Here is a 115,343-nt window from a genome sequence, read left to right as displayed (position 1 = left end):
GAAACATCCACAGCAAAACCAGAAATCTCGCCAAGGTTTTTGAATTCTGCTATTGTGTTGTCAATTCCTGTTTGGTTGATGTCCCAAATGATCACTTTTGCTTTTCGTTCTAAACACAAACGAACCATTATTTTACCAATACCAGAAGCACCTCCTGTAATTAAAACTGTTTTGTTTGTTAGTTGCATTTCGTTTGTAGTGGTTAATTTTTAATAAAAGTAAACTATTTAAAATCCTTTTCCGAAAAATTTAGAAATATCAAAATAATAGGAAACTTTTTCGTCATTTTCTTTTTTAAATTCTAAAACATCAAAAGGTTTCTTTTTCTTATTAAAAGTTAAAGATTGACCTAATAATTGGCAATTTGAACAAACTTTTCTAGCATATTCATACTCTTCTGAAATGCTGTTTACTATAATTGCTTTTTCAAATGAACTCCCATCTCTATCAATAGTGGAAATATTCTTTGTTGAAGAGCAGGAGGCTAAAATTAATAAGCAAATTATGAATCCGATTTTTTTTATTGCTTTCATATTTTTTCAAAATTTATTAATCAATTATTATTACTATTATTATTAGTTTCAATTTAAAATATACTTTTTTACCTCAATTCCTTAACATCAATTTTAAACAATTCTGCAGCATTTTGCCAAAGAATTAATTCTTTTTTATCTTCGGGTAAATCTAATTGTTTCATAAATTGTAAATACGATTTCATGTTAGAAATTGGCCAATCTGTTCCATATAATAAATATTTTGGGTTCCCAGCATAAATAATCATTTCTTCGATTTCCTTTTTCATGTAACGTTCGAACTTGTAAGAAAAATCGCCTAAAACCAAACCAGAAATATCTGCATACACGTTTTTGTTTTTATAAACAACTTCCATGCAATCCTTAATCCAAGGATTCCCAACGTGACAAATTACAATTTTTAAATCTGGATAATCTACAGCCAAATCATCAATATGTAAGGGATGAGAATATTTTACTTTTCCATTGGGTGCATACGTATCTCCAGAATGAAACATCACTGGCACATCATATTCAATAGCCATTTCATACACAAGTTTAAAGCGAATATCATTTGGATAAAAAGGTTCGTAACCAGGATAAAATTTTAAAGCTTTTATATGGCCTTCTTTTAGATATTGACTAATTTCTATGATGTCTTTATAATTATAATGCAAATAACTAATGCCTGCAACAACACCTAAATTTTTATATCCTTTTACAGCTTCCACTACTTGTTTTGTGCTGGGTCTGTGTTCGTTTACTTTGTAAGATGATAAAATAAGGGCATAGTCTACATGGTTGTCCTTCATTGTGTTAGATAATAAATCTAAACTTTCGGTAATTGATGTTACTCTATCTTCATGATAATTATTAAGGTGCGTGTGTACGTCTATAATCATTTTTAATATTGATTTTTGGTTGATACTAAACTACTGTTTTTAAACGAAAAAACCTCCAAGTTTTCACAAGGAGGTTTAAAATATTTATGAGATGCTGAAGTAAATTCAGCATAACAAATTATAGTTTTTACTTAATCAATTCGTAAGAACGCTTAATAAAACTCGTCAACTCTTTACCATGTAAAAGGTTTTGAGATAATTTTGCTAAATCAAAAGCTTGAGAAATTAAGTGTTTCTGAGAAGCTTCATCTTTTTCGTTTAAGATGTTCGCAATTAATGGACTATTTGTGTTTACCACTAAATTGTACATATCTGGGAAATTACCCATTCCCATCATTCCTCCACCACCAGAAGCTTGCATTTCTTTCATTCTACGCATAAATTCTGGAACCGTAATTATAAAAGGAGAAGCATCAGAATCCATAGCTTCTAATTGAACTGTATACGTTTCTTTAGGAACGTTTGCTTCAATAATTGGCTTTAAAGTTTCTTTTTCTTCGTCAGATAATTTAGAAATTGTAGTTTCATCTTTCTTGATTAAATTATCAATAAAATCTGAATCTACTCTCGTAAACTTCACTTTAGCATCTCCACCTTCTAATTTCTGCATTAAATGCGAAATAATTGGTGAATCTAATACTAAAACTTCATAACCTTTAGCTGTTGCAGCTTCAATATAACTGTGTTGTGCTTCTTTATTTGAAGTATATAAAACTACGTGATTCCCATCTTTATCAGTTTGAGCATCTTTTGTTTTTTCAATTAATTCATCAAACGTAAAATAAGAATCTGCAACTGTTGGATACAATGCAAATTTCTTTGCTTTGTCAAAGAATTTATCTTCAGACAACATTCCATATTCAATAATTACTTTAATATCGTTCCATTTTTTCTCAAAATCTGGACGATCTTTTTTGAATAAAGAAGATAATTTATCAGCAACCTTTTTAGTAATATATCCTGATATTTTCTTTACAGCACCATCAGCCTGTAAATAAGAACGAGAAACATTTAAAGGAATGTCTGGAGAATCAATAACACCTTTTAACATTTGTAAAAAGTCTGGCACAATTCCTTCAACATTATCAGTTACATACACTTGATTTTGATATAATTGAATTTTGTCCTTTTGCATATCCATAGAAGTGCTCAACTTTGGGAAAAACAAAATTCCTGTTAAGTTAAAAGGATAATCAACATTTAAGTGAATGTGAAATAAAGATTCTTCAAATTGCATTGGATACAATTCTCTATAGAAATTCGTATAATCTTCATCACTTAAATCTGCAGGCGCTTTTGTCCAAGCAGGTTCAGTATTATTAATGATATTATCAACCTCAATTTGTTTGTGAGGTTCAGTTGTTTCTTTTCCGTCTTTATCTTTTGTAGTTGCAGGCGTAAAATCTGGATCGTTTACTTTTTTAGTTCCAAATTTAATTGGCACTTGGTTAAAACGATTGTATTTGTTTAGTAAACCTTTAATTTTATCTTCTTTTAAAAAGTCTAAAGAATCTTCTGCAATGTGTAAAACAATTTCTGTACCTCTGTCAGATTTGTCATGCTCAACCAATGTGTATTCAGGAGAACCATCACAACTCCAATGTGCAGCAGGTTCGTCTTTAAAAGATTTTGTGAAAATATCTACTTTTTCTGCTACCATAAAAGCTGAGTAAAAACCTAAACCAAAATGTCCGATAACACCTGTTTCGTTTTTATCATCTTTATATTTTTCTAAAAATTCTTCAGCTCCAGAAAACGCAATTTGGTTGATGTATTTTTCAACTTCATCCATTGTCATTCCTAAACCTTGATCTTTAATTGTTAAGGTTTTTGCTTTCTCATCAATAGAAATTGTAATTTTTGCATCACCTAATTCTGTTTTAGCTTCGCCAATAGAAATTAAGTGTTTCAATTTTGTAGTTGCATCTGTTCCGTTAGAAATTAATTCACGTAGAAAGATTTCGTGATCAGAATACAAGAATTTTTTTATCAGTGGAAAAATATTTTCTACAGATACATTAATATTTCCTTTTGCCATTTTATATGTATTTAATTTGACTTTTTTAATTGTGATTACAAGTAGTCAAAAAAAATACCAAAGATTATATTATGACAAGATGACAGAAAGAAACAAAAATCCAATAATAGTTTATAAATTGAAAATTCACTATTTTTGTATGTTAAAAAAAGACAAATAATAAAATACAGCTCAATAAATTATGTATAATTCAAAAATCACTGGTTTAGGATATTATGTTCCAGAAAATGTTGTAACCAACAACGACTTAAAAGAGTTTATGGATACTTCAGATGAATGGATTCAAGAACGAACAGGAATCAAGGAAAGAAGATGGATAGATCCAAAAACCGATGACAATACTTCTTCAATGGGTGCAAAAGCTGCAAGAATTGCCATTGAAAGAGCAGGTTTAACAAAAGATGATATCGATTTTATTGTGTTTGCAACTTTGAGTCCAGATATGTATTTTCCAGGAGGTGGAGTTCGTGTGCAAGATATGTTAGAGATGCCAACTATTGGTGCTTTAGATGTTAGAAACCAATGTTCTGGGTTTATTTATGCAATGTCTGTGGCAGATCAATTTATAAAAACAGGCATGTATAAAAACATCTTGGTAATTGGTGCAGAAAATCATTCTGGAGGTTTAGAAAAATCGACTAGAGGTAGAGGAGTTACTGTAATTTTTGGTGATGGAGCAGGAGCAGCAATTTTATCTAGAAGTGAAGAAAAAGGTAAAGGAATTTTATCATCTCATTTACATTCAGAAGGTTCTCATGCAAGAGAATTAATGTTAGATGGCCCAGCAACTGGAAGATGGGTTCCAGAAATTATTGCAGAAAATAACCCAGAAGATCAATCGTATTTTCCTTATATGAATGGGCAATTTGTATTTAAACATGCAGTTGTTCGTTTTTCGGAAGCTATTGTAGAAGGTTTAGAAGCCAATAATTTAAAGAAGGAAGATATTGATATGTTAATTCCTCACCAAGCGAATTTGAGAATTGCACAATTTATTCAAAAGAAATTTGGTTTGAGTGATGATAAAGTTCACAATAACATTCAAAAATATGGAAACACAACTGCAGCTTCTGTAATTATTGCCTTAACTGAAGCTTGGGAAATGGGTAAAATTAAAGACAATGATTTGGTTGTTTTAGCTGCTTTTGGTAGTGGTTTTACTTGGGGTTCTGTTGTAATTCGATGGTAAGTTTTTCCGATATTTAAAATGATGAAGAAAAAATATAAAGTACTATTATTGATATCAAATATTTGCTTAATTGTAATTGGTATGAATGTTTTTATGAATTTTATTCCTTTTGGAAGCTCGAAAATAAATTCAATTTTAATTTTATTTTTTTGTTTAATCAATGTTTCTTTAGCGCTAAAAGCTTCCTTTGATGCCACTAATGAAAAGTGATTTTTTTTAATACGAATAAAATTATGTGTTAAAAAAATAAGCATTTAATTTTGAAAAGGGCAAAATCAAAAAGAAGTCATTAATATTTTTAATGACTTCTTTTTTTAATATAATTTAAAATATTTTTTAAAACGATTACAAAACGCCTCCACTTCCTTGAGTTTCGTTTTCTTCTCTATATTTTCTTGCTCTTTCTCTATTTTTACCTTTCCCAAAATTATAAGTAAAACCTAAATATATACTGCTATATTCTAAAGTATATTGGCCATTTTGCTCAAATGGATTTGTGCTTAAGAAATTTATTTTATAGCCATCAAAAATATCTGTTCCTCTTAAAGTTATTGAACCATCACCCTTTAAAATTGAATATCTTGCAGAAAGATTTACTAAATAGTAATCATCAACCTTCGCTAAAACAGTTTCATTTTTTCCTCTGTAGGAAGCTGATAAACTAAAACGAAGTTTGCTAGTAGCTTTAAAACTATTGCTAACTCTTGCAGTAAACAACGTATTATTAGCTACTTCTAAATTATTATTAATATATCCTTGATTGTCTTGAAAATAAAGATTTGCACTTGGTCTTAAAGTCCACCAAGAAAAAGGTTTAAAGCTAGATGAGAATTCAAATCCATAGCTTTCTGCACTATCAAAATTTGCGTACGAAATTATTTGTCGGTCTTCGTTTGTAGCATCAACATTAAAAATTCTTCCAATTAAATTTGATGTTCTTCTATAAAAAGTGCCAAGATTTATAGACCCTTTTTCAAGAGTTCTTGTATAATTAAGTTCGAACGAATTGGTAAATTGTGGCACTAAATTCCTGTTTCCAACAGAAATAGATAAAGGAGAATTCCATTCTTGAATTGGTGTTACTTGCCCAATACTTGGTCTGTCTACTCTTCTGCTATAACCTATTTGAAATTGATTTTTTTCTGAGGGTGTAAAAGTTAAATAAGTTGATGGATAAACGCTAAATATTTTATCTGAAATGGCTTCTAAATTAGCTTGCTCTGTATTAGAAAATTTGCCATCTAAAGCAAATTGCTCAAAACGCAAACCTACTTGCCAACTTATTTTTTTATATTCTTTAGAAAAATTGATGTACCCTGAATAAATCTCTCTATCGTAAGTTAATGCTGAGTTTCCTTGACGAATAGATGGCTGGCCTGCTCCAGTTTGTATTTCTTGACTAGTTTCTACTGCGTTAAAAACATTTTGAATTCTAGCTTCTAAACCCAATTCTAAAACACCATTTTTTAAGGGTTTTGCGTAATCTAAATTTGCTAAAAAGATGGAGTTATCACTTACAGTTGTATTTGTAAAATTGAATTCTCGATTGTTTCTATTTAAATTTTCGGTAATATTATCTTCTTGTGGATTGTCGGTTTTAGTATAGTTTACTTCAAACTCAATATATTCGCCATCTTCTTTAAAATCTAATTTATAATCTAAATTATAAGCAGTTTCTCTGTTTTTAAAGATTGATAAATTTTCTGAATCAAAAATTAAATTTCCGTCAAAAACTGTTTTTGTATCTACAAAAAAGTCGGTATTTGTATTGCTTTGTGTGGTATAAAAAGAAAGTGTGTTTTTTGGATTGATGTAAAAATCGACACCAATTTTAGCGAAATTGGTGGTGGAGTTATCTAAAAAATTAATGTCCTGTTTTAAATCTTTATCCAATCTGTTTAAAAAAGAAATAGTTTCGAACTTTCCAAAATCTAAACCATAATTCCCATAAAAATTGAATTTATGAACTCTATAATTAAAATCAAAAGAACCAGTTGGTCTCGTATTTATGCCTTGTTCTACACCCAAAGTTACACTTCCATTAAAACCAATAGACGTGTTTTTTTTCAGAATAATATTAATAATACCACTCATTCCTTCAGGATTATATTTCGCTGATGGATTGGTAATAATTTCAACACTTTTTACAGATGAAGAAGGAATTTGTTTTAATAATTGAGCCGAAGATAAGTTGGAAGGTTTACCATCAACCAAAACCCTTACATTATTATTACCCCTTAAATTAATGGTGCCGTTTTGAAAATCTACTTGTATAGATGGAATATTTTCTAACAATTCTAAAGAATTTGAGCCAGTTGCATTTAAATCTTCACCAACATTATAAACTTTTCTATCAATTTTTTGTTCTGTTACAGAAATTTCTGCATCAACAACAACTTCATCTAAATTTACTATAATTTCTTGAAGATAAATTTTAGACAAATTAAAACTTGGTTTTTTTTCGCTTAGCAAGATTTTTTTATCAAAACTCTTATAGCCAATAAATTGAATATTTAAAAAAATGGAGTCTAAAGGGAGTTGAGTTATTTTAAATTCACCTTTTTTATTTGTAACACTACCATTTAAAATAGTATTGTGTTTGTCCTTACAAACTATTGTTGCGTATGCAAGCTTTTTGTTTGATTTAGAATCCAATATGATACCAGATATAATACCTGTATTTTTCTTATTATTTTGTGAAACAACAGTAATTGCAAACAAAAAACAAAATAAGAAACTAATCTTTTTTATTTCCATATGTAGGCTTAGTAATACTAAAACGTAGAGGTAATTAACAATTTTTTAACAAAAGTATCATTTTTTATTTAAGTATATTTAAATTATTCAATTAAAATTACAAATTTTATAATTGATTTTAATTTTGTTTAACCTATTTTAGAATTATGAATAATACAACATTAGTAATTGGTGCTTCCACAAATCCAAATAGATATTCAAATATTGCTATAAAAAGACTAAGAGATAAAAACTTATCAGTTTTAGCTTTAGGTTTAAGAAAAGGAAAAGTTTTGGATGTTGATATTGATGATGAAAAAGTGGCTTATAAAAACATCGATACTGTTACTTTATATTTAAATCCTAAAAGACAGGAAGAGTATTATGATTATATTATTAGTTTACAACCAAGAAGAGTAATTTTTAATCCTGGAACAGAAAATATGGAGTTTATAAAACTGTTAAAAAATAATCAGATAGAATCTGAAATTGCTTGTACTTTAGTATTGTTATCTACAAACCAATATTAAAATATTTCTGTTGATCTAAAAAAAATAAGAGAATTTATTGAATCGTAAAAACCTTTCCAGGGATTGCTAATTCTGAATTTTCAAAAATTTCTTGTGCTTCTTCTTTAAACAAGTCAATATTCTTATATCGTCCTGAATAATGCCCAACAACTAATTGACCAACATTAGCATCCTTGGCAATTTGTGCAGCTTCTTTTGATGTGGAATGTTTTGTTTTTTTTGCCAATTCTTGTTTGTCAGCTAAAAAAGTAGCTTCATGATATAAAAGATCAGCATTTTTTATGATAGGAATAATGTTTGGTTTATAGACTGTATCACTACAAAAAGCAAAACTTAATGCTTTTTTTGGTGGTAAAGTAAGTTCAGCATTTGGAATAATTTCTCCAGTTGATAAAACAACATCTTTACCAGCTTTTATATTGTTAAAATCAGCTCTATCAATTTCATCATAATTGTTGATGTTATCAATATGTAATTTTAAAGGCTTTTCCTTTTCAGTAAATAAATAACCATTTGTATAAACTCTGTGTTTTAAAGGAATTGTTCGCACAGAAACTTTATCGTCTTCAAAAATTAGTTCACTTTCTTTGGATGTTAATTCGTGAAAAATCATTGGATATTTAGCATGACTTTCAGAGATTTTTAACTGTAACAGCGTTACTTTTTTAATGCCTTTTGGACCATAAATATGCAATTCTTTTTCTCTTCCTAAAATTCCATAAGTAGATAATAAACCAACCAAACCATAAAAATGATCTCCATGCAAATGAGAAATAAAAATATGATTTATTTTAGTGAAACCAACTTTATACTTACGCATTTGACGTTGAGTGCCTTCACCACAATCTATTAAAAAATGGCGGTTATTTATTTCTAAATATTGTGAAGTAGGAAAAGCATTTGCTCTAGGAGTTGCTGAATGACAGCCTAAAATAGTAAGGCTTAAACTCATTGAATTACAAAACGTTTAGAAGTAATACTTTCTTCGTTTTGAATGCTATAAATATACATGCCAGCAGCTAAATCGTTTTTGTAAAAAACAATAGCATTTTTACCAATTTTAGTTTCATATTCTTTTTTAAATACAGTTTTACCTAAAACATTTTTAACTTTTAAAGTTATAGTCGATTTTGTTGCTGTATAAAATGTAATATTTGTACTTATAGTAAAAGGATTTGGAGCTGTAGAAATATCTTCAATTGTTTTTTCTTGAGAAAACCCAAGAAGAGAAACAAATAATAAAAGTGTAAAAAGTAATTTTTTTATCATGATTTTTGGGGTTTAAAAGCCTAATTCTCTTTCCATATTTTCCATTTCTATAATATCTTCTGCTTCAATTAAAGTAGGTACAATATTAAAGTTTTCAGGAAAATCATCCATATTTACAGCGTCAGAAACAATAACAAAAGATGTTTTTTCTTTCTTTTTTTCTGCTGCAACATCTAAAAATAATAAAAAATCTTCTTTAGTTATGTTTATTTTATCAGAAATTTTTAAAACGATATGTTGTTTTTTATAAATTGCTACTTTTTCTAAAAATAAAGCATAGAATTCTGAGAATGAATTTTCATCCGAAGAAATAAGTATATAAGACTCTTTATTTTTGATGTTCATTTTACATTCTATTTATTCCAACTTCTAACTTTTACCTTTTAATTTGCTGCGCTAATAAATAAATTACAGCCATTCTTACAGCAACACCATTTTCAACTTGATTCAATATTATAGATTGATCAGAATCTGCAACATCACTTGTAATTTCTACACCTCTGTTAATGGGTCCTGGATGCATTATAACAATTTTCTTGCCAAGATTGTCTAAAATTTCTTTATTTATGCCAAAAAGTTGTGTGTATTCTCTGGTAGATGGGAAATATTTTATATCCATTCTTTCATTTTGCACCCGTAAAACATTGGCAACATCACACCATTCTAAAGCTTTTTTAAGATTAGTTTCCACTTCAACTCCTAAACTTGTAATATATTTTGGTATTAAGGTTGTTGGGCCACAAACTTTTACTTGAGCACCTTGCAATTGCAATGCAAATATGTTTGATAAAGCAACTCTAGAGTGTAAAATATCGCCTATAATTACAATCTTTTTTCCTTTTACAGAACCTAGTTTTTCTCTAATAGAATAAGAATCTAATAAGGCTTGCGTTGGGTGTTCATGCGTTCCATCTCCAGCATTTATAATTTTTGCATTTACGTGGTTTGATAAGAAAACACCTGCACCAACATTTCCATGACGCATTACAACAATATCTACTTTCATAGCTAAAATGTTGTTTACGGTATCAATTAAAGTTTCTCCTTTTTTTACGGAAGACTGCCCAGCAGAAAAATTAATAACATCTGCAGAAAGCCTTTTTTCTGCTAATTCAAAAGAAAGTTTTGTTCTTGTACTGTTTTCGAAAAATAAATTGGCAATCGTAATATCTCTTAAAGAAGGTACTTTTTTAATAGGTCTGTTAATTACTTCTTTAAAATGATCTGCAGTTTTAAAAATAAGGTTAATATCATTTTCATTCAGATATTTTATGCCTAATAAATGTTCTACGCTTAATGTATCCATATTTATGTTTGCTCAATATATACAGCATCTTTTTTATGTGTTTCTTTCCAAGAAACTAATACTTTTTCTTCGTTAATGGCATCTACTTGTCTGCCTCTATAATTTGGTTGAATTGGCAAGTGTCTGCTAAATCGTCTGTCAATTAACACTAATAGTTCAATAGAATCTGGTCTTCCAAAAGATTGAATTGCAGTTAAAGCAGCTCTAATACTTCTACCAGAAAAAAGTACATCATCTATAATAACCACTTTTTTATTTTCTATTAAAAAATCGATTTTTGTAGTTTCTGCAGCTAAAGGTGTGTCTTTTCTTCTAAAATCGTCTCTGTAAAATGTAATATCTAACAAGCCCAATTTTAAATCTTTAATATTGTAAGCTGTTTTTAACAAATTTGCTAATCGATTTGCCAAAAAAGTTCCTCTAGGTTGCAAGCCAATTAACACAGTATTAGAAAAATCGTTATGATTTTCAATTAGCTGGCAAGCCAATCTATGAAGGATAATTTCAATATCTTTTGAGTTTAATAAAGTTTTTTTGCTCATAAGAAAGCTATCAAATTTAAGAGGATAGTTGCTAGAATCAAAATTAAGGTAAATAAACGTATGCGCAAAATATAAGCAGGCTCGAATTTAACAAAATATCATAGATTTTACTCATCAAAAGTAAGTTTTAATATTTTTAAATGAAGTAAGTTCAATTCTTATCAATTTAATATGTTAAAAATTTTTCGTATATTTCTTGTTAATTAAATTGTTGAAAACAAAAAATCCTTTTTAATGTCTTTCAAAAGAGTTGTAGTATTTTAGATTAATAATTCGAATCTAGTAAGTATGTCTTTAACAAAATTTGAATCGATGCTCAAAACCAAAAATGTCTATTTTTTTGATTTGGATGAGTTTGAGGATATTATTATCCAATATTTAGATATGGGTAAGCACGCGCTTGCAAAACAAGCAATTAAGTTAGGTTTAGAACAACATCCTGAATCTACTGACTTGAAATTTTTTCAAGTTGAGATGCATGTCTTTGATAATGAGGTTGATAAAGCCATTTTAATTTTATCGAAAATAGAAGAATTAGAACCAAATAATTTTGAAGTTTATACACAACGAGCTCTTATAGATTCTAAATCTGGTAATCATGAAGAAGCAATTAACAACCTAAAAAAAGCACTACCCATTACATTCGATAAACCTTATGTATGGACTTTAATAGGGATGGAATGTTTGTATTTAGACGATTATGAAAACGCACGTTTAAACTTTATAAATTGTATAAATGCACATATTGATGATTATCTTGCACTTTGTAACATTGTGTATTGTTTTGATATGAAAAAAGAACATAAAGAGGCAATTATATATTTAAATAGCTACATAGATAAAAACCCATATAGTGAAGTTGCTTGGCATCAATTAGGATGCCAACATTATATTTTAGGTAATTATAAAGATGCTTTAATTGCTTTTGATTATGCTCTTTTAGTTGATGAACATTTTATTGGTGGTTATTTAGAAAAAGCAAAAACGTTAGAAGAATTAGGCGAATACCAAGAAGCTATTGATAATTATTTAATAACGTTAAATATAGACGATCCTACAGCATTTGTTAATATTAGGATTGGAGAATGTTATAAAAAATTAGACAAATATGATGCTGCAATTTCGTACTATAAAAAAGCCGTTCACGAAGATCCTTTATTAGAAAAAGGTTGGATTTTACTAGCTGATATTTATTATGATGATAAAAATTACCAAAAAGCAGCCTATTATATTGCAGAAACCTTAAAGATAGATGATGATAATTCTGCTTATTGGAAACGATATTCAGAAATTAAAATGAAGCTTAATTTTTATGAAGAAGCAGTATCTGGTTTCGAGAAATGCTTGGAGCTAGGGAATAACGATCTTGAAATTTATATAGCTTTAGTTGATGTATTATCGTTTTTAGGTGATTTTAATAAAGCGATTTCAGTCTTGTATGATGCTCAAAAAATATATAAAAACTTTGCTGAAATAGAATATAGATTGGCAGGTTTGTTTTTGACTTTAAATAATGAAAATTATGGTTTTAATCATTTAATTGTAGGGCTAAATTTAGATTACGAATACCACGTAATTTTAAAAGAAATTTACCCAATTGTTTTAGACAATAAGAAAGTTCAAAAACTAATCATCGATTTTAAAAAGGATTTGGAGTAGTTATATATGTTTCTGCTCTTTTTTTATTACCTTAAAAATAAATAAAAGTTGATTTATCAAATTTTCAAACCATTTTAATTTCAAACTTATTATTAAAATAAACCTACTTTTGTGGTTTTTGATTAATTGTAAGTAAAAACAGCCTAAAAACATTATAAATGAATACTCAAAAAAGCGAAAAAGATAAAATTATCGATTATCAATTACGCTTTCAAGATTTATTAATTAGTATTTCTACAAAATACATTAATGCAGATTTATCTAAAATAGATGAACTTATAGAAAAATCTTTAAAACAAATTGGAGAGTTTGTTGGTGCTGATAGAAGCTATATTTTTACGTACGATTTTAATAAAAATACTACAAAAAACACCTACGAATGGTGTAATAAAGGGATTGAAGCAGAAATCGAAAACTTACAAGAAATACCCTTAGAACATTTAGATTTTTGGTTAAATTCTCATAAAAATGGTGAAGCATTTTATGTAGAAGATGTAAGTCTTTTACCTAAAGAAGGTAAATTAGGATTATATAATATATTACAACCTCAGGGAATTAAAAGTTTAATTGCCATTCCTAAAATTAAAAATGGCGAGCTTATAGGTTTTGTTGGTTTCGATTCGGTTAAACAGATTCATAAATATACAGAAAATGAAAAAAACATTCTTTTTGTTTTCGCAAATATGCTTGTAAATGTCATCCAAAGAAAAGAGCAAGAAGAATTAATTAAACAACAAAAAGAAAAAAAAGAAGAATTATTAAAAAGTTTATCACTCCAAAACGAGCAATTAAATGATTATGCTCAAATGGTTTCTCATGATTTAAAAGCGCCACTTATAAATATACATACTCTAATTACTTGGTTTAAAGAAGATAATAAGATAATTTTAGAAAAGAGTTCTATAGCGCCTTTAAACGAAGTGTTGTTTAATGTAGAAAAGTTAGATTATTTAATTAATGGAATTTTAGATTACTCAACTATAGATAATCAAAACTCTGAAAATCAAACAGTCAATTTAAATTCTATTATTCAAGAAGTTTTAAAATTAATTTTAATTCCTGAACACATTACCATTAAAGTTCAAGAAAATTTACCGATTTTAAGAGGAAATAATTGGAAATTTAGTCAACTTTTTCAGAATTTAATCCAAAATGCCATTAAATACAACAACAAACCAAATGGAAATATTGAAATTGGTTTCACTGAAAAAGAAAATCAGTATCAGTTTTTTGTAAAAGACAATGGAATTGGTATTAAAGCTGCTTATTTTGATCAAATTTTTAAAGTTTTCACTAAATTAGAAAGCACAAGTTCTTCTTCTGGAATAGGATTATCTATCGTAAAAAAAATAGTAACATTTTATAATGGTAAAATTTGGCTTGAAAGCGAAGAAGAAGTAGGAACCACTTTTTATTTTACAATCTCAAAGTAAAAAAGTAATTTAATGCACTTTTTCAAAAATAAAATCTATTCTAAAATCTTCAGCAGAAATAATAGCTTTCAACTGTTTATTGTCTAAAAAATATTTTATTTTTTTAGGAAATTCATTCTGCGGATTTTCGCAAACAAAAGAAGAATCTGTTTGTTCCGTAAATTTAAAAAGCGTGGGTTGTTCATTTATACCTCTTACTTCTAAATATAAAGTATCTTTAATAGTAACAATTGCCAATGTTTCTTGAAAAGATTTTTTTGAGTCTGTAATTGTGTACCCCATTCCAACTAAATTAGTGTTCCACATTTCATAAGTTTGGTTGCCAGGTTTATCGTCCAAACGCTTCCATTCTCCAATTAAAAAAGTAGGTTTTTGTGTTAAGTTGCTATTTTTAGTACATGATAGCATCAACATAAAACAACTAAATAAAAGCAATTTTTTCATTATAGAAAGATTTTTTATCAAATATAGTTAAATGAAAATAAAAAATAATTACGAATAAAATTTGTAAATTCGCACCTTAAGAAAAGAGTAGAAGATGTTAGATAAATTAAGAATTGTTAAGCAACGTTATGATGAGGTTTCTGATTTAATTATTCAGCCAGAAATTATCATGGATCAAAAGCGTTATGCGCAATTGATGAAAGAATATAAAGATTTAGGTGATGTTAATAAAAAAGGTGAAGAATACCGAGAATTAACAGGCAATATAGAAGAGGCTAAAGAAATAATTGCAGACGGTTCTGATCCTGAAATGACAGAAATGGCTAAGATGCAAATGGAGGAAGCCAATACTAGAATACCTCAATTAGAAGATGAAATTAAATTTTTATTGATTCCTAAAGACCCAGAAGATTCCAAAAACGCAGTTGTAGAATTAAGAGCAGGTACAGGTGGAGATGAAGCTAGTATTTTTGCTGGAGATTTGTTTAGAATGTATTCTAAATATTGTGAAAGTAAAGGTTGGAAAGTTTCTACAGTAGATTATTCTGAAGGAACAAATGGTGGTTTTAAAGAAATACAATTCGAAGTTACAGGAAACAATGTGTATGGAATTTTAAAGTTTGAAGCTGGTGTGCATCGTGTACAAAGAGTTCCTCAAACTGAAACACAAGGTAGAGTGCATACATCAGCAGCAACCTGTATGGTTTTTCCTGAAGCAGAAGAATTTGATGTAGAGATTAACCCAAAAGATGTAAGAATCGATTTTTTCTGTTCTTCAGGTCCTGGAGGTCAGTCTGTAAACACAACGTATTCTGCAGTTCGATTAACACATATTCCAACTGGTTTGGTTGCACAATGTCAAGATCAAAAAAGTCAGCATAAAAATAAAGAGAAAGCTTTTAAAGTTTTACGTTCTCGTTTATACGATATGGAATTAGCGAAGAAAAACGCAGAAGATGCTTTAAAACGTGGTTCTATGGTTTCTTCTGGAGATAGAAGTGCAAAAATTAGAACGTATAATTATGCACAAGGTAGAGTTACAGATCACAGAATTGGTTTGTCTTTATATGATTTACCTAATATTATGAATGGGGATATTCAGAAAATTATTGACGAATTGATGCTTGCAGAAAATACTGAAAAACTAAAAAGTTTAGGAGACGGAATTTAAACGACCGAAATTAGCACTCTTTTAAAGATATAAGAGCCTCAAAATTATTTTTGAGGCTCTTTTTTTTACTAAATTGAATAAAAAATACAAAATAAAAAAGCTGAATATTTTAAATATTCAGCTTTTTTTAGGATAAGAGCCAATATAACTATATCCTTCTGTTAATAATTTCTTCTATTTTTTAATTATGCAAAATAGATATAAACACCTATAACAATCACACAAATTATAATACTTACTTGATTCACGTATTTCCAAGGAGAAATATTTACTTGTTTTGTGTACTCTTGTGAATACGCAATTTCTCTTGGTTTTAATTTACCTATTATAAGCATTATCAATATATTTAAAACAAATAGAATTGCCATCACATCTAAAAAATGTGGATATGCTTGTGATTCTATTAACGCTAATTCTGAAGCTTCTATAATTCCGTTTAATTTTGCTTCTGCTAAAGCTGTATTTATAAAATAAGGTTGTAAAAAAAACTGACTAATTATATAGAGCAAACAACCAGATATTAAACCAATTTTAGCAGCAATAGCTGGTACTCTTTTAGTGGTAAAACCAACCACAATAATTGTTAAAATAGGAATACTATAAATACCATTTATTTCCTGTAAATAATCAAACAAACTACCAGCATTTGCAATTAATGGAGCAATACACATGGCTGCTATTGCTAAAATAACTCCAAAGGTTTTTCCATATTTTACGATTGTTTTTTCATCCGCATTTTTATTGATATGTTGTTTGTAAACATCTATACCAAATAAGGTAACAGAACTATTTAAAACACTATTAAAAGAGCTTAAAATTGCTCCAAATAAAACAGCTGCAAAAAAGCCAACCCATTCTTGAGGTAATACTTTTTTCACTAACATTGGATAAGCACTATCTGCAGTTTCTAAACTTCCTTCAAAAATATGATATGCTATTAAACCAGGTAATACTACAATTAATGGCCCTAAAATTTTGATAAATGAGGCCAATAACAATCCTTTTTGACCTTCTTTTAAGTTCTTTGCACCTAAAGCTCTTTGAATAATTTGCTGATTAGTACCCCAATAAAATAATTGAACTAACATCATTCCAGTAAAAATGGTGTAAAATGGTACTGGATCTGTTTTGCTACCCATAGATTTAAATTTCTCTGGATTTTCTGTTACCAATATGTTTAATCCGTCAAATAAATTACCATCACCAATTAGTAATAATCCAAAGAAAGGTATTAATATACCACCAATTAGTAAACCTACTGCGTTTATAGAATCTGAAACTGCAACAGCTTTTAAACCACCAAATACTGCGTAAATAGAACCGATAATTCCTATACCCCATACACAGATCCAAATAGATTGAGTATGTGTAACTCCTAATAAAGTAGGAATATCAAACATACCACTTATAGCTAATGATCCAGAATATAAAATGACAGGTAAAAGCACAACTACATATCCTGTTAAGAATAGTATAGAGGTTAAGGTTTTTGTAGTAACATCAAAGCGTTTTTTTAAAAAACCAGGTACTGTTGTTAATCCGCTTTTTAAATATTTTGGCAATAAATAAACGGCTGTAACTACCATGGCAATAGCCGCTAAAGTTTCCCAAACCATTACAGATAAACCACTTGTATAAGCGGATCCATTTAAACCTACAATTTGTTCTGTAGATAAATTGGTTAGTAATAACGACCCTGCAATAACTCCTGCAGTTAAACTTCTGCCACCTAAAAAATACCCATCAGATGAAGTCTCGGCTGTTTTTCTAGTGGCTAGATAAGAGATTACTGCAACTAAAATTGTAAAGCCTAAAAAAGATAATATTTGCATGAATTAGTTTTTAATAAATTTTATTGATTTCGAATTATTTATTTTTAAGACATAAATACCAGCTATTAATTTAGAAATATCAATAGGTTTAGAAGCACTTTCTTTTTTTATACTTTTAATTAATTTACCTGAACTATCATATATTTTGATCGATTTTAGAACTGAGCAAGAAGATTTTACAGTAATTAAATTATTACTAGGATTTGGAAATACAGAAAACTCTTGTTTATTTCTAACCATTAAATTTTCTACACTTAGTGGAGTTTCATTTTTAAAAGCGTCCATAACAATAGATGGACTTCCATCTGAATCCCAAGCACCTTTGGAATATGAATTCCAATTATTATGTGCGATTGGTTCCCAATAAAAAACACCTAAACCTTGAGCTTGTCTTGTTTTTTCAATCATATATTTTACAAATTGGTGAGAAATTTCTGGTTGATTTGCATTAAAGCCAATTTCTACCATCATAACATCTTTTTGATAACGAGTTTTTAAATCTACCATATTATTATAGGTGTCATCTACCATATTTTTCCAATTGTCTTCATTTGGATATAAAGACATACCTATAATATCTAGTTTATTCGTATTTAAACCATTATTTACTAAACCTCCAATATTCCATCTAAATAAGGGATTATCATTTCCTGTTGCAAGATGTAATATTGTTTTTATATTGGTATTAAAATTTTTAACTGCATTTAAACCAGCATTTATAAATTTAGAATAATTTGCAAAACCACCTGTTGAAGCTTTACCTGTTGTCCACAGCATTCCATCACTTGTTTCATTACCAACTTGAACCCATTTTGGTATGATTCCTTTTTCATTTAACGCATTTAAAATATCTGTAGTATGATTTGCTACAGCTGTTTCTAATTGTGAAACAGAATAACTAGACCAAGCTGCAGGTTTATTTTGTTTTCCAGGATCTGCCCACCAATCACTGTAATGAATACAGACCATAATATCCATATTTAAGGCATTTGCTAATTCTGCTTTTTTTACTAAATCCTCAATATCACACCAACCATTTGCAGCAGAATTTTCTGGATTAACCCAAACTCTTAACCTTACAGCATCTAGTTGATATTCTTTCAGTAAAGGTAATAATTCTTTTTTTGTTCCACTATTATCTTGCCAATCAAAACCTCTAGATTCCATTTCAGTCATCCAACTAATGTCTGCTCCTTTGGCAATAGGGTTTGTACTTAAAACAGTATTGCTTGTATCTTGTAAAACTAATGCAGGAGTATTTCTATAATCAGCTATTGCATTTTGTATCCAACCACCACTTGCATATAAAACAGCTTTTACCTGATAATAATATCCATTAGGTAAATTTTCTGATAAGGTATTTATACTCCCAATAAAAAACGATACTGAATTTTGGGTATTATTACCAACAGGTTGGTTATTAAGCGTAATTTCTTTTACGGTAGATTGATAGGTGTTATTTTCATCTAATATTTCTAAGCCAATATAAATATGATTGCCAGTAGAACCAGTTTCACTTGTATACTTATAATTGATGTTCAAATTAGTTCCTAATAAAGGATTAACCTCTAATGGGTTTTCTCCATAAGAAACAATTTCTATAGATTGACCTGTTAGTAAACAGGTAAAAAAAAGAGACATTATTGTAAGCAAAAATTTATTCATCACACACATCTGTTTTAGTTGTATTTGTTTTTTTAATGTCTAACATATTTATCGAAAACATTTATCACAGGCTTCACATTTCCATTTTCATCAAAATAAGTTCTGTAGGAAAAACCTTTGTTTGGTGCTGCAGGTTCCCACCAAAAAAGACCTTTTCCTCTATTTTCTGGTATGTTTAATATAATGTTATTTACTTCTTCTAAAAATTCTTTTTGCCCTTCAGCAGTTTCAGGAAAAGGAGGTTTTTTATTAATATATTCTGCAGGACTGTGGTTGTAAGCTGTTTCTACAAGAACAATATCTTTTTTATAGGTTAGCGCTGCAAAGTTTAAACATTCTCTTAAATCTAGCAAACTTCCATGCCACCAAGGATAATAAGATTGCCCAATTACATCATACTTTATATCGTATTTATGTAATTTATCAAACCAATATTTAGTGAATTCTTTATCACCTCCTTTATCAATATGAATCATAATTTTTGGTGATGAATTGTTACCAATACTAGCGTAAACACCGTTGATACCTGCCTTTAGAAAAGCCGCTAAATTATCCCAATTTTCTGGTAATTTTCCATAAGGCCAAATCATTCCATTACTTATTTCATTACCAATCTGAACCATATCTGGATATACGTCTGCTTCTCGAAAAGCAATCATAGTTTCTTTGGTAAATTCATAAACCAACTGTTCTACTTCTTTTTGGGTTTTTCCTTCCCAAGCTTTTGGTACAAATTGTTTTTGTGGATCTGCCCAAGTATCTGAGTAGTGGTAATCTAATAAAAATTTATAGCCTTTCTTTTTTGCTTCTTTAGCTAAAGCAATTGTATATTCTAAATCGTTTGGCAGTTCTTTTGGAGAGTTAAATAATCGCAATCGAATCCAATTATAACCATGTTCTCTAAAAATGTCTAATCCTGGTTTTGCGATGTTATTTTCCTTAAAAGAAAACCCTTTATCTTCTGCTTCTTTAACAAATGATAAATCTGCACCCACCATATATTCTTGACTAAATGTTGTTTGAGATAGAAATACTAAAAATAAAATTAGTGTTATTTTTTTTGTTGATATCATTTTTGAGTAGTTTTAAAAGTCTTTTAATTATGAAAATTAGCTTCGATTGTAACGTTTTTTATATCACTTGTTTTTACTAATATTGATGCAATTCCTGCTTCTGCAATAACTGATTCTTTACCTATTATTTCTGCTTTACCATCAACTTTGAAAAGAATTTTATCAGTAGAATCAGCTACAAGAATACCATTATCATCTGTAACATAAGCATGGACAAAAAATACGTCTGTATCTTCATTTTTTAAATTTTGATAATCATTATCAATTTTAATTTTTATTGTTGATGCTTTGCCAGGAGTCTCTCTTTTATCAGATATTATGATTTCATTATCAAAATAACCTTTCGCCTCTAATGTTCCTTTTTCAAATTTTGCTATAGAAAATGTAAATGGTGGATGGTTTAATTTATCTGAAACTCGATTGCTATCTGGTTTTTGACGTCCTAAGCTTTTACCATTTAAAAACAACTCCACTTCATCGCAATTGCTAAAAATTGTGACCTCTAATGGACTGTTTTCTTGCCAATTGTTGGCAATATATAAAACAGGTTTCCCAAAGGGATCGTTGTAATTTCTCTGACTTTGATAAAAGTAGTAAGAGGGTTTTGGAACTCTAAAAATATCCATAATTCCAGAGGATTCTAAATCGTTAGAATATCCTCTGTTATAATCGTACATCACCCAATAACCATCAGCAAATGCTGGCGTTTTTAAATTGTCATTATGTGCTTCTTGAATATTTTTTACTTGTTGCAATAATGCTTTTTCTCCTGCAGACCTTAATTGTCTGCTAGAACGTTCTTCTTGCAATAAACCACTCCAATCATCTTGATTTAAACCTGCATTCATGGCATAATATTCCCAATCTCCATATTCAGAAACATTGTATGGTTTTGTTAAAGTAGAGTCATAATGTTGCAATCTGTGTTGGCGCGCTTGTAAGTAAATATCATATCCATAAGATTGCCAACCAGCAGTAAAACATTGATCTCCTGGATATTCTTCGTGCGCAATTTTGGTTAGTTTATCTATAAATGATTCTGGCATCCAAGATTCGTTCAAAGAAACTTCCCAAGCTAATACAGATGCATGATTTCTATCTCTTCGTATCAAATTTTTTGAAGCTTGAAAAACATGTTCTTGAAATTCTTTGTCTTTGCTAAAATATTGCCAACCTAAAATGGCATCAATAGTAACTAAACCTAATTCATCACAAGCATCCATAAAAGAGTTGCTTTGTGGATAATGAGATAATCGTACATAATCGAATCCAGCTTCTTTTATTTTTTTGGCATCTCTATAATTTGCATTATCTGAAAGTGCATACCCTATATAAGGATATTCTTGATGTCTGTTAACACCTCTCAAGAAAGTTTTTTTCCCATTTAAATACAAATCTTGATCAATAAACTTTACAGTTTTAATACCTATTCTAGTAATTTCTTTATCAACAGTTTTACCATCTTGAATAATTTCTGTTTTTAAAAGATATAAACTTGGTGAATTTGGCGACCATAATTCTGGATTATCTATCGTTAAATTATTAACGAATTCTTGTTCTTGGTTCGAGTTTAAAATTTGTTCTTTACTTTCAAAAGAAATAACTTCTACATCATTTTTAAGTAAAGTATTTTTTATGATGAATGAATTTTTACCCAAATCTTCATTCTTAACATGAGTTTGAATTTTAATTTTAGCCAATTCTTCTGAAACTTCTGGATAAGAAACAAAAATACCTCCACTAGCTTTTTTATTAGCATAAATAGGATCTGTAATATGCAAAGGATTTTTAGCGATTAACCAAACATTTCTATAGATACCACCATACGTATTAAAATCTAATGTTTTAAGAGGTTTTGGCCCAGTAACTGGATTGTCTTCATTATTTAACTTAACTGCAATTGTATTTTCGTTTTCGAAATCAGCTACCTCTGTAAAGTCTATCATAAAAGGTAAATAGCCACCTTGATGTTTGATAAGCTTTTTTTCGTTTACCCAAACTTCAGCAATATTCATTGCTCCTTCAAATTTGAAAAATAATTTTTTATTTTTCATTTCATTGGTAAGCTTAAAATTTTTACGATACCAAGAAATACCTTGCCATTGATTGTTTACAATTTTTGGCTCAACCTTTGTTGTGTGAGGTAATTGAACAGCATCCCAATTTTTAGTATCTATTTTTTTTTCAAAAAATAAACTATCTACATTTTGATTTTCAATACGTTTAAACGCCCAATTGTTATTAAATTTTATTTTATCAACAACAACCGAAGTTTTGTTTTCTTTACAGCTTAAAAATAAAAAGCTTATGCAAATAATAACTAAAATATTCTGTTTGCTCATCTATAATTTTTCCTTTTTATTAAATTAGTTTTTAATGAATTTTAAATTCTTTACCTTATTGTTTGATTTAATTGATAACAAATATATACCATCATTTAAACTAGAAATATCAATGCCATTTTCTAATTGATTTACTGATAAAATATTTTTTCCTAAAATATTAAAAATAAATGCTTTATAATCTACATCATTCTTTAAATTCTGAAAATAAATTTTATTTTTAGCAGGATTAGGATATGCTTCTATATCACTTAAAGTATTACTAAAATCATCAACACTAAGATTAGATGAAGTTATATTTATTTCTGTATCAGGAAATTGTCCTGCTAAATAACTAAAACTACCATCTTTTAGTTCAATTTTTATTTTATAATTTAAGTTTCCTGTTAAATCACTTGTTGGTGTTGTGCTTTCTGGAATGGTAAACGTAAAAGAGCCAGTAACATCTGTGCCAGCAACTGCTGGATTTAATTCGGCATCTACAATAGTAGATTGATAGGTAAAATCATCTTGAAGTTCTATAGCAGAATAAATATAACCATCTGCAGATATAGAATATGTAAAATCTACAGTAATTGTACTGCCTATTTCTGCATTTGTTAACGCTGCAGAAGTAAAGCTAATTGATTGTGCATTTAAAAAAGAAGAAATGCATAGTGCAGTAAAAAGTAATTTTTTTTTCATAATTTGAAGTTTAAAATTAAATAGAGAGAGGTTATTCTACCTCTCTCTATTTATGGTTATTAATTTAGTGTAATCGTTTTTTCTACAGCATTTATAGTTAAATTATAGCTACCTGCTGTTCCTATAAAGTTGAAATTTGCATCTGGACCTCCATCACTTTCAAAATTAGAATCTATAGTAAATCCTTGATCTATATAATATTGAAAATTGTTATTGGTATCATAAGTGCCAAATGTTTGGAAAAATCTAAAGATGTTATTGTTTAATTCTATAGATGCAGACCATATGTCTGGAGTGTTTTCTATAAATTCTACAGTATCTCCACTAAAACTCCAACCTCCAGGTACAGCATCTCCAACTGCCCAAAGAGAAGATGATGCTTCTAATTGAATGGTTTTGTTAGCATCGTCAATTGTTATGGTGTAAATACCAGGAGTACCTATAAAACTAAAATTATCTCCTGCATTTTCTAAATTTGCATCAATAGTATACCCTTCATTTTCAAAGTAGTTGTAATCTAAACCAGAATCCCAATCTCCAACAGTTGTAAAAAACCTAAAATTAGCATTTCCTAATCTTGCTTTAGCTTTTAAAACATTCGTATCACAAGTAAGTTCTATTCCTGGAAAGTTCCATCCAATATCAGTAATACCTTCCCCTAAAACATATAAAGAATTACATGTATTTGTTGGGATATCTTCTAACCAAGTTATGTTGATGGTTTCGAACTCAGAATATGTAGTTAAATTATCTGTTGTACCCACATTTGCTTTGATTCTAACAAAAAATTGACCAACATTATTTGCCAAACCAGCACTATCTGTGGTACTTGGATCTGCATCTAAACCCAATTCTTTTGCAAAATCTAAAAAATTAGAAATGGTAACTGGAAAGTTGTTTTCATTTGTAGTACCAATAATAGTAAACGTACTAAAAGTAGGGTCTATAGAACCTTGAATCTCGTAAGTAACGTTAGTGGTTACACCAAAATCTGCAGACTCCCAGATTAATCGATCTCCAATATTTTCTTTTGTTGCCTCAGAAATTAAATAATTTGATGCAAAAGAATTTGTAAATATAATACCATCTACATCTGGTTGTGCAACAAAAATTGGAGCGTTTTCTTCTTCACATGAATAAAATGTGATAAGAATAATTATTGCTAAAGATTTTAAAAGTAATTTTTTCATTTTTATATAATTTTTAATTTAATAACCTTGATTTTGAGTAAGATTTGGATTTGCAGCTAAACTTGCACTAGGAATTGGAAAAACACTTCTGCTATTGTCTAAAGGAATTCCAGAAACTGAATTACCCTTCCAAGACCAGTTGTAACTACCTCCAGTATATTTATTAAAACGGATTAAGTCTTGTCTTCTATGACCTTCCCAATGTAATTCCACTAAACGCTCTTTAAGAATTAAGTCTAGATTTAAATCTGATGATGAAATACTATTGTTGTTATTGGATCTTGCTCTTAACTGATTTATATAATTTACGGCTGTAGCTGTAGAACCACCACCACCTCTAACTACAGATTCTGCATACATCATATACACATCTGCCAATCTAAATAATGGAAAATCAGTATCAACAATTTCGTTCGCAGAACCATTTGCCCCAGAAGAAGTTTTATTAGACCATTTAGTAATTACATATCCAGTTCCATTATTGCTAATGTTTGTTATTTCAATGGTTCTGTTGGCACTTATAATGGTATTTCTGTCATCAGCATTATAATTACCATTTAACATCGTTTCAGAAAATTGACGAGTTACACGCAAAGCGCCTCCCCAGCCACCAGAAGTTACACCAAATTCTGAACCATTGCTTTCTAAAGAACCAACTTGACCATTCACAGCTACTGTTGTTGGCCCATAATTTTGTGAGACAATTCCATCTGAAATTATTGGAAAAATTATTTCATTTCTGGCATTGTTAGAATTGTTGTCTGCTTTAAAAATATTTGAGTAATTAGGAGCTAGGATATATCCACCAGCAATAATTTTTTCACAATATTCTAAACATTCAGCATACTTATCTTCTTGTATATATACTTCTGCATTTAGATAAATTTTTGCAAGTAACATCCAAGCTGCACCTTTATCAACTCTTGCATATTCGTTTTGTAAAGGATCTTTTAAAGTTGGTAAAATATCTAACAACTCAGACTCTATATATTCAAATAATTGAAATCTGTCATATTGTGGTGATTGATATGCGCCTACAGGATCTTCCTCTGTAATGAAGCCTGCTTTTCCAAACAAATCCATCATATGATAGTAGGCAAGAGCTCTTAAAAAACGAACTTCTGCTCTGTAAATAACGATTTCATTTTTTAAGGTTTCAGAAACACCTCTAGATTGTAGTACTTCATCTGAAGTTTGTCTTAAATACTCGTTTGCAAAAGACACTTGTGTCATACATCTTCCAAAAAAGCCTCTTAAAATTACGTTTTCTGAAGTCCAAATATTTCTATTTAAATCTCTTAAACCAGGATCATTTTCCCAAGTCCATTTTGCTTCATCTGTAGTTAGTTCTTGTAAATTCCATAATCCTCTTCCATATTGACTTGTACCAGCATCTAAACCAGTAATATTAGATTCTCCTGGACCTTGAGAACTTGTTAAGGTTAAATTTCCATAAACACCAGCCAAACCTTGTTTGTAAGCTTCTGGAGAATTGTAAAAATCATCGACCAAAAAAGTATTTTCATCTTCTGGAAGTATGTTTAAATCATTGGTACATCCTACTATAAAAAGAAGTAGAAAACAGCTTGTTATTAATAATAATTGTCTTTTTTTCATCTTTTTTTATTTAAAATTTTATGTTTGCACCAATGGTAAAAGTTCTTGGTCTTGGTGTAATAGTATTGTCTATTCCATTATTAAATACTTCTGGATCTAAACCTGAGTAATTTGTAATTACGAATACATTTTGAACACTTGCTGATAATCTGATGGAAGATTTATTGCTAAAAATTTCATTAAAAGTATAGCCAGTAGTTATGTTGTCCATCCTTAAAAAAGAAGCGTTTTCTATATAATAATCAGAAAGTATTACATTTTCTGTGGTATTAAAATTAGATTGTAATACTGATGTTGGTAAATTTGCAACTACAGAACTGTTCTCTAGCAAATCATATTGAGCTCTAGAGGAGTTTACATTATTATAGACGTAATTATCTATATTGGCTCTTAAATTAAAAGATAAATCAAAGTTTTTATAGTAAAAGTTTGATGCATAACCAAATGTTACAGAAGGAGCTCCATTATGATGAATATATTTATCTGCATCTGTAATTAAATTATCTCCATTTAAATCTGCATAAGCGCCTTCTATAGGATTATTGTTGCTATCGTAAACTTGCTTATATACAAAAAATGAAAATGGCGTAAAACCTTCTCTATGAATTTGGGCTGTATTTCCTGTTCCACCATCTGCGCCACCAACTAATTGATCTTGATCTAATGCTAACTTTTTAATTTCTGTTTTGATAAAAGTAGTGTTGAAATTAAAATCGATATTTAAACCATCATCATTGGTAATTAAATCACCTCCAATTGAAAATTCAATACCTTGAGAAGTGAAATTCCCTATGTTTTGAAAACCAGAATTACTAAAATTAGAACCATCAGAAATAGCTGCATTAGATAATAAATCTTTAGATTCTTTATAAAACCCTTCTAAAGAACCTGTAATTTTATCGTTAAATAAACCATAATCAAAACCTATGTTATACGTTGTAGTTTCTTCCCATTTTAGTTCTTCATTTCTAAATTGTGGTATCCCAACAGGTGTTGTAGTATCTCCAAAAATATATTGAGAACTTGGTAAACCTCTTATATATCTAGATAAAAATAAATCTAAATTATTTCTACCAATATCTTGTTGACCTGTAATACCCCAACCTAATCTTAATTTTAAAGATGATAGGTTTTCAGATTCTGGAAACAAATCTTCTTTTATTTTCCAAGCAATTGCTGCAGATGGAAAATTACCCCATCTATTTTCTTTACTAAATCTTGATGTACCATCTCTTCTGTAAGAAAGTGTAAGTAAATATTTATCGTAAAATGAAAAATTTGCTCTACCAAAAAAACCAATTAGTACCAAATTAGGATCTACATTGTTTACTGGTTCAGAATCTGGACCATCATCTAACAATTCGCCACTTACATATCTTTTATTGGTGAATTTTTGATAAGAATATCCAGCAGTTCCATCAACATTAAAATTATTCCATTCTTTATTATAAGATAAATACCCGTCTAAAAGTGTGTTATTTTGACTGTTTGTGTATTCTGAATAAGAACCCACCAAACTTCCATCATTCTGAGCTAAAGGATTTTTATCAGAAACCCTTACTGTACCATCAGCATTTTGTTTATCCATACCTACATTTAAAACTGCAGATAATTCTGGTAAAAAATTAAAATTATAATCTATTTTAACATTCCCATAAAAACGCTGAATATTACTTATACTTCTTCTTTGTAATAACTCAGCCAAAGGATTAAATGGAGCTAATGCAGTTAAATCATCTTCATTAATTACACCATCATTATTATCTGTATAATACTGAAAGTAACCTCCAAATGGTGAGTTTTCATCATAAACAGGTTGTGTAGGATCGAAAGTTAATGCATTTGCTGCTTGACCTGAAGCAAATCTATTTCTTTCAAAAGAAGCATTACCATTAACACTAATTTTTAAACTGTTGTTTAAGAAGTTAGGGTTTAGATTAAAAGAGGCATTATTTCTTTCAAATCTAGAGGTTAACTGCAATCCTTCTTGAAAAGTTCTTCCTATAGAAATTCTTGCAGGTATTTTATTGAGTAACATTCCGTTTGCAGAAGCATTTATAATAGAAGTTGCACTATTATTATAAATTTCATCTTGCCAATCTGTATTTGCATTGCCTAACAAAGGAGTTAAACTAGGGTTTACACTACTTACTAAATTACGTAGCTCATCACCTGAAAAAACATCAACTTTATTAGGAAGTGTATTGATACCGAAATTCATATCTAAATTCACATTCAGATTTCTAGATCCTTTTTTAGTTGTTATTATAATAACACCATTTGATGCTCTAGAACCATAAATTGCAGTAGCAGAAGCATCTTTTAAAATTGAAAATGATGCTATTTCATTAGGATTAATTGAACTTAAAATAGAACGAGAACCACCAATAGCATTATTATCTACAGGCAAACCATTTATTACGATTAGAGGATCGTTTGAGGCTCCTAAAGATGCTCCACCTCTAATTCTTATGGTAGAACCTGCACCTGGTTCTCCACCAGTATTAATTGTTAATCCTGCTACTTTACCATTTAATAAATTTTCTGCTGTAGTTATGTTTCCCTTATTAAAGTTTTTCTCTGTTATTGCAGTTACAGCTCCTGTTGCATCTTTAACAGTAGTTGTACCATAACCTATGATAACAATTTCATCTAAACTTTGTGTATCTTCTTCTAGAAAAACATTGATTGTTGCTGATGTAACTTTAATCTCTTTAGGTGCATAACCTAAATAACTAAAAACTAAAATATCATTTAAGGACGCTTTAATAGAATAGAGACCATCAAAATCTGATGTAATTCCTATTGTTTTTCCTTTAATAATAATATTAACTCCTGGAATTGGACTATTTGTATTTGATTCTTTAACGGAACCAGAAACAACAATTTCTTGAGAATATGAAATTGCTATGGAAAAAAAGAATAATAAAGGTAAAAGTATTTTTTTGGTATTAAAAAAACTTTTCTTTTTTGAGAAAATAGACATTGCTAATATAATTTTAAAATTAATAGATTTTTACTTCGTAAAAAAAATAGCTTACTTTACTAGTGCAAGTAATTATAATCCGTAAAATTATACAGGGGTCATTTTCAGTAAATGAGTATTAATAACTCATAAAATAGATTAAAATAGCATATGTTTAGGGTAAGATATTTGATATATGGTTCGTTCTTTAAGATTTTAAGTAATAAGAAGGATTTTGTTTAAACTTATTTTTAAATAGCTTGCTAAAGTATTTTCTATCTGAATAGCCCACTTTGTAACATGCATCTGAAACAGAATACCCCATTTCTTCTATGAGTTGTTTTGCAATTGATAATCTATAATCTCTTATAAACTCCATATAAGTAAGACCTGTTAAAGACTTTATTTTTTTATACATAGAAGAATGGCTCATATTTAAATTTTTAGAAATAATTTGAGCTTTCAGGTTATTTGATTGTAGGTTTTCTTCTAGAGACTTATATAGTTTTTCTAAAAATATTTGATCTTTAGAGTTCACTGTTATTTCTTTTGGATTCAATAGAGTAGTGTTATTAAATTTTTGCTTTAATAATTTTCTACTCTCTAAAAGGTTTTTAATTCTATTTATTAAAAACTCCTCATTATAAGGTTTTATTATATATTCATCAGCTCCTGTTTCATAACCTTCCATTTTATCTTTGGTAGATGTTCTCGCAGTTAAAATGATAATTGGAATATGACTTTTTGTACTGTTGCGTTTTATTTTTTTAGATAATTCAAGTCCATCCATTTCTGGCATCATAACATCACTTATAATGAGATCTGGAGTTGTGGTAGTTGCTAATCGTAATCCTTCTAGACCATTAAAAGCTTGAATAACAGCGTAGTTTTCGTTTTCTAGAAGTTCTTTTAAAGATTCTTGAATCTCTTCATGATCTTCAACAATTAAAATAGTTTCTTTTTTATCTTTTCGATCTAAAATTTTCTTTTGAATTTTTTCTACGGCATTTTCTTCAAATAAATTGTTTTCCTCTACTTCTAAACTGTCTTTAAAATGATTGTTTCCTTTTAATAACTTTACTTCAAAAGAACTTCCTTTTTTAAATTCACTAGAAACACTTATTTTTCCTTTATGCAGTTTAATTATATCTTTAACTATAGATAAACCAAGACCAAAACCTTTATTATTTTTGGTGTGAGTATATTTTACTTGATAAAATCTATTAAAAATTTTTTCTTTATCATCTACAGAAAGTCCAATTCCTGTATCTTTTACCATAAATATAACCTCATTATCGTTGGTTTCTATGTTAAAATCTATTTCTCCATTATCATTTGTAAATTTAAAAGCATTAGATAATAAATTAAAAATGACTTTTTCTAACTGATTATTATCAAACCACAAATAAATAGTACTTTCATCTGTTTTAAAACGATATTTAATATTTCTATCGGAAGCAATGTCTGAAAAAGACAAATAAATTTCTTTTGCGAAACCAACAAATTCACCTTTAGAGACATTTAAAGCAATATCGTTTGTTTCTAATTTTCTAACATCTAAAAGCTCGTTAACCAATCTTAAAAGTAAATTACTATTTCTTCTAATAGTATAGGCTGCTTTAATTTGCTTGTTGTCTTTAGTTTTATCGTTATCAAATAATCGATTAATAGAACTTAATATTAAAGTAACTGGTGTTCTTATTTCATGCGATATATTAGTGAAAAATTGCTGTTTTGCATTATAGAGCTCGTTATCTTTTTCATGAGTTAATTTTTCTAACTCTAAGCTAGATTTTAGTTTTCCCCAAGCAATAATGTATTTTCTTATAAAATATATAAAAATTAAAAACAGCAAAAAGTATAGCGTAAATGCCCACCAAGTTAACCAATATGGTTTTTGAATTGTTATTTGGAGTGATGTAAAACTGTCTCCCCAATTTGCGCTAACTTCCTTGCTTTTTACTTTAAAAATATAATCTCCTGGAGATAAATTAGTATAAGTAGCAGTCCTGTCTTTACCAATAGCTCTCCAATCTGTATCAAAATTTTCCATTTTAATAGCATATTCGCAATTTTTAGCGGTTGGAAATTTTAAAGCAGAAAACTCGAAAGTAATAACATTTTGAAAGTGCTCTAAGGTAATTTCTTTAGTCATTACAATATTTTTATCTAAAACTCCTTTATCTCCAATAGTGGCTTCTTTATTAAAAATTTTAAAATTTCTGATGCTAACCTTTGGTTGTAAATTAGTATTTGTTACTGTTTTTGGATCGAACTTTAAAACTCCATTAATTCCACCAAAATAAAGAAACCCTTCTTGATCTTTAAAAGTAGAATTAATGTGAAAATCACCTGATAAGTTATTAAAAGTGGTAAAAGTATTGTTGAAATAACTGTACTTTATAATCCCTTTTTTAGTACCAAACCAAATATTACTTTCATTATCTTCTATGATAGAGGTAATGGTTCTATACTTTATGTTCTCGAAATTTTGAAAACGTTCTACTTTATTTGTTTTGAGATTCATTCTGTTAACACCTTCACCAGAAGTTCCTATCCACAAATATCCTTTAGTATCTTTTAAAATAGAAAATAGATTATTGCTACTTATAGTTGTTGAGTCTAGCTCTTTATAACTGAAAGTTTTAATATCTTTTGTAGTACTATTAAAAAGATTTAAACCACCACCAAAAGATGCAAGCCAAATTTTATTTTTGTCTTTTAAGATCGATACAATATTGTTATTTGGTAAATTAAACCTTGAAAATTTATCATTCGTTACATCCAAATAATTTAAACCACCACCCCAAGTTGCAATCCATAAATTATTTTTTTCGTCTTCTATAATATCTCTTACATCATCAAAACTCAATGATTGATTGTCGTTAAAATGATTGGTATATTTGGTTACCTTTTTACTTTCTTCATTCAATTTAATAAGACCATTATCAAAAGTACCTAACCAGATGTTGTTGTCTTTTGTTTGAATTATCTTCTGGATATATTTGGCTTTAATTTTGTCTTTATCGTAAAGTTGAATTTTTTTAGTCTTTTTATTATACACATTTAAGCCATTACCATCTAAACCAAGGAATATTTTAGTATCATTTTGAAAAATAGATAAAACTGGATTTGGGTTTAAACCAACAAAGTCGCTAACCATAATCTCTGTTTGATTTTTTTTATCTAGAACACTTATTCCATTCCAAGCTGTACCAATCCATATATTAGAATCATCGTCTTCGGAAATTACATATATAGCATTACCTGCTAAAGAAGATAATAGTTGTGAGTTGTACATGTAGTTTTTAACAATAGGTTCTTTGCTGTTTGGATATTGTAATTCAAACAAACCATAACCATCTGTACCAATCCACAAATTATTTTTGTTGTCTTTTTTTAAAGATCGTATAATTTTAACCTTATTGCTTAATGTTAAATTGTTGTAAAAAAAGTTAGTTACTTTTTTGGTTTTTAAATCGACAATTAATAAACCACTACCTTTAGTTCCTAGCAAAATGGCGTCAGAATTTAATTCTGTAATTACATTAATTGCACTAGTAATTTGTTCAGTTTCGTTGTTTAATGTTTTAAATTCTTTGTCTTTTGTATTAAAAAGTAACAAACCATTTGCAAAAGTGCCTAGCCATAAATTCCCTTTTTTGTCTTGATAAATACTCGTAATATTTAATTGATTTTTCTGCGGATGTGCATAGCTCACAAACTTTTTTAATTCATAATCAAATAAGCACAACCCTTTTTCTGTGCCAATCCAAAAAAGGCCTTTGGTATCTTCTATAATAGTATTAATTCTGTTAGAAATTATTGAAGAATCATTTTGTGAAGAATTTTTAAAAGAGATGAATTCATCATTTTTTTTATCATATAAATTTAGCCCACTTCCATAAGATGTTAGCCAAATTCTATTTTTACTGTCTAAGTAGATGCCTGAAATATCGTTAAATTCGATATTACTATTTTGTTTGTTATAAACTTTAACAGCATTACCATCATATCTGTTTAGTCCATTTTGAGTACTAATCCAGATAAAACCATCTTTCTCTTTAACAATTCCTGTTATTTTTGAACTGGAGAGGCCTTGAGATTGATCTATTTTTTGAAATATTGGTTGCGTTTGAGCTATTAAATTATAAAAATTTGTTATTAAAATAAGTATTATTAATATTAATTTTTTGTATTTCAAAATATGAAAGTTTATGGACTTAAACATAGAACTAGATAAAAATATATTAGTAGGTCAATTTAGTATTATTTGTGGGTCATATTATGAATATTTACTTATTTAATATGTTATTTTATAAAAAAATATTTTTTAAAGTTTTTATATGCTTACTTACTTTTCTTTTAATAAGTTTCGCATAAATAAAGTTTGGTGGAAATACTTGAATCATCTTAAAAAAAATGTTTCTATTAGTACTTTATTTGTTAAAGACATTTTTTGTAAATGTAGGACGAGCTATATGAAAAGTAGATTTTTTTTATAGAACAGATTTCAATAACTACCTTTAAATAGGCTTCAATCAATTCTTAGAAAATCCTAAAAACCACAAAACCTTATAAATCATAGGATTTACAAGGTTTTAGTTTTTATTGGTATTAATTTTAGTCGGGGTGGCAGGATTCGAACCTGCGACCTCCTCGTCCCAAACGAGGCGCGATGACCGGGCTACGCTACACCCCGAAAGTGTAAAATTGTAGTGTAGTTTATCTCGAGCGAAGTCGAGAGGCTACACCCCGAAATTTTATTTTCGGAGTGCAAATATATAGTAATTTTTGTATATTTATAAATTTTTAATCTATTTTTTAAATTCTTAATTCGATGAATAAATTATTACTTTTTTTAATGTTGATTTTAATGTTTTCTTGTAAAATAAAATCTCAAAATAATACTCAAAATACTGTTAGTTTTGAAGTTGTTGTCAAAGATTTAAATATTCCTTGGGGATTTACTTTTTTGCCAGATAATTCTATTTTAATTACAGAAAAAGAAGGTGAGTTAATACATTTTAAAGACGGAAAAAAGACAATTGTTTCTGGAATGCCAGAAGTTACTCTTCGAGGTCAAGGAGGATTGTTAGATATTGAGAAACATCCTAATTTTAAAGAAAATAACTTAATTTATTTTACATATGCATCTTCTGAAGGAGAAGGAAGTGGCGCCAACACTACTTTAATGAGTGCTAAATTTGAAAATAATCAATTAACGAATCAGAAAGTTTTGTATAAAGCAGCACCTAATAGTAGAAAAGGGCAACATTTTGGTTCTAGAATTGTTTTTGATAAGGAGAATCACGTTTATTTTAGTATTGGAGATCGAGGAAATAGGGACGAAAACCCACAAGATATTACAAGAGATTGTGGTAAAATTTATCGTTTAAATGATGATGGAACCATTCCAAATGATAATCCTTTTGTAGATGTTGACAATGCTAAGAAAGCTATTTTTAGTTATGGACATAGAAATCCTCAAGGAATGGAAATAAATCCTTTTACCAATGAAATTTGGAGTCATGAACATGGACCAAAAGGAGGGGATGAAATTAATATTGTTCAAAAAGGGAAAAATTATGGTTGGCCAGTAATTAGTTATGGTGTAAACTATTCAGGAACAAAATTTACGGAAATTACAGAAAAAGAAGGTATGGAACAGCCTTTGCATTATTGGACGCCATCTATTGCACCAAGTGGAATGGCTTTTATAAACTCTGATAAATATCCAAATTGGAAAGGAAATTTGTTAGTAGGCTCTTTGAAATTCGAATATATTGTTAACTGTACTTTAGAAAACGGAAAAGTTATCAAAGAAGAAAAAATATTAGAAGGTTTAGGTAGAGTTCGTTCAATTGAGCAAGGAAATGATGGATTTATGTATGTAGGAATTGAAGGCTTAGGAATTGTTAAAATTATTTTAAAATAATATGAAAAAAATTATATCAATCGTATTTTTAGGTTTACTAATGTTTTCGTTTACAAAAAAAGAAGATAGTTATACTGAAATAAATCAGGACTCTAAATTTACAGAAAGTATTAAAAGAGGGAAGGAAGTTTATACAGATATGTGTATTTCATGTCATATGGCAAATGGAGAAGGGCTACCTAAGGTTTATCCACCTTTGGCAAAATCTGATTATTTAATGGAGAAGAGAGAAGCTAGCATAAGTGCCATAAAATACGGTTTGAAGGGAAAGATTGTTGTAAATGGAATTACGTACAAAAATATGATGTCTAGATTGGGCTTATTAGATGATGAAGTGGCAGATGTAATGAACTATATTACCAATTCTTGGGGAAATAAAAACTCGAAAATGATTACAATTGAAGAAGTAAAAGCTGTCTCTAAAAAGTAGGTTTTTATATTTTCCATCAATTTTTATTATAAATATATTGTAATTTTACATACCAAAAAGTAGCATAAATAAATCTAAAAAATTAGATTTGTGAATCAATTTTAAGAATAATATGTCAGAAAATATAGAGAAAATAAAATGTTTAATTATAGGTTCAGGGCCTGCAGGTTATTCAGCAGCAATTTATGCAGCAAGAGCAGATATGAAACCAATAATGTATACAGGAATGCAAATGGGAGGTCAATTAACAACCACTACAGAGGTTGATAATTTTCCTGGTTATAAAGATGGAACTGATGGAACTGCAATGATGGAAGATCTTAAATACCAAGCAGAACGTTTTGGTACAGAAGTTCGTTTTGGCATGGTTACAAGTGTAGATTTAAGTGATAAAGTTGGCGGAATTCATAAAGTAGTTGTTGATGAAGAAAAACATATTGAAGCAGAAACTATTATTATTTCTACTGGTGCAACTGCAAAATATTTAGGAATTGAAAGTGAGCAACGTTTAATTGGTGGAGGTGTTTCTGCATGTGCAACTTGCGATGGCTTTTTCTATAAAGGACAAGATGTTGTTGTAGTTGGAGCAGGAGATACTGCTGCAGAAGAAGCAACTTATTTGGCTAATATTTGTAGAAAAGTTACAATTTTAGTCCGTAAAGATTATATGAAAGCATCAAAAGCGATGCAACATAGAGTAAATAAAACTAAGAATATCGAAGTTTTATATAACACAGAAATTGATGAAGTTTTAGGAACTAATGTTGTAGAAGGTGTTAGAGCAATCAACAATCAAACAAATGAAAAGCACGATATTGCAGTAACTGGGGTTTTTATAGCAATTGGGCATAAACCAAATTCAGATTTATTTAAAGGTGTTTTAGATATGGATGAAGTTGGGTATTTAATTACCAAAGGAAAAACTACAAAAACAAATTTACCAGGTGTTTTTGCTGCTGGAGATATTCAAGATAAAGAGTATAGACAAGCTGTAACAGCTGCAGGTACAGGTTGTATGGCTGCTTTAGATGCTGAGCGTTATTTAGGTGCTTTGGTATAAATTTAAATTTATAGTGTAGAAAAAAAAGAGATTTCAGTTATGAAATCTCTTTTTTGTTTTAGTTTAAACCCAATTCTTTTCGTTCCTTAATATCTGCAACTCCGTTTTTACTCCAATAAGCAGATTGTATTGTTGTAATTTTTTCTGCTTTTGTAGTCAATATTTTTCCACGACTAGAAAATGTTTCTTCCCAAGATTCAATTGTATTTGGAAAATCTTTAGTTACTTTTATAGATAGCGTTCTGTCTAACTTCGGATAATTTATAGTGTAAATTAAAAAAGCTCCTTGCTCTTCTAAAGAAGCAATCGCAGAAAATGCTTTAAATTCTTTATGATGTAACCCTAAAAATTCAAAAGAAGGTATTATTTGTATTTCGCCAACAGGCAAATTTTTTGGAGAAATTCTAAGTTGATTCCAAAGTTCGTTTTCTAAAATATGTTTTTTTAGATTGATTTTTTTATCAGCATTACTTTCAAAATAAGAATAAAATTGAATTTGATATGCTTCTCTATTATTCAATTGAACAAAAGTATTTCCACACCATTCTTGAGAAGAAAAAGAAATTTTAATTGCATTTTTATTGATGTCAATAGGAGAGAAGGTACTCGTCATTAAACTATAAGGATAAATACCAGTTGTAAAGTTTTTAGTACTATTTAACTTTAGAATAAGCACATTATTTTTATTCGCTTTATCTGCTTTAACTTGTTTTTCAGGTAAAAAATCTTCTGTTACAAAAATATTTACAGCTGTTCCTTCATGAATTTCTCCATATCTAATTTGTGATAGTTTGTAAGACGTTATTTCTGCTTTTCCTGAATACCAATAGTTATTAAATTCTGGATTTTTTTGAAAACTTTTTATTTCAGTATCATTAGTCTTATGATCTTTTTTAAGTTCAGGATTTGAACAAAAAAATAATAAAAAACTCAAAATAATTGGCGTAAATACTTTTGTTATTTGTTTCATTTTAATGCTTTGCTTTTGTTGGATACTAATTTACGATAATTATATATTAATAAAGTTTAAATACCAAAACCAAGCTTAAAGAGAATGTTTTTCTTGTTATTTAAAAACGATATTAAAAGTATAAACTTCTACAGACATTAATATAAATATTTTAGTTTTTAACTTTTTTATCAAAAATTGATTAATGATAATGAGCTTTAAGAAGTATCATTTATAATTATTTCAATTTTTTTAAACAAATCTAAAAAAGACTCAATTTTTATCAAAAGTAAAATGAGATTTTAATTTTTTATAAAACACTTGCTATCAGTGTCTATTTTGAATTTTAAAGTATAAAATTCATGTTTTTTTTTCCACAAAAATATTTTTTTCACTTAAAATTATAATATGATTTTTATCATATTTAGAAATGTTATTAGTACTTAATTTTGTCTCATAATAATTTAAAACAACAGAGTTATGATATTTAAAATGAAAATTGACAAGCTATTAATTACAGCAATCGTTGCTTTTTTATGCATGCCATTTACAAGTTTTGCACAAAAATATAATTTAGATATTCAAAAATCTTCGCTTATTGTATTTGGTACATCCAACATCCATGATTGGGATATTAAGACCGAAAACCAAAAGGGTTTTATTTTAATTAATGCAGAAAATAGTTTACAAATTAAAGAATTAAATATTGTTGTTGAGGCAGAAAGTTTAAAAAGCGGAAGAGGTGGTATGGATAAAAATACCTATAAAGCTTTAAATACGAATGATTATAAAACAATTAAATTCAACTTAATAAGTAGTGATAAAATTACTGATTTAGGAAATGGAAATTATAATGTAACAGCGAAAGGAGATTTAACAATTTCTGGAGTAACAAAAAGAATAACATTAGAATTTAAAGTAAATATAGAGAGCAATTTAGTAAGTATAACAGGTGAAAAAAATATTAAAATGACAGATTATAAAATTGATCCACCAAAAGCATTATTAGGTACCATTAAAACAGGAGATGATGTACTTATAAAATTCAATACAATTTTAAAAAAGTAAATAAATAAAGAAAACCAAAACCAATTAAATAATAATAAGATGAAAATAATTTTAAAAAGAACATTAGTAGCAGCGATAGTTTTAGGAGCTTTTACAGTAACTGCACAACAAAATAGGGATTTAGATAATTACAGACCTGTAGATAAAAGAGGTGTTAACGTTTTTGAAAACCCTAAAAGTAATGAGTCTACCTTTAATGGAGTTAAAGTAAGAATTGGTGGTGCTTCAACCATTCAGTTTCAAGGACTAGATCAAGAAAACTCTGGACTTGCAGGATTAGAATTAAAGCCAATTGGTTCAAATTTTAACTTAGCAACTGCAAATTTAGATTTAGATGTGGCATTGTATCATGGTGTAAGAATGCATTTAAGAACCTATTTATCTTCTAGACATCACCCAGAACCTTACGTAAAAGGTGGTTATATTCAGATTGATAAATTAGACTTTGTTAGTGAGGGATTTTTAGAGGATTTTATGCAATATGCATCTATTAAAATTGGGCATATGGAAAATAATTATGGTGATGCCCATTTTAGACGAAGTGATAATGCACAAACTATTCATAACGCATTTGTAGGCAATTTAATTATGGATTCTTTTACTACAGAAGTTGGAGCAGAATTATTTGTACAAAAAAATGGATTTCTTGGAATGTTAGGTATTTCTAATGGAAAACTGAATCAATCTGTAGTAAAATCATCAGAAGAAGGTAGTACAGGAGGTGCATCTTTCTTGGCAAAATTTGGTTATGATAAACAAATTAATAGCGATTTTAGATTTAGATTAACGGGTTCTATTTATAACACAGGTTATGTACCAAATTCTTATTTATATAGTGCAGATAGAGCAGGTTCTAGATATTATAGAGTTTTAGAAGCAGCAACAGCAGGATCTGATAATTTTAGATCTGGAAGATATAATCCAAATTTAAGAAACCAGATAAGAGCAATTATGGTGAATCCTTTTTTAAAGTATAAAGGTTTAGAATTTTTTGGAACAATAGAATCTGCAACAGGAAAAGCTACAGCAGAAGCAAGTAATAGAACTGCAAATCAATATGCTGGAGAGTTAATTTATAGATTTGGAAAAGATGAAAGATTTTATGTGGGTGGAAGATACAATACTATTGATTCTGAAGATTTAAATGATGGAGATGTTGAAATTAGTAGATTCCAACTAGCTGGTGGATGGTTTTTTACAGACAATGTTTTAATGAAAATAGAGTATATGAACCAAAAATATGATGGTTTTTCTACAACAAATGTTTTAAATGATGCAAAATTTAACGGCATAATGTTAGAGGCAGCAATTAGTTTCTAGTTAAAACATCTAATTAAAATTTATAACAAGACTCAAAGTTAAATGCTTGAGTCTTGTTTTTTAAAATTAAACAACATAAAGTATATTATTTATGAGAATTATAATTTTCTTTATCGGAATTTTAACCTCATTTTCTTTTTTAAAAGGAGAAAAAAGTAATGAAAATAAACATATTTATATTCTTCCTAAAAGCGAATTAAAAATTAAAGGAAAATCAAATATAAATAAATTCAGTTGCGATTTTAATTTTTTAAAACTAGAAAATCCTCTTGTTATTTCTTATCAAGAGAAAGAAAATAAAAGGTATTTTAATTCAGCGACTTTACCAATTAAAAATATTTTTTTTGATTGTGGAGGAAGACAAATTAATAAAGATTTTCATAAACTATTAAATACAAAAGAGTTTCCTCAAATACTTATCCAATTAAAAGAAATAGAGTATTTACAAGAATCTATAAAAGCTTGTATTGAAATGGAAATTGCAGGTATTTCCAAAACTTATACACTGCATGTTACTCAAACTAAAGACAACACACATAATATTTTGGGAGTTTTAGAATTAGATATTTCTGATTTTAATTTAGAATCGCCCACAAAATTACTCGGAATTATTGTGGTTTCTGATATAATAGAAATTGATTTTAATTTAAGTTTTAAAGAGGTTTAGTTTTTAATTTTATTTAAAAGAAAAAGAGATAACAAATATATTGTTATCTCTTTTTTCTTTATAGATTAAAAATTAATAATGGTTATTTTATTATGAAATAATTGCCATAATTAAAATCTAGCTTATGCCATTACTGAAGCTTTTTTTGATTTTCTATAGGTGAAAGAATTGAAAATATTTCTTTTACCGAAATTATTCATAGACCTAGCATTTACGAATTTTCCAAAAAGAATTTTACTTACACCAAAATATTCATAAGTATTTCCATCAGTAAAAGTAACTTCTAATAACATTCCTTTATGATGCCAATCTGCTACTTGGAAATCTGTAATTGTAGTTTTGTAAGCTTCTAAATTAGCTTCTTTAGTTTCAGGAGCAATACTTACCAAAAAATGGTAACCATCAATTATTTTTGTACTTACAATTTCTGCTTCCTCTTTTTTCTCTTCATCTGTAAATTTATCTGGATGCCATTCTTTTACAAGATTTCTATAAGTTTTCTTTAACTCTTTCAAGTCAATTTTACCTTCAACTTCAAATAACTTTTTATACTCTTTAATACGTTTCATTTTATTTCTTCTAAATTCGGTGCAAAAGTATTGATAAAAAAGAGATTAACTAATTTTATTTTACAATGTTTTTAAATTAAGATAGGTTTTATGTGAAAAGTAATTGCAAAAAAAAAGAGATTACAAATTTGTAATCTCTTTTTTTGTTGTTAGTCAGCTAAATGCTCATCTAGATTTTCTACAGCTTGTATAATAATTTTTACAGCTTCTACATAAAACTCTTGGTTAATGGAACCAAAAGTGTCTGTATGCCTATGATAATCTTTATGATCAGGAACACCAAAATACATAAAAGGTATTTTTTGTCTATGAAACACTCTGTGATCAGAAGAAAAAGTCCAATCTGATTGTTCTGTATTTTCAGGATCATCATGACCAAATAATAAAATTACTTTGTCTGAGTTAATTTTCTCTAATGGTCTTCTCAAATCTGGATAATGAAACAAACCACAACCAAAAAGTTCTGGATCATAATCACTATGAGCAATCATATCTAAATTAATATTTAAATTAATATTAGATTTATCACTATAATTTTTAAGGAAATATTCAGCTCCTAAAGAACCAATTTCTTCTGCATCTACAGCAGCAAAAATTAAATTATGTTTTGTAGGTCTAGTTTTAAAATATTCAGCAATTGTAAATAAAGCTGCAGTACCAGAAGCATTATCATCTGCACCATTATAAATTTTGTCATCTCTAATTCCTAAATGATCATAGTGTGCAGTAATTACGATACTTTTTGCAGACTCGCCTTTAAGCATACCAACTATATTTGCACCATAAGCAGTTGTATCTGGAACATTAGAATAGTTTTGATTAGGTTTTTCTATAGGAAAAACATCTTGCCTATTTTTGCCTTTAAAGGTGTGCGAAAACTCTTGAAGAAGATTGTTATTAAAAACCGGTTGAAGACCTGCTTCATTAAACCTTTCTAAAATAAGGTTTTGAGCTTTCTTACTACCAGGTTTTGAAAAAGCCCTACCTTCATAAGAATCATCAGAGAGAATTTTTACAGTTTCTAATAGTCTTTCGCTATCAATTTCAATTAGTTTTGGTTTGTTGCAACTCCCTAAAAGCATTAGAAATGCAACAACTGAAAATAATTTTGTTTTCATTATGTTGGTTGTGATTGAAAAAATTAGGGAATTTAGTCGCAAATATAATAAAAAGACCATTAATAATAATGGTCTTTATTAAACAAACAATTAAATTCTAAAATGTTTTACTATTTAGAAACAATATTTATTTTCTGCTTTCATTTTTTCAGCTATTAAGTCTCTTAAAGCTATTACATTAGGGTAGTTTGCATATTTAGTAAAACGCTTTAATCCCATTAGTAACATTCTTTGTTCATCTCCTTCTGCAAAAGAAATAATGCCTTCTTTACCGTTTTTAGCAACAATTTCTACAGCATTGTATAAATAAAGCTTAGCCATAGCAATTTGCCCTTCTTGAGCATCTTCTCCAAAACGTTTTGCATTTTTCTCTGCACGTAATAAAGTAGATTCTGCCATATAAATTTCATTTAAAATATTTGCAGCTGCCATTAATAATTGTTGATGCTCCTCTAAATCTGGTCCAAATTTTTGGATTGCAGCTCCTGCAACCATTAAAAAGACTTTCTTAATTTTAGCAATCATTTCTTTTTCTTCAGCAAATAATTCTGAATAATCTGGTGTATCAAAAGAAGGAATTCCCATTAACTCATTACCAACTTCTGTTGCTGGTCCTAATAAATCTACATGACCTTTCATTGCTTTCTTCACTAACATTCCAACCGCTAACATTCTGTTAATCTCGTTAGTTCCTTCGTAAATACGTGCAATTCTAGCATCTCTCCAAGCAGCTTCCATTGGTGTTTCTTCAGAAAAGCCCATTCCTCCAAAAATTTGAATCCCTTCGTCTGCACAAGCTTGTACATCTTCAGAAACAGTAACTTTTAAAATAGAACATTCAATGGCATATTCTTCTACTCCTTTTAATTCTGCATCTTGATGAGAATTTCCAGCAGCCAATCTCATTTCAATTCTGTCTTCAATATTTTTTGCGGCTCTATAACTTGCAGATTCACCTGCATAAGTATTCGTAGCCATTTCTGCTAATTTTGCTTTGATAGCACCAAAATCTGCAATTGGCGTTTTAAATTGTTTACGTTCTGTTGCATATTGTAATGCTGTTGTTAAAACTCTTCTTTGAGAATCTAAACAAGCAGCTGCTAATTTAATTCGCCCAACATTTAAAGCGTTTACTGCAATTTTAAATCCACCACCTCTGGTTGATAACATATTTTCTGCAGGAACAATGGTATCGTTATAAAATACTTGTCTTGTAGACGAAGCACGAATTCCTAATTTATGCTCTTCTTCTCCTAATGTAATTCCATTTGGATTTTCAGCATCATATTCAACAATAAAACTAGTAATATTTTTATCATTTTCAATACGAGCAAAAACAATCATCACATTACAGAAACCTGCATTTGAGATCCACATTTTTTGTCCGTTAATTTTGTACGATTTTCCATCAGCAGAAAGCTCAGCAGTTGTTTTTCCTGAATTTGCATCAGATCCTGCTCCTGGTTCCGTTAAACAATACGCACCCATCCATTCGCCTGTAGCTAATTTTGGTACATATTTTTGTTTTTGTTCTTCAGTTCCATATAAAGTGATTGGCATTGTACCAATTCCTGTATGTGCACCAAAAGCAGTACTTAAAGAACCATTTCCACTAGAAATATATTCGCAAGTAATCATGGTTGATACAAAACCCATTCCCATTCCTCCATACTCTTCAGGAACAGCAACACCTAAAAAACCAAGTTCACCAGCTTTTTTCATTACTTCTTCTGTTAAAGCATAATCTTTTGCTTCAAAACGATCTCTGTGTGCTATAATTTCACGTTCTGTAAATTCCTTTACAGCTTCTTTCATCATTACTTGCTCTTCAGAAAAATCTTCAGGAGTAAATATGTCTTCGCACTTTGTTTCTTTCACTAGGAATTGTCCTCCTCTTAAAATTTCTTTATTTGTAGTTTCAGTACTCATAACTTTATAATAATTTATTGTCTTTAATTTTAATTAAGGAATTCAAAAATACCTGCAGCACCTTGACCTGTTCCTACACACATTGTTACCATTCCGTATTTTCCTTGCATGTTACGTTTGCGCATTTCATCAAAAAGCTGAACAGATAATTTTGCTCCTGTACAACCTAAAGGATGTCCTAATGCAATTGCACCACCATTTACATTGATGATATCTGCATTTAAACCTAATTCACGAATTACAGCTAAAGATTGAGAAGCAAAAGCTTCATTTAATTCAATTAAACTGATATCTTCTTGTTTTAAACCTGCTTGTTTTAATGCTTTTGGAATCGCAACAACTGGACCTATTCCCATAATTCTTGGAGGAACACCAGCAGCAGCATAACTTACCATTCTTGCAATTGGTTTAATATTTAATTCCTTCACCATATCTTCGCTCATCACCATCACAAAAGCAGCACCATCACTAGTTTGAGATGAATTACCTGCAGTTACAGATCCGTTTGTTGCAAAAACAGGTCGTAAGCGTTCTAAACCTTCAATGTTTGAACCTTTTCTAGGTCCTTCATCTTTAGTTACTGTATACTTTCTTGTTGCTTTTTTACCTTCTTCATTTACATAAGTCTCTTCAACTTCAATAGGAACTATTTGATCTTGAAAACGATTTTCTTCTTGCGCTTTTAATGCTTTTAAATGAGAATTTAATGCAAATTCATCTTGATCTTTTCTAGAAACATTAAATTGATCTGCTACAGCTTCTGCTGTATTTCCCATTCCCCAGTAATAATCTGCATGACCAGCAGCAACTGTATCATAATTTAATTCTGGTTTAAAACCTGTCATTGGTACAGAACTCATGCTTTCTGCTCCACCAGCAATAATACATTCTGCCATTCCAGATTGAATTTTTGCAACTGCCATTCCAATGGTTTCTAAACCTGAAGAACAGAAACGATTTACGGTTACTCCAGGAACTTCATCGATTTCTAATCCCATTAATGAGATTAAACGTGCCATGTTTAAACCTTGAGAACCTTCTGGCATTGCATTTCCTACAATAACATCATCGATTCTTTTTTTATCGAATTCAGGTAAATTCTTCATTAAATGCTGAATAGTTTCTGCAGCCAATTCATCAGCTCTTTTAAACCTAAAAGCACCTTTTTTTGATTTTGTTACTGCTGTTCTATATCCTTGTACTATATATGCTGTTTTCATTTTGTTTTTAGCTTTTAGCTAATCGCTTTTGGCTTTTAGCATTTGTTAATATTTATTTACCAATAGCAAATAGCTAAAGGTAAATAGCCAAGTAATTTTAGTTACGTAATGGTTTTCCTGTTTTTAACATATGTTGAATACGCTCTAAAGTTTTTCTTTCTGTACATAAACTTAAAAAAGCTTCTCTTTCTAAATCTAAAAGATATTGCTCAGAAACTTTTGTTGGTTCAGACAAATCTCCACCAGCCATTACATAGGCTAATTTGTTTGCAATTTTTTGATCATGTTCGGAAATAAAACGACTTGCTTGCATAGAATCTGTAGCCACCATAAAAGCACCTAAAGCTTGTTTTCCTAAAACTAAAACATCACTTCTTAAAGCTGGTTGAGTATAACCTGCTTCTGCCATTAAAACTGCGTGCTTTTTAGCTTCTGCAATTTGTCTGTCTTTATTTACCACAACAACATCTTTTCCTTTTTGAAGTAATCCTAAATCGAATGCTTCATAAGCAGAGGTAGCTACTTTTGCCATTCCAATCGTTAAGAAATATTCTTGTAAAACATTTAATTGAACATCGCCCTTTTTAAAAGTATCAGAAGCACGTAAAGCCATTTCTTTAGAACCACCTCCACCAGGAATTACACCAACTCCAAATTCTACAAGACCCATATAAGTTTCTGCTGCTGCAACTACTTTATCTGCATGTAAAGAAATTTCACATCCACCACCTAAAGCCATTCCATGAGGAGCAGAAATAGTTGGTATAGCAGAATAACGCATGCGCATCATAGTGTCTTGAAAATATTTGATAGCCATATTTAACTCATCATATTCCTGCTCTGCAGCCATCATAAAAATCATTCCAATATTAGCACCTACAGAAAAATTTGCTGCTTGATTGCCAACAACTAATCCTTGGAAATCTTTTTCAGCTAAATCAATTGCTTTGTTAACTGCAGCTAAAACATCACCACCAATGGTGTTCATTTTAGATTGAAATTCTAAATTTAAAATTCCATCACCTAAATCTTCAATTACTGCACCAGAGTTTTTCCAAACTTGATTTGATTTTCTAATGTTATCTAAAATGATAAATGAATCTTGGCCTGGTTTTTTAGTTTGTGTTTTTGTAACGATGTCATAATAATGAGTAGCTCCTTCTTTTACTGTATAAAAAGAGTCATTATTATTTAGCAACATTTCAGAAACCCAAGGAGCAATTGCATGTCCTTCAGCTTTCATAATCTCAACACCTTTGGCAACACCAATTGCATCCCAAATTTGGAATGGTCCATGTTCCCAACCAAAACCAGCTCTTAAGCCATCATCAATTCTGTATAATTCGTCAGAGATTTCTGGAATTCTATTTTGAACGTAAGCAAACATTGCTGCAAACGATTTTCTATAAAACTCACCAGCTTTGTCCTTTCCTGCAACTAAAACTTTGAATCTATCAGCAACATTATCAATTGTTTTTGTTAATTCTAACGTTGCAAATTTTGCTGATTTTTTCTCTCTGTATTCTAGTGTATTTAAATCTAATGTTAAAATGTTTCTTTTACCATTAGCGTCTTTTGTCATTTTGTAAAAACCTTTGCCAGTTTTACTTCCTAACATTTTGTGTTCCATCATATGATTTACAAAATCAGGAATTACAAATTGCTCTCTCATTTCATCTTCTGGGCAATTGTCTTTTACACCATTTGCAGTGTGTACTAAAGTGTCTAAACCAACAACATCAATAGTTCTAAAAGTTGCAGATTTTGGACGACCAATTACAGGTCCAGTTAACTTGTCTACTTCCTCTACAGTTAATCCCATTTCTTTAACAACGTGGAATAAACTCATAATACCGAAAATACCAATTCTGTTTCCAATAAAAGCAGGAGTATCTTTAGCTAAAACTGAAGTTTTACCTAAAAATTTATCACCATACATCATTAAGAAATCTGTAACTTCTTGTTTACAGTTTGGTCCTGGAACTACTTCAAAAAGTTTTAAATATCTTGGTGGATTAAAAAAGTGAGTTACTGCAAAATGTTGCTGAAAATCTTCACTTCTTCCTTCATTCATAAACTTTATTGGAATACCAGAAGTATTTGAAGTAATTAACGTTCCTGGAGTTCTAAATTTTTCAATTTTTTCAAAAACTGATTTTTTAATGTCCAAGCGTTCTACAACAACTTCCATCACCCAATCTACATTTTTAATTAAATGTAAATCATCATCAATATTACCAGTGGTAATTCTTTCTGCAAATTTTGTACTATATATAGGAGAAGGTTTCGATTTTAAAGAAGCTGTTAAAGCATCATTTACTAAACGATTACGAACCACTTTGTCTTCTAATGTAAGTCCCTTTGCTTTTTCTTTGTCTGATAATTCTCTTGGAATAATATCCAACAAAAGAACTTCCACACCAATATTAGCAAAGTGACATGCAATACCAGATCCCATAATACCAGAACCTATAATTGCTACTTTTTTAATTCTTCTTGTCATTTTTTTAATTATTTGATTAATGATTTTAAAAACTTATTCCAATTTCATGATTAAGTTTTACTTCACTATTATGATTAGTTTTACTTTTTATTTATCTTGATTGGCAGTTTCAAAAATTTTCTTTTCTGCAATTAATTTATTGATAGTTGTCATCACTTTAAAAAATGAATTCAATTCATCTTCAGAAACATATTCTCTAACAACATTGTTAAATTGATATACATGGTTTTTAGAAAATTTTCGCATTTCTAAACCATAATCCGTCAATTTTATAATAACACTTCTGCCATCATCAGGATTTTTTTCTCTAGAAATGGCACCTTTTTCTTCCATCGATTTTAAAATTCTTGAAAGACTTGTAGGTTCCATGCCCATTAAAGGTCCTAATGATGTGCTTGGTGTTCCTTTTTCTTTATCAATAGTTAACAATACAAATGCCATAGACATTGTGCTATTGTGGTTTGTTGCTTGCTCATTATACATCTTTGCAACAGCTTGCCAAGTTGCTCTTAATTGATGATCGATTGAAATATTCTTATCCATTGTGTCAAAGATATAAAAATTTACTATGCATGCATAGTAAATTATAAAAAAGTTATGCGTGCATAGTAAAATTTAACAATTATTTTAAATGTAACAATTTGTGTGTTTTGGTTACTAATTAAAATATGTAAGTTTGTAATAGTTCTAATTTCATAAAAATCAACTTGAAAAAATGAGTAATTTGTTAGAAATCAATAATATAGTAAAAAATTATGGAGATTTCAGAGCATTGAATGATGTTTCTATCCATATTCCTAAAGGAAGTGTTTATGGTTTGTTAGGACCAAATGGAGCAGGAAAAACTTCGTTAATTAGAATTATCAACCAAATAACAATGGCAGATTCTGGATCTGTTTACTTGGATGGTGAAGTTTTATCTCCAAAACACACTGCAGATATTGGTTATTTACCAGAAGAACGAGGTTTATATAAATCGATGAAAGTTGGTGAGCAAGCTTTGTATTTGGCACAATTGAAAGGTTTGAGTAAATCTGAAGCTAAAAAACGCCTAACATATTGGTTCGAAAAATTCGATATTATGGCTTGGTGGAATAAGAAAATAGAAGAACTATCAAAAGGAATGGCGCAAAAAGTGCAGTTTATTGTAACTGTAATGCACAATCCTAAATTATTAATTTTTGATGAACCATTTTCTGGTTTCGATCCTATAAATGCTCAATTAATTGCGAAAGAAATTTTACAGTTAAGAGATGAAGGAGCTACCATTATTTTTTCAACACATAGAATGGAATCTGTAGAGGAAATGTGTGATGAAATAGCGTTAATCGATAAATCTAACAAAATTTTAGACGGAAAGTTAAACGACATCAAAAGAGAATTTAGAACAAATACGTTTCAAGTAGGTTTACATACAGCAAACCCAAAAGAAGTGGAAGTTGCTTTAAGACAAAACTTTGATGTTTTACCAGCAGACTTTAAATTGTTAGGCGAAGAATTAACATTAAATGTAAAATTAAAAAGCACAAATACTGCAAACGAATTATTATCCTTTTTAACAACTAGGGGAGAAGTGCAACATTTTGTGGAGTTAATACCAAGTGCAAACGATATTTTTATTCAAGCAATAAATAAAAACAGTTAAGAAAATGAGCAAGTTAAAACTAATTATACAAAGAGAATTTATTGCAAAAGTTCGTAATAAATCGTTTTTAATAATGACTTTTTTAAGTCCGTTATTAATGGTTGGTGTAGGGTTTTTAGTTTTTTTTCTGATGAAAAAGAACGACGAAAAAGTAAAGAAAATTGTTTATGTTGATAATTCTACGTTGTTTACCAAAGACGATTTTAAAGATACAAAAACAGTATATTATGAAGATTTTACAAATTTAGGAATTGAGGAAACAAAAAAGAAAGTAGAAAATGGTGATTATTATGGAGCTTTAATAATTCCGAAAAAAGATAGCTTAGAAATTTTGGCAAATTCTATTGAGTTTTACTCAAAAGAATCTCCATCAATGTCTATTATCAATTCTTTAGAAAGTAAAATTGAGCGAAAATTAGGAAACGAAAAGCTGAATTACTTTGGTATTGACTTAGAGAAGATAAATGCTTCTAAAATTCAATCTGAAATAAAAATGTACAATTTTTCTGGTGAGGAATCATCAAAGATGAAAAATTGGATTAAAATAATGGTAGGTGCAATTGCAGGTTATTTATTAATGATGTTTGTAATGATTTACGGAACCTCTGTAATGAGAAGTGTTATTGAAGAAAAAACAAGTAGAATTATAGAAATTATAGTGTCATCAGTAAAACCCTTTCAATTAATGTTGGGTAAAATTATTGGAAATGGTTCTGCAGGGTTGTTACAATTCTTAATTTGGGGAATACTTTTATTTGTTATATCAACAGCATTAACAGCTTTTTTTGGAATTGATATGACAGAGATGCAAACCGCTAATTTATCTGCTGAACAATTAGAAGCAGCAAAACAAGCTGCAGACCCAAATAAAATGCAATTGATAGTGCAAGAAATTTTAGGTTTGCCGATTTTAAAAATGTTTGTCCTATTTATCTTTTATTTTTTAGGTGGTTTTATGTTATATAGCTCGCTTTTTGCAGCTATTGGTGCAGCTGTAGATAATGAAACAGATACGCAACAATTTATGTTGCCTATTATGTTGCCTTTAATTTTAGCAGTTTATGTTGGTTTTGCAACTGTAATTAACGATCCTCATGGACCCATTGCTGTAGCATTTTCTTACATTCCTTTAACAAGTCCAATTGTAATGTTAATGAGAGTTCCTTTTGGAGTTACTTGGGTAGAATTGGCAATTTCTATGCTTTTATTAGTAATTACATTCTTATTTATGGTTTGGTTAGCAGCTAAAATATATAGAGTTGGTATTTTAATGTATGGGAAAAAGCCAACATATAAAGATTTGTATAAATGGTTAAAATATAAAGGTTAAAATGCAAGATACTTTAGAGAAAGTTAAAGACACTATTGTAGATGAAACAACATCTATATTAGATCATAAATTCGTATTATCAGATGATATAAGTATTACAGTTAAAGGCTTAATATTTGTTGTTGTAGCTCTAATTATTACTTCTTTTATATTAAAGTTAGTAAGAAGGTTTACTACTAGAAAAATGTCTTTAAATGATAAGCAGAAATTTGTAACAGTTTTCGGTTATATAAGATGGTTTGTGTTTCTCATTATCTTTTTGGTTGCTATGAATGCTTCTGGCGTAAATGTTACAGCCGTTTTTGCAGCATCTGCAGCACTATTAATTGGTGTTGGTTTGGCTTTGCAAACGCTTTTTCAAGATATACTTTCAGGCATATTTATCTTAGTTGACCAATCTGTACATGCAGGAGATATTATTGAATTGGAAGGAAAAATAGGAAGAGTTTTAGATATCCGTTTACGAACAACAAGAGCAGTTACTATTGATAATAGGGTTTTGGTGATTCCTAATCATTTATATTTAACCAATATTTTATTTAATTGGACCGAAAACGGAACAGAAACTCGAGAGTATGTAGATGTTGGTGTTGCTTATGGAAGTGATGTGGAATTGGTCAGAGAACTTTTAATTGATATTGCTCAAAAGAATGATAAAATATTGAAAATTCCAGAACCTGGAGTTTTATTTACAGATTTTGCTGATAGTTCTTTAAATTTTAGATTAGCTTTTTCTTTAAATGATAGTTTTGAAGCTCGATTTGTAAAAAGCGATTTACGTTTTGCAATCGATAAAGCTTTTAGAGAAAATAACGTTACCATTCCTTTTCCACAAAGAGATGTGCACGTTTTTACGAATGCAAAACCAGGAATACAATTCGAAAAGATAGAAAATACTACTAAGGAATAATTAAATTTTAAAACATGAAGAAGTTTTTTTTGTTTCAATTTTTATTGATTAGTTTTTTGTCTAATGCACAGTTAACAGATTTGGCAAGATTGGAATATTCATTTATCCCAAAAAATAAATCAGAAGATCAGTATACAAGAATTAGAGCTTTAGTAAATTATCCTATTAAAATAAAAGAGGATACTTATTTTGTAATTGGTGCAGAGTATAATCATATCTTTTTAAATTTAAATGATTCATATCCCTTTGATACAAGTTCTTTAGAAAAAGTAACTGTTATCGATCTAAATTTAGCCTACACTCATAAATTAAATGATATTTGGCGAGTGGCTTATACTATTTCTCCAAGATTAGCATCAACTTTAAATGGTAAAATTACCAGTGAAGATTTGTTTTTGAATGGTGGAATTTTCTTTATAAAAGATAAAACAAAAATAACAACAGTTAGAAAACCATATAGACTTATTTTAGGTTTAACATACAATACAACAGCAGGAATTCCATTTCCTTTGCCATTAATTAGCTATTTTAGTGAAATAAACGAAAATTGGTCTTACACAGTTGGTGTTCCAAAAATGAATGTAAAATACAGGTTTGATGAAAAGAAAAATTTACAAGCTTTTGTTGGTTTAGATGGTTATTATGCACACATGCAAAGACCAACTTCAATTCAAGGAAAGCAGGTAGATAATATTTCTTTGTCATTAATTGTTGGAGGTTTAGGGTATGAATATTCATTATCTAAATACCTTGTTTTGTATTCATATGCTGGCTATACTTTAAGATTAAATAACGTATTAAGAAATGCAGATAGAGAAAATGTATTTACTTTAGATGATGTAAATGCATTTTATTTAAGAACAGGAATTAAATTCAGATTATAATGTCAAAAATATTAATAATAGAAGACGAAGCAGCAATTAGGAGAGTTTTAAAGAAAATTATTTCTGAAGAAAATGAATCTTATAATGTAGAAGAAGCAGAAGATGGTTTGTTGGGTATAGAAATGATTAAAGATAATGATTATGATTTAGTTTTATGCGATATAAAAATGCCAAAAATGGATGGTGTTGAGGTGTTAGAAAAGGCTAAAAAAATAAAACCAGAAATTCCGATTGTTATGATTTCTGGGCATGGAGATTTAGATACAGCTGTAAACACAATGCGTTTAGGTGCTTTCGATTATATTTCTAAACCACCAGATTTAAACCGACTTTTAAATACGGTAAGAAATGCTTTGGATAAAAAAGTACTGATTGTTGAAAATAAAAGATTAAAGAAAAAAGTTAGCAAAAACTACGAAATGATTGGTAAGAGTCAAGAAATCAATCATATTAAAGAAATTATAGAAAAAGTTGCAGCTACAGACGCAAGAGTTTTAATTACAGGCTCTAATGGAACAGGTAAAGAGTTGGTCGCTCATTGGTTACATGAAAAATCAGACAGGTCTAAAGCCTCTATGATTGAAGTAAATTGTGCTGCAATTCCGTCAGAATTAATAGAAAGCGAACTTTTTGGCCATGTAAAAGGTTCTTTTACAGGTGCAAATAAAGACAGAGCAGGGAAATTTGAAGCTGCAAATGGTGGTACTATTTTTTTAGATGAAATTGGTGATATGAGTCTTTCTGCACAAGCAAAAGTTTTACGTGCTTTGCAAGAGAGTAGAATATCTAGAGTTGGTTCTGATAAAGATATTAAAGTAAATGTAAGAGTAGTTGCAGCAACTAATAAAGATTTAAAAAAAGAGATTTCAGAAGGGCGTTTTCGAGAAGATTTGTATCACAGATTGGCTGTTATTTTAATAAAAGTTCCTGCTTTAAATGAACGTCGAGAAGATATTCCTTTGTTGGTAGATTATTTTACTTCTAAAATTTCTGATGAACAAGGAATTCCTAAGAAATTGTTTTCTAATGATGCTATAAATTTATTAAAAGAATACGATTGGACTGGAAATATTAGAGAGCTAAGAAACGTTATAGAACGTTTAATGATTTTAGGAGAAAAAGAGGTTTCTGCAAACGATATTAAGCTATTTGCTAGTAAGTAGTTTTTTGCTGTTTAATAAAGTAATTATTTCTTTAAAATCTTTAGAAATAGCATGATCTAAAGCTGTTTTGTTTTCTTCGTCTTTTAATGTTATATCAGCATTTTGATTTAATAAAAACTCAACCATTTTAGTTTGATTGTATAAAGTTGCAAAAATTAAAGCAGTATAACCAAGATTATTTTGTGCATTAATATTGGCGCCATTATTTAGTAAAAGTAATGCTATATCTATATTTCCTTTAAAAGCAACACCTAGTAATGCTGTGTTTCCTTTAGCATCTTTATGGTTTACATTGGCCTTATTTTTAATTAACGTTTCTGCAATTTCTTTTTTATCAAAATAAGTAGCAAAAACTAACGGAGTAAACCCTCTTTTATCTTTAGCGTTTGCTAAGTTCGGAAACTTCTTTAAAAGGGTTTCTATTAAGTTGATGTTTACAGATTGTATGGCATCAAAAAAAGAGCTAATAACATTCATTTTATTGTATTTTTTAAAAAAAGGATAAACTTTCAAAAAAAGTTTATCCTTTAAATTTATTGTATTAATTATTTTAAATCAAAACGATCTAAATTCATCACTTTAGTCCAAGCAGCAACAAAATCTTTTACAAAACGATCTTGCCCATCATTTGCCCCATAAACTTCTGCAATAGCTCTTAGTTCTGTATTAGAACCAAAAATTAAATCGGCACGAGTTCCTGTAAATTTAGCTTCACCTGTATTACGATTACTACCTTCAAAATACCTATCATCATCAGAAGTTGCTTTCCAAGTATAAGTAAAATCTAAAATGTTTCTAAAGAAATCGTTTGTTAAAGTACCCACATTATCTGTAAACACACCATGTTTAGAGCCATCATAATTAGCGCCTAATACTCTTAAACCACCAACTAAAACTGTTAATTCAGGAACAGATAGCGTTAATAAGTTTGCTTTGTCTACTAGTAAATCTTCTGCAGCAATTTTTAAATCAGATTTAATATAATTTCTAAAGCCGTCTGCTAAAGGCTCTAAATAATTAAATTGTTCAATATCAGTTTGCTCTTGTGTAGCATCACCTCTTCCTTGCGTAAATTCAAGAGTTTGATTATAACCAGCATTACTTAATGCTTTTTCTACACCAACATTACCAGCAAGCACTATTAAATCGGCTATAGAAACATCTCCGCTAAAATCACTTTGAATATCTTCTAAAACTTTTAATACTTTATTTAATTCAGCAGGATTGTTTACTTCCCAGCTTCTTTGAGGTTCTAATCTAATACGTGATCCATTTGCACCACCTCTATTATCTGAACCTCTAAATGTAGATGCAGATGCCCAAGCAGTAGTTACTAGTTGAGAAATAGTTAAACCAGAACGAGAAATCATATCTTTTAATGTAGCAATATCAGCATCACTTAATGTATAATCTACAGCAGGAATTGGATCTTGCCATAATAATTCCTCTTGAGGTACTTCTGGACCTAAATAACGAGAAGTTGGTCCTAAATCACGATGCGTTAATTTATACCAAGCACGAGAGAATGCATCTTCGAAAGCTTTATGATCTGCATGAAAACGTTTAGAAATCTCTAAATATGCAGGATCTGTTTTTAAAGCAATATCTGCAGTTGTCATCATTAAATCCTGTCTACCATTAGCATCACCAGCTTTTGGAGCTCTTTTAGCATTAGATGCTTCTGTTGGTTTCCATTGGAAAGCACCTGCAGGACTTTTCGTTAATTCCCAATCATAATTTAATAAAACATCAAAATAATCTGCGTCCCAACGTATTGGGTTTGGAGTCCAAGCACCTTCAATTCCACTTGTAATAGTATCATCTAAAACTCCAGTACCATAAGCATTTTTCCAACCAGTACTCATTTCCTCAATAGAAGCACCATGTGGTTCTACACCAACATATTTTGCAGGATCTGCTGCACCATGAGCTTTACCAAAAGTATGACCCCCAGCAATTAAAGCTACAGTTTCTTCATCATTCATAGCCATTCTGCCAAAAGTTTCTCTAACATCATGAGCAGAGCCCATTGGGTCTGGATTACCATTAGGGCCTTCTGGATTTACATAAATCCACCCCATCATAACTGCAGCTAAAGGATCTTCTAAATCTCCATCTTCATATCTTTCTTCATTTGCTCCCCATTCTGTTTCACTTCCCCAATAAATATCTTGTTCTGGTTCCCATACATCAGCACGTCCTCCAGCAAAACCAAAAGTTGGGAATCCCATAGATTCTAGAGCACAGTTTCCTGCAAGAATCATTAAATCTGCCCACGAAATTTTGTTTCCATATTTTTGTTTGATTGGCCACAATAACAATCTAGCTTTATCTAAATTACCATTATCTGGCCAACTGTTAATAGGCGCAAATCTTTGGTTACCAGCACCAGCTCCACCTCGTCCATCACCAACTCTATAAGTACCAGCACTATGCCAAGCCATACGTATCATTAATCCTCCATAATGCCCATAATCTGCTGGCCACCAATCTTGAGAATCTGTCATAAACTCTGTAAGTTCTTTTTTTAATGCATTATAATCTAAAGATTTAAATGCTTCTGCGTAATCAAAGTCTTCTCCCATCGGATTAGATTTTGTGGCATTTTGTCTTAAAATATTTAGCTTTAATTCGTTTGGCCACCAATCTCGATTTTTTACTCCACCACCAGATGTTTGTTTAACAGTACCACTCAAAAAAGGACATTTTGCAGAACTTTCATTAATGTCAAAATTTTTACCTTGAGGAGCACTTGAATGAGAATTACTTTCCATTTAATTTAGTTTTAAAATTAGTACAGTTCAAAACTACAATTTTATTTTCGATAATTTTTATCTATATTTTTTATATTGAAATAGATTTAAGCTATGGTTTTTTTATTCAATGAAAGTTTGTTTTTTTGAATAAAATGCAATTTTAGTTGTTATTAAATAAGGTATAAATAAATCTTATTATAATATAAAAAATATAATTTAGGAAGGCGTTACAGACTCTATGGTAAATGTATATTTGCCAACTTAAAAATAGAATATTTAACATTAAAATTAAAAATAAAATGGCAACATTAGTTGGAAAAAAATTCCCAAATTTAAACGTAGATGCAATGAATGAAATGGGTGATACATTTAAATTAAATGTATTGGAAGAAGCAGTAAAGAGCAAAAAGAAAGTTTTGTTATTCTGGTATCCAAAAGATTTTACATTTGTTTGCCCAACAGAATTACACGCTTTTCAAGCAGCTTTAGGTGAGTTCGAAAAAAGAAACACATTAGTTATTGGAGCTTCTTGTGATACTCCTGAAGTACATTTTGCTTGGTTAAGTACGTCTAAAGATAATGGAGGAATTGAAGGTGTAACATACCCAATTTTAGCAGATTCAAATAGAAACTTATCATCAATTTTAGGTATTTTAGATATTACAAACGAAACTTTTGATGAAACTTCTCAAACTATTCAAGTTGAAGGAGATAACGTAACCTATAGAGCTACTTATTTAATTGACGAAGAAGGAACGGTTTTTCATGAGGGTGTTAATCATATGCCAGTTGGTAGAAATGTAAATGAATTTTTACGTTTAATTGATGCCTATTCTCATGTTCAAAAAAATGGAGAAGTCTGTCCTGCAAATTGGGAAGAAGGTAAAGAAGCAATGCAAGCAAACGCAAAGGGTACTAAAGAATATTTAGCTGTTCATTAAAAATTAAACACAAATTATGAATTACGAATTTAATATTCGTAATTCATAATTTAAAAAAATAAAATTATTATGGTACAAGAATTAACAGAAGATAATTTAAAGATAATTGTTGAAGGTAATGAAAAAGTTGTAGTACAATATTCTGCAACTTGGTGTGGAAACTGTAGAATTATGAAGCCAAAATTTAAAAAATTGGCAACAGAATTAGACGAAATAAAATTTGTAATTGTTGATGCAGAAAAGTTTCCAGAAAGTAGAAAGTTAGCAGATGTTAGCAACTTGCCAACTTTTGCAACTTTTGTTGGTGGAGAAAAGAAAAATCAAACACAAACGAATAAGTTTGATGTTCTAAAAGATTTAATTGCAGAAATTGAATAAATTTAAGCTATAAATTTCTTTTAATATTTTTTACATAAAGCAATTATGAAGTTACCAGTTATAAAACATCTTACTAATTTTATCGAAGAAAACGATCAAGATTATATTTTAGAAACCATTGAAACATTAGAAGCTTTAACAGAAGTTCCGTCTTTAAAAGATGAAGAATTAGATGTTATTGGCGAGTTAATTTCTAATATGTATGGAGCTGTAGAAGTTGATAAAATGGTTAAAGAAGGCACACCAAAAAAGGAAGCCTTAAATACATTTATGAAACGTGTTTTGGGTTCTATTGATCAATAAAATTTAAAAAATAGTATTTAAAATCTCGAGATAATCGAGATTTTTTTTGTTTGTAAAAATATTTAAAGCTGCTTTTTTTACTTAAACTTTATATGTTATAGATTTGCTGTTTATCTTTCAAAAAATGTTTTTAAAAATGACAAAAAATATAAATGTATTTATCTTCTTTTTATGTTTTTCCTTTTTTGGTTTTGCTCAGAACAATTTTACTGGTAAAATTGTAAATCTTGAAAATGGTTTTGAATTAGAGAATGTTCAAATTATCAATTTAAAAACAAAGGATACTATTTTTTCTAATGGAAAAGGTTTTTTTAAAGTTGATGTTTTTGGTGTATATACATTTCAAAAATTAGGTTTTGTTGATAAAGAAATTAATATTTCTGATGCTTCTTTTAGAATTGTTCAATTAGAAAATAGTGCTTTCGTTTTGAATGAAATTATCATCAATAGCAATCACTTACCAAGAAAATTAAAAAAAGCTACAACTACTATTCAAGTTGTAAATACAAAAGATATTGAGCGTTCAAATACAACAGATTTTGCTCCAATATTAAATAGAGTGCCAGGTATTTTTATGCAAAGTGGTTCTTTAAATACAAATAGAATAACCATTAGAGGAATTGGTTCAAGAAATCTTTTTGGAACCTCAAAAATTAGAGCTTATTTTAAAGATATTCCCTTAACAAATGGAAGTGGAGAAACCACGATTGAAGATTTTGAATTAGCAAGTATTGCTTCCTTCGAAATAGAAAAAGGAGCAACGTCTAGCAGTTATGGAGCAGGTTTAGGAGGTACAATTTTGCTAAAACCACAAAGTTCCTATTTTCAAGATTCTAATATTGCAACTGAGTTTTCTATAGGTGATTTTGGCTTGGTAAAAGGAATTGTTAATTTGAATCTTGGTTTTAAAAACAACAGTGTTAGAGCGCTTTTTAGTGATACTAAAAGTGATGGATTTAGAAATAATAATGAATATAACAGGCAGACTTTTACAATTAATTCCAATCATTACATCAACCAAAAAAATGAACTTACAGTTTTAGCAAGTTATGTAGATTTGAAGGCGTTTATTCCTAGTTCTATAAACGAAGATGATTTTAGAAACAATCCAGCAAAAGCTGCATTTACTTGGCAACAATCTAAAGGATTTGAAGATGCAAATCGTGGTATTTTGGGAGTTACTTGGACCTATAAAATAAATGATAATTTAGAGCAAGTTACAAGCGTTTTTACCTCTTTTAGAGATGCTTTAGAACCAAGACCTTTTAACGTTTTGCAAGAAAATAGTTTTGCTGTTGGTGCTAGAAGTAGAGTTGTAGGAACCAAAAAAGTATTCAATAAAAATATGAATTTTACTTTTGGAGGTGAAGTATTTAAAGATACCTATAAAGTAAAAACTTTCGAAAATTTGTACCAAAATTTTCCTGAAGGAAATGGAAGCGTTTCAGGAAAAGAATTATCGAATTTTAAAGAGAATCGAACTTATTACAATCTATTTCTGGAAACAGATTATGAAATTTCCTCAAAAACTACTTTTTCTGTTGGGTTAAATCTCAATCAGACTTCTTATACTTTAGAAGATAATTTTATGGTTTCGCAAAATGATCCAGATCAATCAGGTGATTTTAATTTCAACGCAATTCTTTCTCCAAAAGTTGGTTTGTCTCATGTAGTTGCTGATAATATAAGTGTTTTTTCAAGTATCAGTCATGGTTTTTCGCCAATTTCATTAGCAGAAACATTATTGCCTGATGGACAGATAAACACAGATTTAAAACCAGAAACTGGTTGGAATTTTGAGATGGGAAGTAGAGGTTCTTTTCTTGAAAATAAATTAAATTATGCAATTTCTTTATATCGATTGCATATAAAAAACTTGGTGGTTTCTAAAAGAACTGCCCAAGATGAATTTATTGGAATTAATGCTGGAGCCACAAAACATGATGGTTTGGAAATGAGTTTAGATTATAGCATTTTCAAAAATAAAACGGTTTCTATACATCCTTTTTTATCCTATACTCTTAATAATTTTAAATTTGAAGAATTTATTGATGGTGAAAATAATTTTTCTGGAAATGAATTAACAGGCGTGCCAAAACAAATTTTAAATGTAGGTTTCGATGTTACATCTAAGGTAGGTTTTTATGGAAATATAAATTATCAATTTGTAGATAAAATGCCTATTACAGATAGTAATAGTTTGTATTCTGATGCTTATAACATTACAAATTTTAAAGTAGGTTATTCAAAAAACATCAACTCAGATTTAAATTTTAATCTCTTTTTTGGATTGAATAATATTTTTGATGAAAAATATGCTTCACAAATATTAATTAATGCAACTGGTTTTGGAGGTGTAGCTCCTCGTTATTATTATCCTGGAAATCCTATAAATTATTTTTCTGGTGTACGTTTAAATTATAATTTATAACTTTTTATTTTAATAAGTTAATTACTAGTTTCCTGTTATTTGGAAATTAAATAATGTAGAGGAAAATTAAGTTTGATTGTTCACGAAAATCATCAGCAGTCATGTTTTTTAATAAATAAATTCCAGAAATTCCTGCACCCAGAATGATTATTTTTTAGACATAAAGTTTAAAAACCGTCATCTTAATGATGCGTTAATTCCTTAATAATTTGTGTATGTTTTGGAAATTCTTTTGATAATTCATTATAACTTGGTAAGACAAAATCTCTAAAATCAAAACCAGGAGAAACTGTACAACCTACAAAAGAAAAAGAATTTTTTTTGATAACTTCTGCTCCAAAATAATAATGAGCAGGAACCGTAAATTGTGGAATTTCGCCATTTGCAAAATCATTTCCAATAAGTATAAAAGAATAGTTTCCTTCAGGCGAAATCAAATGTAATTTTAAAGTTGTGCCTGTATAAAAATGCCAAATTTCATCTTGACTAATTTTATGAAAAGCAGAGAATTTATCTGAAGTCAATAGAAAATAAATACTGGTGCAATAGTTTCTATTTCCTTTAAAATCTTCTCCTAAATCTTTAGATAAAATTTCTCCTTTGCTTCTATAAGTTTCTTTAAAATAGCCACCTTCAGGATGTTCGGATAAATTAAAATGATGTATGATTTCTTCTGAATTCATTCTATAAAACTTTTTGTATTCATAATAAAAGTAGCCATATCTTTTCCCCAAATTTGATATGTTAATTTTGATGGATGCACACCATCACTGAAAAAATCAGTAATATTACCTTCTAAATTGTAGCGTTTTTTCCAAGTTTCAAAATTTATAATTTCTTTATTATAATGTACATTTTCTTTGTTTTTTGTTTTTCTGTACAATTTGTTTCCTAAAATTTCAACCAAATTTCCAATCACACATTTTATGATGCGTGTAAATGCAGGAAACTCTTTAATTGGAGGCATATTTGTAAAGTAAATAGGTGTTTTTGGGAATTTTCTTTTCAATGTTTTAATTAAAAGGTTAATTTGAAACATCCAAACATCTGGAGAATTTAACTTAAAAGCATCATTTCCTCCCAAACCAATAACAATAATATCTGCAGTAGAATCTTCAATTTTTGGAATTAGTCTTTTTCTAACCATTTTGGCTGTATAGCCACTTTTAGCATACACTCGCCATAAAATAGAATGGTTTGTTTTTACTGCTATTTCTTTGGCAAGTGCTCCTGTAAATCCGTTTTCATGAAAATCTACGCCAATTCCAGCAATAGTACTCTCGCCAATCGTTAAAATTTTTAATGTTTTTTCTGAATCAGTTTTTATATACCCTTTTGGATTTCTAGCCTCAGGAAGTCTGGGAACATTTTTACGTATTTTTTTGCCCTGTAAAAATAGAATTGGCAACAAAGGTGTAGAAATAATAACGCCAACATAATATTTTAAACTCATGATTCCTCGTCTTTCTTTTCGTTAGCTTTTAGAATAATGGCCTTTAAACGCTCTTTCGTTTGCTGTTTTTCTAACTTTACTTTATTGATTTTTTGATTCATCAATCTAGTATGTTTTGCTTTGTTGACGGTGTTTTTTGCTTTTCCTTTTTTAGGCATCTACTTCATAATTAAAGTGCTAAAATAAGCAATAGTTTTTTTAAACTCATTAACCTTAATTTTATTGATTTTACTAATTTCATCACTAGAACTAAATAATAACTGTTTTTATCATCTTTTAAATGTTAATATTTAAACTTTTTTTTATGAAAAAATTATTATTTTAAATGATAATTGCCTAGCCAAAACCAATGTTAAATCCACTAAATTTTCTATCTTTAAACTTTAATAAGATGGATGATGAATTTAGACGACTATAGAGTTTCTTCACAAATAAAATTAGCAGAATTATCAACTAAAGAAGTTGTAGATGATGCCAAAAAGAAACTGAAAAAAATCCGAAGAAAAATAAGCGATTTGCAAGATACTATGTATGCAGAAGGCAAATATGGTGTGTTAATTTGTTTGCAAGGAATGGATACTTCTGGTAAAGATAGCTTAATTCGTGAAGTTTTTAAAGACGTAAATGCAAGAGGTGTGCAAGTGCATAGTTTTAAAGTGCCAACAGAGTTGGAGCTGAAACACGATTTTATGTGGAGACATTATGTTGCTTTGCCTCCAAAAGGAAAAATAGGTGTTTTTAATAGAACACATTACGAAAACGTGTTGGTTACAAGAGTGCATCCTGAATATATTTTTGGCGAAAACATTCCAGATGTAAAATCTTTAGACGATATAGATGATGCTTTTTTTCATGATAGAATGGAACGAATTAATGATTTCGAAAATCATTTGGCTAAAAACGGAACCATCGTTTTAAAATTCTTTTTAAATTTATCTAAGGATGAACAAAAAAACAGATTGTTAAGACGTTTAAATATTCAAGAGAAAAACTGGAAATTTTCTAAAGGCGATTTAAAAGAACGTAAACTTTGGGACAAATATCAATTTTGTTACGAAGATTTGCTGAATAGAACCTCCCAAGAAAATGCACCTTGGTTTGTAATTCCTGCAGACGATAAACCCAGTGCTCGTTTACTTTTAGCAGAAATATTATTAGAAGAATTAGAAAAATATAACTTTAAAGAACCTAGTTTACCTGAAGATATTCAAGCGCAAGTAGAAGAATTTAAAGCACAATTAAACAACGAATAAACTAAATACTGTTCAAAATTTTGAGTTTAAAATTCAAAATTGAGCAAGAACCTTAAAGAATAAATTTTGAATTTAAAATTAAAACAGCCGATTGTATTTTTCGATTTAGAAACAACAGGTGTAAATATAGCCAAAGATAGAATTGTAGAAATATCTATTTTAAAAGTGTTTCCAAATGGGAATAAAGAGAGTAAAACATGGTTGGTAAATCCTGAAGTAGAAATTCCTGCAGAATCTACAGCAGTTCATGGAATTACGAATGAAAAAGTAGCTGGAGAACCAACTTTTAAGGAATTAGCAGCCAAGATTAATAAAATGATTACAGGTTGTGATTTAGCAGGTTTTAATTCTAATAGATTCGATATTCCTTTATTGGCAGAAGAATTAATGCGAGTTGGAATCGATTTTGATATGAATGGAAGAAAAGCAATTGATGTGCAAGTAATTTTCCATAAAAAGGAGCAAAGAACATTAGGAGCTGGGTATCAATTTTATTGCGGAAAAGAATTAGAAGGCGCTCATGGAGCAGAAGCTGATACAAACGCAACCTATGAGATTTTGTTGGCACAAGTTGAAAAATATGGAGATATTGGAAATACTGTAGAGGCTTTAAGCGAATATTCTACACATGGAGAAAGAGCCGATTTTGCTGGTTTTATTTTGATGAATGATGATAAACAAGAAATTTTTTCTTTCGGAAAATACAAAGGAAGAACAGTTGAAGAAGTGTTTGTAGAGAATCCTGGTTATAACAATTGGATTCAAAATGCAGACTTTCCATTATACACAAAAAAGGTTTTAAAAGGAATTAAAGAAAGAATGTCTGCACCAAAAGACACCATGTCTGATGCTGATAAACTAACTGCTTTGCAACAGAAATTTAATTTGAGGTAAATACATATTATCATTTTTAGATTTAAATTTTTGATAAAAATGAAGAAATAAGGAATGCTAAAACGATTTTTATCGACTTTGAAAAGGTGTTTACTTCTTTTAATGAATATGGTAAAATTAGAATGATGAAAATAGTGAGGTTTTGTATTCACCTGTTGTAGGATTTACAAAATATCCAAAAAAGAAAGAAAATGATTTGTATTTTTATGTAAAAGGAAATTGGCAAAAATGTGCATTCAGTAAAGTGAAATCTTACAAAAAGTATGCTCCTTCAATTTCTTTAACACTTACAAATTAACGAATGAAACAGTTGCAGAACATCGCAATTAAAAAATTACAAATTTAAACAGTTCACAAAACAATGTTTACAGATTATAACAAATTACCTGATAATTCCCGAGTTTGGATTTATCAATCTAATAGAGAATTTACACATAAAGAAATAGATTTTATTTCTACGAGAGCAGAAATGTTTATCAATTCTTGGACAAGGCATGGAGATGATTTAAAAGGCTCGTTTACTATAAAATACAATCAATTTTTAGTGTTGGCAGTAGATGAGAGTTTTAACAATGTTTCTGGTTGTTCTATAGATAGTTCTGTTCGTTTTGTACAAGAAATTGAAAAGGAGTTAGGAATCGATTTAATGAATAAAATGAACATTACTTTTAAAGATAATGAGCATGTTAATCTGGTAACTTTAGCCGATTTTCAAAAGTTTGCAAAAGAGCAGAAAATAACGTCAGAAACTATTGTTTTTAATAATTTGGTAACAACCAAAGAAGATTTTGAGAACAATTGGGAAGTTCCTGCAGAGCAAAGTTGGCACAAACGTTTTTTTGTATAACAATTGATTTAAATAGCAAATACCCTTATTGACAAGTTGCGTTAAGGATTGAAATGGCATCCTTTTTAAAACGTTTTTAAATAAATGTCTTACTTCTTACATAAGAGATTTCCACAGTTTGCAAATACGTAAACTTCGTAAAGACGTTTTAAAAAGATACAATGGAAAGCCTGTTAAAACGCCCAAAAAATACTCAAAAAATATAATGAAAAAAGAAATATTAGTACTTTTAGTAATCGCTTTTGGTTACACTATTAACGCTCAAACCATAGATCCTTTAGTAACTAAAGATGCTAAAGCCCAGGAAGTTTGGGTAGATAGTATTCTAAGTAACATGACCATTGATGAAAAAATTGGTCAGTTATTTATGGTGCAAGCCTATTCTAATTTGGATATAAAACATGAATATTTTATTACACAAATGATTGAAAAATATCACGTTGGAAATTTAATTTTTATGCAAGGAACTCCTGAAAAACAAGCAGCATTAAACAATCATTATCAATCGCTTTCTAAAATTCCGTTAATGATTGGTTTTGATGGTGAATGGGGTTTGGATATGCGTTTGCAAAACACGTACAAATTTCCTTGGAACATGACTTTGGGTGCCATTCAAAATGATTCTTTGGTAAAAGAATTTGGTGAACATTTAGGAAAACATTGTAAAAGATTAGGGATTCACATAAATTTTGCACCAGTTGTAGATATTAATACAAACCCTGCAAATCCAATCATTGGAAATCGTTCTTTTGGAGAAAGTAAAGAAAATGTAACGCAAAAAGCAATTGCTTTTACACAAGGAATGCAAAAGTATGGAGTGATGGCAAATGCAAAACATTTTCCAGGACATGGAGATACAGCATCAGATTCTCATTACACATTGCCTGTTTTAAATTTTGATAAAGCAAGATTGGATTCCATTGAATTGTATCCTTACAGAAAAGTATTTGATGCAGGAATTGGGAGTGTGATGACTGCACATTTAAACATACCAAGTTTAGAACCCAATACAGATTTACCAACCTCATTATCAAAAAATGTAGTCACTAATTTGTTGCAAAATGAGTTGGGTTTTAATGGTTTAATTATTACTGATGGTTTAAATATGAAAGCTGCAGCCAATTATGCAACTTCTGCAGAAATTGATGTAGCAGCCATAAAAGCTGGGAATGATATGTTGTTAATTCCACAAGATATACCTGCAAGTGTTCGTCTTTTAAAGCAAGCAATTACATTAAAAACATTAAGCGAAGAACAATTAAATTTTTCTGTAAAAAAGATTTTAAAAGCTAAATATTGGATGGGTTTAAACAACTATAAACCTGTTGTTTTAGAGAATTTACAAGAAGATTTAAATACGATTGATGATGAACTTTTACATAGAAAACTTGTTAAAAACTCTATAACTCTAGTAAAAGATGCAAAGAAAAACATTCCATTAGCAAATTTAGAACTTAAAAAAATTGCCTACGTAAAATTAGGAGACGATTCTGGAGAACACTTTGTAAATATGTTAAAGAATTACACCAAAGTTGATGTTATTTCTGATTCCAATTTAGATGGTTTGATAGCAAAACTAAAACCTTATAATCAAGTAATTGTTGGGTTTCATAAATCGAATAATCATCCTTGGAAAAGTTATAAGTTTGAAGGAAAAGAATTGGTGTGGTTGCAAGAAATTGCAAGACAAAAAAATGTTATTTTAGATGTTTTTACAAGTCCTTATAGTTTATTGCAACTAAAAAGTTTTACAAATATCGAAGCGATAATTGTGTCTTATCAAAATAGTAAATTAGCACAAGAACTTTCTGCGCAAGCCATTTTTGGCGCTTATATTTTACAAGGAAAATTACCAGTTTCAATTGGCGACGAATTTAAAGTTGGGCATGGAATTGATACCTACAGTTTAAGCAGGTTAGAATATACAATTCCTGAAGATGCTGATATGTCATCAAAAAAATTAACAGCAATTGATTCCATTTCAAAGATTGTTTTAAAGAAAAAAATGGCACCAGGTTTTCAAGTTTTGGTGGCAAGAAAAGGGAAAGTGATTTATAATAAAAGTTTTGGATATCATACAGCAGATAAAAAAACAGCTGTAAAAAATTCTGACATTTATGATTTGGCTTCCTTAACCAAAATTTTGGCTTCCTTACCTATGATTATGAAAGCCTCTGAAGATCAAAAAATACCCTTAACTGCAAGTTTAGAAGATATATTACCAAGTTTTGCAAAAACTAATAAGGCAACTGTTTCTGTGAAAGAAATTTTATCTCATTATGGAAAATTAAAAGCTTGGATTCCTTTTTACATTAAAACACAAGATAGCATTACACATAAAAATTCTGGTACGTATTATAAATCGCAAAGTAGTAGCGATTATAATGTAAAAGTTGCCGAGAATTTATACATCAGAAAATCTTATAAAGACAGTATTTATAAATACATCAAAGAAGTAGATCAAAGAGAAAATGAAGGGTATAAATATAGCGACTTAGGGTATTATTTATTCAAAGAAGCCTTAGAAGAAAAATACGGAAAACCTTTAAACGTTTTAGCAGAGAAAGAATTTTATAGCTCTTTAGGTGCAGATAGAATGACGTATTTACCCATCGAAAAATTTAATAAATCAGAAATTGTACCTTCAGAAAAAGACGATTATTATCGCAATCAATTAGTGCATGGTTATGTGCATGATATGGGTGCAGCAATGTTAGGTGGAGTTGGTGGTCATGCAGGTTTATTTGCCAATGCAAACGATGTTGCAAAAATGATGCAAATGTATTTACAAAAAGGTTTTTATGGTGGCAGACGTTATTTAAACGCAGAAACTATAGATACTTTTAACGCACGTTATTATGCAGATAAAAATAACAGACGAGGTTTAGGATTCGATAAACCGCAATTAAATCCAGATGTAAAAGCTACTTGTGGTTGTGTTTCCGACGAAAGTTTTGGGCATTCTGGTTTTACAGGAACTTATGCTTGGGCAGATCCACAAACTGAAATTGTGTATGTTTTTCTATCTAACAGAACCTACCCAACTGCTAATAATAGAGGTTTGGTAAGAGAAAATATAAGAACAGAAATCCAGCAAATTATCCAAGATGCCATTATTGATTAGGAGCTATTTCCAGCTTTCACTACTCGCTTTTTTTGCTTAGAAAAAAGCAAAAAAGAGCTCAAACAGGTCGTTCAATCTGGGCTAAACTTGTTTGATGAATATTGGAATAATTATAGTTTTTTGAATTTTTAATTGGTGTAGTTCTAAAGACAGAATTTGGTGTAGATATTTTAAATTCTATTAGTTATATTCGTATGTTGTTTTTAGTTATTTTTCAGCTAGCAAGTTGATAATTATTTACAAGTACAGAAGCAGATATGCTTAAAACTCTTTCTAATTCTCGTATCATTTCCACAGTCAATTTTTTCTTTTTGTTTAAGATTTCAGATACTCTACTTTTACCACCAATAACTCCAACTAAATCCTTTTGTTTAAGATTCATTTCTTCCATTCGGATTTTAATAGCTTCAATTGGATCTGGAGACTCAATAGGATAATGTATGTTTTCAAAGTTTTCAATTAATAGTGATAAAATTTCTGCTTCATCACCTTCTTTTGAATTTGGAGAAGCATCAAAGATTAGCTCTAGTCTTTCAAGAGCTTTATTATAATCTTTTTCCGTTTTTATAGGTTTAATTTTCATAAATCATTATTTTATATTGTATCTGCATCTATTTTATCATATTCGGCGTGAGTACCCACAAATCGAATAAATGCCCATTCTCTGAAATAGTTAAATTTTACAACAAGTCGATATGAATTTCCTTTAATATTGAAAACAACTCTACTATCCTTTAAAATACTTGCATTTATGTAAGTATCCTTAACTTCATTAGGAGAACTCCAATTAGAGTTTTTCGTAGTTTCGTACCAAGTTTTTAAATATTGTTCTGAATCTGCGTGTTTTTCCCAGAATTCTCGTAAAGTTCTTTTCGCAATTATTCGTTTCATATTTCATTATCTAATGCAAATATAAATCAATTGTTCTCAAAACACGAACTTTTGTGTTGTTTTTATTAAGCGTGACATGTTTGTGAATGATTTGTTACGTGAATTAGTAGATTTCTAAGGAAATGACAATTTTTAAGATTTATTATTGTACCAAACTAACTTTCAGTATTCGTCACAGAAAATTTAGTGTAAACCAAAACCAATAAAAAAGAAACCACAAAATAAATCAAAGCAATTTCCCATCCAAAGAAAAAGTTAATCACTAAAGCTTGTAAACTATAAAAAATAGGAAAAGAAATTACATTTACAGCATATTTCATGGTGTCAATAAATTCAATTTCACCAATATTTTTAGACATTTTTTTCCAAATAAAATATGGAAATAAACTATTCAAAAGAATCAAATAAAAGAGTGGTTTTAAATAATTAGGATGCTTTTTTACAGGATTAGGAAAATTGTTTTCGGCAATCATTTTATTCACTGCATCAACATTTGTAAAATCTACATTGGCAGCATTTAATTTGGATAGAGTAGCAGTATAATTCTCATCATTAGGAATATGAACTGTCAGTTTTTTTAGTTGATTGCTAACGTTATTTTTTAAAATATTGATGGCTTTTGCTTTTTCGTTTGTATTAAAAATTTCTCTTGAATTTATCAAATCACCAAATTTTACACAAACTTTAGAAGGATATTGAGAAGAATTTTGATAGGTAACTCCAACAGGAATCACAGTAATTTCTAAATTCGGATTACTTTCTAAAGCACCAAAAACAATTCTTGTAAATCCTTTACTCAAAGGCTGAATTGTTCTGTCTCTACAATGTCCACCTTGTGGAAAAATCATTAAGGTTTCTTCATTTTTCAAAATATTGAAACACTTTTCAAAAACTTCTTCATTGTTAGAAAGTTGTTTTCTACCATCTCTAATTCTATAAATTGGCATTAAATTTAGGGAAGCTAATACCTTTTTTACCAAAGGTTTCGAAAACACATCTGCTCTTACCAAAAAATGATTTTCTCTTGGACTATTAGAAGTCACAAATAAAGGATCCATCAAAGCATTTGGATGATTTATGGCAAATAAAACAGCTTCTTTTTTAGGGATGTTTTCTTTACCAACAACCGTTATTTTTTTAGCATAAAACTCCAAACTAATTTTTAAGAAAAGCTTTATACTTTCATACCAAATTTTCTTAATCATAACTTTCTACGTGTTGTTTATTTTTATTTCTTCCCCAAAAAGTAGCCAAAGCCATTCCTGAAAACACATCCCAAATACCCCAAAAAGCGGCTAATAAAGCCATGCCTCCTAAACCATCAAAAAAGCCAAAAATTAATAAAAGCCCTAAACCTCCATTTTGAATTCCTGTTTCCATAGAAATAGTCTTACAATCTTGTTTGCTTAAGCCAAAACTTTTTGCGGTATAAAAACCAAGAATAAAAGCAAAAATATTATGGAAAATAACCAACGCTAAAACATGGTGAATATGATTTATAAAAACATCTAAATTTTGTGAGAAGGCAATAAAAATTAGCGCAATAAAAACCAACATCGATAATGGTTTTAAAACTTTTTCTATTTTTTCTGCCATTTCTTCATGGTAATGTCTAATCAACATTCCTAGAATTAACGGAATTCCTAATATTAAAGAAACGAGTTTTAATAAATCTACCCAATTAAGTTCTACAGTTTTTAAAATTTCGTTTGTTGGTTCGTACATACTTCCCCAAAATTGTAAATTAAAAGGGGTCATAATAATACAAATTAAGGTAGCAAAAGCTGTTAAACTAACAGAAAGAGCTGCATTTCCTCCAGCCATTTTACTAAAAAAGTTTGATACATTTCCTCCTGGACAAGCTGCAATCATCATCATTCCTAAAGCAAAACTTGGGTGAGGTTTTATCAAAATAACGGCTACAAAAGTAAGTGCAGGTAACAAGATAAATTGCGATAAAACTCCCACAAAAACTATTTTAGGATTTTGAAAAAGACGTTTAAAATCATCAACAGTAATTGCTAAAGCCACACCAAACATAATAATGGCAATGGCTATATTTAAAACCCACAAACCACTCGAATCGAAGTTTATTTTTATGGCATCTATGTCTATTTGGTTTGCTATTAGGTTCAAAATTTTTGGTTTAAAGTTCAAGATTGTAGATTATGCTGTTTTTACTTCAGAACATTCATAAAAAGTCTTCGACAAGCTCAGACTGACATTCGTTAAATAAATTGCAACAAGAAAATAATAAATATTCAAGCCAATATAAATTTATTTTTTTTAATTCGTGTATTCGTGGCAAGAGAAAATAAAATCTCATCTCTTTTCTCTTTTCTCTTTTCTCTTTTTTCCTGTTTCTTGTCTCAAAAAAATCTTGTTTCAATTTTAAAAAATCAATGCGTAAACGCATATTCAATAATATTCGAACCCATTTTTAAGGCTGTTTCTCTAACTTCTCTAGGGTTATTGTGTATTATTTGATCTTCCCAACCATCACTTAAATCGGTTTCATAATCGTAAAAAACGATTAATCTTCCTTCGTAAAATAAACCAAAACCTTGTGCTGGTTTTTTATCATGTTCGTGAATTTTAGGAATTCCTTCAGGAAATTTAAAAGTCTGATTATAAATAGGATGATTGCTTGGTATTTCTTGAAACTCTAAAGTTGGAAATACTTTTTTTAGTTCGGTTCTTATAAATTTATCCAATCCATAATTGTCGGAAATGTGTAAAAAGCCTCCAGAAATTAAATAGTTTTTAAGGTTGGTTGCTTCTTCATCAGAAAATAATACATTTCCATGTCCAGTCATAAACAACATTGGAAAGTTGAAAATATCTTCGCTATTTACAGCCACAGATTGTGGATTTTCAGAAATATTCGTTTTTATATTTTCGTTGGTAAAAGCTACCAAATTAGGAATCGCAGTTGGGTTTGCATACCAATCTCCACCACCATTATATTTTAAAATGGCAACGTCTTGTGCGTTTATTTGAAGAAATAATGAAAAGAAAAATAGCCTTATAAATTGCTTCATAAATTATAAAAAGAATTTGAAGCAAGATAGTAAATTCAACTTTGAGGTAAAAAGCTATTTTTTAAAATTATAGTGACTTTATGAGTTGTGCAAATCCATAAATTAAGACTCCTATAAATACTACATAGGTTAGTGCAAAAGATTTTAACCAGTCAGGCTCTCCTTTTTTTATCTTTTCAATTTCTGAAAAAGGAATTTCTAAGGTGCCAGATATTTTTTTCACTTTTATTTTATCATTATTAAAACCGATAACTTCACCTTTAATACGTTGAGAATCTTTTAAAATGATTTTTACTTTTTTCGGTTTTTCAGTTTCATAATTATTGATATCAAAAGTTTTATAAGAATAACAACTTTGAAATAAGATTAGGATGGATAGTAGGTAGATAGTTTTTTTCAACATTAGATCAAATAATTTACTCATTAATAAAAGAAACCAAATTCACAGCAACCAGACCAGCAGTTTCAGTTCTTAATCTACTTTCGCCTAAAGATATTGGAATGTATTTTTTAGCCAATGCTTTTGTGATTTCTTGAGGAGAAAAATCGCCTTCAGGACCAATCAAAATGGTGGTTTTTTCTGATGGATTTACAACAGATTTTAGTAAGTTTTTATTGTTGTCATCTTCACAATGTGCAATACAAAGTGCGCCTTCATTTTTTTGGTTGATAAAATCCCCAAATTTTATTGGTTCATTAATTTGGGGTAATGTAAATTTTAAAGACTGTTTCATTGCAGATTGAATGATTTTTTCCAATCGCTCTAACTTTATGTTTCTGCGTTCAGAATTTGAGCAAATTATGGGTGTAATTTCATCAATACCAATTTCTGTGGCTTTTTCTAAAAACCATTCATATCTGTCATTATTTTTTGTGGGCGCAATTGCAATATGTAAATAATAATCCCAAGGTTTTGGTTTTTCTTGAACTTCAATTATTTCTACAATACATTTTTTATCACTTGCAATGATAATTTTGGCATCAAACAAAAAACCTTTTCCATTGGTAATGTGCAAAATATCACTTTCCTTTTTTCTTAAAACACGCACAATATGTCTGCTTTCAATTTTATCGAAAGTTAATTGTTTGGTTTCTGTAGAAATTTCTGAATTGTAGAATAATTGCATGGTTAATAGTTCAAGATTTAAAATTTAAGATTCAAAGTTCTTACTGTTGTTCTTTAACGATTCAAGGTTTAATGTTTAAATTCAAAGTTTAAGAGAAATACCTAAATGTCAGTTCAAGTGAAATTTCTTTTTCAGAAATTTTGTATCGAGAACTCGTTACTTTTGCTTATTGCTTATTGCTTATTGCTTATTGCTTATTGCTTACTGCTTACTGAATACTTTTTCGATATGTTCTTCTTCTTTTATGCGTAACAGGATTAAAATTTTCCCAAAGCTTTTTAATGGCTTCATTATCTTCTAATTCTGGAGTTCTAATACAATTTTCGATGCCTAAAGGGGCAAATGTTTTTGTGTATTGATCAAAAATAATGGCGTGAACACCTTTATTTTGATAATCAGGATGCACACCAATTAAATAAAAAGTAACATCTTTTGAGTGTTTTCTGGCTTTTAATAAATGAAAAATTCCAAAAGGAAATAACTTCCCTTTCGATTTTTGTAAAGCTTCTGAAAAAGAAGGCATTACAATTGCAAAAGCAACTAGTTTGTTGTGTTCATCAACCACAAATTTTATATATTCAGGATTGATAAAACTGATGTATTTCTTTTTAAAAAAAGCGATTTGAGCATCAGAAATTGGAACAAAACTAGAAAGTTTCGAGTAAGATGCACTAAAAACTTCAAACATTTCATCTACATAAGGCATAATGTCTTTGGTCTTGGTAAAATCTAATGCTTTTAGTTTAAAACGTTTTTTTATAATGTTGCTAATTCTATCAAAATAAACAGCATCAACATCTTTAAATTTAAACTTATTCTCTAAATATTCTTTCTCTTTAACAAAGCCTAATTGCTCAAAATGATCTTTATAATAAGGGTGATTATACCAAGTAATCATGGTGCCTATATGATCAAAACCATCAATTAAAACACCAGTTTTATCCAAATTATTAAAACCAATTGGGCCTTCAATATATTCTAAATTATTTTTTTTACCAATTTCGTTTACTTTGTCTAACAATACTTTGGAAACTTCAATGTCATCAATTACATCAAACCAACCAAAACGCATTTTTTTAACTTTTTGATTGTTTACTTCATACCAATTTATAATGGCAATAACTCTACCAACAATTGTATTGTCTTTGTAAGCTAAAAAGAATTGCGCATCTGCGTTTTCGAAAACAGGATTTTTTTTAGGATCAAAATTGGCAATTTCATCTTTAATAATAGGAGGAACCCAATATTTGTGATTTTTATATAAAGAGAAAGGAAATAGCACAAATTGTTTTATCTCACTTTTAGTTTTTGCTTCTTTTAAAGTTATCATAGATTTTTTAGCAGTACTTAATTAGTTCCTTTTTCGTTTCCTAGTATTCGTTTTTCTTCCTTCCTTTTTCTTAAAGATACTAAAAAGCCTACTAAAGAAACCACCTTGTTTTTTATTGTACTCAGAAATTGGAGTGCTTGTTGCTTCTCTACCATTTTCATCTAATTCTTTATAGGAATCTTTATGAGTATCAATTCTGTAAGAAACCCCAAAACCTCCATAAAAACCTTGAGCATTTCCTTCTATTAGAAGTCTACCAGAAGCATTAATTTGAAGATTTTTGCTATACAAATAGGCCAAACCAGTTCCTGTATTTGTGTTGTTTTGGCTTTCTAGAAACACAGTTTGATTTTCTACAAAGCCAGACCAATAATCATTAAAATTATACGTTCCAGTAACTATATAAGAAATTTCAGAAAAATCGGTACCTATTTTATCATAAAAAATGTTGGTAACAATATTAAAATCGGAACTTAAGTTATTTTGTAATAAAAGTCCAACTTTAGGAGACATGCTGCCTGTTTTGTAAATATCGTTTACCATATCTGTATTTAGGCCAGCATAAACTGCCACAGAAGGTATTAATCTTTTGTAGTCAAAAGCCATTCTTCTTTTCCAGCTTCTTATTTCTTTGCTTTTGTCTTCATATTCTTGTTGATACACTAAATATTTTGCGCCAACTGTAAAACGTCCAATTCCGTTTACAGAATAATCTGAAGTAAATATATTCTTAAAAGCTATTTTATCTCTTTGATAGCTTGCTTGCACGTTCAATTCTAATTTTTCTAGAAAAAAACTAGTTCTAAAAAGCATATCAAACCCTAAAGATTGAGGTCTAGAAAATGTAGGTTCTACAGATACATTTCTAAAAAATAAACTGCTTTCAAATTGATAAACCCCAGTTCCAACACTATAAGGACTTTCTGAAAAACCTGGTTTGTTAGAGTTTATAACCTCTGTATATTGTCCGTAAACAGTAGAAAAATCAAAGAATAAGAATACAATAAAGAGTTGTAAAGGATGGTTTTTCATCACTAAAAAAATGATTTTAAATTAAAAATTTATTTACAAAACAAACATAGCACAAAAATGCTGTTATTAAAAGCATTGCACACTTTTTTACCTTTATAAAAGTTTTGTAGTTTGTTAACGTTAGAATTGTTAGCAAATTGTTATTTTTGATATATTTTTTAACACTATATTTATTACATGGGTTTATTAAAGTTTATATTCTTTGCGTTATTATTTTATTACGGTTTTAAGTTCTTGGCAAGACTATTTGCACCTTTTTTAATTAAAAAAGTGGCAGATACAATGCAAAAAAAAGCAGAACAACAATTTGGAGGTCAGCAACCAAAAAATAACGTAAAAGAAGGAGAAACCATTATCGATAAAGCTCCAAAAAATAGCACACAAAGTAAAAATTCTGTTGGAGAATATGTAGATTTCGAAGAAATAGATTAATTCTCGATTTATTTATTTTGCTCAAGTTTTATCAACCAAAAAAAAGTTCAATTTTTTAAATTAAGCATTTGAAACTTAAAAAAATATTTCTCTACATTATTGCAGTAGCAATATTTGTAATTGCCTCATTATTGTATTTTCATCCTGTTTTAAAAGGACAAAAAATAGCACAGTCAGATATTACCCAATTTCAGGGAATGGCTAAAGAAATTACCGATTTTAGAACCGAAAAAAACACAGAGCCTTATTGGACTGGCGCTTCTTTTAGTGGAATGCCAGCCTATCAAATAAGTGCTTATTATCCGTACGATTTTGTAAGAATTTTAGACAGAACACTTCGTTTTTTACCAAGACCAGCAGATTATACATTTCTGTATTTTTTAAGCTTTTTTGTGTTGATGATGGCACTAAAAGTAAAATGGAGATTGGCAATTTTAGGCGCACTTTCTTTCGGATTTTCCACCTATTTAATTATTATTTTTATTCCTGGGCATAATTCTAAAGCGCACGCAATTGCTTATATGCCTTTGGTTTTAGCAGGTGTTCTGTGGATTTTTAAACGAAAATACGTCTTAGGTTTTATTGTTACAGGTTTGGCAATGGCTTTAGAAATTTATACAAATCACATTCAAATGACTTATTATTTAGGTTTTTGTCTGCTAATTTTAGGAATTGTAGAATTAATAAATGCTATTAAAGAAAATATTTTATCAGCTTTTATAAAACAAGCAGCCGTAATTTTGGCAGCTGTTATTTTAGGAATTGGTGCAAATGCTCCTAGATTAATGGCAATGCAAGAGTATTCAGAATTTAGTACGAGAGGAAAATCTGAATTAACGATAAATGCTGATGGAAGTAAAAAAGAAGCAACAAAAGGGTTGGACAAAGCCTATATTACTCAATATAGTTATGCAAAGTTAGAAACTTTTAATTTGTTTATTCCACGTTTTATGGGTGGAGGAACTGTAGAAGAATTGGGTAAAAATTCTAATTTTTATCAATTAATAGAAAAGCAAGCTGGTAAAAAAGTTGCAGATGATTACTCTAAACAAGTGTTAACTTATTGGGGAGATCAACCAATTATTGAAGCTCCTGCTTATATTGGCGCTGTTATTTTCTTCTTGTTTTTTCTTGGGATATTTATTGTAAAAGGTCGTTTAAAACAATGGCTAGTTGCAGCAACTGTATTTTCAATTTTGTTAAGTTGGGGTAGAAATTTTGATGTTCTAACCAACTTTTTTATTGATTATGTCCCTTTATATAATAAGTTCAGAGCAGTTTCTTCCATACAAGTTATTGCAGAATTATGTGTGCCGATTTTAGGAGTTTTAGCGTTAAAATCTTTTTTCTCTTCTAAAATTTCATCCGAAGAAAAAATTGAAAGTTTAAAAAAGGCAACTTATGTTTTTGGAGGATTAATAATTATTGGATTTGTATTAGCGCATTTTTCGTCTTCTTTTGAAGGTTTAAGAGATGCTAATTATAGTGAGTTGCCAGGTTTAATTGATGCAGTAATTGCAGATAGAAAATCGATGTTATTTATGGATACTTTACGTTCTTTAGTATTAATGATTTTAGCTGCTGGGGTTTTATGGTTTTTCTTAAAAGGCAAACTGAAACAACATATTGCAGTAATTGTTTTGGTTGTTTTTATTTTATTCGATTTAATTTCGGTAAACAAAAATTATGTGAACGAATCCGATTTTAAACCCTCAAGAAGAGTTGATAAACCTTTTACAGCAACGAATGCAGATAAATTAATTTTACAAGATAAAACGCATTATAGAGTTGCAAATTTTGCAAAAGATCCAATGCAAGATGGTTCTACGTCTTATTTTCATCAATCAATTGGTGGCTATCATGCAGCAAAAATGGGGCGTTATCAAGAGTTATTTGAGTATCAAATTGCAAAAAATAATATGGACGTGTTGAATATGTTAAACACCAAATATTTTATTGTTCCTGATAAAGAAGGTAAAGAACAAGTGCAATTAAATGAAGATGCGAATGGAAATGCTTGGTTTGTAGAAAATGTAAAAGTTGTAGATTCTGCAAACGAAGAAATGCAAATTTTAGATTCTTTAGATACAAAAAGGTTTGCTGTTATTGATCAAAAGAATATTTCAAACAACAAACAGATTCGTGTACAGCAAGATTCAACTGCAACCATCAATTTAAAAAAATATGATGTTACCCAATTAACTTATGAGTCAAAAACTACTAAAGAACAATTTGCAGTTTTTTCTGAAATTTATTACAAAGATGGTTGGAATGCGTACATCAATGGAAAATTAACACCACATTTTAGAGTAAATTATGTTTTAAGAGGGATGAAAATTCCTGCAGGAAACAACGAAATTGTTTTTAAATTCGAACCAGAAGTTATTCAAAAAGGAGGATTAATTTCTTTAGGTTCTTATGGTTTGTTATTATTAATTACCATTGGTTGGCTGTTTTATGATGATAAGAAAAAGAAAAAAAAAACGGCTTTAAATGTACACTAAAATTCCACATAAAAGATATGCGCACACATTAGCATTTCTTCAAAAAGTACTACCAGCTCCTGCAACAATTTTAGATTTAGGAATTAGGAATCCGTTTTCTGAAATTATGGAACAACATGGTTATACAGTTATCAATACTGAAGGAGAAGATTTAGATCTTTTACCAGAAATTGTAAAAAATCATAAAGTTGATGCAGTTACAGCCTTTGAAATTTTCGAACATTTATTAGCGCCTTTTAATGTTTTAAGAGCCATTGAATCCACTAAATTAATAGCGACAATTCCTTTAGACTTATGGTTTGCAAAAGCCTACAGAAGCAAAACAGATCAATGGGACAGACATTATCATGAATTTGAAGATTGGCAATTTGATTGGTTGTTAGAAAAATCAGGTTGGGAAATTCAAGAAAAAGAAAAATGGACAAGCCCAATAGATAAAATTGGTTTCAGACCAATTTTAAGAAAATTTACGCCAAGATATTATGCAGTGTTTGCAACAAAATAGTTTGTAATGAAGAAGAAAATTTTAATTGTAGTTGGGACAAGACCTAATTTTGTAAAAATAACTCAATTTAAAAAAGTTGCTGAGAAATACGAAAATCTAGAACTTAAAATAGTACATACAGGTCAGCATCATGATGATAAAATGTCCACTATTTTTTTAGAACAATTTGGTATCGAAGTCGATTATTTTTTAGGAATAAAAAGTACTTCTGCAAATAGTTTAATTGGCGAAATTATTATAAAGTTAGAGGGCATTATCAATGATTTTATGCCAGACTTATTGCTTTGTGTTGGTGATGTAAATTCAACATTAGGAGCTGCCATTTGTGCTAATAAATTAGGTGTTAAATTAGGACATATAGAAAGTGGTTTAAGAAGTTTAGATAGAAAAATGCCTGAAGAAATAAACAGAATTTTAACGGATGAAATTTCTGATATTTGTTTCGTAACCGAAAAAAGTGGTCTTCAAAATCTAAAAAACATTGGTAAAACTGATGCTCAGGTTGCTTTTGTTGGCAATACAATGATTGATACTTTGGTTCATTTTAAAAATGAGATTGAAGCATCTACTATTTTAGAGGAAATCAACCAAGAAAAAAACACCTATATTTTAGCGACTTTACACAGACCCAGAAATGTAGATACTAAAGACGCGCTTTTAAAAATTATTGATTTATTTGAACAGCTTACAAAAGATAATAATGTAGTTTTTCCAATTCATCCAAGAACAAAAAGTAATTTTATCAAGTTTAATTTGTTTGAAACTCTAACCGAACTCAAAAATTTAATCATTATTGGGCCACAAAATTATTTCTCATTTCAAAAATTGATAAAATATTCTTTTTGTGTTATAACAGATAGTGGAGGTATTCAAGAAGAAACTACTTTTTTACAAATTCCTTGCATCACTTTAAGAGAAAATACAGAAAGACCTTCAACTATAGAAGAAGGTACCAATGAGTTAATGACTTTTGATACGCAAAAAATAGTTCAAAAAATTCAAACTATTTCTGGTGGAAAAAACGGAAATAGTACAATTCCAGAATTTTGGGATGGAAATGCTACAGAAAGAATTATCAAAAAATCCTTAGAATTTTTAGCATGAGTTACATCTGTATGATTGTTGATGGTGCATATCCTAATGATATTCGAGTTCGAAAAGAAGCAGAAGCTTTGGCTGGAAAAGGTAAAAAAGTTTTAGTTGTTTGTCCAAGAAAAAAGAACGATTTAGAAACTGAAATTGTAAATAATGTAACTGTTTTTAGAATCGGAAAAAACTATACAATTGCTAAAAAAGGTATCTATGATATCATTGAAAGTGCAACAAATATCAATCCTCTTTTTTACTTCGGATTAAAAAAAGCTTTCAAAAAATATAAAATCGAATATTTACACGTACATGATTTGCCATTGGCTGGAACTGGTTTCAAATTTAAAAATAACGTAAAAAAAATATATTTAGATTTACATGAAAACTATCCAGAAGCCTTAAAAACTTGGTTTTTATGGAAACAAAATAGCGTTATTAAAGTAAAGAATGCGCTTTTTTTTAATTCAGAAAATTGGTCAAAAAAAGAAAAAAAATACTGCGAAAAATATGACAAAGTAATTTGTGTCGTTGAAGAAATGAAAGCAAAGTTAATTGCTAAATTCAATATTGAAAACGAAAAATTAATCGTGGTTTCTAATCACGAAAAAAAGAGTTTCGCAGCTAATTTTAATGAGGAAGTTGCTCAAAATATTATCAGCAATAAAGATTTTTCAATTACGTATGTTGGTGGTTTTGGACCTCATAGAGGTTTGCAAACAGCAATAGAAGCAATGCCAAAATTTGTAAAACACATTCCAAACGCAAAATTATTTTTAATTGGGAAAGGAAGTGCAGATGTAGAAACTAAATTAAGAGAAATTGTAACAGAATTTCAGGTAGAAAATTCAGTGGTATTTGTTGGTTACAGACCTTTTAAAGAAGTGTCTACAATTATGCAAAAAACGAATATAAATATCATTCCTCATTTAGCGAACGATCATACAGATAATACAATTCCTCATAAATTATTTCAAATAATGATGAGTAAAAGCTTACTTTTAGTAAGTTCTTGCAAACCTTTAAAAAGAATTGTTACGAAATATAATGCAGGTATCGTTTTTAATGCTGATGATGCAAATGATTTTGCTAAAAAGGTAATTTCAATTCATCAAAATTACGATGAATATCAAATAAAAACCCAAAACGCTTTTGATGCTGTAATGACTAAAGGAGAAAACTGGGAACAAGAAAGTTTAAAACTATTCAATTTATACGCTAATTAAAACTATTGAAAGTACTCATCTTAACATATTATTGGCCTCCAGCAGGTGGTTCTGGCGTTCAGCGTTGGTTAAAATTTGCAAAATATTTACAAAATTTTGGCATAGAACCTATTATATATACTGTTGATAATGCCAATTACCCAAAAGAAGATGAAAGTTTAGTTGATGAAATTCCGAAAGGAATTACCGTTTTAAAACAACCCATTTGGGAACCAACAGATGTACTATTTTGGAAGCAAAAAGAGCATCAGAAAAAAGATATTTCTAACAGTACAAATAGCGGCTTTTTATCTTTTATAAGAGGTAATTTCTTTATTCCTGATCCTAAAGTTTTTTGGGTAAAACCTTCTGTTAAATATTTAGAAAATTATCTAAAAGATACTAAAGTAGACTTACTTATTTCTACAGGACCACCTCATAGTATGCATTTGATTGCTGATAAAATCCAACAAAAAACAAATATAAAATGGCTAGCAGATTTTAGAGATCCTTGGTCTAATTTATATTATAATAAAGATTTTAAGCAGTTAAATTTTGCCATCAATAAAAATAAAAAATTAGAAACAAAAATTTTAAAAAATGCAGATTGTATATTAACAGTTAGCAATTCTTTAAAAGCAGCATTTGTAAAACAAGCAAAAAGAGTTGAAGTAATTACCAATGGTTTTGATAGTGAAGTTTTGCATTCTGAGACCACTCAATTAGATGAAAAATTTACAATTTCGTATATTGGTTTATTACCAAAACAAAGCAATCCTAAGTTGTTTTTTAAAGTTTTAAATGAAATTTGCAATCAAAACTCAGCTTTTAAAAACGATTTAAAATTAAATTTTATTGGTGATATTTCTGACGAAGTAAAACATGAAATTGAGAAAAATAATTTGGTAGAGAACACCAATTTTATGGGCTATGTTTCTCATCAAGAAGCAATTAATTTCCAAAAAAAATCACAGGTTTTATTGTTGTTAATTCCTAATATTGATAATGCTCATGGTATTTTAACAGGAAAACTATTTGAGTATTTAACAGCAAATCGTCCTATTTTGGCTATTAGTCCACCAAATAAAGATTTAAAAGAAATTATTGACAATACTAATACAGGAGCTGTTTTAGATTATAATGATGAGAAAAACTTAAAAGAAACCATTCTAGATTTTTATCATCAATATAAAAAAGGTTCTTTAAAAGTGGCTTCAAAAAATATTGAACAATATCATAGAAAACAATTAACGAAAGAGTTAGCTTTTGTTATTAAAAGTTTAATTTCGTAAAATGGGAATTGTATTAAAACAATCTTTAAAAAACACCTTATTTATATATCTTGGATTCGTCTTTGGAGGCATCAATACCTTGGTTTTATACACGCGTTTTTTAGAAGATGAATATTATGGTTTGGTTACGTATTTGTTGGCAACTTCCAATATTTTAATGCCTTTAATTGCGTTAGGAATTCATCATACCATTGTAAAGTTTTTCTCAAGTTATTTTACAAAAGCAGATAAAGATAAATTTTTATCATCGGTGTTATTTTTGCCATTATTGGTGGCAATTCCTATGGGATTTTTAGGGAATTTATTTTATGAGCAAATTGGTAATTATTTATCAGAAGAAAACCCAATTATTAAAGAATACACCTTTGTTATTTATTTAGTAGCTTTTACGTGTGCGTATTTTGAAGTTTTTCATGCATGGGCAAAAGTACATTTTCAAACAGTTTTCGGAAATATTTTAAAGGAATTATACAACAGAGTAGCAGTCATGATTTTGTTGTTTGCTGTCTATTTTGAATGGATTACAAAAGCCGAATTTATTTATTATTTAACAGGAGCGTATTTTATTAGAATGCTTTTAATGATGTTCTACGCATTTAAATTATACTTCCCAAAATTCACGTTTTCTAGACCCGATAATTTTAATGAAGTGTTGCGTTTTTCATTGTATATAATATTAGCAGGAAGTGCAGGTGCTATTATTTTAGATATTGATAAATTTATGATTCCAGGTAAAGAATCTTTAGAAAAAGCCGCTTATTATTCTGTGGCAGTTTTTATAGGTTCGTTTATTGAAGCACCAAGTAGAGCAATGTTAAACATATTACAGCCCTTAACATCCAAGACTTTAAATGAAGACAATCATAAAGAAGTTGCCTCTCTTTACAAGAAAAGTTCTATAAATTTATTGTTGATAAGTGGGTTGTTTTTTGTGTTGATAAATGCAAATATTGGGCAGTTATTTAGCTTATTACCAGAAGAATATGCAGGTGGTGCTTTGGTTGTTTTTATGATTTCATTACTAAAAATGTACAACGGTTTTTTAGGGAATAATGGAGCCATCATTAACAATTCAAAATATTATAAAGTAACCTTGCCTTTTAGTTTAATTATGGCTTTTTCTGTCTATTTTTTGAATAAACTCTTTTATTATGAATTAGATATGGGAACAGATGGTTTGGCTTTGGCAACTTTAATCGTTATCTTTTTTGCAAATACAGGAAAAATATTTTTTGTAAAAAGAAAGTTTTCGATGACACCATTTACAAACAAATCATTTTTAATGATTTTTATAATAACAGCACTTTATGTGACTTTTAATTTCTGGGATTTTCCAATTGAGAATATTTATCTATTTAAATTTCCTATTCATCCTATCATTAACATCATTTTAAAAAGTATCTTAATTGCTTTTATTTATATTTTTTTAGTGATAAAATTTAATATTTCTACTGAAATAACCAACATAGTTAAGCGTTTCTACAAATAGCAATCTAGCCAATCTGTTGCAATGTGAAAGAGCAATGCAAATGCTAAAATTCTTATTTTCTTAAAAAATAGACCAATCATATAAATTCCAATAGCAATATAGGAATGCAAAGGATGAAAGTTAATACTACATCTATTTTCTGAAAAAATTGGGTTTGCTAATAGGTGATCTAAATCAATGAGCATCGAAGCTAAAAAAATAAGATACACAGTTTTCCATCGATCTTTAAAAAAGAAATACGCTATAAAAAAAGGGATAATAAAGTGAAATGAATAATGAATTATAAACTTAATCATAAATTAAAAGGCTTATTACAAAATAAGCCTTTTTAAACTGAATAAAAATAATTGGGGGAATAAATTTTATAGGTCAAACTTATAACATAAATATGCCATAATTGTTTACATATGTTAATAAAAATTACTTTGAATAAATTTCTTTTCTAATTCTACTTAATTGAACAGGAGAAATATTTAAATATGAAGCAATATGGTATTGAGGAATAAGATCTTCAATATTAAAGATTTCATTTTTTAATTTTAAATATCTTTCTGTTGCGTTTAAAACTGATAAATCATAAATTCTAGACTCCATAACTAAAAAAATAGATTCGAGCATTCTATTATATAACATTGCAATTTGATGATCTTTTTTTATTAGCTTTTTAAATTCTTTAAAGTTAAATTGATAAAATTCACAATCGGTTAAACATTCATAGGTAAGTTTACATGTCTCTCCAGTAATTAATGAACCTAAACAGCCTGTTGTTTTGTTGGCTGTGAAAATTGTTCTTATGTATTGTTTTCCATTTTCATCTTGATGATAAGATCTAACAATACCTGCTTTTATAATAAAGAAGCTGCTTGAAATATGACCAACTTTGCTTATAATTTCATTTTTTTTAAATGAAATATTTTTAGCTAAACCGAATAATTTTTGTACACTTGTTTTAGGAATATTCCCAAAACTTTCAATAAAATCTTTTAAAAATTCCATAATTTTCTTTTAAAGATAAGAAAATTTATGTCTATTTTAAAAAATTATAAATAGCTAATCGCATTTGGACCTTCCATAAACAATAAATCTAAAATAGAAAGATTAGGTAAAAAACCATGTTTATCATCAAACATTTGTATGTATTTCTCTACCACATTTTTTGGTTGATTTTTTCTATCGGCTAAAAATCTAAAATCTTTTTCAGTAGGCTCAATCTCATAGCTTTTTGTAGTTGTAAATTGAGAATCAACTTGTAAAGCATCTGTTATAAATAAAAAAGTATCAATATTTAAATCGTGTAAATATTTATATTTTTTATGGAAAATAGGTGCAATATCATCTTCTAAAAAATCAAAAAAAGGTGATGTTCTATAAGCAATTTGTAAAGATTTAAAATGTTGGTCTTGCCAAGGAAAATCGTTTTCAACTAAAGTGTCTTTTGTTTTCTTTCTAATGTCTTTAGTTTGATGTTTTACAGGAATGCTAAGTAATTGTTTACCATTAGAATTATAGATATAACAACGATTTCTATAGCTTTGTTTTTGGAAATTATCCTCTAACTCAAAAACAATAGAATCTGCTTTTACAATCTCTGAATATTGAGAAATAGGAGAGAAGTATGTTGGAATGAATATTGACATATTTTTTAGTTTACAGTCTCAGTCTCAGTCTCAGTCTCAGTCTCAGTCTCAGTCTCAGTTTTTAGTTGAAAAAGCTAACTGCAAACTGAGACTGCTAACTGCTAACTGAATACTTACTTCTTAGCTTTTTTCTTCCCTTTATAAAAACTCCAAGCAATATAAAGTGCGATTAATGCAAAAACCACATATCTATAAGAAACAGGCTCTCCATCTCCATGAACGGTTGTAAACATTCTGTCCCAACGAATTGATTTTAGTTTTTCACCAAAACTTGCAGCATCAGCATCCCAACTAAACCAAATCATTACAGGCTTTCCTAAAACATGATCAAAAGGCACATATCCCCAATAACGTCCATCTAAAGAATTGTGTCTGTTATCACCAACTAAATAAAAATAATCTTGGTTAAATGTGTAAGAATCTGTTTTTTCTCCATTGATAAAAATATCGTTTCCATTCACAACCAAGTCGTTATTTTCATAATTTTTGATAATTTGCTCATAAAAAGGCAACGAGTTTTTATCTAATTTTACAGTAGCTCCAGCTTTAGGAATGTAAAGTGGTCCAAAATTATCTTGGCTCCATTTATTACTTTCTATATGAGGAAAAATAGCATTGTCAGGAGCATGATTTATTTTTTTAACGGAAACAGTTAACGGATGTTTTTTCAGTTTTTCAACTTCCTCTGCTGTCATGTTTATATTGATTTTATTCTCAACATTTAACATTTTAAATTTTTGAGCAAAATCTGGATTTATACCCCCAGCAACTTCTGTATATAAAGAATCTTCCCCAATTTTATTTAAACTTCCATTCAGTTTTATAGCATCTTGAACTCGCTCATCATTCCAGTATTCAGTAAGAATTTTATAAACACCAGTTCTTCCTTTATCAATTAAAAATTTTGGATATGTATTTGCAGAAATAGGTTGCTTACTTTCATACGTATAATAAAACTGCAATTTTGCTCTGTAAGGTAACTCGTTCTTTTTTCCATTGATGTAAAAATAACCATCTTTCATTTCAATAGAATCGCCAGCAATTCCAACAGCACGTTTTACGTAATTTGTTTTTTTATCAACAGGTTTATAAGTAAATTTACCTGAAACATCACCCCACATTGTAGCTAAAGTATCTGCTGGCCAATTGAAACAAACAATTTCATTATTCTTAATTTTTTGAAAACCAGGTAATCTTGTGTATGGTAACTGAGGTCTTTTCAAATACGATGCAGTTCCTGTAAAAGGTAAAGAATCATGAACCATTGGAGCTGCAATAACTGTTGATGGAACTCTTGCTCCATAATGAAACTTGCTCACAAATAAATAATCACCAATCAACAAAGATTTTTCTAAAGATGATGATGGAATTGTAAATGGCTGCATAAAATACGTATGCACTAAAGTTGCAGCAATAATAGCAAATGCAATTGAACTAATCCATTCTCCTAACTCAGAGCGTGGTTTTAAACTTCTATCTGCATTGTATGTTGCATCTGTTGCATAATTGATATAAAAAATATACAAACCTAAAGTTACAATCACTAAAAAGGAATCTAACTTTTTATAAAAGCCAAAAGTTCTAATGGTTTCTATCCAAATAACTGGGAACATTAACAAATTTACTACAGGAATAAACAGTAAAATAATCCACCATTTTGGACGATTAATGATCTGCATTAAAACAATTCCATTATAAATTGGCACAGCTGCTTCCCATGCTTTTCTGCCTGCTTTTACATACAATTTCCAAGTTCCTAAAAAATGAATAACTTGAATTACAAGAAAGAAGATAAGCCATTGTGTATACGTCATAATATATTTTTAATTTCTTAAAAAGAAAAGTGTTTTAGTATTTTATAGGGCGCAAAATAAACAAAATGTTACAATTTTTAACCGATGTTTAACACATCTTTCATCGTAAAAACACCTGTTTTGTCTAAAATCCATTCTGCAGCAATTACAGCACCTAAAGCAAAACCTTTTCTGTTGTGAGCTGTATGTTTTATTTCTATAGTATCCACTTCAGAATTGTACCAAACTGTGTGCGTTCCAGGAACATCAGGAATTCTTTTGGCAACAATTGGTATATTTTCTTCGGATGAAATTGCACCTAATTCCCAATTCTTTTTTGATGAATTTTCAATAACACCTTCAGCCAACGTAATTGCTGTTCCACTTGGTGCATCTAGCTTTTTAGTATGATGAATTTCTTCCATAGAAATATTATAATCTTCTAAAGTAGCCATCATTTTTGCCAACTGTTTGTTCAGTTCAAAAAAGATATTAACGCCAACACTATAATTTGAAGCATAGATAAAAGCCCCTTTTTTTTCCTCACAAAGTGCAACTGCATCTTTATAATTATCTAACCAACCAGTAGTTCCAGAAATTACAGGAACATTGTTGTTAATACAGTTAGAAATGTTTTTAAAAGCAGCATCAGGAATGCTAAAATCGATAGCAACATCTGCTAAAGAAATATCAATAGTATCGTCCACATCTTTTCGAATTACTATTTCATGACCTCTAGAAATGGCAATTTTCTCAATTTCTTTGCCCATTCTTCCATAGCCTAATAATGCAATTTTCATTTAAAAAGTATATTTAAAGGTTAATCCAACTTTTGGCGCTTCAAATAAAATAGGATCTGCAATAAAAGTAGGTTTTACAGATAGATTATCATCTGTATTAAATTGTAATAAATGCGCATTTACACTTGCTTCAACAATTTGTAAAACGTAAATTATAATTCCAGATAATAAAGACATATCTCTGTTTTCTCTTAGTTGTTCTTGGGCAGTTTCTAAAGTAGTTATAGAAACACTAGAAACACCATTTACTGTAAACTCATCTTCCAAACCAGCTTTTCTTAATCTGTAAGCTGTTCTATAACGTTTGTAATCTGAATTATTTGTTTGATAATAATAAATAGGAATTGCTAAAGCTCCCCAAACGATAGGTGCTTTCCAATATTTTTTGTTGTAAATCTGTCCCATTCCTGGAAAAATAGCAGAATAAAAAGCCGCTTTTGAAGGCGCTAAAGGATCGTAAATACCTTGTGTAGTTTTTATGTTGCCATCAATTTTTAAATCTTCGACTTTTACAGGTTTAGGTATAGAATCTTGTTGTGCAAAAACATTCGCAGAAAAAATTGCGATGCAAAAAACAAGTATGACTTTTTTAAACAACACTTATTTTAATAAGTTTTTAATACGATTAAAATCTTCTTCTGAATGAAAAGGAATGGATATTTTTCCTTTGCCATTATTGGCAATAGTAATATCTATTTTATGACCAAAAAAGGCTCCAATTTCTTTTTTACTTTCTTTAACAAAAGCAGGAATTGCTTTCTTTTTTGGTTTTGCAATGGCACCTGTTTTTAGGTTTTTTACCAAATCTTCTGTTTGTCTTACCGATAATTTGTCACGTAAAATTTTCTCGTAAATGGCTAATTGATCTTCTGTATTATCAACATTAATCATTGCACGTCCATGACCCATAGAAATAAAACCATCTCTCATTCCTGTTTGTAAAATTGGATCTAATTTTAACAAACGTAAATAATTGGTTACTGTAGAACGTTTTTTACCAACTCTGGTGCTTAATTCTTCTTGTGTTAACTGAATTTCATCAATTAAACGTTGGTAAGAAAGTGCCACTTCAATCGGATCTAAATTTTTACGTTGAATGTTTTCAACCAAGGCCATTTCTAGCATTTCTTGGTCGTTTGCCAATCTTATATATGCAGGTACAGTTTTGTTTCCAATTAATTTTGAGGCTCTAAAACGTCGTTCACCAGAAACTAATTGAAATTTATTACCTTCTAATTTTCTAACAGTTATTGGCTGAATAACCCCTAATTCTTTGATAGAACTTGCCAATTCACGCAAAGCTTCTTCATCAAAATAGGTTCTTGGTTGATATGGATTTACATCAATTAAATCTAATTCTAACTCAATAATATTACCCACAACTTTGTCTGCATTTTTGTCTTGTGCAGAATTTATGTTAGGTGTATCTTGTTGCAACAAAGCAGATAATCCTCTTCCTAAAGCTTGTTTCTTGGTTGCTTTTGCCATTTTTTATGAATTCTTTTTTAATAATTCTTGGGCTAAATTTAAGTAATTTACAGCGCCTTTACTTGTAGCATCATAAGCAATAATGCTTTCTCCATAACTTGGTGCTTCTCCCAAACGTGTATTTCTTCTAATAATTGTATCAAAAACCATACTAGAAAAATGTTTTCTAACTTCATCTACAACTTGGTTAGATAAGCGTAAACGAGAATCGAACATTGTTAATAATAAACCTTCGATATTTAACTCTGAATTATGAATGTTTTGAATGCTTTTTATGGTGTTTAATAATTTTCCTAAACCTTCCAAAGCAAAATATTCACATTGAATTGGAATGATTACAGAATCTGCTGCCACCAAAGAATTTAAAGTGATTAAACCTAGAGATGGTGCACAATCAATTAAAATATAATCGTAATCATCTTTAATTTCTTGTAAAGCTTTTTTGAGCATATATTCTCTGTTCTCTTTGTCTACCAATTCAATTTCGATGGCAACCAAATCTATATGAGCAGGAATAATATCAACATTTGGTGAAGTAGTTTTTACAATTGCTTTTTTAGCAGAAACAGAATGTTCCAAAACTTGGTACGTTCCATATTCTACAGCATCAACATCAATTCCTAAACCAGAAGACGCATTTGCTTGAGGATCTGCATCTATCAACAAAACCTTTTTCTCTAAAACACCTAAAGAAGCTGCTAAACTTATACTTGTGGTTGTTTTACCAACACCACCTTTCTGATTCGCTATTGCAATTATTTTTCCCATTAAAACCTTCTGTTATCAAAGAGTAAAATTACAATTTATTATCTTTTATAAAAGTGAAAGATGTTAACAAAAATACAAACTTTTAAACTTTTGGAATTCAGGTCTTTAAGTTTGTATTTTTGAAGTTTTTAAACAATTATGGCATTTCTAAATCAAAAAAAGATTTACTTATTTAAAATGCTAAATTTTATGCTTTTTGAGGAATATTCTTTAGAACTTCTAATAATAATTTCCAAAATTTTTGGGTTGATGATATTTGAGCACGTTCATCTGGAGAGTGTGCTCCTCTGATGTTTGGACCAAAAGAAATCATATCCATTTCAGGATAATTTTGACCTAAAATCCCACATTCTAAACCTGCATGACAAGCTGCAACATTTGGATTTTCGTTAAATAATTCTTTATACAAACCTTCCAACACCACTAAAATTTCTGAATTCAAATTTGGCAACCAACCAGGATATTCTCCTGAAAAATCGACATCCAAACCAGCTAATTCAAAACAAGAACGTAAAGAATTTGCCAAATCCCATTTATTAGTTTCAGAAGATGAGCGTGTTAAACAACCCACTTTAATACCACCATCTTTTACAATAATTCTTGCAATATTATTAGAGGTTTCCACCAAACCAACAACATCAGGACTCATTCTATACACTCCATTATGAGCAGCATATATTGCTTTGATAAAAGATTCTTGAACACCTAATTCCATAATTACTTTAGGAGATTCAACTTCTTGAATTTCAATAGCTAAGTTGCTTTCTAATGTTGAAAACTCGTTTTTTATATTGTTGATAAGTATCTCAATTTCTGATAAAAAGTTTTCTTTAGAAACAGTGTCAATAACGATAGTTGCAAAGCTTTCTCTAGGAATTGCGTTTCGCAAACTACCTCCATTTATTTCAGCAATTCGCAAACCAAATTTTTCAAAACCATCATATAAAATACGATTCATTATTTTGTTTGCATTTCCCAAACCTTTAATAATATCCATTCCTGAATGCCCACCATTTAAACCTTTTACAGTGATAGAAAATGCAGTTGTATTTTCTGGAGTATTTTCTTCTTTATAATTTTTTGTTGCAGTTACATCAACACCACCTGCACAACCAATACCTATTTCATCATCTTCTTCAGTATCTAAATTTAGTAGAATTTCACCTTTTAAAACACCACCTTCTAAGCCCATTGCTCCAGTCATTCCTGTTTCTTCATCAATGGTAAATAAAGCTTCAATTTCTGGGTGTGTTATTTCTTTGGATGATAAAACTGCCATAATTGCTGCAACTCCTAAACCATTATCAGCACCTAAAGTTGTGCCTTCTGCTTTTAACCAATCTCCATCAACAAACATTTTAATGCCTTCTTTATCAAAATCGAAATCAGTATCTGCATTTTTTTGATGCACCATATCTAAATGACCTTGCATTACAATGGTTTTTCTATTTTCCATACCAGAACTTGCTGGCTTTTTTATGATAACATTCCCAACGTTGTCTACAAAAGTTTCAAGGTTTAATTTTTTTCCAAAATCAACCATAAATTGAATAACTCTTTCTTCTTTTTTGGAAGGTCTTGGAACTCCATTTAAATCTGCAAAATGATTCCAAACTGCTTTTGGTTCTTTATTTCTAATATCTTGGCTCATAATATTTTATTTATATATTCAAAATGTTTCCTTGAGCGCAGTCGAAAGGTATTTTATATTTAGGAAAGTTAATGAGTTCTCGACTGCGCTCGAACAGACATTAATTTAATTATTGAAAATTTAGTTTATCTAATTAAACTCAATCACAACATCTTCTATATTCTTTCTAACTTTTTTTAAGTCCTTCATGTAATCATCTTCGGCTCTAAAACCAACTGGTAAAACTAATGTTGCTGTTAGGTTTTGTTTGTTTAAACCTAAAACTTCATCATATTTAGCAGGTACAAAACCTTCCATTGGGCAAGCATCAATTTGTTCTACAGCACAAACTGTTAGTAAATTTCCTAAAGCTATGTAGGCTTGATTCCTATTCCAAACTAATAATTCTTCTTGTGTTTTTTTGCTGATATCTGCAGTTAAAAACGTTTTAAATGGGTTTATTACTGCATCTGGAGTTGCTCTTATTTTTTTTACCAAATCAAAATATTCTTCAACCTCTGTAATTGTATATTTTTTAGGAATGCAAATTACTAAAAGATGAGAAGCTTCCAAAACTTGTGGTTGGTTAAATGAAGCTGCAACTAATTCTTCTTGAATATTTTTATTGTTGATAACAACCAATTTTAAAGGTTGTAAGCCATAAGAAGTGGCAGTTAAATTAAAAGCTTCTTTTAAAATTTCTATTTGTGATGGTGCTAAAGTGCTATTAGTATCGAATTTTTTAACAGCATATCGCCATTTTAAACTTTCTATTGTATTCATTGTATTATTTTGTACTGCAAAAATAACTTATAAAAAGTTTAAATTTTCTTGTTTCTATTGGTAAAATTGATACACAAATAAATTATTTTGTACCTTGAAACAAAAAAAGATGAATGAGGAATTTTTGTATTATGTATGGAAGTATAAAATATTTACTGATATAAATTTACAGACTTCTGACGCTAAAGAAGTTTCTATTTTAAAAGGAGGAATTCATAATAAAAATTCAGGACCCGATTTTTTAAATGCACAAGTAAAAATCGATCATCAACTTTGGGCTGGTAATGTTGAAATGCACGTAAAATCTTCTGATTGGTATTTACACAAACATGAAGAAGATGCCAGTTATGATGCTGTAATTTTACATGTAGTTTGGGAACATGATGTAGACGTTTTTATGAAAAATAATAAACCTTTACCAACTTTAGAGTTGAAAAATTTTGTTTCAAAAGAACTACTAGAGAACTACAATAGCTTAGTCTATCATCAACAGAAATTTATTCCTTGTGAAAATCAATTAACAACTATTGATGAGTTTTTGTTGAATAATTTGTTAGAGCGTTTGTATTTTGAACGTTTAGAACATAAGTCAACTTTTATAAAAGAGTTGTTATTAGATACAAATGCCGATTTTGAAGCTGTTTTGTTCCAATTATTAGCTAAAAATTTCGGATTAAAAGTAAATGGAGAACCTTTTCTGCAATTGGCAACTTCTATGGATTTTTCTGTGGTTAGAAAAGAACGTTTTGATTTGGAACAATTAACAGCGTTGCTTTTTGGACAAGCAGGTTTTTTAGAAGAAGATTTAGAAGAACATTATTATCAACTATTAAAAGAAAAATACAGGTATTTAAAACATAAACACAAACTAAATTCCATTTCTAAAAATGCATTCCAGTTTTTTAGAATGCGACCTCAAAACTTTCCAACAATTAGAATTGCACAACTAGCATCTTTATTATATGCGCATCAAAATATATTTTCAAAGTTGATGAGCATCAACAAAAAAGAAGATTTTTACGATTTATTTTCTTTTGAGGTTGATGCGTTTTGGAAAACACATTTTACGTTTGAATCGGATTCAAAAAAATCACCTAAAAAACTCACAAAATCATTCGTAGATTTAATTATCATCAACACTATAATTCCTTTAAAATTTGTCTATTTGCAGAGTAGAGGAGAAGTGTCTGAAAATGAAATTATGCAGTTGATAAAACAAGTTTCATCAGAAAAAAATAGTATAATTTCTAATTTTTCAGCTTTAGAAATTAAAGCAAAAAATGCGATGGAAAGTCAAGCTTTGATACAGCTTAAAAACAACTATTGCACAAAGAAACGATGTTTACAATGTGCAATAGGTAATAGTTTGTTGAGAAAATAAAATTTATTTCGGGTTTAATATTTCTTTAATATTTGCCAAACAATCTCTGTAATGATATTTTGTAATTCTATTAACACCTCTATTTTTTGCTACTGTTAATTGAAAATTTAAAGCCTCTAATTCGCCTCTCACTATGGAGCTAATATCAGAATTTTGATTGTCTTTAGAATTTAAAAGAATTCCCATTCTGTTAATCATCGATTTTTGTAAGTTACGTCTAAAAACATCTACATTTTTAGTGTAATTTGTTTCAGAAAAAATTCCAGTCCTTAAATCACGAATCATATCTAAAGCAGTATAGTTATTAGCATCAATAACTTCTGCATCAATCATCATTTCTAATTTATTCGAATTTAAAAGCGTGTACAATTGTCTGTTTTGTAAACTTAAAATTCTTTCTGTATAACCGTTTTCATTAATATTTGCTAAAATTTCAGGATTAATTAACCAATCTTGCGTTTCAAAAGCATTTTTATGCAACCAAACCATGGCTTCTTTTTGCTTCTTTTTAGAAACAGCTTCGTATACCATTCCATTTTGAACCGGTTTTTTGTTGAATTCGTAAACGCCACCAATATTACCAGAAACATGGCCAACATATCTACTCCAAACTCCTAAAAGTTCGCCATATAATTCAGATAAATCTTCATAATTGTTGGTTTGATCAGAGGTCCAACTTGGTAAATTTTCGGCAACAATTTTCAAGTTTTTCATTCCATAAGTAGACGCTTTTACTTGATCGTTTCCAATTCCTTCAGTTTGTGCTGATGGATCAAAACGTGCTCCACCAAATCTATAGATAGGATCATCAGCTTTTTCTTCAATCCATTTGTCTAGTGTTTTAACTTCTTGTTCAGGAGTTTTTGCTAACGGAATTTTTCTATATCCCCAATTAATCGCATAATGATCATAAGGACCTAATTGACGAATAAATCTTATGTTTTCATCACCTGGTTGCGCAATATAATTGTAACGTGCATAATCCATAATAGTTGCTGCAATTCCCATTTTCTGAGTAAATTTTCCAGAACGCAAAGAATCTACAGGATACGCATAACTTGCAGCCATATTATGAGGTAAACCTAAAGCATGACCAACTTCGTGCGAAATTACCATTCGCATCATTTCTCCAATTTCTTCTGCAGGTGTATCTAACGTTCTTGCAGACGGATTTGCAGCTCCAGTTTCTAATAAATATCTGTTTCTGTATGAACGTAAATGATTGTGATACCAAATGATATCGCTTTCTAAAATTTCTCCAGTTCTTGGATCAGAAACACTTGGGCCAGTTGCATTTCTTGTGGTACTTGCTACATATCTAATAGAAGAATAACGCACATCTTCCATACTAAATTCTGGATCTTCTTCTTCAGTTGGCGGATATTTTGCCATAATTGCATTTTTAAAACCAGCAGTTTCAAAAACTTTTGCCCAATCATCCACACCTTGTTTGATGTATTTTTTCAATTTATCTGGAGTTCCAGGATCTAAATAATATACAATTGGTTTTATAGGTTCTACCAATTCTCCACGATTGTAAGCGTTGATATCTTTAGGTTCCAATCGCCAACGTCTAATATATCTTTTTTCATCAGCTTTTAAAGCTTCTGAACTGTAATCTACATTTTTAATCGAAAAATAACCAACTCGTTCATCATACACTCTTGGCATCATTTTATCTTCTGGCAAAACAATCATCGATTGATTTACACGAATTGTAATAGTATTTGTTGATGAATTACTTGGTGGTTCAGCTGCATCAAACGTAAAATCTTGGACAACTTCAATATTTTCTGGATAACTTTTTATAGAGTTGATAAAACTTCTTGAAGCATCTAATCTCTTAACTTTGTATCTTTTTCTATAAGAATCTGGTAAAGGAGAAATCGCTTGAATATCTGAAGTGAAAAATTTTGTTACATCAACCAAAACAGCAGTAGAATCTTGGTTTTGAGTTGCAATATCAAACGCAAATAAAATAGGTTCTAAATTGTTTGCTTTTACAGATTTGTAAATTGGCAAAGAGTCATTTGCAACAGCATTATAGGATTTTACTTTTAGTAAAATTTTATTTTGAAACTCTTCCCAAACTACAACTTGTGTGTTAATTTTTGAGCCAGCATTTACATAACCACCTCCTAAACCAGCAGGAATATCTTTAATTCTGGTTACCAATAACATTTCTTTTCCAAAATAGTTTTTTGGAATTTCATACATGAATTTATTGTCTGTGTTGTGCACTTTAAATAAACCTTCGTCTGTTGTTGTTTTTTTGGTTACAAAATCAGCATATTTTGGTGTTTTGCTTTTTTGAGATTTTGTTGCAGTTTCTTCTGTGTTGTTTTCCTTTGATTTTTTCTTTTGTGCATTCATTTCTGATGGAAATGTAAATGCTAAAATCATTGAAAAAAGTAGTAGTTTTTTCATATTGTGTTAAAGTTCTGAATTAATGAACTAAAGTAATAAAATTTGAAATAGATTGGTTTACAGATTGTGTTAAAAAAGGAAATGATATCTTTATGTATTGTAATCTTATATTGACAAATCAATTTATAAAATTAATAGTTGCTGCTGGTTTTTGTTACAAAGCTTGTGTATTTTCTGTTTTGTTAATTAGTTTTAAATTTTTTATTGGATTATTAATTTTGATAATTTAAAATATGAATATAAAAACAAAATTATATAAAGATCAACTAAAAGATTGGCCAGAAAAGGGACATCATATAATGGCTCAATTTGATGATGAAAAAGTAGTTGTATATCAATCTTACAGACCAGAAATAGGGAATTTTGCATCTCAAAATCAATATTTTGGTGGTGCTTTTAGCGTACATAGAATGACTTGGATAAAACCAAATTTTCTTTGGATGATGCACAGAAATGGTTGGGGTACAAAAGTTGGTCAAGAAATTGTTTTGGTAATTCATTTAAAACGAGAAGCGTTTGAGCGTTATTTAAATCAAGCAGTTTATTCTAGTTTTCAAGATGATATTTATGAAAGCAAAGAGGATTGGCAAGTTGCTGTAAAACAATCAAATATTAGATTGCAATGGGATCCAGATCATGATCCTTTTGGAGATAAATTAGATAGACGAGCCATTCAATTAGGAATCAGAAACCAAGAAATAATAAAATATGCTAAAGATGATATTTTAGAAATTGAAGACATCTCAGAGTTTGTTAAAGAACAACATCAATTTGTTTTGAATAATGAGTTGGATAAGTTATTAATCCCAATTGAAAAGCCTTTTATTCCAAATGATAGGCAAACATTTAAATTGTTGAAATTAAGTGATGATTAATACCGAAATAAATTCATAGATAACCTAATTAGCGCAAGCATCTTGCTCATGAACGTAAACAACTTCTATATTTTGCTTAATAACAAAATGTTATCATTTAAAAAAAAGAAATCATTTTTTAAACAATTTTGGTTTTAATGCTTTCTAGAATCAACTAACTGCTCACAATCGCGTGTTTAACTAACAAGAGAAAATTGATTATTTTAGCTATATGAGCAGAAAATATAAGTTTAGAGAAAAGTCAGGTGCTTATTTTATAAGTTTTGCAATTGTAAACTGGATAGATGTATTTACAAGAGATTTATATTATAATTGTATTACAGAGTCTTTAGATTTCTGCAGAAAAAACAAAGGAATGGAAATTTATGGATATTGTATTATGACAAATCATATTCACTTAATATTTCGTTCTTCTTTAAATGATCCCTCAGGTTTAATAAGAGATTTTAAAGGTTTTACATCTAGGAAACTTTTGAAAATGATAGAAGAAAACGCGCAAGAAAGTAGACGCGATTGGATGTTATGGATGTTTGAAAGAGCAGGTAAAAAAAATAGTAATGTAGCCAATAAACAATTTTGGCAACAGAATAACCATCCAATAGAAATATGGTCATTAAAAGTTTTTGAACAAAAATTGAATTATATACATCAAAATCCTGTTAAAGCAGGTTTTGTAACAGATCCAATAGATTGGAAATATAGTAGTGCTAGAAATTATGGAAATGATGATGCTACTATTTTAGAAATAGACTTAAATTAGATTAAAGCACGAGCAAGATGCTCGCGCTAACTTTGTTAAATACCAAAGACAATAATCAAAATTCTAAAAATTATTAGTTATTTTTTTCTTTCATAATCGTTAGCGCGAGTTTCAAACTCGTGCCAATAAAGTTTGGAAGATATAGTTTTAGCTTTTTTTTATTGAATTTTTAAATTTTTACATAAATCCTTTAAGTTAATTTTTGGTACGAGCAAGATGCTCGCGCTAACTTTTTGACTATATTATTAAAACCAGAAACCCCAATCAAATTTGATTGGGATTTCTGGTTTTTTATATTAAAAAGAATTAATACAAACTCTTAAACTTATTAGGATTAAACTCGTGCATTATTTCATACACTTTTTCAAAAACATCTTCAGCAGAAGGTTTTGAAAAATAATCGCCATCAGTTCCGTAAGCAGTTCTGTGAGATTTTGCTGTTAGGGTAGAGGGTTTGCTATCTAAATATTCATACCCATTTTGATTCTCTAAAATTTCTTGTAAAAGATAAGCAGAAGCTCCTCCAGGAACATCTTCATCAACTACCAATAATTTGTTGGTTTTCATAACACTTTTTACAGAATCGTGATTTATATCAAAAGGTAATAGACTTTGCGCATCAATAATTTCTATATCTATACCAACTTGTGCTAAATCTTTGGCTGCATCTTCTACAATTCGTAAGGTAGAACCATAAGAAACAATAGTCATGTCAGTTCCTTCTTTGATGGTTTCAACAACGCCAATTGGAGTTTTATATTCGCCTAAATTGGTTGGTAATTCTTCTTTTAATCTATAACCATTTAAACATTCTATCACTAAACCAGGATCATCACCTTCTAAAAGGGTGTTGTAAAAACCAGCAGCTTTGGTCATGTTTCTAGGAACCAAAACATGAATTCCTCTTACATTGTTAATAATGCCACCCATTGGAGAACCTGCATGCCAGATTCCTTCTAATCTATGTCCTCGAGTTCTAATAATTAATGGCGCTTTTTGTTTTCCAAAAGTTCGGTAACGTAAAGTCGCTAAATCATCACTCATAATTTGAAGTGCGTACAATAAATAATCTAAATATTGTATTTCTGCAATGGGTCTTAAACCTCTCATTGCTAAACCAATTCCTTGTCCTAAAATGGTTGCTTCTCTAATTCCAGTATCAGAAATTCTAAGTTCACCATACTTTTCCTGTAAACCTTCCAAACCTTGATTTACATCACCAATAAAACCAGCATCTTCTCCAAAAATTATAACATCTTTATGTTTTGTTAAAATAGCATCAAAATTATCTCTCATAATAATTCTAGCATCAACCAAATTTTTATCTTGAGCATACGTTGGCTTTTCATCTAAAACACTTGTTGCGCTTAAAGCAGTTTCACTTAATAAGTGAGTAGAATATTTTTTATGAGCTCTTTTTTGTGAAGTTTTAATGAAATTTTGAAGTTCAATTTTTTCGCCAAAATCTTCATCTCTTAAATACCATAAACATTTTTTTACAGTTGATAAAATGTCTTTTCTTGTAGGTTCAGAAATGGCACTTAAATCGTTTGTATATTTTTTAATGAAATTCTCATTTTTACTTTTTACAGCAACTCTTTTTAGTAAATCTGTAGCTTCTATAAGTTCAGATTTTATTTCATTTAAAAAAGCATTCCAAGCATTTCTTTTTGCATTGGTTACTTCTTTTTTAGCTTCTCTATCAATATTTATTAAATCTTCTTCTCCATCAACAAAACGTAAAATATCTCCACTTTCTGTTTCTAATTCAAAATCTAAAATCCATTCTCTGAATTTTGTAATACAATCGTGGTCTTTTTCCCATTGTAAACGATTTTTATCTTTATAACGTTCATGAGAACCAGAAGTTGAATGACCTTGTGGTTGTGTTAATTCTTTAACGTGAATTAAAACAGGTACATGTTCTTCTCTTGCAATTTTTGCAGCTTTTTGATATACATCCATCAACTGCACATAATCCCAACCATTAATTACAAAAATTTCGTACCCTTTATTTTTTTTATCTCTTTGAAAACCTTTTAAAATTTCTGAGATACTTTCTTTTGTAGTTTGATGTTTTGCGTGAACGGAAATTCCATATTCATCATCCCAAACACTCATCACCATTGGTACTTGTAAAACTCCAGCTGCATTTATAGTTTCAAAAAATAAGCCTTCACTTGTACTTGCGTTTCCAATAGTTCCCCAAGCAACTTCGTTTCCTTTGTTAGAAAACTTAGTTTTATCTTGAACACTTTTTTCGTTTCTATAAATTTTTGATGCTTGTGCTAAACCCAATAAACGTGGCATTTGCCCAGCTGTTGGAGAGATATCTGCACTAGAATTGTACTGTTTTGTTAAATCTTTCCAACTGCCATCATCATTTAAACTATGTGTTGCAAAATGGCCACCCATTTGTCTACCAGCAGACATTGGATCTGCATCTATATCTGTATGTGCATATAAACCCGAAAAAAATTGTTGAGCAGTTAACTCGCCAATTGCCATCATAAAAGTTTGATCTCTGTAATATCCAGATCTAAAATCACCTTTATTAAAAGCTTTTGCCCAAGCTAATTGAGGCACTTCTTTTCCATCACCAAAAATTCCAAATTTTGCTTTCCCTGTAAGAACTTCTCGTCTACCAAGTAAACTACATTCTCTACTAACTTTAGCAATTTTATAATCACTTAAAACTTCTTTTTTAAAATCGTTAAAAGTAATTTCTTGCTTATTTAAAGGAATCGTTTTCTGCAACATAATTTTTGGATTTAATAATTACAAAGATAGTTTTTTTAGTTGATATTTAAAAATAACGTATTTTCTTAAGAATATGTTAAGAAAGTCATATAAATAACTACTTTTGTTAGGAATTACACAATAAGCTGATTTTTGTTTTAATTTACAAAAGACCTCTTCTAAAGAAATTATAGATTGCTGTAACATTTCCGTTAATGGTAAATCTAATTTTTTCTGGATAAGCACCTTGAGAAACTTCCCAGCCATTATTTGAATATAAAGGAAAATAAATTTCAAAAATATGATGAATAAAATTTAGTCGAATTCCATTATTATAAGCAAAATATAAAGGTACTTGTTTGTTTTTTAGAAAAGCAACATCGTTATAAAACTCAACCCATCTCCATAAACCAATGCTAGAATTTAAAGAAAGCATATATTGGTTTGCATATCTTGTTGGTAATACAGATTTAAAACCACCTTCAGCAATAATAAATTGCTGACTAAAAATACCAGATTCTTCAGAGCGTCCGAAATAATTTAATTGAAACAAATAATCATTTGCTCTATCTAAACCAAAACTAAAATAATCTCCTGTAGATCTATTGCTTAAAAAGGAACCAGCAAATAATCTAAAATCTAATTGAGTATCTGAAGTAGATAATGTTCTATAGCGAATATCTGCTGCAACTTTAGAAAAGTTATCGGCAATTTCTAAGCTATAATTTTGCCTAAATTCTTCAATAATATCTGGATTTACATAATTGTAACTTAAACTAAATACACTGTAGTTATCTTCAGCTGTTTTAATTTGACCAAAAGGTATTTCTTTATCAATATGTAACAATTTTGCTTTAATAGATTCTTGAGTGGCATCTCTTAAATCTTTTCTTTTAAAAATCATATTTACAAATGGCGAAAATGATTTGTAAGATAAATTTGGAGCATAGTCAGAAGTAGCTCCACCAATACCATAAACCATTTTGTAAATACTAGTATCTTCGAAATATTGGTTGTATAAAACAGAAAATGAACCTACAACTGAACCACTTTTGGTGGCGTAAGAAGGTGCAATTGAGAACTCTAAATTTCTTTTAATTAAAGGTTTGTTATGTAAACTCACGCCTAAAATTAAACCATTATAAAAATTATAAGCAAAATTGGGTTGATAAAATATTTGATTATAATATGGGTCTTGAATATCTTTTATCAAACTAAATTTTAAGGGTTTGTTAAAGATTTTATCTTGTAATCTTTTCCAATTATCCAATGTATTTAATTCTGGATATAAGTTTTCGTAATTTAAAGTAACCTTATTAACACCTTGTTTTGGAATGCTAACTGTTGTAGTATCATCAATCCCAGTTAGCCATTTTTTGTATATAATTTCTCTATCATTCAGACCATATAAAAGCACAGGTGTAGTTATGTTTCTTTTATTTCTGATAGTTACTTGCAAGCTATCTTCTTTTTCTACAAGTTCATCTATGGTGTAATCTATTTTTTTATTGGTTTTTATAAAATCACCAAAAAACCAATTCAAATTTTTATCTGTTTTAGATTCTAAAAGTTTTCTAAAATCTTTACTGTTTACTATTTTGGTTTGGTTTTTTTGATAAAACTCTTGAATAGTATTGTTTAAAGTGCTATCTCCAATAAAACCTTTTAAATATCTATAAGCTAATCCTGCTTTATATTTATTGGCTATTTTTCTATTAAAGTTTGATAAGGAGTCTGCAGAAGTTGTTAAAGATTGATCTAAAAAACTACGAGAAACAAATTGATATACTAATGGATATTTATCATTAAAATCTGCCTTAGAGATTTCGAACGTTCTTATAAACCAAGTATCAGAAAATTTACCAATTAATTTAGCATCAGGATAAAATTGCTCAATATATTCAATCATTAAATAATTCTGCAAACCATCTAACAACCAATAATCTTGTCTTTTATTTAAGAGCAAAGTATTTTCTATAAACTTTCTACTTAATGCTTTAAACATGGTTAAATCATATCTAAATTCTTCTTTAAAAGGTCTTAAAAAGCTAGGAAGTTGTGTTAAACCATAAACTGGATCTTTACTTTGTGTTACTTTATCAACATAAATTTCTTTGTGAGGATATTTACCTAAAAACTTTTCTAAAAAGGCAAATTCTCTTATTAAAGTAGCTATTGTTGTGCTATCACCTAACTCTTCATTATAAACATCTGTATAGACAACAACATTTTTGGTTTTAAAAGTTTTGAGTTGTTCTTTTTTGTTGATCCCTAAAATAACGTCAGTTTTACTTTTACCTACTAAGTAATAGTTTGTTAAAGCATCTTTTTTTGTTTTATGTTGATATAGGTTACTTTCTAAAATATATTCTTTTGGAATGTCTAAATCGATGGTGAAATCGGTTGCTTTCTCATATAAATCATCGATATTTAAGTTGCTCATTAGTTGCCAACCTTGATCGTAAACTGCTGGAGTTATATACCAAAAACGTAAATGGAAGCCCTCTTTAGTTTTTCCATAGCCCGTAAATTTTGCATTGGGTATTTTTACAGTATAATTTAATGATATTTTAACGCTATCATTTTTTAGAAGTGGTTTTAAAATATCAACCTCAAGAATATCAGCTTGGTTTTCAAGTTCACTAAAAGAAACATCCTCAAAATCTATGGTTAGATTTTTTATGGTGGTTTCTCCTAAATTTTCTGCTTTAGCAAAGTATAAATCTTTTCTAAAATCTTTAATGAACCTTTTTGATAAAGGTGTTTTTCGATCTCTAAAACTATTTGCCCAATTATGAAGATAAATTTTGGATAAAATGGAGTCTGTAGTATTTATAAAAACAATTTCTTGTTTTATAAATAACTCGCTTTTATCAACATTTAAATACCCTTTTATGTTAATAGAATTCTCTTGTGAATATGAGTAACTGCTTAGAAAAAAACAGAAAAAAACAACAATGTTTATAAGCCTTTTCAAATTAAATTTTTATCAATTTTAAAGGTTTATAAACATTGGTATGTAAAAAGTGTAATTTTATACTAAAAATATTCAAGTTCATTATCAACTAATTTTTATCTTATTAAAAGTAAAAAAAGTTTTACAATATTAGTCTTTAAAAATGAATTTATTGTAAATAAATATTAATGTGTTTTATTAAAAAAATCAAGAATAAATAATTCTTAGAAGTTAGGTTTTAATTGATATTTAGCGTAAAATTTATTTAAATGTTCTACAGCTTCATCAGCAGTATCAACAATTCTAAACAAACTTAAATCTTCTAAACCAATATTTTTTTCTGTGATTAAGGTATCTTTTACCCAATCTATTAAGCCTCCCCAAAATTTTGTGCCAACTAAAACAATCGGAAAACGTCCAATTTTTTTAGTTTGAATTAATGTGATAGCTTCAAAAAGCTCATCCATAGTTCCAAAACCTCCAGGCATTACAATAAAACCTTGTGAGTATTTTACAAACATAACTTTACGAACAAAAAAGTAATCAAATTCTAAATTTTTATCTTTATCAATCCAAGGATTGTCATGTTGTTCAAAAGGCAATTCTATATTTAAACCTACAGAAGATCCTTTTCCTCTTCTTGCTCCTTTATTACCAGCTTCCATAATTCCTGGTCCACCACCAGTAATTACACCATAACCATTTTGAGTTAATTTGTAAGCAATTTCTTCTGCTAATATATAATAAGGATGATCTGGCTTTGTTCTTGCAGATCCAAAAATAGAAACTGAAGGACCAATTTTACTTAATTTTTCATACCCATCTACAAATTCTGCCATTATTTTAAAAATAGCCCAAGAGTCATTTGTTTTAATTTCGTTCCAAGTTTTTTGCCCTAATTTTTCTTTTATTTTTCTATCGTCGTTCGTCATTATATATTTTTTTAATTTTTAAACAGCTTACTAAATTAGTACTTTTTTAAGTATTGAGCCTATTTTGTAAACTATTTTTAGTTTAATTCTTTTCGCAAAAATTTTGCTGTATAACTTGTTTTATGTTTGGCTACTTCTTCAGGAGTTCCTGTAACTAAAATTTTTCCACCTTTTTTTCCACCTTCCATACCAACATCAATTACATAATCTGCCAATTTTACAACATCTAAATTATGTTCAATAATTAAAACAGTATTTCCTTTATCTGCTAGTTTATTTAAAACGTCCATCAGCACTCTAATGTCTTCAAAATGAAGCCCAGTTGTTGGTTCATCTAAAATATAAAACGTATTTCCTGTATCTCTTTTAGATAATTCTGATGCCAATTTTATTCTTTGTGCTTCACCACCAGAAAGTGTGGTAGATTGTTGTCCTAGAGTAATATAACCCAAACCAACATCTTTAATCGTTTTTAATTTTCTGTGGATTTTAGGAATCATTTCAAAGAAATCGGTTGCATCTTCAATAGTCATATTTAAGACATCAGAAATCGATTTTCCTTTATATCTAATTTCTAAAGTTTCTCTGTTAAAACGTTTTCCTTGGCAGGTTTCACATTCCACTTGCACATCAGGTAAAAAGTTCATTTCAATAATTCTAACTCCTGCACCTTGACAGGTTTCACAGCGTCCACCTTTTACATTAAAAGAAAAACGACCAGCTTTGTAACCACGAATGGCAGCTTCAGTTGTTTTTGCAAACAAACTTCTAATTTCATCAAACGTTTTTGTGTAGGTTGCTGGGTTAGATCTTGGTGTTCTACCAATTGGAGATTGGTCAATATCAATCACTTTATCTACATGTTCTAAACCTTCAATTTTTTTGTAAGGTTTAGGAACTTTTACACCTCTATATATATGAGCATTTAAAATCGGATATAAAGTTTCGTTAATTAAGGTTGATTTTCCACTTCCAGAAACTCCTGTAACACAAATCATTTTTCCTAAAGGAAACTCAACTGAAACATTTTTTAAATTATTTCCAGAAGCACCTTTTAGTTTGATGGTTTTTCCATTGCCTTCTCTTCGAGTTTTAGGAACTTCAATCTTTTTTCTGCCAGTTAAATAATCTGTAGTTAAAGTTTTTGTTTTAATGATTTCATCATAGGTTCCAATACTTACAATTTCTCCTCCATGTTTTCCTGCTCCTGGACCAATATCTAACACAAAATCGGCCTTTTTCATCATATCTTCATCATGTTCAACTACCAAAACAGAGTTTCCAACATCACGTAATTTAATCAAAGAATCTATCAATTTTTGATTATCTCTTTGATGCAATCCAATACTTGGTTCATCTAAAATATATAAAACACCCACTAATTGCGAACCTATTTGAGTTGCCAAACGAATTCTTTGTGCTTCTCCACCAGAAAGCGATTTTGAGGTTCTATCTAACGTTAAATAATCCAAACCAACATCCAACAAAAACTGAATTCTAGTTCGTATTTCTTTTAATATTTCTGATGCAATTGTTACTTGTTTTTCTGATAAATCTTTTTCAATAGTTGAAAACCATTTTGCCAATTCTAAGACATCTAACTGTGCTAAATCGCTTATGTTTTTATCAGTAATTTTAAAATGAAGCGCTTCTTTTTTTAAACGTTTTCCTTCGCAAGTTTTGCAGGTAACTTCATCCATAAAACCTTTTGCCCAACGTTTTATTGAAGTGCTTTCTGCATTGTCAAATTGCCCTGTAATAAAAGCTACAATTCCTTCAAAATCTATTTTGTAGTTTCTTGTTACACCAACAGTTTTAGATTCTATTTTAAAAGCTTCGTTTCCACCATTTAAAATAATTTCTAAAGCTTCTTTTGGAATGTCTTTGATTGCATCTGTTAATTTAAATTGATAACGTTCTGCAATATTTTGAATTTGTTTAAAAATCCAGCTATTTTTTTGTTCTCCTAAAGGGATAATTCCCCCATTTTTAATAGAAATACTAGTATCTGGAATTACTTTTTTTAAGTTGATTTCTTGAGTAACTCCTAGACCATTACAAGTATCACAAGCACCTTTTGGCGAGTTGAAAGAAAAGTTGTTAGGTTCAGGATTTGGATATGCAATTCCTGTGGTTGGACACATTAATTCACGGCTAAAATATCGAGGTTTTTCTTCATCAATATCAATAACCATCATAATATTATTCCCAGAATATAAAGCCGTTTTTATGGTTTCTTCTAATCTTTTTTCTGATGATTCGTTTACTAAAAGTCGATCAATAACCACTTCAATATCATGCGTTTTGTATCTGTCTAAACGCATTCCTTTTTCTATTTCTTTAATTTCACCATCAACTCTAACTCTAACAAAACCTTGTTTAGAAATTTGCTCAAAAAGCTCACGATAATGCCCTTTTCTAGATTTAATTAATGGTGCTAAAACTGCTATTTTTTTATCAGCAAAATCCGTAGAAATTAATTCTTTTATTTGCTCATCTGAATAACTGACCATTTTTTCGCCAGTATTATAAGAGTATGCATCAGAAGCTCTTGCAAACAATAATCGTAAAAAATCGTAGATTTCTGTAATTGTACCAACTGTAGAACGTGGACTTTTATTGGTGGTTTTTTGTTCAATAGAAATTACTGGCGAAAGTCCGTCAATTTTATCAACATCTGGTCTTTCCAATCCACCTAAAAACTGACGAGCATAGGCAGAAAACGTTTCAATATAACGTCTTTGTCCTTCTGCATAAATGGTGTCAAAAGCTAAGGAAGATTTTCCACTTCCACTTAATCCTGTAATAACCACGAGTTTTTCACGAGGAATTTTTACATCAATATTTTTTAAATTATGAACTCTAGCTCCGTAAACTTCTATATATTCTTGATCTTTCAAATAAGGTATTTTTTTCAAAAGTGCAAAGTTAAGGATTCCTAATCATTTTAGATAAAAAAGTACAGAACAAATAAAGAGTTTGTATTATCTTGCAGGTAAAAATTTTAGAGATGAAATTTATACATTCAATACGTCATTTTTTTGAAAGGCATGGTTTTGGTTTTTTCCAAAGGCTAGCAGATAGATTGGGGATGCACGCAAAAAATGTACGAATCTATTTTATTTACGTAACTTTTTTTACAGTTGGTTTGTCTTTCGGATTTTACTTAACATTTGTCTTTGCAATGAAATTAAAAGATTTAATTTACACCAAAAGAAGTTCGGTTTTCGATTTGTAATCTATGAGAAATTTCGACTCTAAAATATATACAACCTTACTTTTAGTTGCATCTACTATTGCAGTAGGTACAATTGGCTATATGTGGTTGTCTCATTATACTTTTATAGATGCTGTTTATATGACTGTAATTACAGTTACTACAGTTGGTTTTGGAGAGTTAAGACCTTTTTCGCCCGAAGAAAAAGTATTTACAATTTTTTTAATTTTAACGAGTATTACTATTTTTGGATATGCAATTTCTGCCTTTTCAGAATATTTAGTAAGTGGAAAACTTTTTGATCATTTTAAACATAGAAACGTGGAAAAACAAATTAATAGATTAACAGGACATACTATTGTTTGTGGTTTTGGGAGAAATGGAAAACAAGCAATTTTAAAATTAACCAACTACAATAAAAAAATTGTGGTAATCGAAAATGATAAAGAAATTATAGATTTATTAGATGCAGAAGAAATTTTAAATGTGCAAGGAGATGCAACTACAGATGAGGTTTTGTTAAGAGCAGGAATTACAAATGCAGCAAATTTAATAACAACTTTACCTTCAGACGCAGATAATTTATTTGTGGTTTTAAGTGCGAGACAATTAAATAAAGATTTTAAAATTATAAGCAGAGCAAGTAACGAAAGTTCTTACAGTAAATTAAAAATAGCGGGTGCAGATAATGTAATTATGCCAGATAAATTAGGTGGAAATCATATGGCTTCTTTAGTGACAACTCCAGATGTTATTGAGTTTGTGGACAGATTAACAATTGAAGGTGAAACCACAGCAAATTTAGAAGAAATTGATGTTGACACACTTCCTGCAAAATACTTAGGAAAAACAATCTTAGATTTAGATTTAAGAAGACAAACAGGCTGTACAGTTATCGGTTTTAGAAATCCTGATAAAGATTACATTATAAATCCTGAAGCAAATAGTAAATTAATACAAGGTTCTCATTTAATTGTTTTAGGAAGGCCAGAACAAATCATTAAATTAAGAGAATTGTTTTAGGTGTTTTTCTCAACAGAACCCAATTTTTTCACACATATATACTGAAAATTATCAGGTTTACTCAATATTGATAAATTTTATAAAACAATCATGTATAATTTTAGCGTGAACATTTTTGATAATTAGAGAAACCTTTGTAAAAATAAAACGAATATTAGTATTAAAAATAATCAATGATTAAAGTAATTATAACAGGCAGTAATGGTTTGCTTGGGCAATCCTTATTAAATTTATTATCAGAAGAAAAAGAAAAATATGAAGTCTACGGTTTTTCAAAAGGTATAAATAGGAGTGGGAGAGAAGATTTCGCATATGTTTCTATTGATATTACGAATGAAGAAAATTTAAGAAAAAGTATCAAAGAAATTCAGCCAGATTTTATAATTAATACAGCTGCAATGACGCAAGTTGATGATTGTGAAAATAACAAACAAGCTTGCGATGTATTAAATGTTGATGTTGTAAAATGGCTATCAGAAATTGCTGAAGAAATTAATGCACACGTAATTCATATTTCTACAGATTTTATTTTTGATGGTTTAAAAGGGAATTATAAAGAAACAGATACACCAAATCCAATTAGTTATTATGGATTATCGAAATTAAAATCAGAAAAAGTTTTAACCAGTTCAAATATCAACTTTACAATTTTAAGAACCATTTTGGTTTATGGAAAAGTGTTTGATATGAGTAGAAGTAATATTGTACTTTGGGTAAAACAAATGTTGGAGGAAGGAAAAGAAATTACAATTGTAGACGATCAATATAGAGCACCAACCTATGTTTTAGATTTAGCAATGGCTTGTAAAATTTCTATGGATAAAAAAGCAACAGGAATTTTTAATATCTCATCTAATAAATTAATGAGTGTTTTTGAAATTACACAAGAAATTGCAGAGGTATTTAATTTAGATAAAAGTTTATTAAAACCAATATCTACATCAACCTTAAACCAAACAGCGCCAAGACCTGCCAAAACAGGTTTCGATTTAAGTAAAACGAATAGAGAGTTAAACTTTTATCCAAAAACTTTTAAAGAAGATTTACAAAAGTTTAAGGAAACGTTATCGTAAAATCATTTTTAACTGTTAAAAGTTGTTAAAAGCACATTTTTTTAAGATATTGCACGTCAGTAAATTTAAAACTAACTAATATTATATTATGAATAAAAAACTCTTATCACTGCTTTTTTTAGCAGTACCAATAGTAACATTTGCTCAAAGTACATCCGATAAAATTGACGTGGTATTTAAAGATTACACAGGTTGGTTTGTAGATGCTATATTTTATGAAATTCCATTTTCAGAAACTTTTCAAATTCCTTGGGTATTAATTGTTTTAGTTGGCGGTGCTTTATATTTTACATTATACTTTAAATTTATAAATATTACTGGTTTTGTAACTGCTTTTCAAGTGGTTAAAGGTAAATATGAGGATATAGAAAAGCATGGAGTTGATAAATTATATGGAGATGAAGCTCAAGTTGAAGATGTTATCGGTTCAATAAACGATGAGAATGAAAATGCCTCAGAGAAATCATTTGGTGATCAAACACCTGGAGGAGATGTTTTTGAAACGATAAGAGATGAAAGTGCAGAGGGAGAAGTTTCTCACTTTCAGGCATTAACAGCAGCGCTTTCTGCAACTGTTGGTTTGGGTAATATTGCAGGTGTTGCAGTTGCTTTATCAATTGGTGGTCCAGGAGCTACATTTTGGATGATTGTTGCTGGTTTTTTAGGAATGGCATCAAAATTCGCAGAATGTACTTTGGGTGTTAAATATAGAGATGTAGATGCAGATGGAACCGTTTATGGTGGACCAATGTACTATTTAACAAAAGGATTAAAAGAAAAAGGCGCAGGTGGTTTAGGAAAAGTACTAGCAGTTTTATTTGCAATCTTTGTGGTTGGTGGTTCTTTTGGAGGTGGAAACATGTTTCAAGCAAACCAAGCTGCAGCTCAATTTACTAAATTGTTCGATTTAACTGGAGGTAATGCAGGTTTATACTTTGGAATTGTAATGGCTGTTTTAGTAGCTGTTGTAATTATTGGAGGTATTAAAAGAATTGCTTCTGTAACAGAAAAAGTAGTTCCTTTTATGGCTGGTATTTATGTATTAGCTGCGTTAATTATTTTATTCGCAAACTTTACTTTAATAGATGATGCTTTTATGTTGATATATGAAGGCGCATTTTCAGGCTTAGGAATTGCAGGTGGTTTAGTAGGTGTAATGATTCAAGGAATTCGTAGAGGAGCATTCTCTAACGAAGCAGGCGTTGGTTCAGCTGCTATTGCGCATTCAGCTGTAAGAACAAAATACCCAGCAAGTGAAGGTATTGTTGCGCTTTTAGAGCCTTTTATTGATACTGTAATTATTTGTACAATGACAGCTTTGGTAATTATTATTACTAATTTCGATGGACAATTTATGCAATATGGAGTAGAAATTAAAGAAGGTGTAGAATTAACAGCAATCGCTTTTGATTCTGTAATTCCTCACTTCTCTATAGTATTAACAATTGCTGTAATTTTATTCGCATTTTCAACAATGATTTCGTGGTCTTATTATGGTATGCAAGGATGGAAATTTTTATTCGGAAAAGGTAAAATAACAGATTTAGTTTATAAGGTTTTATTCTTAATGTTTGTAATTGTTGGAGCATCAATAAGTTTAGGTGCTGTAATTGATTTCTCTGATGCAATGATTTTTGCAATGGTAGTTCCAAATATTATTGGTGTTGTTATGTTATCGCCAGTAATTAAAAGAGAATTAGCAAAATATACAAATGCAATTAATAAAAAAGAAGAAGCAATTGAAGATGGAGCAATAGATGTAAACGATCACATGTAAAATTATAAAATGAACATATTTAAATCCCATTTCTGGTATAATAAAAGCCAAAGAAATGGGATTTTTATTTTGGTATTACTCATCATTATTGTTCAAATTTTTATTTTTGTTGATGTTTTTACTGACAATGAAATCATTAATACAAATAACCCAGAATTAGTTGCTTTTCAAAATCAAATAGATAGTTTAAAAGCTATAGAAATTGAAAATAGAAAACCAAAAGTTTATCCTTTTAATCCAAATTATATTACAGATTATAAAGGAGAACAATTAGGAATGTCTTTAGAGGAAATAGACAGACTATTAGTGTTTAGAAAAACCAATAAGTTTATCAACTCAAAAGAAGAATTTCAAAATATCACCAAAGTTTCTGACTCTTTATTAAACAAAATTTCTCCATATTTTAAGTTTCCAGATTGGGTTGTAAAACAAAATCAATCTTCCAATTCTTCGCGAAACTCAAAAGAATCTTTTACTGAAAATAGTTATAAAAAGAAGGAAGTTAAAATATCAACAACAGATATAAATAAAGCAACAGCAGAAGATTTCCAGTCAATAAGTGGAATTGGTTCTGCGTTTTCTAATAGAATTATTAAGTATCGTTCTAAATTACAAGGATTTTCTTTCGATGATCAACTTTACGAAGTTTGGGGTTTAGATAAAGAAATTGCAGACAAAGTGCTGTCAGTTTTTAAAATCGATGAAAAACCAATCATTAAAAAGGTAAATATAAACACAATAGAATTCAAGCAATTACTTAAAAATCCTTATGTAGATTATGAGTTGTGCAAGAAAATATTTAATTATAGAGATGAAGTTGCCGAACTTCAAAATATATCAGAATTAAAACATATCGAAGGTTTTCCTGTAGAATTGTATGATAGAATAGTCTTATATTTGGAAGCTAAATAAATAATCAAAATTCACTCTTAATGGATAGTATGTATTTTACTGAAGAACATGAAGCATTTCGTGCAAGTTTTAAAGATTTTTTACAAAAAGAAGTAGTTCCTCACATTGAAAAATGGGAAAAAACTGGAACTATAGAACGTTTTATTTGGAAAAAATTTGGAGAAATGGGCTACTTTGGGTTGTCAACTCCAGAAGAATTTGGAGGAATGGATTTAGATTTATTCTATACAGTGATTTTTTTAGAGGAAATGCAAAAAATAAATTCTGGAGGATTTGCAGCTGCAATGTGGGCACACGAATATTTAGCAATGACTCATTTAAATAAAGAAGGGAATCAACAACAAAAAGAAAAATATTTAATTCCGAGTGTAGAAGGAGATATGATTGGTTGTATGTGTATTACAGAACCTTTTGGAGGAAGTGATGTTGCAGGAATGCGTTCTACAGCCATAAAACAAGGAGATAAATATATTTTAAATGGCTCTAAAACATTTATTACAAATGGTGTGTATTCAGATTATTTAATTGTTGCTGCAAAAACAGATCCAACAGATAAATATAAAGGAATAAGTATTTTTGTTGTAGACAGAGAAGCAAAAGGGATTACAGCCACAAAATTAGATAAGTTGGGTTGGAAGGCAAGTGATACAGGTGAAATCGCTTTCGATAATGTAGAAGTTCCAGCAGAGAATTTATTAGGTGAAGAAGGCAAAGGTTTTCCTTATATAATGCAACACTTTGCTTTAGAACGTTTAATAATGGGGGTAAATGCCCATGCAAGAGCAGAATTTGCTGTAGATTACGCAATTAAATACATGAAAGAAAGACTTGCTTTTGGTAAATCTTTAGATAAATTCCAAGCATTAAGACACAAAATTGCAGAAATGGCAAGTAAGGTTGATATGTGTAGAGAATATAATTACTCAATCACAAAAAGATTAGACCAAGGTAATTATGTAGTAAAAGAAGCAAGTATGTCTAAATTATTATCCACAAAAATGGCAGATGAAGTAATTTACGACGCACTTCAATTATTAGGTGGTTATGGTTATATGGAAGATTATCCAATGGCTCGTTTATTAAGAGATAGTAGGTTAGGCCCAATTGGAGGAGGGACATCAGAAATCTTAAAAGAAATCATTGCAAAAATGATCATTGACGGAAAAGAATACAAACCAGCAACATAGTTTTTTCCTGAATTTAATTTTTTATACAATTGATTATTCATACATTTAAATAAATTTATTAAAAATAATTACTATGAAATTTAAAGTTCTATTTGTATTAATTTTATTGCAAGCATCATTATTATATTCTCAAGAAAAATGTGGATTCACAAAACATCAAGAGGAATTTTATGAGTTAAATCCAAAAGCTAAATTAGCGCATGACAAAGTTGAACTGAATTTACTTAAAACAGGTATCCAAGAGTTTTTAAGTAAAAAAAATGCTGATTCTAATACAATTTATGAGATACCTGTTGTTGTTCATTTAATGAATGATGGAACAACTCCATTAAGAACTGAAGAAGAAATTATTACTTGGATAGAAAATTGTAATAAATTTTACGATACTACTTTTGGAGGTGAGTGGCTCACAGAAGCTAATGGAGGAACAGTTATACCTTTTAGATTAGTTTTGGCTAAAAGAAATCCTAGTTGTGAAGCAACTAATGGAATTAACCAAATAAATGTTACAAGTACTTATGCTAAATATTCAGAGAAAGGATTAAATTCAGATAATGAAGATGGTGTTTCTGAAGGGCAATTAAGAGCTTTATCACGTTGGGATCCTCAAATGTATTATAATATATATGTAGTAAATACTTTTGACTCTACTCCAATTACACAAACAGGAGGTTTGCAAGGTTATGCTTATTTTCCAACAACTCCAGATAGTTTCTATGGTACTTTTATGAAGTCTTCTGTAGTTGTAGATAAAAATGATCCAACAACTTTACCTCATGAATTTGGTCATGCTATGGGTTTACATCATCCTTTTAGAACTGGTTCAACGAGTTCTTGTCCAACAGTCAGTCCAGAAGGTTGCTCAGTTGATAACGATCTAGTTTGTGATACACCTTCAACCATAAGTTTATTAAATACTAATCCTTTACCAACAAATGAGGATGTGAATGGTTGTGATAATGCTGGTTGGAACAATGTGCAATTTAATGTTATGAATTATACAAGTTCTAGTAGGCTTTTTACACCAGGTCAAAAAGATAGAGCATTAGCAATGTTTTTAGCTTCTAGA

98 protein-coding genes and 1 tRNA gene (2 of these 99 running past the window's edge) are annotated in these 115,343 nt (G+C 29.3%); 42 read left to right on the top strand and 57 right to left on the bottom strand.

The window, feature by feature from the left end; translation table 11 throughout:
* From LPB03_RS05700 to htpG, 4 genes are all read right to left on the bottom strand, one after another.
* On the bottom strand, nt 1-188 hold the beginning of the coding sequence (locus LPB03_RS05700; protein WP_065318853.1) for an SDR family oxidoreductase. Its footprint begins 619 nt before the window's first position; the window shows 188 of its 807 coding nt (coding positions 1-188); its start codon is at nt 186-188; the stop codon falls past the left edge of the window.
* A 39-nt stretch (nt 189-227) separates the two neighbouring features.
* Entirely contained in the window at nt 228-533 is a 306-nt protein-coding gene (locus LPB03_RS05695) for a hypothetical protein (protein ID WP_065318854.1), read from the bottom strand.
* A gap of 68 nt (nt 534-601) precedes the next feature.
* The gene (locus LPB03_RS05690; protein WP_065318855.1) at nt 602-1,414 is read right to left on the bottom strand and encodes an amidohydrolase family protein; all 813 of its coding nucleotides are present in this window, start codon (nt 1,412-1,414) and stop codon (nt 602-604) included.
* Between the two features lie 127 nt (nt 1,415-1,541).
* Nucleotides 1,542-3,452 (bottom strand): molecular chaperone HtpG, encoded by a 1,911-nt coding sequence (htpG, locus tag LPB03_RS05685; RefSeq protein WP_065318856.1) that lies wholly within the window; start codon nt 3,450-3,452, stop codon nt 1,542-1,544.
* 181 nt (nt 3,453-3,633) lie between these two features.
* Between htpG and LPB03_RS05680 the strand changes: the two genes are divergently transcribed.
* Complete coding sequence (locus LPB03_RS05680) at nt 3,634-4,641, top strand: 3-oxoacyl-ACP synthase III family protein (RefSeq protein ID WP_065318857.1); 1,008 nt, start codon at nt 3,634-3,636, stop codon at nt 4,639-4,641.
* A gap of 345 nt (nt 4,642-4,986) precedes the next feature.
* Here LPB03_RS05680 and LPB03_RS05675 read toward each other — a convergent pair whose 3' ends face one another.
* Nucleotides 4,987-7,398, bottom strand: coding sequence for a TonB-dependent receptor (locus LPB03_RS05675; protein ID WP_065318859.1), 2,412 nt, complete (start codon nt 7,396-7,398; stop codon nt 4,987-4,989).
* A 146-nt stretch (nt 7,399-7,544) separates the two neighbouring features.
* Here LPB03_RS05675 and LPB03_RS05670 point away from each other — a divergent pair, with 146 nt between their 5' ends.
* Nucleotides 7,545-7,907 (top strand): CoA-binding protein, encoded by a 363-nt coding sequence (locus LPB03_RS05670; RefSeq protein ID WP_065318860.1) that lies wholly within the window; start codon nt 7,545-7,547, stop codon nt 7,905-7,907.
* Between the two features lie 34 nt (nt 7,908-7,941).
* Here LPB03_RS05670 and LPB03_RS05665 read toward each other — a convergent pair whose 3' ends face one another.
* Genes LPB03_RS05665 through pyrR form a run of 5 tightly spaced genes read right to left on the bottom strand, consistent with a single transcriptional unit; the run spans nt 7,942 to nt 11,024 of the window.
* A complete protein-coding gene (locus LPB03_RS05665) occupies nt 7,942-8,859 on the bottom strand; it encodes a ribonuclease Z (RefSeq protein ID WP_065318861.1) in 918 nt (305 codons plus the stop codon).
* Nucleotides 8,856-9,176, bottom strand: a complete 321-nt coding sequence (locus LPB03_RS05660; protein ID WP_065318862.1) for a T9SS type A sorting domain-containing protein — start codon at nt 9,174-9,176, stop codon at nt 8,856-8,858. The genes LPB03_RS05665 and LPB03_RS05660 overlap by 4 nt, the downstream gene beginning before the upstream one ends.
* A 12-nt stretch (nt 9,177-9,188) precedes the next feature.
* Nucleotides 9,189-9,521, bottom strand: coding sequence for a hypothetical protein (locus tag LPB03_RS05655; RefSeq protein WP_065318863.1), 333 nt, complete (start codon nt 9,519-9,521; stop codon nt 9,189-9,191).
* A gap of 31 nt (nt 9,522-9,552) precedes the next feature.
* Nucleotides 9,553-10,482: an aspartate carbamoyltransferase catalytic subunit gene (locus LPB03_RS05650; protein ID WP_065318864.1), complete on the bottom strand. Its 930-nt coding sequence runs from the start codon at nt 10,480-10,482 to the stop codon at nt 9,553-9,555.
* A 2-nt stretch (nt 10,483-10,484) separates the two neighbouring features.
* A complete protein-coding gene (gene pyrR, locus LPB03_RS05645) occupies nt 10,485-11,024 on the bottom strand; it encodes a bifunctional pyr operon transcriptional regulator/uracil phosphoribosyltransferase PyrR (RefSeq protein WP_065318865.1) in 540 nt (179 codons plus the stop codon).
* Nucleotides 11,025-11,336: 312 nt separating this feature from the next.
* Between pyrR and LPB03_RS05640 the strand changes: the two genes are divergently transcribed.
* Complete coding sequence (locus tag LPB03_RS05640; RefSeq protein WP_231953139.1) at nt 11,337-12,683, top strand: tetratricopeptide repeat protein; 1,347 nt, start codon at nt 11,337-11,339, stop codon at nt 12,681-12,683.
* 158 nt (nt 12,684-12,841) lie between these two features.
* Nucleotides 12,842-14,116 (top strand): GAF domain-containing sensor histidine kinase, encoded by a 1,275-nt coding sequence (locus LPB03_RS05635; protein ID WP_065318867.1) that lies wholly within the window; start codon nt 12,842-12,844, stop codon nt 14,114-14,116.
* Nucleotides 14,117-14,125: 9 nt separating this feature from the next.
* Here the strand turns inward: LPB03_RS05635 and LPB03_RS05630 are convergent, their stop codons facing one another.
* Nucleotides 14,126-14,560 carry a DUF6265 family protein gene (locus tag LPB03_RS05630; RefSeq protein WP_065318868.1) on the bottom strand — a complete coding sequence of 145 codons (435 nt, stop codon included), beginning with the start codon at nt 14,558-14,560 and terminating at the stop codon, nt 14,126-14,128.
* A 94-nt stretch (nt 14,561-14,654) separates the two neighbouring features.
* On the opposite strand from LPB03_RS05630, the gene prfA reads away from it, so the two are divergent.
* Nucleotides 14,655-15,731 (top strand): peptide chain release factor 1, encoded by a 1,077-nt coding sequence (gene prfA / locus LPB03_RS05625; protein ID WP_065318869.1) that lies wholly within the window; start codon nt 14,655-14,657, stop codon nt 15,729-15,731.
* Between the two features lie 185 nt (nt 15,732-15,916).
* Here the strand turns inward: prfA and LPB03_RS05620 are convergent, their stop codons facing one another.
* The 10 genes from LPB03_RS05620 to LPB03_RS05575 all read right to left on the bottom strand — a co-directional run bounded on the left by LPB03_RS05620 (nt 15,917) and on the right by LPB03_RS05575 (nt 33,801).
* Nucleotides 15,917-17,563, bottom strand: coding sequence for a solute:sodium symporter family transporter (locus LPB03_RS05620; RefSeq protein ID WP_065318870.1), 1,647 nt, complete (start codon nt 17,561-17,563; stop codon nt 15,917-15,919).
* 3 nt (nt 17,564-17,566) lie between these two features.
* Nucleotides 17,567-19,228 (bottom strand): glycosyl hydrolase 53 family protein, encoded by a 1,662-nt coding sequence (locus tag LPB03_RS05615; RefSeq protein WP_170324198.1) that lies wholly within the window; start codon nt 19,226-19,228, stop codon nt 17,567-17,569.
* Between the two features lie 32 nt (nt 19,229-19,260).
* Nucleotides 19,261-20,301, bottom strand: coding sequence for a glycoside hydrolase family 53 protein (locus LPB03_RS05610; RefSeq protein WP_065318872.1), 1,041 nt, complete (start codon nt 20,299-20,301; stop codon nt 19,261-19,263).
* A 23-nt stretch (nt 20,302-20,324) separates the two neighbouring features.
* A complete protein-coding gene (locus LPB03_RS05605; RefSeq protein WP_065318873.1) occupies nt 20,325-22,643 on the bottom strand; it encodes a glycoside hydrolase family 2 TIM barrel-domain containing protein in 2,319 nt (772 codons plus the stop codon).
* A gap of 24 nt (nt 22,644-22,667) precedes the next feature.
* Nucleotides 22,668-23,327 (bottom strand): T9SS type A sorting domain-containing protein, encoded by a 660-nt coding sequence (locus LPB03_RS05600; protein WP_065318874.1) that lies wholly within the window; start codon nt 23,325-23,327, stop codon nt 22,668-22,670.
* Between the two features lie 59 nt (nt 23,328-23,386).
* Nucleotides 23,387-24,517: a SusE domain-containing protein gene (locus LPB03_RS05595; RefSeq protein ID WP_065318875.1), complete on the bottom strand. Its 1,131-nt coding sequence runs from the start codon at nt 24,515-24,517 to the stop codon at nt 23,387-23,389.
* Between the two features lie 18 nt (nt 24,518-24,535).
* Nucleotides 24,536-26,134: a RagB/SusD family nutrient uptake outer membrane protein gene (locus tag LPB03_RS05590; RefSeq protein ID WP_065318876.1), complete on the bottom strand. Its 1,599-nt coding sequence runs from the start codon at nt 26,132-26,134 to the stop codon at nt 24,536-24,538.
* A gap of 10 nt (nt 26,135-26,144) precedes the next feature.
* Nucleotides 26,145-29,120 carry a SusC/RagA family TonB-linked outer membrane protein gene (locus LPB03_RS05585; protein ID WP_065318877.1) on the bottom strand — a complete coding sequence of 992 codons (2,976 nt, stop codon included), beginning with the start codon at nt 29,118-29,120 and terminating at the stop codon, nt 26,145-26,147.
* 187 nt (nt 29,121-29,307) lie between these two features.
* Complete coding sequence (locus tag LPB03_RS05580; RefSeq protein WP_170324199.1) at nt 29,308-33,303, bottom strand: hybrid sensor histidine kinase/response regulator transcription factor; 3,996 nt, start codon at nt 33,301-33,303, stop codon at nt 29,308-29,310.
* A gap of 423 nt (nt 33,304-33,726) precedes the next feature.
* Nucleotides 33,727-33,801: transfer RNA gene (locus LPB03_RS05575), tRNA-Pro, on the bottom strand.
* 138 nt (nt 33,802-33,939) lie between these two features.
* Between LPB03_RS05575 and LPB03_RS05570 the strand changes: the two genes are divergently transcribed.
* From LPB03_RS05570 to trxB, 3 genes are all read left to right on the top strand, one after another.
* Nucleotides 33,940-35,037 (top strand): PQQ-dependent sugar dehydrogenase, encoded by a 1,098-nt coding sequence (locus LPB03_RS05570; RefSeq protein WP_065318879.1) that lies wholly within the window; start codon nt 33,940-33,942, stop codon nt 35,035-35,037.
* Nucleotide 35,038: 1 nt separating this feature from the next.
* Nucleotides 35,039-35,467, top strand: a complete 429-nt coding sequence (locus LPB03_RS05565; protein ID WP_083187080.1) for a c-type cytochrome — start codon at nt 35,039-35,041, stop codon at nt 35,465-35,467.
* 112 nt (nt 35,468-35,579) lie between these two features.
* Complete coding sequence (trxB, locus tag LPB03_RS05560; RefSeq protein WP_065318880.1) at nt 35,580-36,527, top strand: thioredoxin-disulfide reductase; 948 nt, start codon at nt 35,580-35,582, stop codon at nt 36,525-36,527.
* 58 nt (nt 36,528-36,585) lie between these two features.
* Here trxB and LPB03_RS05555 read toward each other — a convergent pair whose 3' ends face one another.
* The gene (locus LPB03_RS05555) at nt 36,586-37,497 is read right to left on the bottom strand and encodes a septum formation inhibitor Maf (protein WP_065318881.1); all 912 of its coding nucleotides are present in this window, start codon (nt 37,495-37,497) and stop codon (nt 36,586-36,588) included.
* 471 nt (nt 37,498-37,968) lie between these two features.
* On the opposite strand from LPB03_RS05555, the gene LPB03_RS05550 reads away from it, so the two are divergent.
* The 3 genes from LPB03_RS05550 to LPB03_RS05540 all read left to right on the top strand — a co-directional run bounded on the left by LPB03_RS05550 (nt 37,969) and on the right by LPB03_RS05540 (nt 40,531).
* On the top strand, nt 37,969-38,544 hold the full coding sequence (locus LPB03_RS05550) for a YceI family protein (protein WP_065318882.1): 576 nt from the start codon (nt 37,969-37,971) through the stop codon (nt 38,542-38,544).
* A 39-nt stretch (nt 38,545-38,583) separates the two neighbouring features.
* Nucleotides 38,584-39,864 (top strand): hypothetical protein, encoded by a 1,281-nt coding sequence (locus LPB03_RS05545; RefSeq protein WP_065318883.1) that lies wholly within the window; start codon nt 38,584-38,586, stop codon nt 39,862-39,864.
* Nucleotides 39,865-39,955: 91 nt separating this feature from the next.
* A complete protein-coding gene (locus LPB03_RS05540) occupies nt 39,956-40,531 on the top strand; it encodes a YceI family protein (protein ID WP_065318884.1) in 576 nt (191 codons plus the stop codon).
* A 122-nt stretch (nt 40,532-40,653) separates the two neighbouring features.
* On the opposite strand, the gene LPB03_RS05535 is transcribed toward LPB03_RS05540, so the two are convergent.
* The 6 genes from LPB03_RS05535 to LPB03_RS05510 form a co-directional block, all read right to left on the bottom strand.
* A complete protein-coding gene (locus LPB03_RS05535) occupies nt 40,654-41,100 on the bottom strand; it encodes a KTSC domain-containing protein (RefSeq protein ID WP_065318885.1) in 447 nt (148 codons plus the stop codon).
* Nucleotides 41,101-41,249: 149 nt separating this feature from the next.
* Complete coding sequence (locus LPB03_RS05530; protein WP_065318886.1) at nt 41,250-42,218, bottom strand: M20/M25/M40 family metallo-hydrolase; 969 nt, start codon at nt 42,216-42,218, stop codon at nt 41,250-41,252.
* 114 nt (nt 42,219-42,332) lie between these two features.
* Complete coding sequence (locus LPB03_RS05525; protein ID WP_065318887.1) at nt 42,333-44,147, bottom strand: acyl-CoA dehydrogenase FadE; 1,815 nt, start codon at nt 44,145-44,147, stop codon at nt 42,333-42,335.
* Nucleotides 44,148-44,176: 29 nt separating this feature from the next.
* A complete protein-coding gene (locus LPB03_RS05520) occupies nt 44,177-45,367 on the bottom strand; it encodes an acetyl-CoA C-acyltransferase (protein WP_065318888.1) in 1,191 nt (396 codons plus the stop codon).
* 97 nt (nt 45,368-45,464) lie between these two features.
* Nucleotides 45,465-47,870: a 3-hydroxyacyl-CoA dehydrogenase/enoyl-CoA hydratase family protein gene (locus LPB03_RS05515; protein WP_065318889.1), complete on the bottom strand. Its 2,406-nt coding sequence runs from the start codon at nt 47,868-47,870 to the stop codon at nt 45,465-45,467.
* Nucleotides 47,871-47,957: 87 nt separating this feature from the next.
* Nucleotides 47,958-48,413 carry a MarR family winged helix-turn-helix transcriptional regulator gene (locus tag LPB03_RS05510; RefSeq protein ID WP_065318890.1) on the bottom strand — a complete coding sequence of 152 codons (456 nt, stop codon included), beginning with the start codon at nt 48,411-48,413 and terminating at the stop codon, nt 47,958-47,960.
* Nucleotides 48,414-48,585: 172 nt separating this feature from the next.
* Between LPB03_RS05510 and LPB03_RS05505 the strand changes: the two genes are divergently transcribed.
* Genes LPB03_RS05505 through LPB03_RS05485 form a run of 5 tightly spaced genes read left to right on the top strand, consistent with a single transcriptional unit; the run spans nt 48,586 to nt 53,802 of the window.
* Entirely contained in the window at nt 48,586-49,515 is a 930-nt protein-coding gene (locus tag LPB03_RS05505) for an ABC transporter ATP-binding protein (protein WP_065318891.1), read from the top strand.
* Between the two features lie 4 nt (nt 49,516-49,519).
* Entirely contained in the window at nt 49,520-50,845 is a 1,326-nt protein-coding gene (locus tag LPB03_RS05500) for an ABC transporter permease (protein WP_065318892.1), read from the top strand.
* 1 nt (nt 50,846) lies between these two features.
* Nucleotides 50,847-51,755: a mechanosensitive ion channel family protein gene (locus LPB03_RS05495; RefSeq protein WP_065318893.1), complete on the top strand. Its 909-nt coding sequence runs from the start codon at nt 50,847-50,849 to the stop codon at nt 51,753-51,755.
* Nucleotides 51,756-51,769: 14 nt separating this feature from the next.
* Nucleotides 51,770-52,639, top strand: a complete 870-nt coding sequence (locus tag LPB03_RS05490; RefSeq protein WP_065318894.1) for a DUF6268 family outer membrane beta-barrel protein — start codon at nt 51,770-51,772, stop codon at nt 52,637-52,639.
* Nucleotides 52,639-53,802: a sigma-54-dependent transcriptional regulator gene (locus LPB03_RS05485; RefSeq protein ID WP_065318895.1), complete on the top strand. Its 1,164-nt coding sequence runs from the start codon at nt 52,639-52,641 to the stop codon at nt 53,800-53,802. Before LPB03_RS05490 ends, LPB03_RS05485 begins: the two co-directional genes overlap by 1 nt.
* On the opposite strand, the gene LPB03_RS05480 is transcribed toward LPB03_RS05485, so the two are convergent.
* Together LPB03_RS05480 and katG are read right to left on the bottom strand one after the other, a co-directional pair.
* Entirely contained in the window at nt 53,785-54,279 is a 495-nt protein-coding gene (locus LPB03_RS05480) for an ankyrin repeat domain-containing protein (RefSeq protein ID WP_065318896.1), read from the bottom strand. The genes LPB03_RS05485 and LPB03_RS05480 overlap by 18 nt on opposite strands.
* A gap of 68 nt (nt 54,280-54,347) precedes the next feature.
* Nucleotides 54,348-56,576, bottom strand: a complete 2,229-nt coding sequence (gene katG, locus LPB03_RS05475) for a catalase/peroxidase HPI (RefSeq protein WP_065318897.1) — start codon at nt 56,574-56,576, stop codon at nt 54,348-54,350.
* Between the two features lie 281 nt (nt 56,577-56,857).
* Here katG and LPB03_RS05470 point away from each other — a divergent pair, with 281 nt between their 5' ends.
* From LPB03_RS05470 to LPB03_RS05455, 4 genes are all read left to right on the top strand, one after another.
* Nucleotides 56,858-57,499, top strand: coding sequence for a peroxiredoxin (locus LPB03_RS05470; protein ID WP_065318898.1), 642 nt, complete (start codon nt 56,858-56,860; stop codon nt 57,497-57,499).
* Nucleotides 57,500-57,568: 69 nt separating this feature from the next.
* Complete coding sequence (locus LPB03_RS05465) at nt 57,569-57,877, top strand: thioredoxin family protein (RefSeq protein WP_065318899.1); 309 nt, start codon at nt 57,569-57,571, stop codon at nt 57,875-57,877.
* 45 nt (nt 57,878-57,922) lie between these two features.
* Nucleotides 57,923-58,180, top strand: coding sequence for a DUF6952 family protein (locus LPB03_RS05460; RefSeq protein ID WP_065318900.1), 258 nt, complete (start codon nt 57,923-57,925; stop codon nt 58,178-58,180).
* 136 nt (nt 58,181-58,316) lie between these two features.
* On the top strand, nt 58,317-60,611 hold the full coding sequence (locus LPB03_RS05455; protein WP_065319369.1) for a TonB-dependent receptor family protein: 2,295 nt from the start codon (nt 58,317-58,319) through the stop codon (nt 60,609-60,611).
* 182 nt (nt 60,612-60,793) lie between these two features.
* On the opposite strand, the gene LPB03_RS05450 is transcribed toward LPB03_RS05455, so the two are convergent.
* The 3 genes from LPB03_RS05450 to LPB03_RS16735 are packed head-to-tail and all read right to left on the bottom strand — an operon-like array spanning nt 60,794 to nt 62,222.
* Nucleotides 60,794-61,294: a cupin domain-containing protein gene (locus LPB03_RS05450; protein ID WP_065318901.1), complete on the bottom strand. Its 501-nt coding sequence runs from the start codon at nt 61,292-61,294 to the stop codon at nt 60,794-60,796.
* On the bottom strand, nt 61,291-62,064 hold the full coding sequence (locus LPB03_RS05445; protein ID WP_065318902.1) for an SGNH/GDSL hydrolase family protein: 774 nt from the start codon (nt 62,062-62,064) through the stop codon (nt 61,291-61,293). Before LPB03_RS05445 ends, LPB03_RS05450 begins: the two co-directional genes overlap by 4 nt.
* Nucleotides 62,061-62,222 (bottom strand): hypothetical protein, encoded by a 162-nt coding sequence (locus LPB03_RS16735; RefSeq protein ID WP_170324200.1) that lies wholly within the window; start codon nt 62,220-62,222, stop codon nt 62,061-62,063. Before LPB03_RS16735 ends, LPB03_RS05445 begins: the two co-directional genes overlap by 4 nt.
* A gap of 237 nt (nt 62,223-62,459) precedes the next feature.
* Between LPB03_RS16735 and LPB03_RS05440 the strand changes: the two genes are divergently transcribed.
* The 5 genes from LPB03_RS05440 to LPB03_RS05425 all read left to right on the top strand — a co-directional run bounded on the left by LPB03_RS05440 (nt 62,460) and on the right by LPB03_RS05425 (nt 68,182).
* A complete protein-coding gene (locus LPB03_RS05440) occupies nt 62,460-63,317 on the top strand; it encodes a PPK2 family polyphosphate kinase (RefSeq protein ID WP_065318903.1) in 858 nt (285 codons plus the stop codon).
* Nucleotides 63,318-63,383: 66 nt separating this feature from the next.
* On the top strand, nt 63,384-64,211 hold the full coding sequence (locus LPB03_RS05435; RefSeq protein ID WP_065318904.1) for a 3'-5' exonuclease: 828 nt from the start codon (nt 63,384-63,386) through the stop codon (nt 64,209-64,211).
* A 142-nt stretch (nt 64,212-64,353) separates the two neighbouring features.
* A complete protein-coding gene (locus LPB03_RS16600) occupies nt 64,354-64,509 on the top strand; it encodes a hypothetical protein (RefSeq protein WP_157579353.1) in 156 nt (51 codons plus the stop codon).
* Nucleotides 64,510-64,572: 63 nt separating this feature from the next.
* Entirely contained in the window at nt 64,573-65,058 is a 486-nt protein-coding gene (locus LPB03_RS05430) for an ABC transporter ATPase (RefSeq protein WP_065318905.1), read from the top strand.
* Nucleotides 65,059-65,263: 205 nt separating this feature from the next.
* The gene (locus tag LPB03_RS05425) at nt 65,264-68,182 is read left to right on the top strand and encodes a glycoside hydrolase family 3 N-terminal domain-containing protein (RefSeq protein ID WP_065319370.1); all 2,919 of its coding nucleotides are present in this window, start codon (nt 65,264-65,266) and stop codon (nt 68,180-68,182) included.
* A 214-nt stretch (nt 68,183-68,396) separates the two neighbouring features.
* On the opposite strand, the gene LPB03_RS05420 is transcribed toward LPB03_RS05425, so the two are convergent.
* The 9 genes from LPB03_RS05420 to LPB03_RS05380 form a co-directional block, all read right to left on the bottom strand.
* A complete protein-coding gene (locus tag LPB03_RS05420; RefSeq protein ID WP_065318906.1) occupies nt 68,397-68,765 on the bottom strand; it encodes a helix-turn-helix domain-containing protein in 369 nt (122 codons plus the stop codon).
* An 11-nt stretch (nt 68,766-68,776) separates the two neighbouring features.
* The gene (locus LPB03_RS05415; protein WP_065318907.1) at nt 68,777-69,073 is read right to left on the bottom strand and encodes a type II toxin-antitoxin system HigB family toxin; all 297 of its coding nucleotides are present in this window, start codon (nt 69,071-69,073) and stop codon (nt 68,777-68,779) included.
* A 155-nt stretch (nt 69,074-69,228) separates the two neighbouring features.
* Nucleotides 69,229-70,278, bottom strand: coding sequence for a 1-acyl-sn-glycerol-3-phosphate acyltransferase (locus LPB03_RS05410; protein WP_065318908.1), 1,050 nt, complete (start codon nt 70,276-70,278; stop codon nt 69,229-69,231).
* A complete protein-coding gene (locus LPB03_RS05405) occupies nt 70,271-71,200 on the bottom strand; it encodes a bile acid:sodium symporter family protein (RefSeq protein WP_065319371.1) in 930 nt (309 codons plus the stop codon). Before LPB03_RS05405 ends, LPB03_RS05410 begins: the two co-directional genes overlap by 8 nt.
* 272 nt (nt 71,201-71,472) lie before the next feature.
* Nucleotides 71,473-72,114: a DUF4159 domain-containing protein gene (locus tag LPB03_RS05400; RefSeq protein WP_065318909.1), complete on the bottom strand. Its 642-nt coding sequence runs from the start codon at nt 72,112-72,114 to the stop codon at nt 71,473-71,475.
* 67 nt (nt 72,115-72,181) lie between these two features.
* Nucleotides 72,182-72,538, bottom strand: a complete 357-nt coding sequence (locus tag LPB03_RS05395; RefSeq protein WP_065318910.1) for an LSm family protein — start codon at nt 72,536-72,538, stop codon at nt 72,182-72,184.
* Nucleotides 72,531-73,241 carry a 16S rRNA (uracil(1498)-N(3))-methyltransferase gene (locus LPB03_RS05390; protein WP_065318911.1) on the bottom strand — a complete coding sequence of 237 codons (711 nt, stop codon included), beginning with the start codon at nt 73,239-73,241 and terminating at the stop codon, nt 72,531-72,533. The genes LPB03_RS05395 and LPB03_RS05390 overlap by 8 nt, the downstream gene beginning before the upstream one ends.
* 208 nt (nt 73,242-73,449) lie before the next feature.
* Nucleotides 73,450-74,571 (bottom strand): GTP cyclohydrolase, encoded by a 1,122-nt coding sequence (locus LPB03_RS05385; RefSeq protein ID WP_065318912.1) that lies wholly within the window; start codon nt 74,569-74,571, stop codon nt 73,450-73,452.
* A gap of 21 nt (nt 74,572-74,592) precedes the next feature.
* The gene (locus LPB03_RS05380; protein ID WP_065318913.1) at nt 74,593-75,603 is read right to left on the bottom strand and encodes a transporter; all 1,011 of its coding nucleotides are present in this window, start codon (nt 75,601-75,603) and stop codon (nt 74,593-74,595) included.
* 177 nt (nt 75,604-75,780) lie between these two features.
* On the opposite strand from LPB03_RS05380, the gene LPB03_RS05375 reads away from it, so the two are divergent.
* The 7 genes from LPB03_RS05375 to LPB03_RS05345 are packed head-to-tail and all read left to right on the top strand — an operon-like array spanning nt 75,781 to nt 84,116.
* The gene (locus tag LPB03_RS05375; RefSeq protein ID WP_065318914.1) at nt 75,781-76,035 is read left to right on the top strand and encodes a DUF4834 family protein; all 255 of its coding nucleotides are present in this window, start codon (nt 75,781-75,783) and stop codon (nt 76,033-76,035) included.
* A gap of 59 nt (nt 76,036-76,094) precedes the next feature.
* The gene (locus tag LPB03_RS05370) at nt 76,095-78,539 is read left to right on the top strand and encodes a YfhO family protein (protein ID WP_065318915.1); all 2,445 of its coding nucleotides are present in this window, start codon (nt 76,095-76,097) and stop codon (nt 78,537-78,539) included.
* On the top strand, nt 78,529-79,044 hold the full coding sequence (locus LPB03_RS05365) for a class I SAM-dependent methyltransferase (RefSeq protein WP_065318916.1): 516 nt from the start codon (nt 78,529-78,531) through the stop codon (nt 79,042-79,044). Before LPB03_RS05370 ends, LPB03_RS05365 begins: the two co-directional genes overlap by 11 nt.
* 6 nt (nt 79,045-79,050) lie before the next feature.
* Complete coding sequence (gene wecB, locus LPB03_RS05360) at nt 79,051-80,148, top strand: non-hydrolyzing UDP-N-acetylglucosamine 2-epimerase (protein ID WP_065318917.1); 1,098 nt, start codon at nt 79,051-79,053, stop codon at nt 80,146-80,148.
* Nucleotides 80,145-81,356 (top strand): glycosyltransferase, encoded by a 1,212-nt coding sequence (locus tag LPB03_RS05355; RefSeq protein WP_083187091.1) that lies wholly within the window; start codon nt 80,145-80,147, stop codon nt 81,354-81,356. Before wecB ends, LPB03_RS05355 begins: the two co-directional genes overlap by 4 nt.
* Nucleotides 81,357-81,361: 5 nt before the next feature.
* Nucleotides 81,362-82,627 (top strand): glycosyltransferase family 4 protein, encoded by a 1,266-nt coding sequence (locus LPB03_RS05350; RefSeq protein ID WP_065318919.1) that lies wholly within the window; start codon nt 81,362-81,364, stop codon nt 82,625-82,627.
* Nucleotide 82,628: 1 nt separating this feature from the next.
* Nucleotides 82,629-84,116, top strand: a complete 1,488-nt coding sequence (locus LPB03_RS05345) for a lipopolysaccharide biosynthesis protein (protein ID WP_065318920.1) — start codon at nt 82,629-82,631, stop codon at nt 84,114-84,116.
* Here LPB03_RS05345 and LPB03_RS16825 read toward each other — a convergent pair.
* The 10 genes from LPB03_RS16825 to LPB03_RS05295 all read right to left on the bottom strand — a co-directional run bounded on the left by LPB03_RS16825 (nt 84,107) and on the right by LPB03_RS05295 (nt 93,015).
* Nucleotides 84,107-84,412 (bottom strand): DUF6122 family protein, encoded by a 306-nt coding sequence (locus LPB03_RS16825; RefSeq protein WP_065318921.1) that lies wholly within the window; start codon nt 84,410-84,412, stop codon nt 84,107-84,109. The genes LPB03_RS05345 and LPB03_RS16825 overlap by 10 nt on opposite strands.
* 124 nt (nt 84,413-84,536) lie before the next feature.
* Nucleotides 84,537-85,112 (bottom strand): Crp/Fnr family transcriptional regulator, encoded by a 576-nt coding sequence (locus LPB03_RS05335; RefSeq protein ID WP_065318922.1) that lies wholly within the window; start codon nt 85,110-85,112, stop codon nt 84,537-84,539.
* A gap of 44 nt (nt 85,113-85,156) precedes the next feature.
* Nucleotides 85,157-85,753 carry a WbqC family protein gene (locus tag LPB03_RS05330; RefSeq protein WP_065318923.1) on the bottom strand — a complete coding sequence of 199 codons (597 nt, stop codon included), beginning with the start codon at nt 85,751-85,753 and terminating at the stop codon, nt 85,157-85,159.
* 113 nt (nt 85,754-85,866) lie between these two features.
* Entirely contained in the window at nt 85,867-87,567 is a 1,701-nt protein-coding gene (lepB, locus tag LPB03_RS05325; RefSeq protein WP_065318924.1) for a signal peptidase I, read from the bottom strand.
* A 77-nt stretch (nt 87,568-87,644) separates the two neighbouring features.
* Nucleotides 87,645-88,346, bottom strand: a complete 702-nt coding sequence (dapB, locus tag LPB03_RS05320; protein WP_065318925.1) for a 4-hydroxy-tetrahydrodipicolinate reductase — start codon at nt 88,344-88,346, stop codon at nt 87,645-87,647.
* A complete protein-coding gene (locus LPB03_RS05315; protein WP_065318926.1) occupies nt 88,347-88,946 on the bottom strand; it encodes a DUF5683 domain-containing protein in 600 nt (199 codons plus the stop codon).
* Nucleotides 88,947-89,834: a ParB/RepB/Spo0J family partition protein gene (locus LPB03_RS05310; protein WP_065318927.1), complete on the bottom strand. Its 888-nt coding sequence runs from the start codon at nt 89,832-89,834 to the stop codon at nt 88,947-88,949. It lies immediately after the preceding gene.
* Between the two features lie 3 nt (nt 89,835-89,837).
* Entirely contained in the window at nt 89,838-90,602 is a 765-nt protein-coding gene (locus LPB03_RS05305) for a ParA family protein (protein ID WP_065318928.1), read from the bottom strand.
* Between the two features lie 187 nt (nt 90,603-90,789).
* The gene (locus LPB03_RS05300) at nt 90,790-92,253 is read right to left on the bottom strand and encodes an aminoacyl-histidine dipeptidase (protein ID WP_065318929.1); all 1,464 of its coding nucleotides are present in this window, start codon (nt 92,251-92,253) and stop codon (nt 90,790-90,792) included.
* A gap of 129 nt (nt 92,254-92,382) precedes the next feature.
* Nucleotides 92,383-93,015 carry an NAD(P)H-dependent oxidoreductase gene (locus tag LPB03_RS05295; RefSeq protein WP_065318930.1) on the bottom strand — a complete coding sequence of 211 codons (633 nt, stop codon included), beginning with the start codon at nt 93,013-93,015 and terminating at the stop codon, nt 92,383-92,385.
* 109 nt (nt 93,016-93,124) lie between these two features.
* Here LPB03_RS05295 and LPB03_RS05290 point away from each other — a divergent pair, with 109 nt between their 5' ends.
* Nucleotides 93,125-94,396 (top strand): DUF2851 family protein, encoded by a 1,272-nt coding sequence (locus LPB03_RS05290; protein ID WP_065318931.1) that lies wholly within the window; start codon nt 93,125-93,127, stop codon nt 94,394-94,396.
* 3 nt (nt 94,397-94,399) lie between these two features.
* On the opposite strand, the gene LPB03_RS05285 is transcribed toward LPB03_RS05290, so the two are convergent.
* Nucleotides 94,400-96,823, bottom strand: coding sequence for a zinc-dependent metalloprotease (locus tag LPB03_RS05285; RefSeq protein WP_065318932.1), 2,424 nt, complete (start codon nt 96,821-96,823; stop codon nt 94,400-94,402).
* A gap of 233 nt (nt 96,824-97,056) precedes the next feature.
* On the opposite strand from LPB03_RS05285, the gene LPB03_RS05280 reads away from it, so the two are divergent.
* Both LPB03_RS05280 and LPB03_RS05275 read left to right on the top strand, forming a co-directional pair.
* Nucleotides 97,057-97,698, top strand: a complete 642-nt coding sequence (locus tag LPB03_RS05280; protein WP_065318933.1) for a DUF4291 domain-containing protein — start codon at nt 97,057-97,059, stop codon at nt 97,696-97,698.
* A 211-nt stretch (nt 97,699-97,909) separates the two neighbouring features.
* On the top strand, nt 97,910-98,458 hold the full coding sequence (locus tag LPB03_RS05275) for an REP-associated tyrosine transposase (RefSeq protein ID WP_065318934.1): 549 nt from the start codon (nt 97,910-97,912) through the stop codon (nt 98,456-98,458).
* 306 nt (nt 98,459-98,764) lie between these two features.
* Here LPB03_RS05275 and LPB03_RS05270 read toward each other — a convergent pair whose 3' ends face one another.
* From LPB03_RS05270 to uvrA, 4 genes are all read right to left on the bottom strand, one after another.
* Nucleotides 98,765-101,218 carry an alpha-ketoacid dehydrogenase subunit alpha/beta gene (locus LPB03_RS05270; RefSeq protein WP_065318935.1) on the bottom strand — a complete coding sequence of 818 codons (2,454 nt, stop codon included), beginning with the start codon at nt 101,216-101,218 and terminating at the stop codon, nt 98,765-98,767.
* A 142-nt stretch (nt 101,219-101,360) separates the two neighbouring features.
* The gene (locus LPB03_RS05265) at nt 101,361-104,174 is read right to left on the bottom strand and encodes a gluzincin family metallopeptidase (protein WP_170324201.1); all 2,814 of its coding nucleotides are present in this window, start codon (nt 104,172-104,174) and stop codon (nt 101,361-101,363) included.
* A 203-nt stretch (nt 104,175-104,377) separates the two neighbouring features.
* Nucleotides 104,378-105,085 (bottom strand): LOG family protein, encoded by a 708-nt coding sequence (locus LPB03_RS05260; protein WP_065318936.1) that lies wholly within the window; start codon nt 105,083-105,085, stop codon nt 104,378-104,380.
* A gap of 77 nt (nt 105,086-105,162) precedes the next feature.
* A complete protein-coding gene (gene uvrA / locus LPB03_RS05255) occupies nt 105,163-107,985 on the bottom strand; it encodes an excinuclease ABC subunit UvrA (RefSeq protein WP_065319373.1) in 2,823 nt (940 codons plus the stop codon).
* A 110-nt stretch (nt 107,986-108,095) separates the two neighbouring features.
* On the opposite strand from uvrA, the gene LPB03_RS05250 reads away from it, so the two are divergent.
* The 7 genes from LPB03_RS05250 to LPB03_RS05220 form a co-directional block, all read left to right on the top strand.
* Nucleotides 108,096-108,323, top strand: a complete 228-nt coding sequence (locus LPB03_RS05250) for a PspC family transcriptional regulator (protein ID WP_065318937.1) — start codon at nt 108,096-108,098, stop codon at nt 108,321-108,323.
* A 3-nt stretch (nt 108,324-108,326) separates the two neighbouring features.
* Nucleotides 108,327-109,325, top strand: a complete 999-nt coding sequence (locus LPB03_RS05245) for a potassium channel family protein (protein WP_065318938.1) — start codon at nt 108,327-108,329, stop codon at nt 109,323-109,325.
* A gap of 173 nt (nt 109,326-109,498) precedes the next feature.
* Nucleotides 109,499-110,398, top strand: coding sequence for an SDR family oxidoreductase (locus LPB03_RS05240; protein ID WP_065318939.1), 900 nt, complete (start codon nt 109,499-109,501; stop codon nt 110,396-110,398).
* Nucleotides 110,399-110,486: 88 nt separating this feature from the next.
* Nucleotides 110,487-112,175 (top strand): alanine/glycine:cation symporter family protein, encoded by a 1,689-nt coding sequence (locus LPB03_RS05235; protein WP_065318940.1) that lies wholly within the window; start codon nt 110,487-110,489, stop codon nt 112,173-112,175.
* A gap of 9 nt (nt 112,176-112,184) precedes the next feature.
* Nucleotides 112,185-113,087: a helix-hairpin-helix domain-containing protein gene (locus LPB03_RS05230; protein ID WP_065318941.1), complete on the top strand. Its 903-nt coding sequence runs from the start codon at nt 112,185-112,187 to the stop codon at nt 113,085-113,087.
* Nucleotides 113,088-113,107: 20 nt separating this feature from the next.
* Nucleotides 113,108-114,274, top strand: coding sequence for an acyl-CoA dehydrogenase family protein (locus tag LPB03_RS05225; RefSeq protein ID WP_065318942.1), 1,167 nt, complete (start codon nt 113,108-113,110; stop codon nt 114,272-114,274).
* Between the two features lie 73 nt (nt 114,275-114,347).
* Nucleotides 114,348-115,343, top strand: partial view of a zinc-dependent metalloprotease gene (locus tag LPB03_RS05220; RefSeq protein ID WP_065318943.1) — the 5' portion only. Its footprint extends 804 nt past the window's final position; 996 of the gene's 1,800 nt are visible here — the first part of the coding sequence; its start codon is at nt 114,348-114,350; its stop codon lies off the right edge, out of view.

The sequence above is a fragment of the Polaribacter vadi genome (assembly GCF_001761365.1).
Classification (GTDB): Bacteria; Bacteroidota; Bacteroidia; order Flavobacteriales; family Flavobacteriaceae; genus Polaribacter; species Polaribacter vadi.
Note: the sequence above shows the minus strand (reverse complement) of the source record. Positions and strands in the feature narration are given on the sequence as shown.

What these genes read in the sequence shown, in the direction of transcription:
- LPB03_RS05695 (WP_065318854.1), bottom strand. Translation starts at nt 533, where the DNA reads ATGAAAGCAATAAAAAAAATCGGATTCATAATTTGCTTATTAATTTTA.
- LPB03_RS05690 (WP_065318855.1), bottom strand. Translation starts at nt 1,414, where the DNA reads ATGATTATAGACGTACACACGCACCTTAATAATTATCATGAAGATAGA.
- htpG (WP_065318856.1), bottom strand. Translation starts at nt 3,452, where the DNA reads ATGGCAAAAGGAAATATTAATGTATCTGTAGAAAATATTTTTCCACTG.
- LPB03_RS05680 (WP_065318857.1), top strand. Translation starts at nt 3,634, where the DNA reads ATGTATAATTCAAAAATCACTGGTTTAGGATATTATGTTCCAGAAAAT.
- LPB03_RS05675 (WP_065318859.1), bottom strand. Translation starts at nt 7,398, where the DNA reads ATGGAAATAAAAAAGATTAGTTTCTTATTTTGTTTTTTGTTTGCAATT.
- LPB03_RS05670 (WP_065318860.1), top strand. Translation starts at nt 7,545, where the DNA reads ATGAATAATACAACATTAGTAATTGGTGCTTCCACAAATCCAAATAGA.
- LPB03_RS05665 (WP_065318861.1), bottom strand. Translation starts at nt 8,859, where the DNA reads ATGAGTTTAAGCCTTACTATTTTAGGCTGTCATTCAGCAACTCCTAGA.
- LPB03_RS05660 (WP_065318862.1), bottom strand. Translation starts at nt 9,176, where the DNA reads ATGATAAAAAAATTACTTTTTACACTTTTATTATTTGTTTCTCTTCTT.
- LPB03_RS05655 (WP_065318863.1), bottom strand. Translation starts at nt 9,521, where the DNA reads ATGAACATCAAAAATAAAGAGTCTTATATACTTATTTCTTCGGATGAA.
- LPB03_RS05650 (WP_065318864.1), bottom strand. Translation starts at nt 10,482, where the DNA reads ATGGATACATTAAGCGTAGAACATTTATTAGGCATAAAATATCTGAAT.
- pyrR (WP_065318865.1), bottom strand. Translation starts at nt 11,024, where the DNA reads ATGAGCAAAAAAACTTTATTAAACTCAAAAGATATTGAAATTATCCTT.
- LPB03_RS05640 (WP_231953139.1), top strand. Translation starts at nt 11,337, where the DNA reads ATGCTCAAAACCAAAAATGTCTATTTTTTTGATTTGGATGAGTTTGAG.
- LPB03_RS05635 (WP_065318867.1), top strand. Translation starts at nt 12,842, where the DNA reads ATGAATACTCAAAAAAGCGAAAAAGATAAAATTATCGATTATCAATTA.
- LPB03_RS05630 (WP_065318868.1), bottom strand. Translation starts at nt 14,560, where the DNA reads ATGAAAAAATTGCTTTTATTTAGTTGTTTTATGTTGATGCTATCATGT.
- prfA (WP_065318869.1), top strand. Translation starts at nt 14,655, where the DNA reads ATGTTAGATAAATTAAGAATTGTTAAGCAACGTTATGATGAGGTTTCT.
- LPB03_RS05620 (WP_065318870.1), bottom strand. Translation starts at nt 17,563, where the DNA reads ATGCAAATATTATCTTTTTTAGGCTTTACAATTTTAGTTGCAGTAATC.
- LPB03_RS05615 (WP_170324198.1), bottom strand. Translation starts at nt 19,228, where the DNA reads ATGAATAAATTTTTGCTTACAATAATGTCTCTTTTTTTTACCTGTTTA.
- LPB03_RS05610 (WP_065318872.1), bottom strand. Translation starts at nt 20,301, where the DNA reads ATGATATCAACAAAAAAAATAACACTAATTTTATTTTTAGTATTTCTA.
- LPB03_RS05605 (WP_065318873.1), bottom strand. Translation starts at nt 22,643, where the DNA reads ATGAGCAAACAGAATATTTTAGTTATTATTTGCATAAGCTTTTTATTT.
- LPB03_RS05600 (WP_065318874.1), bottom strand. Translation starts at nt 23,327, where the DNA reads ATGAAAAAAAAATTACTTTTTACTGCACTATGCATTTCTTCTTTTTTA.
- LPB03_RS05595 (WP_065318875.1), bottom strand. Translation starts at nt 24,517, where the DNA reads ATGAAAAAATTACTTTTAAAATCTTTAGCAATAATTATTCTTATCACA.
- LPB03_RS05590 (WP_065318876.1), bottom strand. Translation starts at nt 26,134, where the DNA reads ATGAAAAAAAGACAATTATTATTAATAACAAGCTGTTTTCTACTTCTT.
- LPB03_RS05585 (WP_065318877.1), bottom strand. Translation starts at nt 29,120, where the DNA reads ATGTCTATTTTCTCAAAAAAGAAAAGTTTTTTTAATACCAAAAAAATA.
- LPB03_RS05570 (WP_065318879.1), top strand. Translation starts at nt 33,940, where the DNA reads ATGAATAAATTATTACTTTTTTTAATGTTGATTTTAATGTTTTCTTGT.
- LPB03_RS05565 (WP_083187080.1), top strand. Translation starts at nt 35,039, where the DNA reads ATGAAAAAAATTATATCAATCGTATTTTTAGGTTTACTAATGTTTTCG.
- trxB (WP_065318880.1), top strand. Translation starts at nt 35,580, where the DNA reads ATGTCAGAAAATATAGAGAAAATAAAATGTTTAATTATAGGTTCAGGG.
- LPB03_RS05555 (WP_065318881.1), bottom strand. Translation starts at nt 37,497, where the DNA reads ATGAAACAAATAACAAAAGTATTTACGCCAATTATTTTGAGTTTTTTA.
- LPB03_RS05550 (WP_065318882.1), top strand. Translation starts at nt 37,969, where the DNA reads ATGAAAATTGACAAGCTATTAATTACAGCAATCGTTGCTTTTTTATGC.
- LPB03_RS05545 (WP_065318883.1), top strand. Translation starts at nt 38,584, where the DNA reads ATGAAAATAATTTTAAAAAGAACATTAGTAGCAGCGATAGTTTTAGGA.
- LPB03_RS05540 (WP_065318884.1), top strand. Translation starts at nt 39,956, where the DNA reads ATGAGAATTATAATTTTCTTTATCGGAATTTTAACCTCATTTTCTTTT.
- LPB03_RS05535 (WP_065318885.1), bottom strand. Translation starts at nt 41,100, where the DNA reads ATGAAACGTATTAAAGAGTATAAAAAGTTATTTGAAGTTGAAGGTAAA.
- LPB03_RS05530 (WP_065318886.1), bottom strand. Translation starts at nt 42,218, where the DNA reads ATGAAAACAAAATTATTTTCAGTTGTTGCATTTCTAATGCTTTTAGGG.
- LPB03_RS05525 (WP_065318887.1), bottom strand. Translation starts at nt 44,147, where the DNA reads ATGAGTACTGAAACTACAAATAAAGAAATTTTAAGAGGAGGACAATTC.
- LPB03_RS05520 (WP_065318888.1), bottom strand. Translation starts at nt 45,367, where the DNA reads ATGAAAACAGCATATATAGTACAAGGATATAGAACAGCAGTAACAAAA.
- LPB03_RS05515 (WP_065318889.1), bottom strand. Translation starts at nt 47,870, where the DNA reads ATGACAAGAAGAATTAAAAAAGTAGCAATTATAGGTTCTGGTATTATG.
- LPB03_RS05510 (WP_065318890.1), bottom strand. Translation starts at nt 48,413, where the DNA reads ATGGATAAGAATATTTCAATCGATCATCAATTAAGAGCAACTTGGCAA.
- LPB03_RS05505 (WP_065318891.1), top strand. Translation starts at nt 48,586, where the DNA reads ATGAGTAATTTGTTAGAAATCAATAATATAGTAAAAAATTATGGAGAT.
- LPB03_RS05500 (WP_065318892.1), top strand. Translation starts at nt 49,520, where the DNA reads ATGAGCAAGTTAAAACTAATTATACAAAGAGAATTTATTGCAAAAGTT.
- LPB03_RS05495 (WP_065318893.1), top strand. Translation starts at nt 50,847, where the DNA reads ATGCAAGATACTTTAGAGAAAGTTAAAGACACTATTGTAGATGAAACA.
- LPB03_RS05490 (WP_065318894.1), top strand. Translation starts at nt 51,770, where the DNA reads ATGAAGAAGTTTTTTTTGTTTCAATTTTTATTGATTAGTTTTTTGTCT.
- LPB03_RS05485 (WP_065318895.1), top strand. Translation starts at nt 52,639, where the DNA reads ATGTCAAAAATATTAATAATAGAAGACGAAGCAGCAATTAGGAGAGTT.
- LPB03_RS05480 (WP_065318896.1), bottom strand. Translation starts at nt 54,279, where the DNA reads ATGAATGTTATTAGCTCTTTTTTTGATGCCATACAATCTGTAAACATC.
- katG (WP_065318897.1), bottom strand. Translation starts at nt 56,576, where the DNA reads ATGGAAAGTAATTCTCATTCAAGTGCTCCTCAAGGTAAAAATTTTGAC.
- LPB03_RS05470 (WP_065318898.1), top strand. Translation starts at nt 56,858, where the DNA reads ATGGCAACATTAGTTGGAAAAAAATTCCCAAATTTAAACGTAGATGCA.
- LPB03_RS05465 (WP_065318899.1), top strand. Translation starts at nt 57,569, where the DNA reads ATGGTACAAGAATTAACAGAAGATAATTTAAAGATAATTGTTGAAGGT.
- LPB03_RS05460 (WP_065318900.1), top strand. Translation starts at nt 57,923, where the DNA reads ATGAAGTTACCAGTTATAAAACATCTTACTAATTTTATCGAAGAAAAC.
- LPB03_RS05455 (WP_065319369.1), top strand. Translation starts at nt 58,317, where the DNA reads ATGACAAAAAATATAAATGTATTTATCTTCTTTTTATGTTTTTCCTTT.
- LPB03_RS05450 (WP_065318901.1), bottom strand. Translation starts at nt 61,294, where the DNA reads ATGAATTCAGAAGAAATCATACATCATTTTAATTTATCCGAACATCCT.
- LPB03_RS05445 (WP_065318902.1), bottom strand. Translation starts at nt 62,064, where the DNA reads ATGAGTTTAAAATATTATGTTGGCGTTATTATTTCTACACCTTTGTTG.
- LPB03_RS16735 (WP_170324200.1), bottom strand. Translation starts at nt 62,222, where the DNA reads ATGCCTAAAAAAGGAAAAGCAAAAAACACCGTCAACAAAGCAAAACAT.
- LPB03_RS05440 (WP_065318903.1), top strand. Translation starts at nt 62,460, where the DNA reads ATGATGAATTTAGACGACTATAGAGTTTCTTCACAAATAAAATTAGCA.
- LPB03_RS05430 (WP_065318905.1), top strand. Translation starts at nt 64,573, where the DNA reads ATGTTTACAGATTATAACAAATTACCTGATAATTCCCGAGTTTGGATT.
- LPB03_RS05425 (WP_065319370.1), top strand. Translation starts at nt 65,264, where the DNA reads ATGAAAAAAGAAATATTAGTACTTTTAGTAATCGCTTTTGGTTACACT.
- LPB03_RS05420 (WP_065318906.1), bottom strand. Translation starts at nt 68,765, where the DNA reads ATGAAAATTAAACCTATAAAAACGGAAAAAGATTATAATAAAGCTCTT.
- LPB03_RS05415 (WP_065318907.1), bottom strand. Translation starts at nt 69,073, where the DNA reads ATGAAACGAATAATTGCGAAAAGAACTTTACGAGAATTCTGGGAAAAA.
- LPB03_RS05410 (WP_065318908.1), bottom strand. Translation starts at nt 70,278, where the DNA reads ATGATTAAGAAAATTTGGTATGAAAGTATAAAGCTTTTCTTAAAAATT.
- LPB03_RS05400 (WP_065318909.1), bottom strand. Translation starts at nt 72,114, where the DNA reads ATGAAGCAATTTATAAGGCTATTTTTCTTTTCATTATTTCTTCAAATA.
- LPB03_RS05395 (WP_065318910.1), bottom strand. Translation starts at nt 72,538, where the DNA reads ATGAGTAAATTATTTGATCTAATGTTGAAAAAAACTATCTACCTACTA.
- LPB03_RS05390 (WP_065318911.1), bottom strand. Translation starts at nt 73,241, where the DNA reads ATGCAATTATTCTACAATTCAGAAATTTCTACAGAAACCAAACAATTA.
- LPB03_RS05385 (WP_065318912.1), bottom strand. Translation starts at nt 74,571, where the DNA reads ATGATAACTTTAAAAGAAGCAAAAACTAAAAGTGAGATAAAACAATTT.
- LPB03_RS05380 (WP_065318913.1), bottom strand. Translation starts at nt 75,603, where the DNA reads ATGAAAAACCATCCTTTACAACTCTTTATTGTATTCTTATTCTTTGAT.
- LPB03_RS05375 (WP_065318914.1), top strand. Translation starts at nt 75,781, where the DNA reads ATGGGTTTATTAAAGTTTATATTCTTTGCGTTATTATTTTATTACGGT.
- LPB03_RS05365 (WP_065318916.1), top strand. Translation starts at nt 78,529, where the DNA reads ATGTACACTAAAATTCCACATAAAAGATATGCGCACACATTAGCATTT.
- wecB (WP_065318917.1), top strand. Translation starts at nt 79,051, where the DNA reads ATGAAGAAGAAAATTTTAATTGTAGTTGGGACAAGACCTAATTTTGTA.
- LPB03_RS05355 (WP_083187091.1), top strand. Translation starts at nt 80,145, where the DNA reads ATGAGTTACATCTGTATGATTGTTGATGGTGCATATCCTAATGATATT.
- LPB03_RS05345 (WP_065318920.1), top strand. Translation starts at nt 82,629, where the DNA reads ATGGGAATTGTATTAAAACAATCTTTAAAAAACACCTTATTTATATAT.
- LPB03_RS16825 (WP_065318921.1), bottom strand. Translation starts at nt 84,412, where the DNA reads ATGATTAAGTTTATAATTCATTATTCATTTCACTTTATTATCCCTTTT.
- LPB03_RS05335 (WP_065318922.1), bottom strand. Translation starts at nt 85,112, where the DNA reads ATGGAATTTTTAAAAGATTTTATTGAAAGTTTTGGGAATATTCCTAAA.
- LPB03_RS05330 (WP_065318923.1), bottom strand. Translation starts at nt 85,753, where the DNA reads ATGTCAATATTCATTCCAACATACTTCTCTCCTATTTCTCAATATTCA.
- lepB (WP_065318924.1), bottom strand. Translation starts at nt 87,567, where the DNA reads ATGACGTATACACAATGGCTTATCTTCTTTCTTGTAATTCAAGTTATT.
- dapB (WP_065318925.1), bottom strand. Translation starts at nt 88,346, where the DNA reads ATGAAAATTGCATTATTAGGCTATGGAAGAATGGGCAAAGAAATTGAG.
- LPB03_RS05310 (WP_065318927.1), bottom strand. Translation starts at nt 89,834, where the DNA reads ATGGCAAAAGCAACCAAGAAACAAGCTTTAGGAAGAGGATTATCTGCT.
- LPB03_RS05305 (WP_065318928.1), bottom strand. Translation starts at nt 90,602, where the DNA reads ATGGGAAAAATAATTGCAATAGCGAATCAGAAAGGTGGTGTTGGTAAA.
- LPB03_RS05300 (WP_065318929.1), bottom strand. Translation starts at nt 92,253, where the DNA reads ATGAGCCAAGATATTAGAAATAAAGAACCAAAAGCAGTTTGGAATCAT.
- LPB03_RS05295 (WP_065318930.1), bottom strand. Translation starts at nt 93,015, where the DNA reads ATGAATACAATAGAAAGTTTAAAATGGCGATATGCTGTTAAAAAATTC.
- LPB03_RS05290 (WP_065318931.1), top strand. Translation starts at nt 93,125, where the DNA reads ATGAATGAGGAATTTTTGTATTATGTATGGAAGTATAAAATATTTACT.
- LPB03_RS05285 (WP_065318932.1), bottom strand. Translation starts at nt 96,823, where the DNA reads ATGAAAAAACTACTACTTTTTTCAATGATTTTAGCATTTACATTTCCA.
- LPB03_RS05280 (WP_065318933.1), top strand. Translation starts at nt 97,057, where the DNA reads ATGAATATAAAAACAAAATTATATAAAGATCAACTAAAAGATTGGCCA.
- LPB03_RS05275 (WP_065318934.1), top strand. Translation starts at nt 97,910, where the DNA reads ATGAGCAGAAAATATAAGTTTAGAGAAAAGTCAGGTGCTTATTTTATA.
- LPB03_RS05270 (WP_065318935.1), bottom strand. Translation starts at nt 101,218, where the DNA reads ATGTTGCAGAAAACGATTCCTTTAAATAAGCAAGAAATTACTTTTAAC.
- LPB03_RS05260 (WP_065318936.1), bottom strand. Translation starts at nt 105,085, where the DNA reads ATGACGAACGACGATAGAAAAATAAAAGAAAAATTAGGGCAAAAAACT.
- LPB03_RS05250 (WP_065318937.1), top strand. Translation starts at nt 108,096, where the DNA reads ATGAAATTTATACATTCAATACGTCATTTTTTTGAAAGGCATGGTTTT.
- LPB03_RS05245 (WP_065318938.1), top strand. Translation starts at nt 108,327, where the DNA reads ATGAGAAATTTCGACTCTAAAATATATACAACCTTACTTTTAGTTGCA.
- LPB03_RS05240 (WP_065318939.1), top strand. Translation starts at nt 109,499, where the DNA reads ATGATTAAAGTAATTATAACAGGCAGTAATGGTTTGCTTGGGCAATCC.
- LPB03_RS05235 (WP_065318940.1), top strand. Translation starts at nt 110,487, where the DNA reads ATGAATAAAAAACTCTTATCACTGCTTTTTTTAGCAGTACCAATAGTA.
- LPB03_RS05230 (WP_065318941.1), top strand. Translation starts at nt 112,185, where the DNA reads ATGAACATATTTAAATCCCATTTCTGGTATAATAAAAGCCAAAGAAAT.
- LPB03_RS05225 (WP_065318942.1), top strand. Translation starts at nt 113,108, where the DNA reads ATGGATAGTATGTATTTTACTGAAGAACATGAAGCATTTCGTGCAAGT.